Annotated in this window: 107 protein-coding genes, 4 tRNA genes and 1 riboswitch (2 of these 112 running past the window's edge); of the genes, 74 read left to right on the forward strand and 37 right to left on the reverse strand. The window is 48.9% G+C overall.

Annotated elements, in window-relative coordinates:
- Both Q1A54_RS01640 and recO read left to right on the forward strand, forming a co-directional pair.
- Nucleotides 1-68: the 3' end of a T9SS type A sorting domain-containing protein gene (locus Q1A54_RS01640; protein WP_299984600.1), read on the forward strand. Its footprint begins 2,239 nt before the window's first position; only the last 68 of its 2,307 coding nucleotides appear in the window; its start codon lies off the left edge, out of view; it ends in the stop codon at nt 66-68.
- Nucleotides 69-779: a DNA repair protein RecO gene (recO, locus tag Q1A54_RS01645; RefSeq protein ID WP_299984602.1), complete on the forward strand. Its 711-nt coding sequence runs from the start codon at nt 69-71 to the stop codon at nt 777-779. It begins immediately after the preceding gene.
- A 57-nt stretch (nt 780-836) separates the two neighbouring features.
- Here the strand turns inward: recO and Q1A54_RS01650 are convergent, their stop codons facing one another.
- Genes Q1A54_RS01650 through Q1A54_RS01660 form a run of 3 tightly spaced genes read right to left on the reverse strand, consistent with a single transcriptional unit; the run spans nt 837 to nt 3,415 of the window.
- Entirely contained in the window at nt 837-1,379 is a 543-nt protein-coding gene (locus Q1A54_RS01650; RefSeq protein ID WP_196120137.1) for an FKBP-type peptidyl-prolyl cis-trans isomerase, read from the reverse strand.
- A gap of 27 nt (nt 1,380-1,406) precedes the next feature.
- Nucleotides 1,407-2,369: an FKBP-type peptidyl-prolyl cis-trans isomerase gene (locus tag Q1A54_RS01655; RefSeq protein ID WP_196120135.1), complete on the reverse strand. Its 963-nt coding sequence runs from the start codon at nt 2,367-2,369 to the stop codon at nt 1,407-1,409.
- Between the two features lie 29 nt (nt 2,370-2,398).
- Nucleotides 2,399-3,415: a bifunctional oligoribonuclease/PAP phosphatase NrnA gene (locus Q1A54_RS01660; RefSeq protein ID WP_299984605.1), complete on the reverse strand. Its 1,017-nt coding sequence runs from the start codon at nt 3,413-3,415 to the stop codon at nt 2,399-2,401.
- A 260-nt stretch (nt 3,416-3,675) separates the two neighbouring features.
- Between Q1A54_RS01660 and Q1A54_RS01665 the strand changes: the two genes are divergently transcribed.
- Together Q1A54_RS01665 and Q1A54_RS01670 are read left to right on the forward strand one after the other, a co-directional pair.
- Complete coding sequence (locus Q1A54_RS01665; RefSeq protein WP_007654671.1) at nt 3,676-4,095, forward strand: nucleoside-diphosphate kinase; 420 nt, start codon at nt 3,676-3,678, stop codon at nt 4,093-4,095.
- A gap of 97 nt (nt 4,096-4,192) precedes the next feature.
- Nucleotides 4,193-5,347 (forward strand): hypothetical protein, encoded by a 1,155-nt coding sequence (locus Q1A54_RS01670; protein WP_299984607.1) that lies wholly within the window; start codon nt 4,193-4,195, stop codon nt 5,345-5,347.
- Nucleotides 5,348-5,402: 55 nt separating this feature from the next.
- Here Q1A54_RS01670 and Q1A54_RS01675 read toward each other — a convergent pair whose 3' ends face one another.
- The gene (locus tag Q1A54_RS01675) at nt 5,403-5,717 is read right to left on the reverse strand and encodes a LysM peptidoglycan-binding domain-containing protein (RefSeq protein WP_007654673.1); all 315 of its coding nucleotides are present in this window, start codon (nt 5,715-5,717) and stop codon (nt 5,403-5,405) included.
- A 206-nt stretch (nt 5,718-5,923) separates the two neighbouring features.
- Here Q1A54_RS01675 and Q1A54_RS01680 point away from each other — a divergent pair, with 206 nt between their 5' ends.
- Nucleotides 5,924-6,355: a lipocalin family protein gene (locus tag Q1A54_RS01680; protein WP_196120129.1), complete on the forward strand. Its 432-nt coding sequence runs from the start codon at nt 5,924-5,926 to the stop codon at nt 6,353-6,355.
- 116 nt (nt 6,356-6,471) lie between these two features.
- Here Q1A54_RS01680 and Q1A54_RS01685 read toward each other — a convergent pair whose 3' ends face one another.
- From Q1A54_RS01685 to dxs, 3 genes are all read right to left on the reverse strand, one after another.
- On the reverse strand, nt 6,472-7,647 hold the full coding sequence (locus Q1A54_RS01685; RefSeq protein WP_299984611.1) for an MFS transporter: 1,176 nt from the start codon (nt 7,645-7,647) through the stop codon (nt 6,472-6,474).
- Entirely contained in the window at nt 7,640-8,419 is a 780-nt protein-coding gene (locus Q1A54_RS01690) for an alpha/beta hydrolase (protein ID WP_299984613.1), read from the reverse strand. Before Q1A54_RS01690 ends, Q1A54_RS01685 begins: the two co-directional genes overlap by 8 nt.
- Nucleotides 8,420-8,852: 433 nt before the next feature.
- Complete coding sequence (dxs, locus tag Q1A54_RS01695) at nt 8,853-10,769, reverse strand: 1-deoxy-D-xylulose-5-phosphate synthase (RefSeq protein ID WP_299984615.1); 1,917 nt, start codon at nt 10,767-10,769, stop codon at nt 8,853-8,855.
- Nucleotides 10,770-11,156: 387 nt separating this feature from the next.
- Between dxs and Q1A54_RS01700 the strand changes: the two genes are divergently transcribed.
- The 3 genes from Q1A54_RS01700 to Q1A54_RS01710 all read left to right on the forward strand — a co-directional run bounded on the left by Q1A54_RS01700 (nt 11,157) and on the right by Q1A54_RS01710 (nt 14,339).
- Nucleotides 11,157-11,927 (forward strand): segregation/condensation protein A, encoded by a 771-nt coding sequence (locus Q1A54_RS01700; protein WP_299984617.1) that lies wholly within the window; start codon nt 11,157-11,159, stop codon nt 11,925-11,927.
- A gap of 118 nt (nt 11,928-12,045) precedes the next feature.
- Nucleotides 12,046-13,128: a lysylphosphatidylglycerol synthase transmembrane domain-containing protein gene (locus Q1A54_RS01705; RefSeq protein WP_007654689.1), complete on the forward strand. Its 1,083-nt coding sequence runs from the start codon at nt 12,046-12,048 to the stop codon at nt 13,126-13,128.
- Between the two features lie 68 nt (nt 13,129-13,196).
- The gene (locus Q1A54_RS01710; RefSeq protein ID WP_299984620.1) at nt 13,197-14,339 is read left to right on the forward strand and encodes an FAD-dependent monooxygenase; all 1,143 of its coding nucleotides are present in this window, start codon (nt 13,197-13,199) and stop codon (nt 14,337-14,339) included.
- 48 nt (nt 14,340-14,387) lie between these two features.
- Here the strand turns inward: Q1A54_RS01710 and Q1A54_RS01715 are convergent, their stop codons facing one another.
- Entirely contained in the window at nt 14,388-14,930 is a 543-nt protein-coding gene (locus tag Q1A54_RS01715; protein ID WP_299984622.1) for a GNAT family N-acetyltransferase, read from the reverse strand.
- Nucleotides 14,931-15,131: 201 nt separating this feature from the next.
- Nucleotides 15,132-16,121, reverse strand: a complete 990-nt coding sequence (locus tag Q1A54_RS01720; protein ID WP_299984624.1) for an aspartate-semialdehyde dehydrogenase — start codon at nt 16,119-16,121, stop codon at nt 15,132-15,134.
- Nucleotides 16,122-16,317: 196 nt separating this feature from the next.
- Between Q1A54_RS01720 and Q1A54_RS01725 the strand changes: the two genes are divergently transcribed.
- Complete coding sequence (locus Q1A54_RS01725) at nt 16,318-19,110, forward strand: lamin tail domain-containing protein (protein WP_299984626.1); 2,793 nt, start codon at nt 16,318-16,320, stop codon at nt 19,108-19,110.
- Nucleotides 19,111-19,357: 247 nt separating this feature from the next.
- On the opposite strand, the gene Q1A54_RS01730 is transcribed toward Q1A54_RS01725, so the two are convergent.
- The 4 genes from Q1A54_RS01730 to Q1A54_RS01745 are packed head-to-tail and all read right to left on the reverse strand — an operon-like array spanning nt 19,358 to nt 24,592.
- The gene (locus Q1A54_RS01730; RefSeq protein WP_299984628.1) at nt 19,358-20,794 is read right to left on the reverse strand and encodes a TolC family protein; all 1,437 of its coding nucleotides are present in this window, start codon (nt 20,792-20,794) and stop codon (nt 19,358-19,360) included.
- A 4-nt stretch (nt 20,795-20,798) separates the two neighbouring features.
- Entirely contained in the window at nt 20,799-22,154 is a 1,356-nt protein-coding gene (locus Q1A54_RS01735; protein WP_196120103.1) for an HlyD family efflux transporter periplasmic adaptor subunit, read from the reverse strand.
- A 2-nt stretch (nt 22,155-22,156) separates the two neighbouring features.
- Nucleotides 22,157-23,896, reverse strand: a complete 1,740-nt coding sequence (locus Q1A54_RS01740) for an ATP-binding cassette domain-containing protein (protein ID WP_299984631.1) — start codon at nt 23,894-23,896, stop codon at nt 22,157-22,159.
- Between the two features lie 9 nt (nt 23,897-23,905).
- Nucleotides 23,906-24,592 (reverse strand): TetR/AcrR family transcriptional regulator, encoded by a 687-nt coding sequence (locus Q1A54_RS01745; protein ID WP_196120101.1) that lies wholly within the window; start codon nt 24,590-24,592, stop codon nt 23,906-23,908.
- Nucleotides 24,593-25,027: 435 nt separating this feature from the next.
- Here Q1A54_RS01745 and Q1A54_RS01750 point away from each other — a divergent pair, with 435 nt between their 5' ends.
- Together Q1A54_RS01750 and Q1A54_RS01755 are read left to right on the forward strand one after the other, a co-directional pair.
- Nucleotides 25,028-26,293 (forward strand): DEAD/DEAH box helicase, encoded by a 1,266-nt coding sequence (locus tag Q1A54_RS01750; RefSeq protein WP_299984633.1) that lies wholly within the window; start codon nt 25,028-25,030, stop codon nt 26,291-26,293.
- Nucleotides 26,294-26,470: 177 nt separating this feature from the next.
- Nucleotides 26,471-26,692: a hypothetical protein gene (locus Q1A54_RS01755; RefSeq protein WP_299984635.1), complete on the forward strand. Its 222-nt coding sequence runs from the start codon at nt 26,471-26,473 to the stop codon at nt 26,690-26,692.
- A 91-nt stretch (nt 26,693-26,783) separates the two neighbouring features.
- Here Q1A54_RS01755 and Q1A54_RS01760 read toward each other — a convergent pair whose 3' ends face one another.
- The 3 genes from Q1A54_RS01760 to Q1A54_RS01770 form a co-directional block, all read right to left on the reverse strand.
- Complete coding sequence (locus Q1A54_RS01760; protein ID WP_299984637.1) at nt 26,784-27,317, reverse strand: dihydrofolate reductase family protein; 534 nt, start codon at nt 27,315-27,317, stop codon at nt 26,784-26,786.
- Nucleotides 27,318-27,370: 53 nt separating this feature from the next.
- A complete protein-coding gene (locus Q1A54_RS01765; protein WP_196120093.1) occupies nt 27,371-27,586 on the reverse strand; it encodes a DUF2892 domain-containing protein in 216 nt (71 codons plus the stop codon).
- 84 nt (nt 27,587-27,670) lie between these two features.
- Entirely contained in the window at nt 27,671-27,883 is a 213-nt protein-coding gene (locus Q1A54_RS01770; RefSeq protein WP_299985460.1) for a hypothetical protein, read from the reverse strand.
- On the opposite strand from Q1A54_RS01770, the gene Q1A54_RS01775 reads away from it, so the two are divergent.
- From Q1A54_RS01775 to Q1A54_RS01810, 8 genes are all read left to right on the forward strand, one after another.
- A complete protein-coding gene (locus Q1A54_RS01775; protein WP_299985443.1) occupies nt 27,797-28,030 on the forward strand; it encodes a DUF2752 domain-containing protein in 234 nt (77 codons plus the stop codon). The two genes, Q1A54_RS01770 and Q1A54_RS01775, sit on opposite strands and share 87 nt — an antisense overlap.
- Nucleotides 28,031-28,174: 144 nt before the next feature.
- The gene (locus Q1A54_RS20325) at nt 28,175-28,420 is read left to right on the forward strand and encodes a TM2 domain-containing protein (RefSeq protein WP_366915779.1); all 246 of its coding nucleotides are present in this window, start codon (nt 28,175-28,177) and stop codon (nt 28,418-28,420) included.
- A 330-nt stretch (nt 28,421-28,750) separates the two neighbouring features.
- A complete protein-coding gene (locus Q1A54_RS01785; protein ID WP_299984640.1) occupies nt 28,751-31,918 on the forward strand; it encodes a TonB-dependent receptor in 3,168 nt (1,055 codons plus the stop codon).
- A 17-nt stretch (nt 31,919-31,935) separates the two neighbouring features.
- Nucleotides 31,936-33,408: a RagB/SusD family nutrient uptake outer membrane protein gene (locus Q1A54_RS01790; protein WP_299984642.1), complete on the forward strand. Its 1,473-nt coding sequence runs from the start codon at nt 31,936-31,938 to the stop codon at nt 33,406-33,408.
- A gap of 146 nt (nt 33,409-33,554) precedes the next feature.
- Complete coding sequence (locus Q1A54_RS01795; RefSeq protein WP_299984644.1) at nt 33,555-35,225, forward strand: amidase; 1,671 nt, start codon at nt 33,555-33,557, stop codon at nt 35,223-35,225.
- 107 nt (nt 35,226-35,332) lie between these two features.
- Nucleotides 35,333-37,735, forward strand: coding sequence for a prolyl oligopeptidase family serine peptidase (locus tag Q1A54_RS01800; protein WP_299984646.1), 2,403 nt, complete (start codon nt 35,333-35,335; stop codon nt 37,733-37,735).
- 581 nt (nt 37,736-38,316) lie between these two features.
- Nucleotides 38,317-41,460, forward strand: coding sequence for a TonB-dependent receptor (locus tag Q1A54_RS01805; protein ID WP_299984648.1), 3,144 nt, complete (start codon nt 38,317-38,319; stop codon nt 41,458-41,460).
- Nucleotides 41,461-41,482: 22 nt separating this feature from the next.
- The gene (locus Q1A54_RS01810; protein WP_299984650.1) at nt 41,483-42,982 is read left to right on the forward strand and encodes a RagB/SusD family nutrient uptake outer membrane protein; all 1,500 of its coding nucleotides are present in this window, start codon (nt 41,483-41,485) and stop codon (nt 42,980-42,982) included.
- 221 nt (nt 42,983-43,203) lie between these two features.
- Here Q1A54_RS01810 and Q1A54_RS01815 read toward each other — a convergent pair whose 3' ends face one another.
- Nucleotides 43,204-44,022, reverse strand: coding sequence for a phosphatase PAP2 family protein (locus tag Q1A54_RS01815; protein ID WP_196120063.1), 819 nt, complete (start codon nt 44,020-44,022; stop codon nt 43,204-43,206).
- Nucleotides 44,023-44,332: 310 nt separating this feature from the next.
- On the opposite strand from Q1A54_RS01815, the gene metK reads away from it, so the two are divergent.
- A complete protein-coding gene (metK, locus tag Q1A54_RS01820) occupies nt 44,333-45,637 on the forward strand; it encodes a methionine adenosyltransferase (RefSeq protein ID WP_299984653.1) in 1,305 nt (434 codons plus the stop codon).
- 93 nt (nt 45,638-45,730) lie between these two features.
- On the opposite strand, the gene raiA is transcribed toward metK, so the two are convergent.
- The 4 genes from raiA to Q1A54_RS01840 form a co-directional block, all read right to left on the reverse strand.
- Entirely contained in the window at nt 45,731-46,033 is a 303-nt protein-coding gene (gene raiA / locus Q1A54_RS01825; protein ID WP_007653503.1) for a ribosome-associated translation inhibitor RaiA, read from the reverse strand.
- A gap of 25 nt (nt 46,034-46,058) precedes the next feature.
- Nucleotides 46,059-46,937: a tyrosine-type recombinase/integrase gene (locus tag Q1A54_RS01830; protein ID WP_299984655.1), complete on the reverse strand. Its 879-nt coding sequence runs from the start codon at nt 46,935-46,937 to the stop codon at nt 46,059-46,061.
- A gap of 70 nt (nt 46,938-47,007) precedes the next feature.
- On the reverse strand, nt 47,008-47,202 hold the full coding sequence (gene rpsU, locus Q1A54_RS01835) for a 30S ribosomal protein S21 (RefSeq protein ID WP_007653500.1): 195 nt from the start codon (nt 47,200-47,202) through the stop codon (nt 47,008-47,010).
- Nucleotides 47,203-47,365: 163 nt separating this feature from the next.
- A complete protein-coding gene (locus Q1A54_RS01840; RefSeq protein ID WP_007653499.1) occupies nt 47,366-48,505 on the reverse strand; it encodes an acyl-CoA dehydrogenase family protein in 1,140 nt (379 codons plus the stop codon).
- Between the two features lie 327 nt (nt 48,506-48,832).
- Here Q1A54_RS01840 and Q1A54_RS01845 point away from each other — a divergent pair, with 327 nt between their 5' ends.
- The 15 genes from Q1A54_RS01845 to Q1A54_RS01915 all read left to right on the forward strand — a co-directional run bounded on the left by Q1A54_RS01845 (nt 48,833) and on the right by Q1A54_RS01915 (nt 64,145).
- Nucleotides 48,833-49,579 (forward strand): CpsB/CapC family capsule biosynthesis tyrosine phosphatase, encoded by a 747-nt coding sequence (locus Q1A54_RS01845; RefSeq protein WP_196120056.1) that lies wholly within the window; start codon nt 48,833-48,835, stop codon nt 49,577-49,579.
- Between the two features lie 22 nt (nt 49,580-49,601).
- On the forward strand, nt 49,602-50,612 hold the full coding sequence (locus tag Q1A54_RS01850) for an NAD-dependent epimerase/dehydratase family protein (RefSeq protein ID WP_299984660.1): 1,011 nt from the start codon (nt 49,602-49,604) through the stop codon (nt 50,610-50,612).
- Nucleotides 50,613-50,682: 70 nt separating this feature from the next.
- Complete coding sequence (locus Q1A54_RS01855; RefSeq protein WP_076420932.1) at nt 50,683-52,080, forward strand: tetratricopeptide repeat protein; 1,398 nt, start codon at nt 50,683-50,685, stop codon at nt 52,078-52,080.
- The gene (locus Q1A54_RS01860; protein WP_196120054.1) at nt 52,080-52,868 is read left to right on the forward strand and encodes a phosphosulfolactate synthase; all 789 of its coding nucleotides are present in this window, start codon (nt 52,080-52,082) and stop codon (nt 52,866-52,868) included. Before Q1A54_RS01855 ends, Q1A54_RS01860 begins: the two co-directional genes overlap by 1 nt.
- Before the next feature lie 84 nt (nt 52,869-52,952).
- Nucleotides 52,953-53,903 carry a DUF368 domain-containing protein gene (locus Q1A54_RS01865; protein ID WP_299984664.1) on the forward strand — a complete coding sequence of 317 codons (951 nt, stop codon included), beginning with the start codon at nt 52,953-52,955 and terminating at the stop codon, nt 53,901-53,903.
- Nucleotides 53,904-53,905: 2 nt separating this feature from the next.
- Entirely contained in the window at nt 53,906-54,652 is a 747-nt protein-coding gene (locus Q1A54_RS01870; RefSeq protein ID WP_299984666.1) for a shikimate dehydrogenase, read from the forward strand.
- Nucleotides 54,653-54,732: 80 nt separating this feature from the next.
- Nucleotides 54,733-55,134 carry a YkvA family protein gene (locus Q1A54_RS01875; protein ID WP_299984668.1) on the forward strand — a complete coding sequence of 134 codons (402 nt, stop codon included), beginning with the start codon at nt 54,733-54,735 and terminating at the stop codon, nt 55,132-55,134.
- Between the two features lie 231 nt (nt 55,135-55,365).
- On the forward strand, nt 55,366-55,944 hold the full coding sequence (locus tag Q1A54_RS01880) for an RNA polymerase sigma factor (protein WP_196120048.1): 579 nt from the start codon (nt 55,366-55,368) through the stop codon (nt 55,942-55,944).
- Nucleotides 55,928-57,631 carry an outer membrane beta-barrel protein gene (locus tag Q1A54_RS01885; protein WP_299984672.1) on the forward strand — a complete coding sequence of 568 codons (1,704 nt, stop codon included), beginning with the start codon at nt 55,928-55,930 and terminating at the stop codon, nt 57,629-57,631. The genes Q1A54_RS01880 and Q1A54_RS01885 overlap by 17 nt, the downstream gene beginning before the upstream one ends.
- A gap of 91 nt (nt 57,632-57,722) precedes the next feature.
- Nucleotides 57,723-57,890 (forward strand): hypothetical protein, encoded by a 168-nt coding sequence (locus Q1A54_RS01890; protein ID WP_196120044.1) that lies wholly within the window; start codon nt 57,723-57,725, stop codon nt 57,888-57,890.
- A 19-nt stretch (nt 57,891-57,909) separates the two neighbouring features.
- On the forward strand, nt 57,910-58,368 hold the full coding sequence (locus Q1A54_RS01895) for a hypothetical protein (protein ID WP_299984675.1): 459 nt from the start codon (nt 57,910-57,912) through the stop codon (nt 58,366-58,368).
- A gap of 124 nt (nt 58,369-58,492) precedes the next feature.
- A complete protein-coding gene (locus Q1A54_RS01900) occupies nt 58,493-58,861 on the forward strand; it encodes a hypothetical protein (RefSeq protein WP_299984676.1) in 369 nt (122 codons plus the stop codon).
- 187 nt (nt 58,862-59,048) lie between these two features.
- A complete protein-coding gene (gene uvrB, locus Q1A54_RS01905) occupies nt 59,049-61,076 on the forward strand; it encodes an excinuclease ABC subunit UvrB (RefSeq protein WP_299984678.1) in 2,028 nt (675 codons plus the stop codon).
- Between the two features lie 284 nt (nt 61,077-61,360).
- On the forward strand, nt 61,361-63,034 hold the full coding sequence (locus Q1A54_RS01910; RefSeq protein ID WP_299984680.1) for a M28 family metallopeptidase: 1,674 nt from the start codon (nt 61,361-61,363) through the stop codon (nt 63,032-63,034).
- Between the two features lie 178 nt (nt 63,035-63,212).
- A complete protein-coding gene (locus Q1A54_RS01915) occupies nt 63,213-64,145 on the forward strand; it encodes a DUF6624 domain-containing protein (RefSeq protein WP_299984682.1) in 933 nt (310 codons plus the stop codon).
- Nucleotides 64,146-64,262: 117 nt separating this feature from the next.
- Here the strand turns inward: Q1A54_RS01915 and Q1A54_RS01920 are convergent, their stop codons facing one another.
- The 3 genes from Q1A54_RS01920 to Q1A54_RS01930 form a co-directional block, all read right to left on the reverse strand.
- Nucleotides 64,263-66,467, reverse strand: a complete 2,205-nt coding sequence (locus Q1A54_RS01920; protein ID WP_299984683.1) for a B12-binding domain-containing radical SAM protein — start codon at nt 66,465-66,467, stop codon at nt 64,263-64,265.
- 415 nt (nt 66,468-66,882) lie between these two features.
- Nucleotides 66,883-67,116, reverse strand: coding sequence for a DUF2798 domain-containing protein (locus Q1A54_RS01925; RefSeq protein WP_007653476.1), 234 nt, complete (start codon nt 67,114-67,116; stop codon nt 66,883-66,885).
- Between the two features lie 51 nt (nt 67,117-67,167).
- Entirely contained in the window at nt 67,168-67,344 is a 177-nt protein-coding gene (locus Q1A54_RS01930; RefSeq protein WP_159439839.1) for a hypothetical protein, read from the reverse strand.
- Between the two features lie 143 nt (nt 67,345-67,487).
- Between Q1A54_RS01930 and Q1A54_RS01935 the strand changes: the two genes are divergently transcribed.
- Nucleotides 67,488-67,772: a hypothetical protein gene (locus Q1A54_RS01935; RefSeq protein WP_299984684.1), complete on the forward strand. Its 285-nt coding sequence runs from the start codon at nt 67,488-67,490 to the stop codon at nt 67,770-67,772.
- Between the two features lie 81 nt (nt 67,773-67,853).
- Here the strand turns inward: Q1A54_RS01935 and Q1A54_RS01940 are convergent, their stop codons facing one another.
- Together Q1A54_RS01940 and Q1A54_RS01945 are read right to left on the reverse strand one after the other, a co-directional pair.
- Nucleotides 67,854-68,981, reverse strand: a complete 1,128-nt coding sequence (locus tag Q1A54_RS01940; protein ID WP_299984685.1) for a DUF5074 domain-containing protein — start codon at nt 68,979-68,981, stop codon at nt 67,854-67,856.
- A 22-nt stretch (nt 68,982-69,003) separates the two neighbouring features.
- On the reverse strand, nt 69,004-70,917 hold the full coding sequence (locus Q1A54_RS01945; RefSeq protein WP_299984686.1) for a TonB-dependent receptor: 1,914 nt from the start codon (nt 70,915-70,917) through the stop codon (nt 69,004-69,006).
- A gap of 102 nt (nt 70,918-71,019) precedes the next feature.
- A riboswitch (cobalamin riboswitch) is annotated at nt 71,020-71,223 on the reverse strand.
- Between the two features lie 215 nt (nt 71,224-71,438).
- Here Q1A54_RS01945 and Q1A54_RS01950 point away from each other — a divergent pair.
- Nucleotides 71,439-72,038, forward strand: a complete 600-nt coding sequence (locus Q1A54_RS01950; RefSeq protein ID WP_299984687.1) for a DNA-3-methyladenine glycosylase — start codon at nt 71,439-71,441, stop codon at nt 72,036-72,038.
- 1 nt (nt 72,039) lies between these two features.
- Here the strand turns inward: Q1A54_RS01950 and Q1A54_RS01955 are convergent, their stop codons facing one another.
- The 4 genes from Q1A54_RS01955 to Q1A54_RS01970 all read right to left on the reverse strand — a co-directional run bounded on the left by Q1A54_RS01955 (nt 72,040) and on the right by Q1A54_RS01970 (nt 77,271).
- Nucleotides 72,040-74,784: a TonB-dependent receptor plug domain-containing protein gene (locus tag Q1A54_RS01955; protein WP_299984689.1), complete on the reverse strand. Its 2,745-nt coding sequence runs from the start codon at nt 74,782-74,784 to the stop codon at nt 72,040-72,042.
- A 205-nt stretch (nt 74,785-74,989) separates the two neighbouring features.
- Entirely contained in the window at nt 74,990-75,163 is a 174-nt protein-coding gene (locus Q1A54_RS01960) for a hypothetical protein (protein WP_299984691.1), read from the reverse strand.
- A gap of 136 nt (nt 75,164-75,299) precedes the next feature.
- Nucleotides 75,300-75,782 (reverse strand): hypothetical protein, encoded by a 483-nt coding sequence (locus Q1A54_RS01965; protein WP_299984693.1) that lies wholly within the window; start codon nt 75,780-75,782, stop codon nt 75,300-75,302.
- 292 nt (nt 75,783-76,074) lie between these two features.
- A complete protein-coding gene (locus tag Q1A54_RS01970) occupies nt 76,075-77,271 on the reverse strand; it encodes a hypothetical protein (protein ID WP_299984695.1) in 1,197 nt (398 codons plus the stop codon).
- Nucleotides 77,272-77,322: 51 nt separating this feature from the next.
- Between Q1A54_RS01970 and Q1A54_RS01975 the strand changes: the two genes are divergently transcribed.
- The 3 genes from Q1A54_RS01975 to ahcY all read left to right on the forward strand — a co-directional run bounded on the left by Q1A54_RS01975 (nt 77,323) and on the right by ahcY (nt 79,567).
- Nucleotides 77,323-77,472, forward strand: coding sequence for a hypothetical protein (locus Q1A54_RS01975; protein ID WP_299984697.1), 150 nt, complete (start codon nt 77,323-77,325; stop codon nt 77,470-77,472).
- Nucleotides 77,408-78,097 (forward strand): DUF4397 domain-containing protein, encoded by a 690-nt coding sequence (locus Q1A54_RS01980; protein ID WP_299984699.1) that lies wholly within the window; start codon nt 77,408-77,410, stop codon nt 78,095-78,097. The genes Q1A54_RS01975 and Q1A54_RS01980 overlap by 65 nt, the downstream gene beginning before the upstream one ends.
- A gap of 162 nt (nt 78,098-78,259) precedes the next feature.
- A complete protein-coding gene (ahcY, locus tag Q1A54_RS01985) occupies nt 78,260-79,567 on the forward strand; it encodes an adenosylhomocysteinase (RefSeq protein WP_196120009.1) in 1,308 nt (435 codons plus the stop codon).
- A gap of 61 nt (nt 79,568-79,628) precedes the next feature.
- Here the strand turns inward: ahcY and Q1A54_RS01990 are convergent, their stop codons facing one another.
- The 4 genes from Q1A54_RS01990 to Q1A54_RS02005 all read right to left on the reverse strand — a co-directional run bounded on the left by Q1A54_RS01990 (nt 79,629) and on the right by Q1A54_RS02005 (nt 85,995).
- The gene (locus Q1A54_RS01990) at nt 79,629-80,360 is read right to left on the reverse strand and encodes a glycosyltransferase (RefSeq protein WP_299984702.1); all 732 of its coding nucleotides are present in this window, start codon (nt 80,358-80,360) and stop codon (nt 79,629-79,631) included.
- Between the two features lie 121 nt (nt 80,361-80,481).
- Entirely contained in the window at nt 80,482-81,222 is a 741-nt protein-coding gene (locus Q1A54_RS01995; RefSeq protein WP_299984704.1) for a LytTR family transcriptional regulator DNA-binding domain-containing protein, read from the reverse strand.
- A 30-nt stretch (nt 81,223-81,252) separates the two neighbouring features.
- On the reverse strand, nt 81,253-84,225 hold the full coding sequence (locus Q1A54_RS02000) for a two-component regulator propeller domain-containing protein (protein ID WP_299984705.1): 2,973 nt from the start codon (nt 84,223-84,225) through the stop codon (nt 81,253-81,255).
- A 228-nt stretch (nt 84,226-84,453) separates the two neighbouring features.
- Nucleotides 84,454-85,995 carry a glycosyltransferase gene (locus Q1A54_RS02005; RefSeq protein ID WP_299984707.1) on the reverse strand — a complete coding sequence of 514 codons (1,542 nt, stop codon included), beginning with the start codon at nt 85,993-85,995 and terminating at the stop codon, nt 84,454-84,456.
- Between the two features lie 270 nt (nt 85,996-86,265).
- On the opposite strand from Q1A54_RS02005, the gene Q1A54_RS02010 reads away from it, so the two are divergent.
- The 4 genes from Q1A54_RS02010 to nadD are packed head-to-tail and all read left to right on the forward strand — an operon-like array spanning nt 86,266 to nt 88,326.
- Nucleotides 86,266-86,859, forward strand: a complete 594-nt coding sequence (locus Q1A54_RS02010; protein WP_007653448.1) for a sigma-70 family RNA polymerase sigma factor — start codon at nt 86,266-86,268, stop codon at nt 86,857-86,859.
- 25 nt (nt 86,860-86,884) lie between these two features.
- A complete protein-coding gene (locus Q1A54_RS02015) occupies nt 86,885-87,166 on the forward strand; it encodes a zf-HC2 domain-containing protein (protein WP_007653447.1) in 282 nt (93 codons plus the stop codon).
- Nucleotides 87,167-87,172: 6 nt separating this feature from the next.
- Entirely contained in the window at nt 87,173-87,757 is a 585-nt protein-coding gene (gmk, locus tag Q1A54_RS02020) for a guanylate kinase (RefSeq protein ID WP_299984709.1), read from the forward strand.
- Nucleotides 87,754-88,326: a nicotinate (nicotinamide) nucleotide adenylyltransferase gene (gene nadD, locus Q1A54_RS02025; protein ID WP_007653445.1), complete on the forward strand. Its 573-nt coding sequence runs from the start codon at nt 87,754-87,756 to the stop codon at nt 88,324-88,326. Before gmk ends, nadD begins: the two co-directional genes overlap by 4 nt.
- An 80-nt stretch (nt 88,327-88,406) precedes the next feature.
- Here the strand turns inward: nadD and frr are convergent, their stop codons facing one another.
- The 3 genes from frr to Q1A54_RS02040 form a co-directional block, all read right to left on the reverse strand.
- On the reverse strand, nt 88,407-88,970 hold the full coding sequence (gene frr / locus Q1A54_RS02030) for a ribosome recycling factor (protein WP_196119994.1): 564 nt from the start codon (nt 88,968-88,970) through the stop codon (nt 88,407-88,409).
- 53 nt (nt 88,971-89,023) lie between these two features.
- Nucleotides 89,024-89,809, reverse strand: coding sequence for a UMP kinase (pyrH, locus tag Q1A54_RS02035; protein ID WP_007653646.1), 786 nt, complete (start codon nt 89,807-89,809; stop codon nt 89,024-89,026).
- A gap of 84 nt (nt 89,810-89,893) precedes the next feature.
- Nucleotides 89,894-90,391 (reverse strand): acetyl-CoA carboxylase biotin carboxyl carrier protein subunit, encoded by a 498-nt coding sequence (locus Q1A54_RS02040; RefSeq protein WP_076420894.1) that lies wholly within the window; start codon nt 90,389-90,391, stop codon nt 89,894-89,896.
- Nucleotides 90,392-90,478: 87 nt separating this feature from the next.
- Between Q1A54_RS02040 and Q1A54_RS02045 the strand changes: the two genes are divergently transcribed.
- The 30 genes from Q1A54_RS02045 to rplN form a co-directional block, all read left to right on the forward strand.
- Entirely contained in the window at nt 90,479-93,031 is a 2,553-nt protein-coding gene (locus Q1A54_RS02045) for a M1 family metallopeptidase (RefSeq protein ID WP_299984713.1), read from the forward strand.
- A gap of 154 nt (nt 93,032-93,185) precedes the next feature.
- Nucleotides 93,186-93,268 (forward strand) — tRNA-Tyr (locus Q1A54_RS02050).
- Between the two features lie 41 nt (nt 93,269-93,309).
- Nucleotides 93,310-93,382, forward strand: a tRNA-Gly gene (locus Q1A54_RS02055).
- Nucleotides 93,383-93,494: 112 nt separating this feature from the next.
- Nucleotides 93,495-93,566: transfer RNA gene (locus Q1A54_RS02060), tRNA-Thr, on the forward strand.
- A 69-nt stretch (nt 93,567-93,635) separates the two neighbouring features.
- Complete coding sequence (tuf, locus tag Q1A54_RS02065; RefSeq protein ID WP_196119987.1) at nt 93,636-94,823, forward strand: elongation factor Tu; 1,188 nt, start codon at nt 93,636-93,638, stop codon at nt 94,821-94,823.
- A gap of 108 nt (nt 94,824-94,931) precedes the next feature.
- Nucleotides 94,932-95,004 (forward strand) — tRNA-Trp (locus Q1A54_RS02070).
- Between the two features lie 28 nt (nt 95,005-95,032).
- Entirely contained in the window at nt 95,033-95,224 is a 192-nt protein-coding gene (gene secE, locus Q1A54_RS02075) for a preprotein translocase subunit SecE (RefSeq protein ID WP_007654324.1), read from the forward strand.
- A 9-nt stretch (nt 95,225-95,233) separates the two neighbouring features.
- Complete coding sequence (gene nusG, locus Q1A54_RS02080; protein ID WP_007654323.1) at nt 95,234-95,791, forward strand: transcription termination/antitermination protein NusG; 558 nt, start codon at nt 95,234-95,236, stop codon at nt 95,789-95,791.
- A 12-nt stretch (nt 95,792-95,803) separates the two neighbouring features.
- Entirely contained in the window at nt 95,804-96,247 is a 444-nt protein-coding gene (gene rplK, locus Q1A54_RS02085) for a 50S ribosomal protein L11 (protein ID WP_007654322.1), read from the forward strand.
- Nucleotides 96,248-96,263: 16 nt separating this feature from the next.
- A complete protein-coding gene (rplA, locus tag Q1A54_RS02090) occupies nt 96,264-96,956 on the forward strand; it encodes a 50S ribosomal protein L1 (RefSeq protein ID WP_007654321.1) in 693 nt (230 codons plus the stop codon).
- 4 nt (nt 96,957-96,960) lie between these two features.
- A complete protein-coding gene (rplJ, locus tag Q1A54_RS02095) occupies nt 96,961-97,485 on the forward strand; it encodes a 50S ribosomal protein L10 (RefSeq protein WP_196119985.1) in 525 nt (174 codons plus the stop codon).
- 42 nt (nt 97,486-97,527) lie between these two features.
- Complete coding sequence (rplL, locus tag Q1A54_RS02100) at nt 97,528-97,908, forward strand: 50S ribosomal protein L7/L12 (protein WP_007654319.1); 381 nt, start codon at nt 97,528-97,530, stop codon at nt 97,906-97,908.
- Between the two features lie 157 nt (nt 97,909-98,065).
- A complete protein-coding gene (rpoB, locus tag Q1A54_RS02105) occupies nt 98,066-101,938 on the forward strand; it encodes a DNA-directed RNA polymerase subunit beta (protein WP_299984718.1) in 3,873 nt (1,290 codons plus the stop codon).
- 102 nt (nt 101,939-102,040) lie between these two features.
- The gene (rpoC, locus tag Q1A54_RS02110; RefSeq protein WP_196119981.1) at nt 102,041-106,366 is read left to right on the forward strand and encodes a DNA-directed RNA polymerase subunit beta'; all 4,326 of its coding nucleotides are present in this window, start codon (nt 102,041-102,043) and stop codon (nt 106,364-106,366) included.
- Nucleotides 106,367-106,372: 6 nt separating this feature from the next.
- Nucleotides 106,373-106,690, forward strand: a complete 318-nt coding sequence (locus Q1A54_RS02115; protein ID WP_076420884.1) for a DUF3467 domain-containing protein — start codon at nt 106,373-106,375, stop codon at nt 106,688-106,690.
- A 105-nt stretch (nt 106,691-106,795) separates the two neighbouring features.
- Nucleotides 106,796-107,212, forward strand: coding sequence for a 30S ribosomal protein S12 (gene rpsL / locus Q1A54_RS02120; RefSeq protein WP_007654317.1), 417 nt, complete (start codon nt 106,796-106,798; stop codon nt 107,210-107,212).
- A gap of 19 nt (nt 107,213-107,231) precedes the next feature.
- A complete protein-coding gene (gene rpsG / locus Q1A54_RS02125; protein WP_007654316.1) occupies nt 107,232-107,699 on the forward strand; it encodes a 30S ribosomal protein S7 in 468 nt (155 codons plus the stop codon).
- Nucleotides 107,700-107,702: 3 nt separating this feature from the next.
- The gene (gene fusA / locus Q1A54_RS02130) at nt 107,703-109,805 is read left to right on the forward strand and encodes an elongation factor G (protein WP_196119979.1); all 2,103 of its coding nucleotides are present in this window, start codon (nt 107,703-107,705) and stop codon (nt 109,803-109,805) included.
- A gap of 12 nt (nt 109,806-109,817) precedes the next feature.
- On the forward strand, nt 109,818-110,123 hold the full coding sequence (gene rpsJ / locus Q1A54_RS02135) for a 30S ribosomal protein S10 (RefSeq protein WP_007654312.1): 306 nt from the start codon (nt 109,818-109,820) through the stop codon (nt 110,121-110,123).
- A 175-nt stretch (nt 110,124-110,298) separates the two neighbouring features.
- A complete protein-coding gene (gene rplC / locus Q1A54_RS02140) occupies nt 110,299-110,916 on the forward strand; it encodes a 50S ribosomal protein L3 (protein ID WP_007654310.1) in 618 nt (205 codons plus the stop codon).
- Nucleotides 110,917-110,918: 2 nt separating this feature from the next.
- Nucleotides 110,919-111,545 (forward strand): 50S ribosomal protein L4, encoded by a 627-nt coding sequence (gene rplD, locus Q1A54_RS02145; protein ID WP_196119974.1) that lies wholly within the window; start codon nt 110,919-110,921, stop codon nt 111,543-111,545.
- A 1-nt stretch (nt 111,546) separates the two neighbouring features.
- A complete protein-coding gene (gene rplW, locus Q1A54_RS02150) occupies nt 111,547-111,834 on the forward strand; it encodes a 50S ribosomal protein L23 (RefSeq protein WP_040573765.1) in 288 nt (95 codons plus the stop codon).
- A 10-nt stretch (nt 111,835-111,844) separates the two neighbouring features.
- The gene (gene rplB, locus Q1A54_RS02155) at nt 111,845-112,669 is read left to right on the forward strand and encodes a 50S ribosomal protein L2 (RefSeq protein WP_007654299.1); all 825 of its coding nucleotides are present in this window, start codon (nt 111,845-111,847) and stop codon (nt 112,667-112,669) included.
- 3 nt (nt 112,670-112,672) lie between these two features.
- Nucleotides 112,673-112,951, forward strand: a complete 279-nt coding sequence (gene rpsS, locus Q1A54_RS02160; RefSeq protein ID WP_076420878.1) for a 30S ribosomal protein S19 — start codon at nt 112,673-112,675, stop codon at nt 112,949-112,951.
- Between the two features lies 1 nt (nt 112,952).
- A complete protein-coding gene (rplV, locus tag Q1A54_RS02165; protein ID WP_040573772.1) occupies nt 112,953-113,348 on the forward strand; it encodes a 50S ribosomal protein L22 in 396 nt (131 codons plus the stop codon).
- A 4-nt stretch (nt 113,349-113,352) separates the two neighbouring features.
- Nucleotides 113,353-114,105: a 30S ribosomal protein S3 gene (gene rpsC / locus Q1A54_RS02170; protein ID WP_007654291.1), complete on the forward strand. Its 753-nt coding sequence runs from the start codon at nt 113,353-113,355 to the stop codon at nt 114,103-114,105.
- A gap of 30 nt (nt 114,106-114,135) precedes the next feature.
- Nucleotides 114,136-114,558, forward strand: coding sequence for a 50S ribosomal protein L16 (gene rplP / locus Q1A54_RS02175; RefSeq protein WP_007654290.1), 423 nt, complete (start codon nt 114,136-114,138; stop codon nt 114,556-114,558).
- Nucleotides 114,559-114,561: 3 nt separating this feature from the next.
- Entirely contained in the window at nt 114,562-114,762 is a 201-nt protein-coding gene (gene rpmC / locus Q1A54_RS02180; RefSeq protein ID WP_007654289.1) for a 50S ribosomal protein L29, read from the forward strand.
- Nucleotides 114,763-114,777: 15 nt separating this feature from the next.
- Entirely contained in the window at nt 114,778-115,035 is a 258-nt protein-coding gene (gene rpsQ, locus Q1A54_RS02185; RefSeq protein ID WP_196119972.1) for a 30S ribosomal protein S17, read from the forward strand.
- Between the two features lies 1 nt (nt 115,036).
- Nucleotides 115,037-115,343: the 5' portion of a 50S ribosomal protein L14 gene (rplN, locus tag Q1A54_RS02190; RefSeq protein WP_076420876.1), read on the forward strand. The gene runs 62 nt beyond the window's last position; only the first 307 of its 369 coding nucleotides appear in the window; its start codon is at nt 115,037-115,039; its stop codon lies beyond the right edge, outside the window.

Genomic DNA, 115,343 nt, shown 5'->3' on the forward strand with positions numbered 1-115,343 from the left:
ACCTGGTCTTCGCAGCTGACCGCGAGGCACGTCAAACCTGTATCACTAAAATAGCCGTACTGGAGTAAATGTTAGTCAAGACAAGAGGCATCGTACTCAACTATATCAAGTTTCGCGAGTCGTCGATCATCGCCAAGGTATACACCGAGCAACTGGGCGTGCAGTCGTACATCGTGAACAGCGTGCGCAAAAAAGGCACAGGCTCCCGTATTGCCCTGTTCCAGCCTTTCACGCTGCTCGATATGGTGGTCTATACCTCACACAAAGGCGGCCTGACACGCATCTCTGAATATAAGAGCGCCTACCCCTTCTCGACCATACCCTTTGACATCCGCAAGAGTAGCATTCTGTTGTTTCTGTCTGAAATGGTGTCACGCACGATCAAAGAGGAGGAGGAGAACCCTGCGCTGTTTCATTTCCTATTCAATGCCATCATTGAATTCGACGAGTTGCAGGAGCATTTCGAAAATTTTCACCTGATCTTCCTGCTGCACCTGAGCCACCACCTGGGTTTTGGGCCGAGCAGCGGAACTGAGATTGTGGAGCAAGTGGCCTTCTCGCCTAATGCGCAGTCGCTCACCGACGCCCCGCCGGTGCTGGCACTGCAGGCTTACGAGCAGCTTTTTGACCAGCTGCTGCATACGCCGGCGCAGGCAACTATACCGAACGGCAAGGTGCGCCGCGAGATGCTTTCTATCCTGATCCGCTATTATCAGCTCCATGTTGAGCGACTGGGAGAGATCAAGTCACTGGCAATCCTTTCGGAAGTGCTGAGCTGATAAACAGAAAAGGCGATGCATCGAGCATCGCCTTTTCTGTTTAGGTATAAATAGCTGCTAGCGTACTTGCAACACATCTATTTCAAATATCAGCACGGAGTTTGGCGGAATGCTGTTGCTACCATAGTAACCATAGCCCAGGTAAGATGGGATATACAGATTCGCTTCCTCGCCTTTGCGCAAGTGCTGTAGTCCTTCATCCCAACCCTTGATCACCTGTCCGGCGCCTACTAGTACCGAGAATGGCTTACCGCTTCTGAACGAGCTGTCAAATACATCATTGCTCACATTGCGGCCAATGTAGTTTACCTCAGCATACTGCCCTGGCTTGATCACATCACCTTCACCAGCTTTTTTTGTCAGGATGTAAATACCGCTGTTCAGGCGCACAACTTTGGTCGTGTCCACATTGTTGGTCCTGAAGTATTTCCGGATCGTTTCCTCGTCTATCTTCTTCTGAGCCTCTATTTGCTCAGGCGTCACGTAATAAGGATTTTTATTTTCTTCCTTGCACGACGCAAAAGAGACCAGTACAACGAACAAGAAGAGAGCCTTAGCAAGCCATATGCTCAGTTTCTGCTTTTTGTGTTTCAGGTTCATGGTAATCGGGTTAAGGGTAATTGGAAATTAGTTTTTGATATCAACAAGCTCCACGTCGAAACGCAGGATGGAGTTGGCAGGCATCTGCTCGCCACGAGCCTGCTCGCCGTAAGCCAATGTAGAAGGTATAAGCAGAATGGCCTTGCTGCCTTCGTTCAGCTGCGCAATGCCATCGTCCCAGCCCTGAATTACCTGACCCTGGCCAAGCGGGAATGTGAATGGCTGACCACCGCTCATTGGGTTGTCATAAGAAGACTCCAGCTCTTTACCGTCCAGGAAAGACAGTTTGTAATGTACTGATACATTGTCACCTGCTTTTGCTTTCGGGCCTTTGCCAGGCTGTGTTACCACGTAGTACACGCCAGCGTCTGTCTTCTGTACATTCTTCAGGCCTTTCTCTTTGATGTACTCCTGAATTTTGGCGTCATCAACTTTGATCTGCTCTTTGGCACGCTCCTGCTGAGCAAGCATCTGCTCCTCAAACATTTTCTGCTGGTCTGCGATCGCCTCTTCCTCAGACTGGATTTTGTCAGCTTTCAGGAAGAATGTGAAATGCGTGCCTGGCTTGATGAAAGGAGGCATCGGCTGGTTGAAGGTATTGGCGAAAAGTGAGTCCACACTGATCTTGAACACGCCGCTGTCACCAGCACGCATCATCGTCAGAGCGTCTTCAAGGCTACCTTTAAAGGTAGGCTCCATTACCGGCAGCATCACCGGCTGGCCTTGCTGGCGTGAGTCGAACAATACAGAGTCGTCAGCCGTGCGGTACGACATGTGCATCGTGATCACCTGACCAAGACGTGCGCCTGTCGTGTCGTTCGGGTCTATCTCACCACGGTTCACATACTCACCGTCTTTTTGCTCATATATCTTATAAGCCAGGCCGTCAGCCGTCGTGCGGAATTCGTCGCTTTTGTTTTTGTCGCCGCAGGATTGCAGCAACATAGCACCGGCTAGTACCGGCAATAAGAACTTTGATTTAAATAGCATGGGTTATAGGTTGGATAAAATGTTTGTTACTAAACAGAAGCCTGCAGCTGCTCTTTGTATTGTGGCAGCAGGCTTTCAAACCTGGCCACTGTATTTTCGAGGCTGTCTATGGACATGCCGCCGGCTGCATTCTTGTGACCACCGCCATTAAAGTTGGCACGGGCAAATTCGTTGACAGAAAAATTGCCTACCGATCGGAAAGAGATCTTCACAGCCTGCGAACGATCGATGATCACGGCTGCAAAAACGATGCCTTCGATGGACAGCGCAAAGTTAACCAGGCCTTCCGTATCGCCGGTTTTGGAGTCATATGCTTTCAACTCCTCGGCTGAAATGGCAATATAAGCTGTTCTGTACTCAGGAAGCACGACCAGCTTGTCCTTGAGGGCATAACCCAGGAAGCGCAGACGTAGTTCCGAAGAGCTGTCGTAGATAAGGCGGTGAATATTAGAGGTGTTCACCCCGATGTGTAGCAGATCAGCTATGATCAGGTGCACGTTTTTGGAAGTGCTCGGGTGGCGGAAAGAACCTGTGTCGGTCATGATGCCGGCATAGAGGCACTCGCCTATACCTGTGTCGATTTTGTCGCCGTCGCCCAGGGCCTTGATGAGGTCGTATACCAGTTCAGCAGTAGCGGCGGCCTGTGGGTTGGAGAAATCCAGGTCAGCGAAATCTTCCGGCTGCAGGTGGTGGTCTATCAGCACTTTGGTACCTTTTGCCTGACGGATGTACTCGCCCATTTCGTTGATGCGCGACAGGTTAGAAAAGTCAAGGCAGAAGATCATCTGCGACTCTTCGATGATGCGGCGTACCAGGGCGTCGTTTTTCTCAGAGTAAACGAGCACATCATCGTTGCCCTCCATCCAATTCAGGAAGTTAGGGTAGTCGGAAGGAGTGATCACGGTAACCCGGTGCCCCAGCTTTTTGAGGTAGCCGGCCAGACCCAGTGACGAACCCAACGCATCGGCGTCCGGTTTGTGGTGTGTGGTGATCATCACCTCTTTAGGTTCTCTCAGAAGCTCTTTGAGAGCATTAATGTCGTGCATAAAGCTTGTTATAAATCCGCTGATTAATAGGGATATAAGGCGCAAATTTCTGTAAAAATAACTTCTAAAGCAATAAAATAGCGTTTTAAGACATCGTAGGCGGACCAGTGAGCAGGAGCAAGGCACTACATACAGGTAGAGCCGTGCGTGCATTAACATAAATATTTGCAGAAAGTGTAGCCAAAGTGCTGCTATAATTAAGCTAAATGCGCTAATTTTGCACCTTCAAAACGAAACATACACATATTAACACAATAGACATGGCTGGAAACATCACATTTACCATGATTAAGCCGGATGCGGTTGCAGACAACAACATCGGTGGCATTACTAAAATGATCGAGGAAGGTGGCTTCCGCATCGTGGCGATGAAGAAGACAAGACTGACTGAGGAGCGTGCCGGTAAGTTTTACGAAGTACACAAGGAGCGTCCTTTCTACGGTGACCTGGTGAAGTACATGTCATCTGGCCCGATCGTAGCCATGATCCTGGAGAAAGACAACGCAGTAGAGGATTTCCGCAAGCTGATCGGCGCTACTAACCCGGCTCAGGCTGAGGAAGGCACGATCCGTAAGGTGTACGCCAAGTCTATCGAGGCAAATGCCGTACACGGCTCTGACTCTGACGAGAACGCACAGATCGAAGGCGACTTCTTCTTCTCTGCTGACGAGCGTTTCTAAGCAAATAAAGAGTACTTATTGATTTCTCAAAAGCCCGCAGGACTGTATGGTCTGGCGGGCTTTTTTGATTATGTTTGCCGCCTGAATTTATTCTTTTATGAAGCACGCTATACTTTCTGTTTTCTTTACGCTATGGTTGGGTACGACCTTTGCGCAGCAAGAAAAAATGATATTCTATAACACCAACTGGCTGATCACCAAGCAGGAACATGCGGCATTTGCCCGCTCAGTTATGATGCCGGATACAGTAGCCAAACTTAAGACGTTGCGAGGTTTTAGCTTTGATGGCGATGTGATTGACTACTACTCGAACGGCAAGGTGCTGGCAAATGGCTTTTATGATAAGGGGTTGAAGAGAGGACACTGGCAGTTCTTCCATTTTGATGGGAAACCAGAGAGCAGTGGCGCCTACGAAAACGACCATCGTGTAGGAGAGTGGAAGTTCTGGTGGCCCAACGGCCAATTAATGAACGTGCTGCTGTACGATAGCCTTGGTGTAAAAGTGATGCACAGTTGGAGCGAAGACGGGAAACAACAGGTCAAAAATGGCAATGGTAAGGTCAGCATTAAGCTGGAAGAAGATGAGAAAAGCAAAGCCATGCTTGAGGGCAACTACCGCAACGGCCTGAAAGATGGGCTTTGGCGCAGAACCAATAACAAAGGGCAGTCAGAGATAGAGCAGTTATTCTCTGATGGGGAGCTGGTAAAAGACCAGAAATTCAAGCCAAGTTTAGCTTATCTTAATTCGGGCATTGATAGATTTGAAGTAGGGAATGAGCCTTACTACTTGCAAAAAGTAGAGAGATGGATGGTTGATCCGCAAATATACGCAGGGAATTATCCTGTAGTAGCTAGTGTGATGGGATGGGAAGTAGAAGCTGTGAAAGTTAAATCGAAGCCAAACTACTATAAGGTATATGCTCAACTGGAGGACAAACCTTTTATATATGAAGAGCATCCAACAACAGCGCCTGAGTTTCCGGGTGGTGATAAGGCTTACCAGAGTTACATGAGCAAATACATCGTTAACCCTTTGAAACTATCAGGGGTTAAATTTGAGAAGGTAGTTTATGTAGACTTTGATATCACGGACGAAGGAAAGGTAGAAAATGTGATCCTTCCTAAAAGTATTCAGGAAGAAATAGTAAAAGATATTATCACAAAAGGGTTTACAGCAATGCCTGTATGGAAACCTGCGACCCGTAACCTTGAACCCATTTACACGCGGTATAGGTATCCGCTCAATCTTTAAACAAAACAGCCGGTTTCTGCAGAAACCGGCTGTTTTGTTTTATAGCAATTGCTGCTTAAGTTCTCGGAATTTTAAAACGCTGGCCCGGACGAATCAGGTCTGGGTTTCCACCGATAGTGTCCTTGTTCGCTTCGTAAATTCTGTTCCAGGCGTTGGCATCGCCGTAAAGTTTCTTGGCGATTTTGGAAAGTGAGTCGCCGCTCTGCACGGTATACACATCCTGGTTGGCGCTTGGATCCGTTACCTGCTGCTCGTCTTTGTTTGTAAAAAACTTGTGGTCCTCGGACTGGCCGGGTACTTTGTTAACCTGATCGGAGCTCTTCTTGGCAGGTTCTTGCTCTCCTTTTTTGAAAAAATCACGCAATCCCATATTTCAGTTATTTTAATGTCAGTACTCGTTTTAAGCACAACCGTGAATGCACAGCTGCTTAAATAGATACGCCAATAGGGGGGCATGGTTGTGGTGCCTGCGTGATTGGTTTTATTGAGACGGCTTGCATTAACTTTCATGTACTTTAGCCGTAATCAATGCACGTCTCCTGCATGAGCAGGCGCAGGTATGTACAACCATAAACTATGAATAAGATGAATGCGACATTGAACAGAGTAAAAACCTCCTGGACTTTTGTGATGGCCTTCATGCTGATGGCCTTCATGGCTAGCTGCGGAGGCAATGGCGATGATGCGGGCAACGCCAACATGATCTCAGGTGGCAGCAGCAAGACCTGGAAAGCTGACAAAGAACTCACCGCCTCCGGCGACAAAGACAAGTTGACCCAGGAAGAAAAGCAGGAAACGATGCAGTTTTACTCGGATGGCCGCTTTGCCATGGGTGGCGGTGGCTCACTTGAAACCGGCACCTGGACCTACGACCAGGCAGGCAGACGATTGTCTCTAACTTTTGAAGGATCCGACGTGTCGCAGAACTTCACAGTTGAGAAACTGACAGACAAAGAAATGCACCTGGTAGGTGGCGATGGCTCTAAGATGGAGCTGAAAGCTGACTAAGAAATAAAAGTATTTATTGAACAGGAAAGCCGGTCCGTTTTGGATCGGCTTTTTTGTTAGGCCGACTAAGGTATAAGCCGCCAAACCAGGTATAGCCAGACAAGTTACGCTGTGCGTTACACCAGACGTCGCAGCGCCAGCAAGCCCAGTGCCGGTCCGACAGCCAGCAGCGCCAAGGTATGGTGCAACTGCAACTGCGTGAACAAAAAGCCCGTGAGTTGAATACTGATCACCGTTATGGCAAAACCAATGGCCACTACAATGGTAAGCGCTGTGCCAACCAATTGCGCAGGGGCGGTTTGTGCAGTAAGAGCTGAGAACTGCGGCGAATCCCCCGCCACGACGATGCCCCAGAAGAGCAGGAATGGTATAAGCAGTTGTGGTGTATCCAGTTGCAGCATTACCAGCGAAAGTAGACAGCACAGGCCGGAGAGCAGCAGTTGCACAAAAGCCACCCGAGCACTCCCCCATACCTGCGAAAGGTAGCCACCCCCAATACAGCCTACTGCCCCGGCCGCAATCACGGCGAAGCTGTAAGCCGACACCTCACCGGGACTGAGTTGTGGAATTGCAAGCGCCAGGATCAGCGGCGTGAATGCCCACAAGGTATAGAGCTCCCACATGTGACCGAAGTAACCAAAAGCCGCCGCCCGGAAAGCCCGGTCACGGAAAGCCTGCAGCATGTTGCTGAGCTTGAAGGTCGCGCCTTTCTTCAGGTATGGACCGTCGGGCACAAACAGGTATAGGAGCAAGCCGCCTGTCACTGCCATGGCGCTTACCGCTAGCATGGCCTGTTGCCAGGGCAGGTCAGCACCCAGCGCCCGGATCAAGTGCGGAAATGCAGTGCCTAACACCAATGCGCCCACTAAGTAGCCAATCGCCTTGCCCAGGCCCGTGCTATACCAGCTGGCTGCTATTTTCATTCCGACAGGGTAGATACCTGCCAATAAAAATCCAGTCAGCGCCCGAAGCAACAGCACGGCATAAAGGTCTTTCGCAGCAAATACCACCAAGGCATTGGCAACAGCTCCCAGCAAAGCACACAGCATAAAGAGCAGGCGCGGCGACACACGATCGGCCAGCGAAAGAAAAGCGAATACCAGCGTGCCCGCTATAAAACCTAGCTGCACCGCCGAAGTCAGCAGCGCCAAGGCACCGTCCTGCAACTGCAACGAAGCCTTAAGCTCCGGCAGCACCGCATTGCCGGCAAACCAAAGCGAAGTACCCGCAAACTGCGAAAGCACAATGGTAGGAAGGATGCGGGTTGGAGGCGCTTTTAAAACCTCACCCATAAATCGTTTCAGCGAATTTCTCCAGGGCTTTGCGGGTTTCGTAGGTGCGCTCGAACATACCCATGTGGCCGGTTTTGCCGAGGAAGTAGACCATGCTGTTGTCAGGTAGGTGGCATTGCTCCAAGGCTTTGTCGAGTGGCACGGCACCGTCGTCCTTCCCGAAGATAAATAGCACCGGAAACTTAACAGCGGCCAGCACTTCGGTTCTGTCTTTGCGGTCGCGCATAGCGGCAAGACCTTGGGTTATACTCTCTTGGGGTGTTGCAGTGCCGATCTCTTTCATCAGCGCAATCTCCTTTTTGAGCCGGCCACGGTTCTCGCTATAGAAGAGCGGCTCTATGAAAGACTGCATGAACTTTTCTACGCCGTGCTTCTCCACAAATTCAATGGTCTTGTTGCGGTTTTCCTTTTTCTCGTCGGTATCGGGGAGGGCGGAGGAGTGGAAGAGGCAGAGGCCGCTGAGCATGTTGCTATACTTCTCCGCAAAGGCCATACTCACATAGCCGCCCATGGAGTGACCCGCCAGGATGCACTTTTTCACACCTAGTTGCTCGAGCTGCTGCTTCACGTAGTCAGCCATACCTTCCATGCTGTAGTCTGCTATACCTTGGGTGTTATTTCCGAAGCCGGGCAGGTCCAGCGCCACAGTTCTGAACTTCTGTTGCAACGGATTTGCAAAATCATCCCAAACAGCCGTGCTCTCGCAGAAGCCGTGCAGGAAAACGATGGGATCGCCGGAGCCGTGATCGGTATAGGTAGCGTGTTTTGTCATAGTTTGTGGGGTTTATCTGTAGGGACAGGCCGCAACCTGTCTGAATCATGCACGAGTAGTTTTCAGATGGTATAAAAGTATAGATTGGCAGGTATATCGCAAAGGATAATTTCTTGTTTCATCAGCTAGGCTATGCTGCGGACAAGTCGCGACCTGTCCCTACAGCAGGGTGGGTTCATTCTACTTTTTTTGTCATCCCGTAGGGATCTTGGTAAAGAGGGCCCCTATCCGCGCACGTAGCATTGGCTTAACTTCCCGGGGGTAGGGACCCTCTATTTTAACCAAGGTTCTTTACAGAATGACAATTTATTTTAAGCCTATTTCCCCTGGAAAGAACCGGATCTGATCCATACAGGGGAATTAAAACAAAAACCCCGCAGCTCCTGAAGAACTGCGGGGTTTGTCTTATCGTCAAAAACTCTTTTGTCTAATCTTATACCTTCACTGCTACACCGATCATCTCTCGTACAGTGTTTTCAATCGCAGTCGGGTCGAAACCAGCGTCGCGGTGTAGTTCCAGCTGTGAGCCGTGCTCGAATATCTGATCAGGTATACCGAGGCGCTTCACCTGTGCCGTATAGCCGTTGTCGACCATGAATTCCAGCACTGCACTTCCGAATCCACCCTGCAGGCAGCCGTCTTCTACGGTGATCACTTTACTATACTTGCTGAAGATGTGATGCAGCAACTCTTCGTCCAGCGGCTTGCAGTAGCGCATGTCGTAATGGCCCGGGTTGATGCCTTCGTAGCTCAGTTTCTGGCACACGTCCACGGCATAGTTACCAATGTGGCCGAATGTCAGGATCGCTACCTCTTCGCCTTCCTGCACGGTGCGGCCTTTACCGATCTGCTGTAGTTCCAGCGGAGTGCGCCATTCCGGCATTACGCCTTCGCCACGTGGGTAGCGGATCGTGAACGGACCAGCTCCTTCTTGTGAAGCCGTATACATCATGTTGCGCAGTTCCTGCTCGTTCATCGGGGCAGCTACCACCATGTTCGGGATACAGCGCATGTAGGCAATGTCGTAAGCGCCGTGGTGCGTCGGACCATCAGCACCGGCGAAGCCAGCACGGTCAAGGCAGAACACCACATGCAGGTTCTGTAGGCACACATCGTGCACCACCTGGTCGTAACCGCGCTGCATGAACGTGCTGTAGATGTTGCAGAACGGCACCAGGCCTTGCGTGGCCAGGCCTGCAGAGAATGTTACTGCATGCTGCTCGGCTATACCTACGTCAAAGGCACGATCCGGCATTGCCTTCATCATGATGTTGAGCGAGCAGCCAGATGGCATCGCAGGCGTAACACCCATGATCTTGTCATTCTGCTCGGCCAGTTCTACCATCGTATGACCAAAAACATCCTGGTACTTAGGAGGCTGCGGCGTGTCGTGGTGTTTCTTGTAAATCTCACCTGTTATCTTGTCGAACAGACCTGGCGCATGCCATTTGGTCTGGTCTTTTTCGGCGAGGGCAAAGCCTTTGCCTTTGGTGGTGAGCACATGCAGGATCTTCGGACCAGGTATACGCTTCAGGTCTTCCATTACCGACACCAAATGGTTGATGTCGTGCCCATCAATCGGACCGAAGTAGCGGAAGTTCAGACCTTCGAACAGGTTACTCTGCTTGGAAAGTGTAGCCTTGATGCCGCTCTCCACCTTAGAGGCAATGTGCTGTGCATTTGGACCGAACTTGCTGATCTTGCCTAGTACATTCCAGAGTTCATCGCGCAGCTTATTGTAAGTGCGGGAGGTGGTAATGTCGGTTAGGTATTCTTTGAGAGCGCCCACATTCGGGTCAATGCTCATGCAGTTGTCGTTGAGGACTACCAGCAGGTTGGCATTGGTCGCGCCTCCGTGGTTGAGGGCTTCAAAAGCCATACCACCCGTCAGGGCGCCATCACCGATCACAGCAATGTGCTGGCGATCTTCTTCGTTTTTGTATTGTGAGGCGACAGCCATACCCAGCGCCGCCGAAATAGAGGTGCTCGAGTGGCCTACGCCAAAGGTATCGTATTCGCTTTCTTTACGCTTAGGGAAACCAGAGAGTCCGCCATACTTGCGGTTGGTATGGAAGTTGTCGCGACGGCCGGTCAGAATCTTGTGCCCGTATGCCTGATGCCCCACATCCCATACCAGTTGATCGTAAGGGGTCTGGAACACGTAATGCAGTGCCGTGGTCAGTTCCACCACCCCAAGGCTGGCCCCAAAATGACCGCCGTGGATCGATACCACATCGATGATATATTGCCTTAGCTCCTGGCATACCTGCAGCAGTTGCTCTGGCTTCATTTTGCGCAGGTCAGCAGGTGTGTCAATGGAGGCAAGAAGCTCTCCTGGTTTGATGATCATAGAAATGTCTTTATTATAGACTTCCAACAAATTTTTCCGGCAAAAGTTTGCAAAGCGAAAAATACAATTAGCCAGACAAAACGTAAAGTTAGCAAAAATCAGAATACAAGCTGCTATTTCTCCTCCCTATCCTATCAGGGCAGCCAACAGTGGTATATGCGATAAGTGTGGTAAGTGATTGATAGCCAATATGGATTTCGTATGATGGAACTTAACAGCAATCGCGCCACTTGATAACGTTACACTTATACAGGTGTAAGCTTATTTTGTTTGGAAATCATGCAGGTACGGCTTCTATAACGTAGCACTCGCGCTGCTATTTCATCCGAATAAATTAGTATTTTTGTCCATCTGCAGCAATCAGCGCATTAACCAAAGGCCAGAGAAGTGAGTTTCGAAATTAAATTACCGTTGTTTGAGGGGCCGTTCGACCTGTTGCTCTTCTTCATTGAGCGTGACGAGTTGGATATACACGATATTCCCATCTTCCAGATCACCAACGAGTTCATGGGCTACCTGCGGCAGCTCGAGCAGCTCAACATTGAGGTGGCCAGCGACTTTATATTGACGGCTGCCACACTCATGCGCATCAAGGCTAAAATGCTGCTGCCACGCACTGAGAAGGATGAAGAAGGCAACGAGATTGACCCGCGCCAGGAACTTGTGCAGCATCTGTTAGAGTACAAGAAGTACAAAGCGGTGCTTGGTGACCTTGGCCAGATGGAAGACTTCCGGCTGGCGCAGGAAAACCGTGGCAATGTGAACGAAGAATTGCAGCAGATCGCCAATGCCAACCACTTTGAGTACGAACTGCAGGACCTGAGCCTCTACAAACTGATGCGGGTGTTCGACAAAGTGATGCACCGGTTCGAAGAGGAGCAGAACCGTCCGAAGCACACCGTGCTTACCTATCCTTATACCATAGAGGAGCAGCGGGACTATATCACCCGTATCATTGAAGAGAAGAACCAGATAGCATTTTCTGAGATCATTTCGGCCTTCCCGGACAAGATCGGCATGATCTTCAACTTTCTGGCGATCCTGGACATGCTGCAGCTCAACCTGATCGGTATAGAGGTAGGGGATGGCTTTAATGACTTCATCATTACCAAAGCCGAGGGACAAGCAGCTCAGGTGACGCAGCTTATCCTCGAATAGCAAATCCCGAAAATCCTGAAAAAGCCGAACTGTTTCCCCCGAGTTGCCGAATAGTTAAGTAGTTTTGCACGTCAGCCGCTAAGAGCAAGCGCCAAAGAACTGGGTTACGATAGCCTGCATGGACCAGAATAAAAAGACCATACTGAAGAACTTTAGTCCGATCAAGATACTGATCCCGGTACTGCTGGGTTTGGGCGCTACGGCCTGGCTGTTCATCAAAGACGACAAGCTCAGTGATCTGAAAGGTATAGCCGAAGCCAATTGGTGGTGGCTGGCCGCCGCGCTGCTCGTGCTCGTGATCCGCGACCTGGGCTACATGTACCGCATCCGCAGCCTCACTGACAAATTCCTGACCTGGCGCAACAGTCTGGATGTGATCATGCTCTGGGAGTTTGCCTCGGCCATTACGCCCTCTGTAGTAGGTGGTACCACTATTGCCACCATTGTGCTCAACAAAGAAGGTATACCGCTGGGTAAGTCGCTGGCCTACGTCATGCTCACGGCTGTGCTCGACAACATGTTCTTCATCATCGCGGCTCCTATTGCGCTGCTGGCCACGCAGGGTGAGGTCTTCCCTGACTTTGGCCTCTCGGCTACCGATGTCAACGCACTCAAAACCGCATTTTACATCAGCTATACCCTCATAGCCGTCTATACCTTCATTATGATCTATGCCTTGTTTGTACGTCCGCGTGCTTTCAAGTGGATCCTGCTGAAGCTGACCGGCTGGAAGCTGTTGCGCAAGTGGCGCATCAACGCCTTCCACCATGGCAACGAGATCGTATGGGCCTCGCAACAGTTGCGCGGTAAAGACTTTAACTATTGGGCCCGGGCCATTATCTCGACCATCTTCGTGTGGAGTGCCCGCTACTTCCTGCTCAACTGTCTGATCGCCGCCTTTACCGATGTGACCTTTGCCGAGCACATGCTGATCATCTCCCGCAATCTGATCTTCTGGATCGTCATGCTGGTAGCTATTACGCCGGGAGGGGCAGGTATAGTGGAGATGGCTTTCCCGAGCTTCTTCGGCCTGTTCCTGGGCCGCTTCAGCAACATTGTGGTGGTGCTTTATCGCCTCATTACTTACTATCCATACCTGGTGCTGGGTTCTATCTTCCTGCCGAAGTGGGTGGCCAAGGTGTTTGGACGCGCTTCTGTGGAAGAGGAAGAGGTCAGCTACCACGACGCCTCTGCTAAGTAGGGTTTGCCGGATCAAACAAGCCACTTTTCTTGTTCTGTCAGTATAAGGTATAGAAAGAGATCTCATTTATGAAAGCCATAGTAATAGGAGGTGGAATCGGAGGACTGTGTGCGGCACTTGCGCTGCAGCAGGCAGGTATAGACACCACCGTGTACGAGGCAGCTCCCAAGTTCAGAGGACTGGGGGCTGGCGTAGGGCTTGCCGCCAATGCGATGCAGGGCCTGCAAAGGCTCGGTGTGGTGGACGATGTGGTCGCAAGAGGCAAGCAGCTCGATGCACTGGTGATCTTCGACGAGCACGGGCAGGAAATCAGTAACATGGACACCCGCCGCCTGAGCAACAAGTATGGCATCAACAACTTTGTGATACATCGTGCCGATTTGCATGAGGTGCTGCTGAGTCACCTCGAGCCAGATTCTGTGGTACTGGATAAGCGCTGCGAAACTGTGGAGCAGAGCGGTGACAAGGTGCAGGTCATGTTCGCCGATGGCACCCATGCCACGGCCGATCTGCTGATCGCTGCTGATGGTATTAGCTCGGTAGTCCGGCAGCAACTTATACCTGACAGCATCCCGCGCTACGCCGGCTATACCTGCTGGCGTGCCGTGATCGACAATCCGGGGGTAGAGATCAACAAAATGATATCGGCAGAGACCTGGGCACCGGAAGGCAGGGTAGGTATAGCGCCGCTACAGGGCGATAAGATCTACTGGTACGCCTGCATCAATGCTCCGCAGCGTGATGAAAAGATGCGCCGCATGACTCCTGAAAAACTTGCCCGTCACTTCGAAATGGTGCACTCGCCTGTAGAGGCTGTGTTGGCTTCCACTTCGCAAGACCAGCTCATCTGGAACGACATCGCTGACCTGAAGCCTCTGAAACATTTTGTATACGGCCGTATAGTCTTGCTCGGTGATGCGGCCCACGCCACTACGCCCAACATGGGGCAGGGTGCCTGTCAGGCTATAGAGGATGCTGTGGTACTGGCCCAATGTCTGAAGCAGGAACCTGTGTTGGCTAATGCCCTTAAGCGCTACGAGAAACGCCGCAAAGCCCGCACAGCTAAAGTGATCGGTCTTTCCCGCACGCTGGGAGAAGTGGCGCACTGGAGAAACCCATTATTGGGGAAGCTCCGCAACACACTTTTCCGTGCCATGCCCCGGTTTATTACCCAGCGGCAAATGGAGGATTTGTATCGGGTGGATTTCTGATCAGGACCTGGAAGATCGTTTTCCTTATGTTTTGAAAGGGATAAACTGCTACTGCAGCGTGGCAACAGGTATACCTGCCCTTTTATTTTCCAGTTTCCAGTAAATGACTTCATCATCTCTGATCAGTTCCTGCATACCCAGTTTTTCGAGTATTCGGATAGAGGCCGTGTTTTCTAAGAGGCAGCTGGCCGTCACCACTTTCACTCCATTTTGCTGAAAAGCCCAGTCCACCAACCCTCTGGCCGTTTCCAGCCCATACCCTTTCTGCTGTTCCTGCTTTATGATAGAATAGCCGATGTCCACAGCTCCGTCCTGATTCGGTCCCCCCTTAAAACCGGCGTCACCGATTACAGTGGCATTGTGTTTCAGTACGATCATCCACGACTCAAAGCCAGTCGGTTCAGGTAATTGCTCGAGTCTTTTGATAATCTTGGGCAACGTATCCATGCTCTCCTGATCAGGCCAAAGAGGAGTTATCTGCAACCCGAGGTATGTAAGCACACCGTTGTCACCGCTATAAAGTGCACGGGCTGCCGCGAGCGTGAAAGGTATCAGCACGAGCCTTTCGGTGTGGATGGGTTGGAGTTTCATGATCTTTGGTGCAGTGAGCTTAAATATGCAGGCATAAGTTACGTGTTCTAGCAAGAGATTTGAGTATTAGAAGCACATAAATGCAGAATAATAGAAAAGTCAGCAAGTTCTTCTTTGGTTACACTTTTTACCGGCTCGCTAGAATAAAAAAGGAAGCCCTGTCAAGAGCTTCCTTTTTTTATAGTTTTCTGCTAACTAACCTTAAACCAGCTCGTGCTTCACCAGATACTCGGCAATCTGTACCGCATTGGTCGCAGCACCTTTGCGCAGGTTATCGGCTACAATCCACATATTGAGCGTTCTTGGCTGAGTTTCGTCCAGGCGAACACGGCCTACGAGTACTTCATCTTTGCCGTGGGCGTCTTTTGGCATTGGGTACTGCAGATTCTTTACGTCGTCTACTACTTTCACGCCTTCGGTTTCGTTCAGGATGCGGTATACCTCGCCCAGTGAGAAATCCTTCTCGAACTCCACGTTCACTGACTCCGAGTGACCGCCCATTACAGGTATACGTACTGCTGTGGCCGTTACCCGGATAGAGTCATCGCCCATGATTTTCTTGGTTTCGAGGATCATTTTCATCTCCTCTTTGGTATAGCCGTTGTCCTGGAACACGTCGATGTGCGGCAACACGTTCAGGTCGATGGTATAGGGGTATGCTTTCTCGCCTTCCTTGCCTGCACGCTCGTTCATGAGCTGCTCCACCGCCTTCACGCCTGTACCTGTTACCGACTGGTAGGTGCTCACTACGATGCGCTTTGCTTTCAGCTCTTCGTGCAGTTTGTTCAAGGCCACTACCATTTGAATGGTCGAGCAATTCGGGTTGGCAATGATTTTATCTTCTTTTGTTAGTTCTTTGGCATTGATCTCGGGTACCACCAGCTTCTTGCTTGGGTCCATGCGCCACGCGGAGGAGTTATCCACTACCACGATGCCTGCTTCTGCAAACTTAGGAGCCCACTCGGTAGAGGTGCTGCCGCCGGCTGAGAAAATCGCAATTTGCGGGGCAGCCGCGATCGCGTCCTGCATCCCGATAACCTTTATCTGTTTACCCTTAAACTCCATCTGTTTACCAACAGATCTTTCAGAAGCAACCAACAATAATTCCGTTACCGGGAAGTCGCGCTCCGCCAGCACTTTCAAAATCTCGCCGCCCACTAATCCGGTGGCGCCTACTACTGCTACTTTCATTGTTTAGGGTATATGGTTAATGTGTTAAGTTCCTCTAACTAACTCCTCAGGGTCGCGTAAAAGTTCTACATCTTACAAAAGTGGCCGTTTTCCCGACCTCACAGCGTCTCCGAAGACCTGTGAGTGTCTTTACGTTTGCCCATACTGTTCCTTTTGCGGCTGCGAAGTTCGTAAGTTTTCACCACAATATCTGCGCATGAAACAAACTTTACGCCAAGCATTTGTAAATACTGAATCCGGATTTTTTCTCTTGAATGAAGAGCTGGTGGAGGACCAGATAAACAAAAGTCGCATCGCCTGCCAGGCTATTAACCAAGATTCTTTCAGCATGGCAAAATGGGGACTGATGCTGGTTGCAGGTTTAAGCCTCTTCATTTCTCGTGCCACCAGGTCAGTAATTGCTCAAAAGGCACTAATTGCAGGCCTGTTGCTTCTGTTCCCATACCTTAGCTCTGCCCAACTTCAGGATGACTTTTCCGATGGCAACTTCACCCAGAATCCCACCTGGGCAGGTGATGCGAACAGCTTTATCGTAAACGCTCAAAACCAGTTGCAAAGCAGCGGGCCGGCGGTGACGGGCACTGTGCTATACCTGGCCACGCCCTCTCATGCGGCGGTGGGTACTGTTTGGGAGTTTTGGGCCAACCTGCGGCTGGCGACTTCTGCCAGCAACTATGCCGACATCTTCCTGCTATCTGACAAGGAGGATCTCAAAGCTACTGATGCGAACGGCTATTTTGTGCGCATTGGAGGTACGCCCGACGAGGTGAGCCTCTTCCGGAAAGACGCTGGTAAACCGGCTGTTATCATCATCAACGGCGAGGATAAAACTGTGGCGACCTCTAATAATATCGTGCGGGTGCGGGTAACGCGAAGCCTCGACTATACCTGGCAGTTAGAAATAGACGTAACCGGAACAGGCCAAAGCTACAGAAGCCAAGGCTCCGTAACAGATGCTACACACAGACGATCCGCTTACTTCGGGGTGCTGGTCAGGTATAGCTCAGCCAACAGTCAGCGCTTTTATTTTGATGATTTTCGGATCACTGATACTAACCCACCTTTGTTGGAGAGCGCTCAGCCACTGAGCACGCAGTCGCTGGAGTTGCGTTTTAATGAGCCGCTCAATCCTACATCAGCCCAAAATACAGCAAACTATACCTTGAACGGTAGCGCCAAACCGACATCTGCTGAAGTTACAGAAAGCGGGACTGTGCTGCTCACATTTGCGCAGTCACTTCGGAACGGGGCCAATACGATTGCCGCTGCAGGTATAACTGACCTGTATGGCAATACTTTGCCGGATCCGGTGGAGCTAACTTTCCAGTATGCGCTGCCGCCTGTGCTGCCCGGGTATAACGAACTGCTGATCACCGAGATCATGGCCCGTGAAACGCCTGCCACCGGGCTGCCTGCCGTAGAGTATATTGAGCTGCACAACCCGACCGAGAAGGTGCTTACGCTGCAAGGTATACGTTACTCCGATGCCACTGCTACCACCACACTACCTAACACGCTGCTGCAGCCCGGCGAGTATGCGGTGGTAGTGCCGAATACACAGGTAGCCAATTTTACGCAATACGGCCGCACAATTGGCATCAGCAACTTTCCGAGCCTGAACAATACCGGTGAGCTGCTGCAGCTACGCCAGCCAAATGGTCGCCTGATCTACGCTGTAAACTACAGCGATGCCTGGTACCGCGACAATGCCAAGCGCAACGGTGGCTGGAGTCTGGAGATGATTGACGTTAGCAATCCCTGCGCTGGAGCAGATAACTGGATCGCCTCCAACGACGCCCGCGGCGGGACACCTGCCCAGCCGAACTCCGTAGCTGCCTCTATACCTGACAACACACCACCTGTCTTGATTGGCGTGACGGCACTGGCACCCGACCGGCTGCTGCTCCGTTTTAACGAGCGGCTGGACAGTGCACAGGTTGCTGCAGTGAGCGGCTATACCTTGAGTCCGGCAGGTGTAGGTATAGCCGCCGTACAGGTTGCTTCGCCATTGTTTGAAGAGGTGGTGTTGCAACTGGCCAGCCCACTGCAGGAGCGGCAGCGCTATACCTTAACGGCCACAGGTATACGCGATTGCGCCGGCAACCTCAGCTCACAACCGCTCACGGCTACCTTTGCCCTGCCCTCAGCTCCGGTGCCTGGCGATGTTGTGATTAATGAAGTACTGTTCAACCCAAGGCCGGGTGGTGTAGACTTTGTGGAGCTTGTCAATCGCAGCGATAAATTCATCAACCTGCAAAACTGGCACTTGGCTAACGTTAGCAACGACAGCATTACCAATCGGCGCGTGATCACAACGAGTAGCCATGTGCTGGAGCCGGGTGCTTACGTGGTGCTCACCATCAATCCGGAGAACATCAAAAATAACTATCCTGCTGCCCGTGAAGAAACTTTCCTTAGGATGGTGTCGCTGCCCACTTATCCCGACGCGGCCGGATCTGTGGTGCTTCTGCAGCCAGATAGCCGCATCGCAGACCGCTTCGACTACAGTGAGCGCATGCACTTTAGCCTGATCGACGACCGCAACGGCATTTCACTGGAGCGCATCCGGCTGGACAGTCCAACCTCAGCGGACAACTTTCATTCAGCTGCCACTTCACTGGGTGCTACGCCCGGCTACCTCAACTCGCAGTCACAGCCAGGTATAGCGGCACAGCGTATGTTCACCATTGAGCCCAGGGTTTTCTCACCGGATGACGATGGGTATGAAGATTTTACTACTGTCAACTATAGTACTGACCAAACAGGCTTTGTGGCCAATATCACCGTCTTTGACGCACAGGGGCGGGAAATACGCAAGCTGGTGCGCAACGAACTGCTAGCCTCCACAGGCTTCTTCCGCTGGGACGGCACCCGACAGGACGGCACTAAAGCCGCTATCGGCTATTACTTGTTCTACATCGAGCTCTTCGGGCTGGATGGGCAGAAGAGCGTGCACAAGGAGCGGGTGGTAATAGGAGGGAGGTTATGAAAGTTTAAGAGTCTGGGGTCTAGGAGAGAGAAAACCAAAAGTTAGTCATTTGTAAGGACAGGACGCGACATTATCCGAATCAGGCTATTCGAGTCGTTGCTAAGTATAACCTCAGCTAGTAACAAGGAAATACTCCCATTCAAACTTCTTAAACTAACTTTTTTAGAAGGTGGCTAAGTATGTTAGCAACTCTGTTGATAACTCACACTTATCCACAGATGTTTGCTATGTTTTTTAGAATTGTGGTTTATTCCTGCTGCATGTTACCGGCTGACCAGTAGAGTTGGGCTTTGATTTTAGCGTATTTGCTGCGCATATCATAGAGCTTGATCTGTGATTCCAGTAGCTTCTGCTCACGGGCGTTGATCAGGAATATGGAGCTTTCGCCAGCCCTGAATTTAATGATCTCGCCTTCCTGTAAGATACGGGCATTGACTACCATTTGCTCCTGCAGCGCAATCTGCTCTTCCAATGCCAGCCATTCATTGTACACCATCTGAACTGCATTTTCGATTGCCCTTAAAGTAAAGGATTGCTGAAAGCCTACTTCCTGCTGCTTTATTTTGGTGAGCTGCAGTTTGCCACGTTCCTGTCGCAAGAACAGTGGTTGGCTGAAGCTGATACCCACCTTGTAGTTGTTGCGCATGTAAGGCGCCTGAAAAGCTTCTCCGTTCATGAAAAAGTCACTCTGCAGCAGGTTGTACTCTACATCCAGCTTCGGCTTGAGTTTATCAGCGGCGAAGCGGCGTTCTACTTCCAGCTGCTGTCCCTTCAGGTCGAGTTTGACGATATCAGGATGGTTGACCTTGGCCAGCGCTACTAACTCCTGCAGGTCTTCGGGACTAAGTGGATCCAGTTCGGTGCCTTCCGCCGAAGGAATGGCATTGGCGGCAAGCTCCAGCGGCTGATTGCCTTCGTCCCACAGGTGCATCTCCACCCGCAGCTTGCTGTTGTTGTACTGCTGCAGGGCGGCGCTCAATAACACCCGGCGGTTAAGGGCCTCGGTGCGTGCCTCTACCGTGTCGATAGCAGCCAGGTCACCCTGTCGGGCACGCTCGTTCACAGCCCTGGTGCGGACTTCGGCTAGCTCCAGGGCCTCGCGGTATACCTGCACCTCATTATAATAATAGAGCCAGTCCCAGTAATCCTTTGCCACGTCGAGCAGCAGTTTGTTTACCAGCTTGAGGCGGTCGGCTTCGGCCATCTGGGGCAGCAGCTGCGCCTGTCGCACAATGGCGCGACGCTCGTCCATAAACAGGCCCTGCCCCAGCGGTATGGCTATACCTGCGTAGCTCAGGCCGTTCGAGGGCGTGTACTTCTCGGGGTTCAGGTAGGGGCCACTGTTGCGCTCATAGCCTGCCAGCAACTGCGGACCAAACCACAGCGGCACACGCAGGCTGTTGTTCCAGTAGGTATAGTACTCCTTGTCCGAAAACTGCTTCTCGCCATACTTACTACTGATGACAGGATCGAAGCCGCCACGGGCCATGCGTATTTCCTGGTCAGCCTGGCGGGCAAGCAGCGCTGCCTGGGCCGCCAGCGGGTGATGCGCCAACACCTGCTCGTAGAGCGCATGCATGGTGAGTACCCGCACCGAGTCAGACGACTGGGCTATACCCGGCCGGGCTATACCTGTCAGGCACAGCAGCAACAGCGAAAAGACTAAAAAGGGATATCTTCTCATGTACTTATTTCTCTTCTTTGGTCTGGGAGTTGGCGCCATCCACTGGCAGCGTACCCGTATAGTCTGGCGGGAAACCGTTGAGCTGGCGCCATAGTTCGTACCAGATCGGCACGGTGTTCAGCATAGCCCAGCCTTGCACGCCTGAGCCGATGCGAATTGCCTCGGGCCATTCTTCCTGCTCCGGGTCTTGCACCACCAACATGCGGTACAGGCCGTTGGTTGCGGTATTGTCGATCACAGCCACTTTGCCGCCAAACGTACCGAAGCCCAAGTTTGGCCAACCCGAGAAGACGAGTGCCGGCCAGCCATCGAATTGCAGGCGTACCGGAGCACCGCGATAGAGCAGGGGCAGGTCCATGGGTTGTACGTAAAGCTCCACGGCCAGGCGTGGGTCCTCGGGCATGATGGTGGCAATGGCTTCTCCTTCTTTGATGGTTTCACCTATACCTGCACGAAGTGTCCGCACCAGGTAACCCGTTTGCGGCGCCACCACCTGATAAAAGGTGCTTCGTACCAGTGTACTGCTATACTCGCTCCGCAACTTCGACACATCTCCAATCGTGCTGTACAGGTAGGCCTGGTTTGAATTAAGCTCCGATTCAGCTTTGGCGAGCTTATCGGCATACTCCGCCTGTAACGAGCTGAGCTCAGTATAGGCGTTCTGCAGTTCGGCACGGGTGCTGCCCAGTTTGTTTTCGTTGGCAATGAGCTTGGCTTCCGCTTCCTGCAGTTTAAGACGTCGGGCCTCCAATTCAGTCAGCGACTTCAAACCTTGCCTGTACAGTTCTTCCTGGCGCACATACTGGTTGCGGGCTATTTCTACTTCTACACGCTGCGCTACCAGATCCGCACTGTCACTCTGCACCTTCAGTTGTATTTGGGCTATCTTATTGCGAGCCTTGTCCAGGCTGAACTGCAAACCTTCCCGCAACGCCTGTATCTGGTCCTGCAGCGCCTCGGACTTGGCTCTTGTAGCTGTGGCCGCTCCTTCCTTGGCCTGCACCTGTTCATCCAGACGGTCGAGCAGCTGCGGGTCGAAGAACTTTTCCTTCACCTCCGACAAACTAACGATCGTGTCGCCTTTCTGCACCAGCTGGCCCTCCTGCACATGCCAGCGTTCGATGCGACCTGCTATGGTGCTTTGCACAGTCTGTGGCCGGTCTTCCGGATTCAGGGCGGTGAGTGCGCCGCGCGACGAAATATTCTGCGTCCACGGCAAAAACAGAATCAGGATCAGGAAGAGTACGATGCCGATGATCCAGTAGGCTAATGTACGTCCAAGCCCTGGTGTGCGCACCATTTCCATCGCCTCCATAGAGTTATGCTCCCGCGAAGGGGTATAGGGATCTTTCTCTTTCATGGTTATACAGTCAGGTTGGCCAGTTGCTGATAGGGTGTGCTGTGGCGGATCTCTTCGTAATTGCCGTTTGCCACGAGTTGTCCACCTTTCAGGAGCAGCGTGCGGTCGCAGATGGCCATCACTTCCGGATCATTGGAGATGATAAGAAGCGTCCAGCTGAACTCTTGCGACGAGAGCATCTGGATCAGGCGTAGCTTCTCGTGCTTTTCCATACCTCCCCAGAAATCATCCAGGAGCAGCATTTTAGGGCGCAGCACCAGGCAGCGGGCCATAATGATCTTGCGCGATACGCTGGCCGGCAGGCGAATGCTGCCACCGGTCAGCTCCGTTTGCAGGCCGTCTGGCAGTTCATGTACAAATTCGGTGAGACCTACATTGTCAGTCGCCCAGATCACATCCTCGATCGGCACGTTCGGTATACCGAGCGTGATGTTCTCCAGGATGGTGCCGTCAAACACCTGCTCCTTGGAGGTGTTGTCACCAATCAGGCGGCGCATGCTATTCTTGTCGAGGTCGCGCATCGAGAGATTGTTGTAGGCGATGCTGCCTTCATAGTTCTCGTACAGACCAAGCAGCAACTGGCTAAGCGTCGACTTGCCCGACCGGTTAAAGCCCGCGATGCATACCCGCTCTGAGGCCAGCACATCGAATGAAACGCCGTTAATAGCATATTCTTCCACGTTCGGGTACTGGTAGCGCAGGTTCTTTACCTGTATCGACAAGCCTTGTCCTCTGTCAGGCATGGACACACCACGCTCTTCTTCCAGGGGCATGTCGGTCACCTGCCCCAGCTTGTCAAGGCTGGTAAGCATGTCATAGATCGTATCGAGTTTGATGATGATCTTCTCCACCGCCGTCATGATAAGGATGATGACGATCTCGGAAGCCACAAACTGCCCGATGTTGATTTCCCGCTGAATCACCAGTATGGCACCCAGCACCAACAGACCTCCCGTAATCACGGTTTTGAAGCCTACAAAGCTGAAATACTGCGTCATCAGCACCCGGAAGTGTTGTTTGCGCGCTTTTAGATAGCTGGTGACAAAACCATTGGTTTTCTCGGTGGGCAGATCAGACTGACCGGCTAACTTAAAAGTGTTCATCGAACGGGCCATTTCCTGTAGCCAGGCGACCAGCTTGTACTTGTACTTCGACTCTGTGATGCTGGTGTCGATGCCACGGGGACTCGTGAAATAAAGTATGCCGATTAGCACGATGACCAGGATCATGCCGAACACAATGAAGTAGGGGTGGTAGAACGATAGCAGGATTAGGCCAAAGACGATCTGTATGGCAGACGTGGTAAAGTCAGTCAGCAGCTTGGCCATCGATTTCTGCAACGAAATGGTGTCGAAGAAGCGGTTCATCAGTTCTGGCGGATAGTAGCGGTGCAGCGCCTCCGACTGCAACCGCGGTACCCTGAAGGCAAAGTCAAAAGCCGTGCGAGCAAAAATGCGCTGCTGTATGTACTCCACCAGCCACAGCTGCATGATTTGCATACCGCCTACAATAAGTAAGCCCAGCACGATCAGGGTGATCAGTACCACCACCGACACCGTGATCTGGCCGCTCGATATGAAAGCGATGATGCTCTGAATACCCAATGGCAGCGAAAGGCTGATAAGACCCGCTACGATCGCGTAGATGTACAGGTACACGATCTCACGCTTCTCAGCGGCAAGGAGCTGCCAGAAACGCTGCATCGGCGTGTAAATAGGTTTATGTTTATATGCTTTACTCATGTGTCTGCTTTATCTTTTTTGGTCAACTGCCGCAAATACCAGATGTTTTAAAAAAGTAGCCGTTTCTTCGGGAGAGCGCTTTGTGCCCTTGATCTCGGTGAGCGAAGGCAGGTGCTCGGCAAAGAACACCTGCTGGTGGGCTGCCTCCATGATCGTGCTGATGAGGGCATGCGGGTAAGGATAATCGGGATTTATGGCGAGCACCATTTCAGCTATGTGATGGCACAGGCGCTTGTACTCCAGGAAATAACCGTCCTTGTTGTCATCGTCTACTTCCTTGGTTAGGTATACCTTGGAGGCCTCAACTATCACGATCCTGTGCAGGGCGCTTTCGTTGATGTGCAGCGTAGCAGGGTTGTCAATGCCAGAGGATGTGATCACGTCTATAGCCCGGCTCAGGCGCTCCCGCGGATCAGCTATGTTGTTGGTGTGGAACAGTACAAAATGGTCAAGCCAGGCCCAGTGCCACGACACCAGGTATACCAGCAGCTTGTGCTTGTTCTCAAAATAGCGGTAAATGGAAGCTTCTGTAGAGCCAATTACATTTGCCAGCTTCCGGAACGTGAACTGCTCAAAGCCCAGATCGTCGATCAGGCGAATGCTCTCGTTGATGATGCGGCGGCCCAGTTCGGTGTTCTCCGGGTCACGCATGTAAGCCTTGTGGTTCAGGTTTATTTTAATGCTGGTCGTGTTCATGTGCTGATGACTGTTTAAGACTACGCCTGTGTCAAGTGTCCGTTCCCTTTTTTTGATGCTGCTGTTCCTGTTGCAGCTGCTCATTATTCGAGATTGGTTTCCGCAAAGTTATAACAACTTTCTTTGATAATAGTAATGCTATCATAAAAGTTTATTTTGCTTTTTTATTTTTAATCTTTTTACTTTATTCCGGCCAGGCGTTGTGCTTATACCTTCTAGCGAGTTTATACCTTGAGGCGAGCCGGTAATTCAGAATTTGAGATAAGCTGCTACAGGGGAGTAGCCTTTGAAGCGATGCTACGCTGCATTGGCCTGTACAACAAATGGCGAAGCGAGCCGAGTCTATACCTTAGGCGAATCAGAAAAAGAAGCTGTACCTTTGCAATTCGCTGCGACCTTACGTAAAGACCAGTAGCCAATCAGCAAAGCATTACCATGAAGTTCGAAGACTACCGCATATCCGATGAGATCAAAAAAAGCCTGGGTAAGCTGGGTTTCCGGAAGCCAACCGATATACAGTTCAAAGCGATCCCTCCGATCATGAAAGGCGAGGATGTGCTGGCGATTGCCCAGACAGGTACCGGCAAGACGGCCGCCTTCGCTATACCTGTGCTGGATAAGCTGCAGTACCAGATCAACCGCCGTCGCTCCGATGGCATCAAGTGTGTGGTGATGGTGCCTACCCGCGAGCTCGCTTTGCAGATCACCGAGGTGTTTGAAGAGCTCGGTCGCCATACCCGCGTCAAGACCTTCTGTGTGTTTGGTGGCGTGGAGCAGGGGCCGCAGATCGCCAAGCTGGAGGCGGGTATAGACATCCTGGTGGCTACACCGGGGCGTCTGTTCGACCTTGTGAGCCAGGGCTACATCCGGCTGGAGCGCGTGGAGACACTCGTACTGGACGAAGCGGATCACATGCTCGACCTTGGTTTCATCCACGACATCCGGCAGCTGATCACCAAACTGCCACGCAAGCGGCAGACCCTGTTCTTCTCGGCCACTATCAACGAGAAGATCAAGGAGCTTGCCTATTCGCTCGTCAATAAGCCGGTGCGCATTCAGATATCCCCGAAAGATCCGGTTTCGAAGAACGTGGACCACTCCGTGATGTACGTGGAGATGGACGAGAAGCGGTTCTTCCTGGAGCGGGTTGTGAAAGAGAACCCTGATAAGAAGATACTCGCCTTTGTACGCACGCAGGTGCGGGCTGAGCGCGTAGTGGCTGCCATGGAGCGTGTAGACATCGCTGCGATGAGCATCCATGGGGGCAAAGAGCAGAGAGATCGCCTGGAAGCCCTGAAGAAGTTCAAGAAAGGAGAGGTGAAGCTCCTGATCGCCACGGATGTGAGCGCACGCGGCATCGACATCCCGAGTGTAGACTATGTGGTGAACTATGACCTGCCGGAGCAGCCCGAAAACTACGTGCACCGTGTGGGACGTACAGGCCGTGGTATGGCCAAAGGTATAGCTGTGTCCTTTTGCAGTGCCGAAGAAAAGCCAATGCTTGATGAAATACAGACCTACCTGACCAAAGACATCAAAGTACTGCAGCTCGACCCTGAAGACCGTGAAGCAACCATCGACTTCAGCGCCGAGGCCAAGTTTGACTGGAAAGCCCTGATGAAAGAGGCAGAGGAAACAGAGTCAAAAGTAAAAGCTGCCAAATCGAAGAAAGCGAAAAGCAAGGCTAAAAAGAAGAAATAGTCTAACTGTGTACCCTACTTGCGAAGCCTGCCTGACATATTTGTCGGGCAGGCTTCTTTTATGCCCGTTATTTAGGTATAAATCCAGTCTATTATTGCATGATTTACGTATAACATAGTATAAACTATTTATAAATACATAGCGGAGCAGCCGTTATTTAATAGAAAGGAGTGTGAGATGAGACGCCGTAGAAGAAGCTACCTTTCAGGATTATTTTTTAATACTGGAAATTATGATGTGCCAACTGTTGATGAGAGCTTCGGCTTTTCCAGACAGTTTACGGACACTGTTAGCCAAGGGCTGATGGATGATGAAAGAGTGGAGCGTGAGCACCAGAAAGAGGATGCCGAAAAACAACTGGAACAGAGAAAAACCGATCAGGAAAATCCTGAAATGTAATCGCAGCCAATCAGAGCCCTAACGTACTAGCACCTGAACCCAGAAAGCCCTCAGCTGCATTATGCAGCTGAGGGCTTTCTGGGTTAGATAATCAGCAACTATACCTCACCTGCAGGAAGCCATTGCGGTAAAGTTTGTTCTCAGTCGGGATCAGCTTTAGCTTATGCTCTTCTGTATCAGCAGAAAACAGCGGAATTCCTTTCCCCAGCACAATCGGGATGTATGTCAGGATAATTTCATCCAGTAAGCCAGCATTGAGCAAGGTAGCATTCAACTGCCCGCCGCCAATGAGCCAGATGTCTTTACCGGGCTGCTCCTTTAGCTTTTCTATAAAGTCTACCACATCGTCTTTCACAAAGGAAACATGCTCCGTGTCTTGTTGATTGGAGCGGCTGAAGACATAGTTTTTCAGGTCAGGGTAGGGAAAGGGCATGTCGAAGCCCATGACCTGCTGGTAAGTCTTACGACCCATTAAAGTGGTGTCGATCGTTTGCAGGAAGGCCGTGTAGCCGAAGTCTTCGTCAGGTATGTTGTACTTCTTATCGTGTAGCCAGTCGATGTTTCCGTCGGGCCGGGCAATGAACCCGTCGGTGCTGGCAGCGATGTACAGGATGATCTTTCTCATAGCGCTATAGGTACGTAAAACCCAAGCTTATGTATAGCCGCTTTTACATATGATTAAAGTACAGCGCTTTTCACACGGTGTTGCTCCCCGGTGCAGCCGTTGTAGCCGATTGCCTGGTTGACGGGGCAATAGCGCAGCATGCCCGTAACAATAGGTATAACCCCGATAGCTGACAATGCCTTTATATTATAGTATGCGCCCACTCCGATAATGGCAAGCCCTGCCAACACGCGTACTTTCTGTTCAGTCAATCCAACGTTGCATTCCATACTGTTCTTTATTTAGATTCTTCCTAGTCATACGACAGATATGTGGGCAGATGTTATCATTTGGATGTATTATAACTTGCACAATCACGATATTAAATATACCTTATGGTGGCAATGCACGAAATTAACAGAAATAGAGCCTTTTACGCAGCCTGGCGAGTCCTCCCGGAAGCGGGTGCCTGGATGCTTGGTCTGCTGCTGCTGGCTGGTATGGAGCCTGCAGGCAATCATCTGTTCAGCCTGTGTCCCATCAGTTGGGTGTGGCAGGGTGGCTGCCCGGGCTGTGGTCTGGGGCATAGTGTGACTTATTTATTAAGAGGCGACCTGGCGTCTTCCTGGGAGGCCCACCCGCTTGGCTTGCCTGCTCTGCTTATATTGTGCTGGCGTGTGTTGGAGCTGTTAGTGCAATCACGTAAGTTATACCTGTATCATTCTAAACTATAAACTATGGTTAATGTATTTAATTTAATGCCTGAACTTGAGCCCGATGAGATGGCTTATGTGCAGGGCCTGCTGAACGCTATGTCGGACTACTAGGCGCAGCAGTTCGTTTCTGTTTACAGATCCCGCCGGCGTGAACCGCTGCTTGTGCTCATTACTGCTGTTATCGGATTTTTTGGAGTGGCCGGTGTGCATCGTTTTGTACTCGGGCATGTAGGGATGGGGCTGCTATACCTGTTCACAGCCGGACTGTGTTTTATAGGTACTATAGTAGATGTGATCAACTACAAGCGGCTGGCATTTGAGTATAATATCAAGGAAGCGCAGCAGGCACACGCGATCGTGATGGCGCAATCAGGCAATTACGGAGACTCCGGCGGATACGGTGTTTAGCTTTTGTTACGGTCGTTACTATTGTTGTTATAACACCCTCCGTATGAAGCAAGCTTTTTCCTGAAAAAAAGAGACCACTTGGAAAGGTGGTCATGCATTGGTTATTCCCTCCTAAGACTACTGTTTTCTCAAATGATGTGGCCTTCAACGTGTTGTAAACGTCATTTTGTGGCTTTCAACGCTGTCTGAGGGCTTTTAAAGGGCATAAAAAAATATTACGAAGAATCTTTGTTAAGGTTTTGTTAAATGTTTTTAATGCCTATATTTGGAGATAAAACTATTCTATTATCTAATCTATTTTTCAACAACCTAACAAAACAAGTGTAGTTTATGAAGAAAGTATTACTACTTAACTTCTTGTTTTTGTTTGCGCTTTTGGGCCAAGTAGCGGCACAGAGTCGGACAATAACAGGTAAAGTTACAGGGGCAGGGGACGGAGCACCTCTTCCTGGGGTGTCTGTAGTTGTGAAGGGTACCACTACTGGTACAGCAACTAATGCAGACGGATCATTCAGCGTAAACGTACCAGATAATGCGAACACCCTGGTGTTTCGTTACATTGGATACGTGGCAAAAGAGGTGGCGATTGGCGCAAATACTTCTATCAATGTATCATTGGACATCGACAGCCAGCAGCTGTCAGAGGTTGTGATCCAGGTACCTTACGGTACTGTTGCGAAAACAGCCTTTACTGGTGCTGAGTCAACTATCACGACAAGAGCGATCGAGAGACAGCAGGTAACATCTGTTACACGCGTACTTGAAGGCCTTGTACCAGGTATCCAGACTACCAACGGTGGTGGTGCTCCTGGTTCTAACGCATCTGTGCGTATTCGTGGTATTGGTTCTATCAACTCTAGCAGCGAGCCACTTTATGTAGTAGACGGTGTTCCTTTTAGCGGTACGCTTCAGTCTATTTCAACTGACGACATCGCGTCTGTGACAGTATTGAAAGATGCTGCTGCAGCGGCCCTTTACGGTTCACGTGCTGCCAACGGTGTGATCATGATCACAACTAAAAGAGGTAAAACTGGCAAGCCTAGTATCGCCGTTAACCTAAGAAGAGGTGTTTCTGATCGTGCTATCAAAGAGTACGAGCGTGTAAACGAGCAGGAGTATTATGAATTGATGTGGGAAGCAATGCGTAACGCAAACCTTGGTGGAGCACCAAAGCCAGGCCAGGATCTTACAGCTGCTAACAAGTTTGCTTCTGACAACATTGCAGGTGGTAACGGTCTTGTTTACAACCCATTCAACGTGCCTGGCAACCAGGTGATCGATCCGGCTACTGGCCGTCTGAACCCGAATGCTCGTCTGCTTTACAGCGACTCATGGGCTGAGGAATTGTTCCAGCAGTCTAACCGTACTGACGTAAACATGAACGTGTCTGGCGGTGCTGAGAAGAGCGACTATTACCTGTCTGTTGGTTATATCAAAGAAGAAGGTGTAGCTAAATTCTCTGGTTATGACCGTGTGAATGCACGTGCCAGCATCAATACGCAAGTAACTGACTGGTTGAAGTCAGGTATCAACATTGCTGGTAACATGTCTGAAAACCAGGGTAACTATGCAACTGGTACAGCTACTTCAAACCCATTCTACTACTCTCGTTACATGGGTCCTATTTACCCAGTATGGCAGCGTGATGGTGAGGGTAACTTCGTAACAGATCCTATTCGTGGTGGTAATGCGCTTGATTGGGGTAATACTAACCAGATGGGTGCCAGACCATATGCGCCAAACTCTAACTTGCTTGGAACACTAGCCCTTGACGAAAGATCTACTAGAAGAAGCGAAGCAACTGTTAATACTTTTGCCGAGGTGAAATTCTTGGAAGACTTCACTTTCAAGACAACTTTCGGTGGTAACTACTACAATGGTTTCGGTACTTCTTTCCAAAACTCACAGTTTGGTGATGCGGCAAACGTAAGCGGACGCTCTGTTAAGTCTGATAGAAGAACTACTTCTTACACCTTCAATCAAGTGTTGACGTGGAACAAGCAGTTTGGAAACCACAACCTGCGTGCATTAGCTGGTCACGAAAACTACGATTATGAAACTAGAAACGTATCTTCAACCAAGACTGGCTTTGCCTTCCCTGGAACAAATGAGCTTGCTTCTGCAGCTACATTGACTGATGGTACTTCTGACTTCGAAAACCATAGAATTGAGTCATATTTCTCTCAGTTGAACTACAGCCTTTCAGATAAGTATTTGGCTTCTGCCAGCTTCAGAAGAGACGGTACTTCTCGCTTCTTTAGAGATGCACGTTGGGGTAACTTCTACTCAATCGGCGCAGGCTGGAGAATCTCAGAAGAAGACTTCCTTTCTACTGAGTGGATTGACGAGTTGAAACTTAGAGGTAGCTACGGTGAGCAAGGTAACGAAAGTACCTTGAACAGTGATGGTACTGCAAATTACTATGCATGGCAGGGTCTTTATTCATTGGGTTGGAACAACGTAAATGCTCCAGGTGCCCTAGTAACTTCTCTTCCAGCTCCTGAACTGATCTGGGAATCTAACGCTAACTTCAACATTGGTGCTGACTTTAGATTCTTCAACAAGGTGGAAGGTACAGTAGAGTACTTCCAGCGTATGTCAAACAACCTGTTGTTCGCAGTTCCTACACCTCTTTCAACTGGTGGACTGAACATGTGGCAGAACATTGGTACTATGACTAACAACGGTTGGGAATTGCAACTGGGCTATAACGCCATTACTACTAGCGACTTCGACTGGAGAATGGATGTGAACCTGACAAGCTACAAGAACAAGATCAAAACGATGCCAAATGGTGACCCAATCATCAATGGCACGAAGCGTCTTGCTGAGGGTAAAGACATCTATGCCTTCTGGTTGCGTGAGTACTACGGTGTAGATCCTAACAATGGTGACGCTCTGTATCGTACTGATCATACTTTGTATAAGCCAGACAACGCGGCTTACCAGATCATCGGTCAGGATACAGTGACGAACAATATCAACAACGGCACTTATGACTACCGTGGTTCTGCTATTCCTGATCTGATCGGTGGTTTCTCTAACTCTTTCCGCTACAAAGGCTTTGACCTTGCGGTATTGATGACATTCCAGGTAGGCGGTAAGTTTTACGACAGCAATTATTCTGGCCTGATGCACAGAGGTACTTATGGTACACACTTCAGCAAAGACATGTTGAACCGTTGGACTCCAGAGAACACGAACACAGATGTGCCTAGACTTCAGCAAGGACTTGCTAATCAGGACGGTGCTTCTACAAGATGGTTGTTCGACGCATCTTACCTGAACATCAAGAACATCAACTTAGGCTATACACTGCCTAGCACGTTGACTTCAAGAGTAGGTGTGAACAATATGCGTGCATTCGTATCAGTTGACAATGCCAAGATCTTCACGAAGAACGAAGGTATGGACCCACAGCGTAGCTTCAATGGTACATCAGACTTCACTTACCCAGTGATGCGTACTTTCACGCTAGGTCTAAATGCTAACTTTTAATTAGGAATATTATTAGTATGAAAAATATAGTTAAAAAACTAGCTCCGCTGGCACTGGCAGTTTTAGTGCTGACGGGTTGCGAAAAGGAGTACCTGGAGACAACTCCTCAATCTCAGGTGCCAAATGAAATGGTGTTTGGTACAACAGAGGGTGCTACAGTTGCACTGAATGGTATCTACCGTTCTATGTGGACCAGCATGGAAAACCATGGAAACTATGGTCAGAAGTCTTATGACTTGACCATGGATATGATGGGTAATGACGTGATTACACCTGTGCGTGGTTACGGTTGGTTCGTAGCAGAGTATAACCACTCAGCTTACGCAACAGCCACTGCAGCATCCCGTTCTGGTATTGCCTGGAGATACTACTACAGAACCGTTAACAATGCTAACCTGATCATCGCTAACGTTGATGAGGCTGTAGGAACGCAAGCCCGTAGGGATTATATCAAAGGTAACGCCTTGTTCTTGAGAGCTCACTCTTACTTCTACCTGATTAACCTGTTCCAGCATACCTACAAAGGCCACGAAAATGCGCCAGGTGTGCCGTTATACACAGAGCCGACTACTGAAGGTAAAGGTCGTGGTACAGTTCAAGAAGTATACAACCAGATCATTGCTGACCTAGATGCTGCTGAAGCATTACTTGAAGGTCAGCAGAAAGACCATGTTTCTCATATCAACCAAAAGACTGTTAAAGGTCTGCAGGCTCGTGTAGCTTTGCAAATGGAAAACTGGGAGAGAGCTCGTCAGAAAGCTAACGAAGCTCGTCAAGGTTACACCCTGATGAGTGCAACTGCTTACAAAGCTGGTTTCGGTACTGCTAACAGTGAGTGGATGTGGGGTCTTCAGATTCCAAATGACCAGTCAACGATCTACGCTTCATTCTTCTCGCACATGGCAAACACTGCAGGTGGTTATGCCGGTCTGGGTAGCACGAAGTTGATCACGAGAGAGCTTTATGAGAAAATGTCAGCTACTGACGTTCGTAAGGAAATTGTTCAGGCTCCTACTGCCGACAACAAAGGTACTTACTACAACTACACTTCTTTGAAGTTCCGTCTGCCTACTACTGGTTCATGGGCAGCTGACTATGTGTTGATGAGAGCTTCTGAAATGTACCTGATCGAAGCTGAAGCACTTGCCAGACTTGGTAGAGATGGTGAAGCCGTTACTGTACTGGAGGCACTTGTAAAAGCAAGAGACCCTCAGTATGCAGCACCAGCGACTTCTGGTACAGATCTGATCGAAGAGATCCTGATGCAAAGAAGAATCGAACTTTGGGGTGAAGGTTTCTCAATCCTGGATCTGAAGCGTCTGAACAGACCTGTTAAGAGAATCACTGGTACTGCTCCAAACGGTGAGCACGTTGCAGCTCTTATCCTGGTAACAGAGCGCTCTATCACGGATCCACAGATCCTGTTCAGAATCCCTCAGGACGAGATCAACAACAACAAAGCGTTGGCTGCTGGTGATCAGAATCCATAACAGATTCCTAACTAGTTAGAATCTAATAAGAGACCGCCCCTTGCATTGCAGGGGGCGGTTTTTTTGTGGCTATTACCAGGCAACCGCGACTATAAATAAATGATAATTGCTAACTTATAGGTCTGAATGACTCACAAACAGATTTTATGAAAAGATCATATACCTATACCTTGTTAGGGTCAACATGTTTCCTGTCAGGTGCCTTTATCTCAAAACTGGCTGATGACAAGATCACAGTGGATGTGCTTCGGAATGCACAGCAAATGATTGGGCTGAAGTTTACGGATGCGCAACTGGATTCAGCTACAGCAAACGTTGCTGAGTTCAGGAGCAGCTACCAGCGCATCAGAGAACAACCCTTGTCAAACGATGTAGCGCCTGCTTTACAGTTTAATCCTATACCTGTGGGGTTTGAGTTTGAGCAGAAGCGGGAGAAGTTTGAAGTAGAGCGCCGGAAAGGTATAAAACTGCCAGCAAATAGAGAGGACCTCGCTTTTTATTCGGTACCGCAACTGGCTGAATTGGTGCGTACACGGCAGATCAGCTCAGAGGAACTCACCAGACTCTACCTGGATCGGTTGAAGCAGCACGGGCCTACCTTGCAATGTGTGACCAGCCTGACAGAGGAGCTGGCACTGGAGCAAGCCCGACGCGCAGACCAGGAGATAAAGGCCGGAAAGTATAGAGGTATGCTCCATGGTATACCTTATGGTGTGAAAGACCTGCTGGCTACAAAGAGGTATAAGACCACATGGGGCTCTGTTCCTTACAAAGACCAGCAGATTGACCTGGATGCTACTGTTGTGGAGCGGCTCGAGCAGGCTGGTGCTGTGTTGGTAGCTAAACTGACATTAGGCGAACTGGCGATGGGTGATGTATGGTATGGAGGTAAAACACGGTCTCCCTGGGATTTAAACAAAGGTTCAAGCGGCTCCTCAGCCGGATCAGCTGCAGCAGTGGCCGCGGGTTTACTACCTTTTGCGATCGGAACAGAGACCCTTGGCTCCATCGTGTCACCTTCCACTGCCTGCGGTACCACAGGACTGCGCCCTACCTTTGGCCGCGTGAGCCGACATGGAGCCATGGCGCTGAGCTGGTCTATGGATAAGATTGGACCTATCGCCCGCTCCGCTGAAGACTGCGCCATTGTGTTCAATGCCATTCATGGCCCGGACGGAAAAGACCTGACCATTGTGGACGCTCCTTTCAATTACAATAAGAACATTGATGTGCGAAAGCTGCGGGTAGGTTATCTGCAGAAAGATTTCGAGCGGGACTATCCTTTCAAGGAGAATGATAAAGCCACACTGGAGGCACTCCGGAAAGCAGGTATAGAGCTCGTGCCAATTGAACTGCCAAACCTGCCAGCGCGTGACCTGACCATGACGATCTCGGTGGAAGGAGCAGCCGCTTTCGATGAACTGACGCGAAGCGGCCGTGACAGTATAATGGTGCAGCAGCACAAGAACGCCTGGCCAAATATCTTCAGGGCTGGACGCTTTGTTACCGCCGTGGAGTATCTGCAGGCCCAGCGAGTACGCTCACTCATCATACAGCAGATGCACGAGAAACTGAAAGGTATAGATGTGTACCTGAGTCCATCTTATGCAGGCAGTAACCTGGTGATGACAAACCTGAGCGGTCATCCGTGTGTGGTGCTGCCCAATGGTTTCCAGAAAAACGGGATGCCTACCACGATCACCTTTATGGGACAGCTGTATGGCGAAGCCAAGGTGCTGGCTCTGGCCAAGCTATACCAGGACCTGACAAACTTTGACGAGCAACGTCCGCCAATGGCGCTTAGCAGCAGTAAGTAAGGTATAGCTCCTCGCCGGTAAGAAGAGGATGCTCTGTTTGGCAAGTTTGAGTTTTAAAGCTTAATTTTATCTTTAACTACAACCTAATCTAAAACACGATATCTATTATGCTTCTTAAGAAGAAAGCCCTCCTCCTGATGTCCTGGCTTGTACTGGCTGGTGGTACCGCTGTGCAGGCGCAGGAAAACAGCAGCAAGCTGAGTGTGGAGAAGATCATGCGTGATCCAACCTGGATTGGCACCTCGCCCAGCAATGTGTTCTGGTCAGAAGATGGCAAGAAGATCTACTTCGACTGGAACCCTGATGCTAACCGCAAAGACTCACTTTACAGTGTGTCAGCAAACGGCGGCAACCTGCAGAAGGTAAGCCCGCAGGAACGCCGTGCCCTGCCCGCAACCTGGAATGCACGCTATAACAGAGCCAAAACACAGAAGGTATACGAGAAGAACGGTGATATCTATTTGCTCGATGTCAAAAGTGGCAAAACGCAGCAGATCACCAATACTGTAGAGCGTGAAAATAGCCCATCGTTCAGTCACGACGAGAAAAAGGTTGCATTTGTGAAAGACGGCAATTTATACCTGTGGACAATTGCCAATGGCCAGCTGGCGCAGCTGACCGACTTCAAAAAAGGCAGCAAGCCAGGAGAAGAGGGCAAGAATCCACAGCGTGAGTGGCTGAAAGAGCAGCAGCTAGCTTTGCTACAGATCGTGCGCGAGCGTGAAGCAGACAAGGAAGCCGCCAAAAAGCAGCAGAAAGCCGATAGCCCGGCCCGCCCGAAAGAAATTTACATCGGTGATAAGTCGGTTGATAACATCGTGCTGAGTCCGGACGAGCGCTACATCAGCTACCGCATAGCTACAAGACCTAAAAATGCCAAGGTCGCTATTGTGCCAGATTTCGTGACTTCATCAGGGTATACCGAGGATATCAACACCCGCACCAAAGTAGGAGATGCGCAGGCAACCTTTGAGTCGTTTGTGTATGACATCAGCCGCGACACGACTTATGCACTGCAGGTAGGCAGCATTGAAGGTATAAATGATCAGCCTGCTTATATCCGCGATCGCGATACAAAAGCAAGCACCGCGAAAGAGCCTGCTACCAAAACTGCCAAACCAGAAGCTCGTGCTGTGACTATGTTCGGCCCAATCTGGTCGGACAATGGGAAGCATGCCGTGATGGTAGCGCGCGCAGCCGACAACAAAGACCGTTGGATACTGAAAGTAGATCCTGCCACTGGCAAACTGAGCACACTCGACCGACAGCGCGACGAAGCCTGGATCAATGGTCCAGGTATAGGCTACGGCACCGGTGATATCGGTTTCATGCCGGACAATGAGCATGTGTGGTTCCAGTCAGAAGAAAGCGGTTACTCACATTTATACGCTGTGAACCTGAACAATGGCAGCAAGAAAGCACTCACAAGTGGTAAGTTTGAGGTGTCTGGTCCTCAGATCTCCAAAGACAAGAAGAGTTGGTATTTCATAGCAAACAAAGTACACCCAGGCGAGAAGCATTTCTACAGAATGCCAGTCAATGGCGGGGAGATGACCCAGCTGACCTCTGGAACAGGCGCACACGAGGTGACCCTGTCACCGGATGAGAAGACAATGGCTATACGCTACTCTTACAGCAACAAGCCATGGGAGCTGTATGTGCAGGATAACAAAAAAGGAGCGAAGCCACGCCAGGTGACCTCTTCGCTCACCGAGGAGTTCAAATCCTACAACTGGCGCGAGCCGGAAGTGATCAGCTTCAAAGCAAGCGATGGGGAAGACGTGTATGCCCGCTTGTACCGTCCGGAGAAAGCAGTGGCCAATGGACCAGCTGTGATCTTTGTACACGGTGCCGGTTACCTGCAGAATGCGCACAAGTGGTGGAGCTCTTACTTCAGAGAGTACATGTTCCACAACTTCCTGGCCGACAACGGCTATACCGTACTGGACATTGATTACCGCGGCAGCGCTGGCTACGGCCGTGACGTACGCACCGGCATCTATCAGTTTATGGGCGGCAAAGACCTGAGCGACCACGTGGATGGTGCCAAGCTGCTTGCAGACAAGTATAACGTAGACCCGAAGCGCATCGGTATTTATGGAGGTTCTTACGGCGGTTTTATCACACTGATGGCCATGTTCACGGAGCCGGATGTATTTGCAGCAGGTGCTGCCTTGCGTTCAGTGACAGACTGGGCTCACTACAACCACGGCTATACCTCTAACATCCTGAACGTACCACAGCTCGATAGCCTGGCTTATGCCAAGAGCTCGCCGATCTACTACGCGGAAGGTCTGAAGGGTGCGCTCCTGATCTGCCATGGCATGGTGGATACGAACGTACACTTCCAGGACGTGGTACGCCTGACCCAGCGCCTGATCGAGTTGGGTAAAGACAATTGGGAACTGGCTGTGTACCCGGTAGAAGACCACGGCTTTACGGAGCCAGCCAGCTGGACTGACGAATACAAGCGTATCTACAAACTCTTCGAAGAGAACCTAAAAAAGTAGACTAATCGTTTCAATTGATCTAAAGCGTGAAGTGCGAAAGTGCTTCACGCTTTTTTTATGGCGTCTGATCTGCTTTTCTACCTGCGCAACTACCGTGACTTTAAACAGAGTCTTTTCTCGGAGGAAGCAAATCACGTCCTCAAAGTATGTCAGGGTGGAGGGAAAAAATAGCCGGTTTCAATAACTGTTTCCTATGCTGCAGGCATTCCAAAAAGGCAGTAAAGAATTGCAGAGGTAAGAAATATCCAATTGGGTTTTGGGCTAATTGTAGGTATACGATAGGTTTTCGGCCGTTTTTCCAATTTAAAGATAAATGTAAAAGTGCAGGTGGTTCTTGCTTAAATGTAATAAAGTAAATTTGAGTTGGAAAATTTATATTTAAACAATACTTGTATAGGCTTTCTATATATTATTTAATATTAGGTGATTACATTATTTGTAGATGAGTTAATCTGGTAAAAAAGTTGTTTGGTGAAGATAGAAGCATGTTTTTTTGGATGTCAGTTTACATTAAGTGTTTGATGTTGTAACTTTAGGTATTTAATCAAACACAATTTTACCAATTTACCTAATCTTACTTTATGAGAAAAGTTCTATTTATGGGCTTGGTGATGTTGTTCGCCCTGGTGAGCCAGGCGTGGGCGCAAAGCCGAACCATCTCAGGTCGGGTAACCGATGCTGGGACAGGACAACCACTACCAGGTGTAGGTGTGGCAGTGAAAGGTACTACCGTAGGAACGTACACAGGAGTTGAAGGTGACTTCACCGTGAACGTGAATGGAGACGATGCTACCCTAATAGTTTCCTACTTGGGTTATGTTAAGCAGGAAATTAGCACGACTGGTCGCACCACAATCAATGTGCAGCTACAGGAAGACAGCAAAACACTGTCTGAAGTAATGGTAGTTGCCTACGGTACTGCGGATCAGAAATCATTTACGGGTTCCGCTTCCGCTATCAAGTCAGAATCGATTGAGAAACTGCAGGTGAACGACGTGACCAAAGCGCTGGGTGGTTTAACCCCAGGTGTACAGGTTGTGCAGAACAGCGGTCAGCCGGGATCTACCGGTCAGATCCGTATCCGCGGTATCGGTTCAGTTGCTTCTTCTTCTACTCCGCTTTACGTAGTGGATGGCGCACCTTACTCTGGTGATCTAAATGCCATTAACCCGAACGACATCGAGTCGATGACAGTACTGAAAGATGCAAGTGCTGCTGCTCTTTACGGTTCACGTGCCGCCAACGGTGTAGTGGTGATCACTACAAAAGGCGGTAACGCGCCTAAGAAGCCAACCATTACCTTCGGCGCTACTTATGGTATCTCTGACTTCGCTGTAAAAGATTATGAAACAGTTAATCCGCAACAGTTCTATGAACTGACCTGGGAAGCGCTGCGCAATGATGCAAATGCGAACAAAACTCTGTGGCAAGGCAAGTTTGCTTCTCCAGAGGAGTATGCAACCAAGTCAGTGGTAAGCCAGATCGCAGGCGGGTCAGCAAATGGCCAGCAGTACAACCCATACAACGATGCAGAGCCAGTAGGCCTTGACGGCAGACTAAAAGCTGGACTTACACCAGCCTGGGAAGACGACTGGAGAGATGCCCTTTACAGAAAGGCTACCCGTCAGGAGTACGATTTCGGTATCCAGGGTGGTAGCGACAAAACCAATTACTACTTCTCTGGTAACTACCTGAATCAGGAAGGTGCTTTCATCACATCCGGCTTTAAGCGTTATACTTCACGTCTGCGCGTAAGTTCACAGGTTACCGACAAGATCAAGTTTGGCGTAAATGCCCTGATCGCTAATACAGACCAGAATGCCCCTACTTCAAGCGGTACCTCTTTCAGAAACGTGGTGTCATGGGGTAGAAACATCGGATCTGTATACCCAATCTACAGAAGAAGAAGCGCTGATGGTACATTTATCAACAACCCATCTGAGTTCGACTTCAACGCAACCCGTCCTTACGGTGGCAACAGCAACCCGGTAGGTACAACAGAACTGGACATGCTGAAGCGCAATGTGCTTACCTGGAGCCTGAATACCTTCGGTGAAGTGACGCTTCCGCTTGACCTGAAATACAAAACTACTTTTGCGCTGACAGGCGACAACACCAAGGACTTCACGTTCTACAACCCGAACTTTGGTGACGGTGCCGGTGTAGGCGGTCGTGGTACGCAGTGGAGAAGCTCTTTCGTAGAGTACACCATCAACCACATCCTGAGCTACAGCAAAGCATTTGGTCAGCACCAGATCGACGCTTTGGGTGGTTTTGAGGCATTCAATTACAAGTACGACTACATGTATGGTCAGAAAACCAACTTCCTGGCACTGCCTGGCTATACTGAGTTGGACAATGCTTCGACTATCACTGATCTGAGCAGCCAGTCTGACAGACGTTCGCTAATGAGCTACCTAGGTCAGGTTAACTATAACTTTATGGACAAGTACTACCTGTCTGGCTCTTTCCGTCGTGACGGTTCTTCCCGTTTCCATGCAGACACCCGCTGGGGTAACTTCTTCTCTATCGGTGGTTCATACAGAATTACGCAGGAAGATTTCATGAGCGCACTGCCATGGGTAAACGATGCGAAACTGCGTGCCAGCTACGGTACTTCCGGTAACGAAGGTCTGTTAACTTCCGGTGGCGGTGTTGACTACTACGCTTACAGAGGCTTGTATACCTCAGGCTACAGCGACCTGGGTGCTCCTGGTATCATCCTGGACAAACTGGAGAACCGTATCCTTTCATGGGAAAAGCAGGCTGCCTTTAACGTAGGTATCGATGCAACAATCTTCGACAAACTGGATGTTTCCTTCGACTACTACAGCAGAACTTCTAAGGACCTGTTGTTCAACAAGCCGCTGGTTCCTTCAAGTGGCTTTACGTCAGTGTTTGACAACCTGGGAGCCATGCGTAACAGAGGTGTGGAACTGAATGTGGATGCCAGATTGATCGACAAAGGAGACTTCACATGGTCTGCTAACATCAACGCTGCACACAATAGAAACGAGCTGACAGAGCTGCCACAGGAAACTATCCTGATGGGTACAAAGCAGCTGAAAGTAGGCCGTTCTATCTACGACTTCTTTATCCAGGATTTCGCTGGTGTTGATCCAAACACTGGTCTGAGCATGTGGTACAAAGACGTAAAAGATGCTGAAGGAAATGTGGTTGATAAAGTGACTACATCTAACTACAACGAAGCAAGCCGCTACTATGTGGGCACAGCGCTGCCAGATCTGACAGGTGGTGTGACGAACAACTTCGCTTACAGAAACTTCGACCTGAGCGTGTTCTTCACTTACAGCGTTGGTGGTGAGATACTGAACACGGACTACAGCAACCTGATGCACGGTGGTGACAGACGCGGAACCAACTGGCACACAGACATCATGAACAGATGGACACCTGAGAACACGAACACAGATGTGCCAAGATTAGGAACTGCACAGGCGCTGAATACGAACGCTAACTCATCCAGATTCCTGGTGGATGCTTCGTACCTGCGTCTGCGTAACGTGACGCTGGGCTATACGCTGCCTCAGAACCTGCAGGATAAAGTTGGCCTGAAGAATGCCAGAATCTTTGTACAGGGTGACAACCTGTGGACGTTGTTCAAAACGCCAGGCCTGGATCCAGAGCAAAGCATCGATGGTATCACAAACAGCCGCTTCCCAACACAGAAAACTGTATCGGTAGGTGTGCGTGCAACTCTGTAAGAACTTATTTTAGTAGAGAAAAATGAAGATTAAGAATATAAAGTTTGTTGCAGCTATTCTTGGAGCCACACTGAGTTTAACTGCATGCGAGAAAGATTTCCTGGAGGCTGTGCCTTCTAACAGTGTGCCTGCTGAACAGGTAAACACTACCAAAGAAGGTATGGAGGCTGCGCTGACAGGTATCATCCGTTTGATGCGCCAGGCACCGGTAAACCAGGGAGCCGTAAGCCACGACAGCTACGGTGTGCCGTCGCTGATGCTGACCTTCGATGTGATGGGACAGGATGTAATGGCCAATACTAACTGGTATGTATACCAGTATGAGCTTGACAACAAGCTGGTTACTTACCGTGGTACCCGTATTCTCTGGGGCCACTCCTACAACCTGATCACGAACGCGAACAGCATCATTGCCAATGCTAAAAACCTGGGCGATGCCACTGAGCAGGAGAAAGCAAGATTTGAGGCTGAGGCAAAGGTGATCAGAGCATTTTCGTACTTCAACCTGGCGCGTGTGTATCAGCACACTTACCTGAAGGATAAAAATGCACCGGCTGTTCCACTAATGCTGGAGCCTACCACGCCATCAACTCAAGGTAAGGAAAGAGCAACGCTCGAGCAGGTATACAGCCAGATAGTGACTGACCTGACTGAGGCTGAGCAAGCGTTGACCAGCGCAAGACCAAGCAAGAGCCGCATCAACAAGAATGTGGCGCAGGGTATGCTGGCCAGGGTATACCTGGAGATGGGCCAGTGGGATAAAGCAGCTGAGTTTGCTCGTAAGGCACGCACTGGCTATCCGCTGATGACGCCTACGGAGTATCAGGCTGGTTTCAACAACTATGGCAACGCAGAGTGGATCTGGGGCTTACCGCAGTCTGCTGACCAGAACAACGCCTACGCATCATTCCATTCTTTCATTGATGGCCGTTACAAGGTGCTGGAAGACGGAAGCCGCGAGTACGTTCGCAGAGGTTATAACAACTTCCGTGCAAACGACAGATTCGTAGAGCTGTTTGATGAGAATGACGCACGTCGCGAATTCCAGGAAGATACAGAAGCCTTTACGCTTAACAGCAAAGGTGAGAAGATCTGGAGCTACGACCGCTTCACGATCACGAAGTTCAAAGACCTGGCTAACCTGGGTGGACACATTCCATTGATGCGTTCTGCAGAAATGCTTTTGATCGAAGCAGAGGCGCAGGCAAGACTGAACAATCCGGTGGAAGCGCAGTTGCTACTGCTTGAGCTGCGTCAGCAGCGTTATGAGGCAGGTACTGTTGTGCTGCCTACGCTGGCTATCGGTGATGCGCTCCTGGAAGAGATCTCTGTAGAGAGAAGAAAAGAGCTGTACGGCGAAGGCTTTGGCTTGTTTGATATCAAGCGTCTGCAGAAGCCACTGGTACGTGAGGGTAACCACACCGCTGTGCTAGGTGTAACTCCTGCCAACTCTGATCTGTTTATCCACCAGCTCCCGCAAGGCGAGATGGATGCAAACCCTAATGCTGAGCAGAACCCATAGTTCTTGCTCTTGATCAAAGGAAAGGCTGCCCCAAGTGGGGCAGCCTTTTTTATTTCAGGTGTTTTGCTTCGTGTTCAGTTGCGGCAACAGTTTACCTATACCTGCTCTTAGGCTATTGCCGATCCTCGGATCACTCAGTAACTGCTCCTCGGTTTGCATACGCAGGTAGCCTGCTGCAGTGGCATATTACCGGGTCTCGAAGAGAATCTTTATGCCACAGTTTAAAAGGTATAGCTCAGGTTGGCACCCTGCGAGGCAGTGCCGGTAAAGGTCGGAATAATGGTTGGGCTGAGCGAAAAACCGCTGGTATTAGACTTCTTGTGCAGTTGTGGTACCACCACTCCAACAGCGGCTCCCACAGCGTAGCCCAGCAAGTTGTCACTCAGAAAGTGCTTACCGGCTCGCAGGCGCAGGTAGCCTACTGCGGCAGGCACAGTGGCTGCGCCCAGCCACACGTAAGTACGGGCAGGAGAGTCTGGGTTGAAATCATGGAATACTTTGGCAAAGAAAAAGGATGCCGCCGCAGCCGCAGTGGTATGACCGGCATAAAATGAGTTGCGGGCATTCGCTCGCATTTTTTCACCCATCTCTACATCCGGGCTATACACCAGGGGGCGTGTACGGGGGGCAAAGGCACTTGTCATGGTAAAGATCGCACCTGTTACAGCCATAGTCTGCACGTAGAGTCCAAACACCTGACCGGCATTGCTGCGTACATCGTCATCAAAAGCCAGGAAAAAAGGAAGCGCGAATGAACCGTAAAAAGGGAAGTCACTTATTTTCTTTGCCTGCTCAGAATCATAGCCAACTGAAAAGCGATCGAAGCTGTTTACTTGGTTTCTGTTCAGGTTAGCGATTTGTTGCTCTGTCAGTCCTTCCTTGTCCTGCATGCGGGTGAGGCCGTAATAGCTGAGGCCCATACCAGCAGCCGTTATAGGGGCGTCTACTGTAAATTTAGTTTTATAAGGAGAGTTATTTTGAGCCAGGCTGACTTGTGCTGTCATGGCCAGGCACCATATCATTAGAATATACTTTTTCATCGTTGAGTCTTAAATGTGCAATTTTAATGATTGAAACGAGGCTATATATAAAAGGTTTTCTATAGCTATTTTTAAGTTGCTGTGCCTTGTGGCTATATTTTGCCTTCTTGCAGACACTGTAATGGATAAAATACTTTTTATATGTTAGATACAATTTCTTAAGAAGAATGTTTCGCAGCTCCGTTAGATTCCAAATGCAAGTATATCTTGTGTAAATGATCGTTTTTATTGTGGCGGAATTGGCGTAGCTTTGCAATCGCTGTCGTTGCCGGCAGTTGGTTTATACTTTGTACCTAAACCCACTATTGAAATGCCATATTTGTTCACCTCCGAGTCTGTATCAGAAGGACACCCGGATAAAGTAGCGGATCAGATTTCTGATGCCCTCCTAGATGAATTTTTGAAGCAGGACCCACAGTCTAAAGTGGCTTGCGAGACGCTGGTAACGACAGGCCTTGTTGTGCTGAGCGGCGAAGTAAAAACCGAAGCATACGTAGATGTGCAGAAGGTCGCCCGTAATGTTATTAAGCGAATCGGCTATACCAAATCAGAATATATGTTCGATGCCGACGCCTGTGGTGTTATTTCGGCTATACACGAACAGTCTCCAGATATCAACCAGGGAGTAGAGCGCACAAACCCAGAAGATCAGGGTGCTGGTGACCAGGGCATGATGTTCGGTTATGCCACAAGCGAAACGGACAACTACATGCCTTTGGCGCTGAGTATTTCACACCTACTGCTGGAGGAGTTGTCTGCCATCCGCAAAGAAGGCAAGGAGATGACTTATCTGCGCCCTGATGCCAAGTCGCAGGTGACTATCCGTTACAGTGACAACCACGTGCCTGAGAAGATCGATACGATCGTGATCTCAACGCAGCACGATGAATTTGTGCTTCCGGAAACAGACAGCAATGAAGCCAAGCTAGCTGCTGAAAAGCAGATGGTAGCTCAGATTAAGGCTGATGTAGACAGCGTTCTGATTCCGCGCGTACTGAAGCAATTGCCAGAACGCATTCAGAAGCTGTTCAACAACGAAATCACCTACCACATCAACCCAACCGGTAAGTTTGTGATCGGTGGCCCACACGGCGACACTGGCCTGACTGGCCGTAAGATCATCGTTGACACCTATGGTGGCAAAGGTGCACACGGTGGTGGTGCTTTCTCTGGCAAGGATTCCTCTAAGGTAGACCGCTCTGCTGCCTATGCGGCACGCCATATCGCCAAAAACCTGGTGGCTGCGGGTGTAGCGGATCAGGCCCTGGTACAGGTAGCTTACGCTATCGGCGTTGCCAAGCCGGTTGGTCTGTACGTAACTACTTATGGCTCTACAAAAGTAAAAGACGCCAGCGGTAAAGTGATGAGTGACGGTGAGATCGCTGAAAAGGTGAACAAGCTGTTCGATATGCGCCCTTATGCGATTATTCAACGCTTCGGTTTGCAGAACCCAATCTTCTCTGAGACGGCCGCCTATGGTCATATGGGTAGAACACCGGGTAAGAAAACGGTAGAGGTTTTAGTGAACGGCCAGAAGGAAGTAAAAGAGTTTGATACATTCACATGGGAAAAACTCGATTATGTAGATAAGATCAGGGAAGAGTTCGGTTTGTAACCAGCCTTATCCTGATAAAATAAAAGGCCTGCTGAGTAATCAGCAGGCCTTTTGCTTTATACCCGATTCAGGTATAGCAAGGGTCGTAATGGCTTAATGATGTGCCATTTGCTTCTCCTTGAATTTTTTCAGTTGTCTGCGCATTGCCTCAACAGCTGCGTCGGCGGCTGCTTCAAAAGATGAGGCATCTTCTTTTGAGAATAGGGTGGAGCCTGGTACGAATAGCTTGATCTCTACTGTTTTATTGTTTGTTCCGTCGTTGTTGTTATGTTTAAGAAACACCTCGCCTTCTACAATGCGGTCGTAGAATGTTTCCAGTTTGTCTACTTTCTGCTGGATGAAATCGGTCAGCTGTCTGTCAGCCTCGAAGTGGATTGAATGCATCTGTAGCTTCATAATCGTAACATTTTATGGTTAAACTTTATGCTTTTGGATGAGCCTTCTCGAAAATCGATTTCAGCTTCTCTATCGAATTGTGTGTGTATACCTGCGTAGCGGCCAGGCTGGCGTGCCCCAGCAGGTCTTTGATGGCATTCAGGTCTGCGCCATTGTTTAGCAGGTGAGTAGCGAAGGAATGTCGCAGCACATGCGGGCTGTTATGTTCGGAGGTGGTGACCAAGCTGATGTACTTTTTTGCGACACGATAAACGAACTTCGGATACAGTGGACGTTCTTTATTAGTAACGAGCAGCCTTTCCGAATTGTTATTGCCAAACAGGCTTTTCTTGTGTTCCAAATACTGCTTGATGGCAACCACCAGTGTGTCGTTCAAAGGAATAATCCGCACCTTGTTTCCCTTGCCCAGTACACGCACTGTTTTAGCGTGCAGATCTACGTCTTCATGGCCTATACCTATAAGCTCAGCGAGTCGCATACCTGTGCCATACAGGAACTCCAGTATCAGGCGGTCACGCTGCCCTTCAAAGGTGTCCTCAAAGGTAAAGCTGTCCAGGAAGTGGTTAAAAGGCTCCTCTGGCACAAAAGCAGGAAGTTTCTTTGAAACTTTAGGGGCCTTAATGCGCAGCATCGGGTTGGCGCTGATGCGCTGCTGGCCCAGCAGGAATTTATAGTAGGAGCGGAGGCAGGCAATTTTCCGGTTAACAGAACGGGCCTCCAGGTTTTTGTGCACGAGCGTGAGTATCCAGGACCGTATGATGGTATGGTCTGCCTCGGCGGGATCGGTGATCTGGTACGTGTCCTGCAGGTACTGCGCGAACTGCCCCAAATCAGTGTGATAAGAAGTAAGAGTGTGCGGACTGTACCGCTTTTCGTACTCGAGGTACTTAAAAAATAATTCCATACCTTGGTATAACAGATGTGTCTGTCATTTATACCAAGGTATGGAAAAATAAAATATCTTTAAAGAAAGACTAGTAGTTTTCGTTAGCGAAAAGCTGCTGCTTGTACTTCGCTCTTTCTTTTTGCTTTCTCTTAGAAACAGATGGTTTTTCGAAGAACGTTCTCGCTCTCAGTTCTTTCAGAACACCAGTTCTCTCGAATTTCTTCTTGAATCTCTTCAAGGCACGGTCTACAGACTCGTTATCTTTTACGTTTACAATAATCATATTTTTGCTCGCTTCTTCTGATATTTAGGGTTGCAAATTTAATCAATGTTTATCTTAAAAATCAATAGGTTGAGCAAAATATTTACGCAACCCACTGAAAAAAAGGTGCCTGCACAGCCAAAACAGCCTGCAGGCACTATTTTGTTTGGGCAAAGATAGCCTTTTATTTCAGGATAGCTCTCGAGATAACAAGCTTTTGAATCTCGCTGGTTCCCTCACCGATGGTGCAAAGCTTGGCATCGCGGTAGTACTTCTCGGCCGGGTAGTCTTTCGTGAAGCCATAGCCACCGAAGATCTGCACACCTTCATTTGCCACTCTCACGGATACCTCAGAGGCGTAAAGTTTTGCCATGGCAGACTCCTTGTTCACGTTCAGGCCACGGTTTTTCATGTCGGCTGCCTGGTAGGTGAGGAGTGCGGCTGCTTCAATCTCGGTAGCCATATCAGCCAATTTGAAAGCGATACCCTGAAAACTGGATATTGACTTGTTGAACTGCTGACGCTCCTGTGAGTAGGCTAGTGCTGCCTCAAAAGCACCCTGCGCTATACCTAGCGAAAGCGCTGCGATCGAGATGCGGCCACCGTCCAATACTTTCATCGCCTGAATAAAGCCTTCGCCCACATTGCCCAGGATCTGGTCTTTGTGTACACGGCAGTCTTCAAAGATCAGCTCCGTAGTCTCAGAGGCGCGCATACCCAGTTTGTCTTCTTTGCGACCAGCGCTAAAGCCCGGGGTGCCTTTCTCAATGATGAAAGCGGTCATGCCATGAGAGTCACCTACTTCGCCGGTGCGCACGATCACAACAGCCACATTGCCGGTTTTGCCGTGCGTGATGAAGTTTTTGGCACCGTTGATTACGTAGTAGTCGCCGTCCTGTACTGCCACGGTGCGCATGTTGCCAGCGTCAGAACCTGTGTTAGGCTCCGTCAGGCCCCAGGCACCGATCCACTCGGCTGTGGCCAGTTTTGGAAGGTATTGCTTCTTCTGCGCTTCGTTACCGAATTGTAGAATATGACCAGTGCAAAGCGAGTTGTGTGCCGCCATGGAAAGACCGATCGAACCGTCGATTTTAGAAAGTTCCGCGATAGCAGTCACATATTCCAGGTAGCCAAAGCCGGAGCCACCGTATTCGGTTGGTACCAGCACGCCCATCAGGCCCAGTTCACCCAGCTGCTTGAACACCTCCACCGGAAACTCCTGACTCTCGTCCCATTCCATCATTTTCGGTTTGATGTTTTTGGCGCCGAAGTCACGGATCATGTCGGCAATCATGCGCTGGTTTTCTGTATAGTTAAATTCCATTTAAGTTTTTTGTATTAAAGTCGCGTGTATTAAACTGAAATTTGAATAAAGGGTTTACAAAACTAAACAAATAAGCCTGATTGGCAAATTCGGGGTTTTATTTTGAATAAACCGATGTCTGCACAGCGGTTGTATCTTTGGCCTGGGTCAACTCAGGCAGCCTAAGTCTACCAGGAATTTGTGCATTCAGCGTGATCTTCTTTTAATAAACCCAAACGCGCTGCGTTTATTTTGATAGCGTATAATATTTGCGTTATTTTGATGTTGCGTTGCCGTGTTTGGCAACGTTTGTGTTTTGTGCCGTGTACATACGGTTGAATTGAGCAAATGATAAAGTTTTTCCAGAATCTGTTTGGCAAGGAAGAAGTGCAGGTTGAATCGCTGAGTACTATCGGCGTGGACATGCACTCCCATATATTGCCAGGTATAGACGACGGCGCCGCCACCGTGGAGCAGTCGCTGGAGCTGGTGCGCGGCATGCAGGAGCTAGGCTACCGCAAGCTGATCATGACGCCCCATATCATGAGCGATTTCTACCGCAACACGCCTGAGATCATACGCACACAGCTGAAAGTGCTGCAGGATGCCGTAACGGCCGAAGGGATAGAGATGGAACTGGCCTGCGCCGCCGAGCACTACCTGGACGAGGCGCTACTGCAGAAGCTGGAGGACAACGAGGAGCTACTCACGTTTGGCGACAACTACCTGCTGTTCGAGACCTCTTTCCTGAATGAGCCGCTCAACCTGCGCGAAGCCATCTTCCGGATGCAGTCGCTGGGTTACAAACCGGTGCTGGCCCACCCGGAGCGCTATACCTATTTTTATGGCAAGTTCGACGACCTGGTGCGACTGCGTGAACAGGGTGTACTGTTGCAACCAAACCTCAATTCACTCACCGGCTATTACTCGCCGGGCGCCAAGATGGTGATCGAAAAACTTATAGACGCCGGCCTTGTTGACTTTCTGGGTTCCGATGCGCACAGCCTGAAGCACGTTGCCAACCTGCACAAAGTGCTTTGCTCAAAATACCTGGTGAAAGCTCTCGAGCTTCCGCTACTCAACAGTAAATTATAATCCCTTAACTTCTCCTATACCCATGTCGATGGTTTTCGTGACAGGCGGCAGTGGCCTGATTGGCAGCTATCTTATACCGGCACTCGTCGCGCAGGGCCACCGTGTGCGTGCGCTGTACCGTGGGCAGGTGCCGGCTGTCGCGCAGGCTGACCAGGTAGACTGGGTGGAGGGCGACATACTGGATATTGCCTTGCTCCGGAAAGCACTGAAAGGAGTAAGCTACGTGTTTCATAGCGCCGGATTAGTGTCTTACGCCCCACAGGATGCCGAGCTGTTGCAACAGGTGAATGTGGAAGGTACCGCTAACATAGTAGATGCCTGTCTGGATGCAGCGGAGGAAATCAAGCTGTGCCATGTAAGCTCGATCGCGGCTATTGGTCGCAGCAAGGAAGCAACTCTGCTGAATGAAACCAGCAAGTGGGATGCCGGTGAGAAGCAGTCAGCTTACGCCGAGTCTAAGCACTACGGCGAACTCGAGGTATGGCGAGGTATAGCGGAAGGCCTGCAGGCCGTGATCGTGAACCCCTCCGTCGTACTGGGTCCAGCCGACTGGAACCGCAGCAGCACCCGCCTCTTTAAGTATGTATACCAACAGCGACCTTTCTACACCCCGGGCAGTGCCAACTTTGTGGATGTACGCGATGTGGTGGAAGCCATGCTGCGGCTGACATTCTCGGATGTTTCCGGCGAACGGTTTATACTGAATACAGGGCAGCTCACTTACAAGGAGTTCTTTGCGGAGGCTGCCCGATGTTTCGGCAAAAAAGCCCCCTCCATGAGAGTCTCTCCGGCGCTGGCCGAAGTGGTGTGGCGGCTGGAGCATGTCCGTGCCTGGCTTACGGGAGGCCGGCCACTGATCACCAAAGATACGGCACGTGTAACTGCTAAGAGCCACCTGTTTGACAATCAGAAAGTTCGGAAAACAACGGGTATGGAGTTCAGGCCACTGAGCGAATCCATCGCCTGGACGTGCCAGGTTTTGCTGCAAATAGCACAGAATCAGAGAGGTCCGGAACTGACCCGCGCAAACTAAACTATTTGCAGTTTATAAATGTAGTTAAAAGACAAGAGCTGCCTTTTTAGCAGTTTGTGGGATATAGGAGATGAAAGAGAATTTTGACGAGCACAGCGAGGATTCTGAACTGATCATTCGGTTCGAGCAGATGCTGGGGACTAATGAGACCGTTTTTTTTGACCTGACCGATTTTGAATATATCATAGACCACTATACCGCCAACTTTGATTATAAGAAGGCGCTCCTGGCCTGTGATTCTGCTATAGCACAATATCCTTTTTCGACCGGGCTTCAAATAGACAAGGCACAGCTGCTGGCAATGTCCGGCAACTTCGATGATGCTATGGTGCTCATCGACCAGGTAGCCGAGGTGGAGCCGCAGAACCCTGACGTGCTCCTGACCCGGGGCATCATATTCACGCAGCGTGGCGAGTACCGCGATGCCGTAGACCATTTCAAAAAAGCGCTGGCCTTTGCTGAGGACCGCGACGATATATACTTCAATATTGGCCTTACCTATCAGAGTTGGGGTAAGTTCAGCTCGGCTGTAAAGTACTACAAGAAGTGTATCGAGCTGAACGTGGAGAATGAGGCTGCCATGCAGGAGATCATCTACTGCATGGAGATCACAGGAACCATGCGCGAAGAACTTCCATTCTTCCAGGCTTTTATTGACAAAGACCCTTATTCTTATGTGGCCTGGTTTAACCTGGGCAATGTGTATAACAAATTGGGATCTTACGAAAAAGCCATTGCCGCCTACGACTATGCCACCATCATCAAGCCTGACTTTATCACGGCCTACAACAACATGGCCAATGCCTATGTGTTTATAGGCGAGTATACCAAAGCGATCGAAGCATTCAACGGTATGCTGGAGCATGGGTCGCCATCGGCGGAGGTGTTCTGCAACATAGGTGAGTGCTACGAGAAGATGCAGCAGTGGGACCTGTCGCGCCGCTACTACCAGAAAGCCATCGACCTGGACCCGGAGATGGATGAAGCCTGGTTTGGGATAGGCGTGGTACTGGATGCGCAGGGCAAGTGGTACGAGTCAGTGCACTTCTTTAAGAAGGCCGTCACGCTCTATGACGACAGCGTGGACTACTGGGTGGCCTTGGCATCAGCTGAGTACCATGTAGGTCATGTGGTGTCGGCGCTGGAAAGTTATGCCCGCGCCGCCGAGATACAACCCGAGGATAAAGACATTTATCTCAACTGGTCAATCATCCTGTATGAGCAGGGAAACTTTGAGGAGGCGACAGAAATTATTCTGAATGCAATAGAATTGCAGCCTGACGAGGCTGAGCTGTATTATAGGGCTTGCGCCTATATGCTTTCGGCAGGAAAATACCGCGAAGCATACAATTATTTGGAAAATGCGTTAATTTTGGACTTCGATAAACATAAGCTGTTGTTTGAGTTCTTCCCTGAGCTGGAGTCGCAGCGCGCATTATCCCGATTAATTGACCAATACCGCAAGTAATGAACAGCAACTATTTTTTGAATGGCCTGCCGGAACGTGAAGTGAAACCCCGTGACCGTGGTTTCACCATGGCGATGGACAAAGGCCTGAGTATACGTGAAGTAGAGGATTTCCTGGAAGTAGCAGGGGAGTACGTAGACATTGTAAAACTGGGCTGGGCTACTTCGTATGTAGTGCCTAACCTGCAGAAGAAGCTTGACGTTTACCGTGCAGCCGGTATACCCGTATACTTTGGCGGTACTTTATTTGAGGCGTTCATAGCCCGCAATCAGTTCGACGATTACCGTCGTGTGCTCGACAAGTATGACATGACGTTCGCTGAGGTATCGGATGGATCGATTGAAATGAACCACGAAAAGAAGTGTGGCTACATCCAGACGCTTTCGGAGCAGGTAACTGTTTTGTCAGAAGTTGGTTCTAAAGACGCAGAGAAGATCATCCCGCCTTATATGTGGATCAGGTTGATGCAGGCTGAGCTCGATGCAGGTGCCTGGAAAGTGATCGGTGAAGCCCGTGAAGGTGGTAACGTCGGTCTGTTCCGCTCTACGGGTGAGGTACGCAGCGGTCTGGTAGAAGAGATCCTGACCAAAATTCCGTTTGAGAAGATCCTGTGGGAAGCCCCTCAGAAAGCACAGCAGGTATGGTTTATCAAGCTGTTAGGAGCTAACGTGAACCTGGGCAATATTGCGCCAAGCGAGGTTATTCCGCTCGAGACAATCCGTTTGGGTCTACGTGGCGATACATTCACACACTTCCTAAACAACGGAGCGCCAATCATCGACGCTTAATATATAACAGATAATTGAAAATTGCCCATCGGTAACTCCGACGGGCAATTTTTTTGTGCTTAGCCAAATCCAGTTACAAAAAGCATGAGACGACGATCTTTAAAAGAATACCTGTTACTGTTTTCGAAAGGTATGGGCATGGGAGCCGCAGACGTGGTGCCAGGTGTGTCAGGCGGAACGATCGCCTTTATCACGGGCATTTACGAAGAGCTGCTGAATTCCATCCGCTCCGTCAACGGCGAGGCGCTACGCCTGCTGTCCCGCTTTGACCTCAAAGGTTTCTGGCAACATATCAATGGTACCTTCCTGGTGGTATTGGTGGGAGGTATCCTGTTTTCGATCGCTTCACTCTCGCGGCTGGTGGTCTACCTGCTCGAGAACCACACGATTCTGCTTTGGGCTTTCTTCTTTGGTCTTATTGTAGCCTCGGCACTGGTCGTAGGGAAAAAAATCACCAAATGGCGCCCGATTGTGCTACTGTCAGGTATGGTGGGCGTGGCCATTGCCTACTGGGTCACCATTGCGGTGCCTATGCAAACGCCGGAAGCTTACTGGTTTATTTTCCTTTCAGGAGCCATTGCCATTTGCGCCATGATCCTGCCTGGGCTTTCAGGTAGTTTTCTGTTGCTGCTGATGGCTAAGTACGAGTTCATGATGAATGCGCTAAAGGAGTTGAAGCTGGATATGATTTTGGTATTCGGTGCGGGCTGTGTGACAGGTCTTCTGGCTTTTTCGCATGTGCTCAACTGGATGCTCAAGAATTACTACAACATCACAGTGGCCATGCTCACAGGTTTCATGGTAGGCTCACTGAACAAGGTATGGCCCTGGAAGGAGACAGTGCAAACCTACACTGATCGCCATGGCGTAGTGAAACCGCTGGTACAGGAAAATATCTCCCCGGGCACTTTCGCACAGCTAACAGGTGAGGAGCCATACCTGCTGTACGCTGTCGGACTGGCCATTTTTGGCTTCCTGCTGGTATACCTGATCGACCGCCTGACGGACGACCCCAACACAGTGGAAAGGGTATAAGCATGCGCAGGTTCGGACTCATCGGCAAAAAGCTCGGGCACTCATTCTCAAAGCGCTACTTCACTGCGAAGTTCGCAAAGGAAGGTATAGCAGATGCTGCCTATGAGCTTTATGAACTGCCCGACATAGCCGAGTTTCCTGATTTGCTTTCCCGCGAATCTGAGTTGGTTGGGCTGAATGTAACGGTGCCATACAAGGAGGCTGTTATTCCATACCTGCACGAGCTGGATGAAAGCGCTGCCCGCATAGGTGCCGTGAATACGATCAGATTAGAGAATGGCAGAAAGAAAGGCTATAATACTGACTTCATTGGCTTTCGGGATACGCTGCAGCAGTTCTATCCGGCTGGTGAAGGCACCAAAGCCCTGGTGCTGGGCACAGGCGGTGCTGCTAAAGCAGTGTGGGCTGCCCTGGATTCACTGGCTATACCTTATGTCTCGGTTTCGCGTAATCCCGCTGAAAAACAGCTGCATTACGATGCCATAACACCAGAAGTACTGCAGGCTTATACCCTGATTATCAATACGACACCGTTGGGTATGGCCCCTGATACGGATAGTGCCCCAGCTTTACCTTACGAGGCCCTGACGACAGGACACTACCTCTACGACCTGGTATACAACCCCGAAGAAACGCTGTTCCTGCAGAAAGGCCGCCTGGCGGGGGCCAAAACGCTGAACGGCCTGCCCATGCTCCATGCACAGGCCGATGCTGCCTGGAAAATCTGGGCGAACGAAAAGCCAGAATAAAATATTGCGTTTATTTTATGTTATAATGAAACTTTCTGATGGGGCTGCTGCGTAAGGAGTGTTATACTACCCTTACACCCATGATGCAGTTGACCTACCTTCGCCAGAAAGCGCATGAGATAAATGCGGAGATATACGCCCTATACCTGTCTGCCCGCCACCCGGAAGTAAGATGGTATGTACCGCTCTTGTTAGCCTTGGTCATCGGCTATGCCATTTCACCTATTGATTTGATTCCTGATCTGGTGCCAGTATTTGGCTTCCTGGATGATGTGGTATTGGTGGTGCTGGGTATACATGCTGCCTACCAGTTGGTATCCAAAAATATATTAGGGCAGGCCCGTCTGCAAGCGTACGAAGTTTTGAGCCAGGAAGGCGAGGGGGCTACCAGTGCTTACCAGATCATCGGCTATACCTGGATGCTGATCGCTGCGCTTGTTTCCATCATGCTCTACAAACTTTTGTTTTTAACACTGCTTTAAACCTTCTCTCACCTTAAACAAACCCGGCGAAGGCCTTTCCATATCGGAGAGGCCTTCGCTGTTTATACACTATTTTGCTGTTGTTGGAATAATTAATTTTAATATATTTACCATGCAATTGTTCTTGGTGCGCTTTAATGCCATCCACTAGAGGTGAAAAAATATTTTTTTGTGCTTGCAACCATTGCCTCGCTATGGGAATCATAGGAGTGAAGCTAAAAGAAGAGGCGTTTGAAGCTTTTTACAAAACCTAAATCAGAAGAGGATAAACTCATAGAGGGATGCATTGCCGGCAAGCGGGACATGCAGCGACTGCTCTATGACCTTTATTCTCGCAAGATGATGGCGGTATGTATGCGCTACGCCCCGACTAGCTTTGAGGCAGAGGATATGATGCAGGAAGGCTTTGTGAAAGTGTTTGCCAACATTCAGAATTTTAAGCGGGACTGTCCGCTGGAGTTTTGGGTGCGCCGCATCATGATCAACACAGCCCTGAAACAGCTGCGACAGAAATCGCTCATGACCGTTTCACATGAAACGGAAGAAGCAGGCAATATCGCATCGGAGGACGTCAACCTGACGGGTTACTCCATGGACGAACTGCTCGGCATGATCCAAAGCCTCGCTCCACGCTACCGCATGGTGTTCAACCTGTACGCCATCGAGGGTTACAATCACAAAGAAATAGGGGAGATGCTTGGCATTTCCGAAGGTACATCTAAGTCACAGTATTCACGTGCGCGGGCCATACTGCAAGGTATGCTCGAGCGCCAGGATAAAACATATCAAGAGCATGTCATCAGCCAATAACCATAAGCGAAACACTCTGGAAGACGAGTTCCAGCGTCGCCTTTTCGATGCGGAGGCCAGGCCTGCACCGGACCTTTGGGCCCGTATAGACCACGACCTGACAGTGCAGGAAAACAAAGATTATAAGAAGCGCGTCCTGTTCTACCGGCAGCTTGCCGCAGCCTGCTTTGTGCTGTTTGCACTAACGGGCACCTTGCTGGCCTACTACTATAATGGCCACCTGAACAAGGGAGATGCGCAGCCAGGTATAGCCGCCCTGCCAGCAACCAAGCCCGCTAATGCGCCTGTAACCGTGGAGGAAGCCATGAGCGCCTATGCCGCACAGCAGGAAGAGGCTTCTGCCATGGCCTATACTCCTGTTGAAGAAACAGCAGAGACCAAAAGCGTGGCTAATGCAGCTGGTATGCGCCAGGGCAAACAGCCGGTTACTGCAGAAACCTCCAAACTGAGTAACGAACCACAGGCCGGCGACTACTACAATGTGGCACCGGGCTACAGTCCATACTTGGGCTATACACCAATGCCGGGCCGTAGCAGAGGCTATGTGTCAGGAGGTTTTCCGGGCAGTAACTCTGGCGCTACACAAGGCAGTCTTTTTGCGCCCGGCAACCGCTATACCCAGATCATTACCTGGGAAAGCGTGACGATCACGTTCGGCAACAACACACCAGCTTCAGGTCAGCCATTCCCATTAGGTAATCAGTCGATGGCAGCCAAGCCGAAGTCCTTTGCAGAAATGAGTGAGGCACACCAGGCCAGCCGTCAACAGACAGCAGAGGTGGCGCAGGGAGCACTTGCAGCTCAGCAATCAAAATCGGCGGATGCAGTAACCAAGTCAAACAGCCGCTGGAGCCTGAACCTGGCCTATGCCCCATCAGTTTTTGAACAGAATATTGGCCTGCCGGATCCACTTGCTATGCCAGGCTCCAACAACAGAAACATGCTCAGCATCGCTGCGTCAGGGCCAAGTGTAAATGCTTCACAGGAGTCTTTCCAGAACATGACAGCTGCACGCGAAGAGTTTGAAGAGAGCACACAGCCGGCTTACTCGTATGCGGTAGAGGCCAAAGCCGGCTTCAAACTGAAAGAGAAACTGAAGCTGCTGACAGGTATAGGGTATAGCGAGAGCAGGACGCGTTCGAAGTCGAACTACATCGTACGCCAGTTCTGGGTGAAGCCACGCTCTAACGAGCGCTACGAGCTCAGCCCGTCCACTTTCTTTGTGTCCTCGCTGAACGACGGCTTCTCGTCTGACTCGGTGAGTGTGGCCCGCACGGGCGATGCTTATGCTACCGAGTACAAATACCGCCACCTGACAGTGCCACTGGGCTTGCAGTACGAGCAGGATATCAACAAAGACTGGTTCGTGTATGTAGCTGCAGGTGCTGCTGCCAACTTCCTGCTGGAGTCCAGTGTGACGGCTTCTAACCAGGACGTGCAGTCGGTCAGCTACGCAGCCAACGACAGCGAATCTCCTTTCCGCAATGTGCAGTTTTCAGGCAACGCCTCTGTGGGTGTGGGCAAGCGCATCACACCAAACCTGACGCTGGCACTTGGACCGGAAGTGCGACACTACTTCAGCACCCTGGTGGCTGATCCTGACAAAGCCGCCGCACCGCAGGGCAGGCCTTATGCGATCGGTATGAACATGAGCCTGAACTACCAGTTGAACAGCTCCCGAAAATAATTTCTGTTTTTTTTTTGAAGCCTTGCAACCCTTCGGCTCCAATGGGAATCATGTAAGTGTAGAGTGATTGGTTGATTTAAATAAAAGCGCTATGCAAATGATGCTGTTCATGAGATCCGTTCTTCAAACACTGTTGGCCCTGGTGGCCGCCGGCCGCGAAAATATATCTGGGTGGTATGTATTGCTGGCGCTCTTATTTCTTTCTGTGCTGCTCTCGGGCTGTGCAATCCAAGACAATTCCTTTTTGGGCGGCTTCTAAACCAGCGCCTTTCCACGCTATGAAAAAAATATTGGGGCTTGCGGCCATGGCCACTGTCCTGTTAGGGCTGGCGACAGGCTGCGCTAAATCAGATGAAGACATGCAACCGATTACAAAGGAGAACGGACTGCGCGAGTCCGTGCAGGGTAAGTGGCGGATTGAGCGCGTGAACAATAAACTATGTCGCAGCGGTACTTGCACCTCTGTGATGTACACAGGCACTGCGAATGATTACTTTGAGTTTAAGCCTGACAGTGCTTACCTGCAGCGGGCGAGCATGCAGAGTTCAAACAGTGTATACCGCGATAGTTTCAAAGCGGACTACTCGCAGCCAAACTCGTTTGTGCTGAGCAACTTTGGCTGGTCGGCCCGTTTCAGAGTCATGCACCGCGATCAAAGGCTGCTGGTACTGGAGGGTATTTATTATGGATCTGATCTAAGTGCCATATTTACAGATACTTACTATTTATACAGATAAAGGGGCTCCTAACACAGGGTATAGATGCTGGCAAATGAAGAAGACTAAACATTTAACAGTCCGGCAACCAGTGCCCGTGTTGGGTAGCCCTGCTCACCATGCACCATTAGTACAACATAAAACTATGAAGAGTGTCCTGTCCATCATTGTGCTATACCTGCTGCTGGCGCTGCTGCTTGTAAGCTGCGCTGACCAGGAAGAGGCGGTTCCGGCCTGCCTGCAGGTAGAGGTGGTAGGACCTGACTGCGAAGCCGGTTGGTATGTGCTCCAGATCATGGATGCCGACGGTACAGGCGAACAGCGCAGCAACCAGTACATTGGGCAATTGCAGAGCGGCTTTGTCACCACCGACAATCTGCCCGAAGACTTAAGGCAAGCCGGTAAAGTAGCCTACTTATCACTTGAGCGCAACACCGAGTACGGACCGCTCTGCACCGCAATCTACATGATGTTCCCTCCGGTGCGGGTAAAGCAGGTTTGTTCAGATGAATAGAACAGTTTTTACAGTGCCTAATTTATATTAATTGTTAGGAATAGTTAAACATGCAAAAGCCTGCTCTCAGAGCAGGTTTTTTGTTTTCGGAGAATTCCTGTTCTGCCAGCTATTATATTGACAAAAGCTAAACTTACAGCCCATTTTTCATGTTATAGTATATCTTTACAAGTTGTAAAACCAACGAATGGATTTTAAGCTAACATCAGAATTTCAACCAACCGGCGATCAGCCAAAAGCGATTGCCCAACTCACAGAAGGCGTTAATAAAGGGGAGCCTGCACAGGTGCTGCTGGGTGCCACGGGCACGGGTAAGACCTTTACCATGGCCAACGTGATCAAAAACACCGGCAAGCCGACGCTGGTGCTTTGTCATAACAAGACGCTGGCCGCACAGCTGTACGGTGAGTTCAAGCAGTTTTTTCCGGATAATGCGGTAGAGTACTTTATCTCGTACTACGACTACTACCAGCCTGAAGCCTATATCGCTTCTTCGGATGTGTTTATTGAAAAAGACCTCCAAATAAATGAGGAGATCGAGAAGCTGCGTCTGCATACAACCTCTGCGCTGCTCTCCGGTCGCCGTGATGTGATCGTGGTGGCATCGGTGTCATGTATCTACGGTATCGGTAACCCGGAGGAGTTTGGCAAGAACGTGATTTACCTGGCACCGGGTCAGCGCTACAGCCGCAACAACCTGCTCTATACCTTTGTGCAGATTCTTTATAGCCGCACCGAGGCCGAGTTCACACGTGGAACATTCCGCGTGAAGGGCGACACCGTAGACATCTTCCCGGCCTATGCTGACTTTGCCTACCGTCTCTATTTCTTTGGCGATGAGTTGGAGCAGATCCATCGCATCGATCCTGAATCGGGAAAGAAAATAGCTGACGAGAAAGCCATTACCTTATACCCTGCCAACCTCTTCGTGACAGGCAAGGACACACTGCAGCAGGCTATTCATGAGATACAGTACGACATGGTGGCGCAGCACGACTACTTCCTGAAAGAGGATAGACCAGTAGAAGCAAAGCGTATCAAGGAACGTACTGAGTTTGACCTGGAGATGATTCGGGAACTGGGCTATTGCTCAGGTATAGAGAACTACTCCCGCTACTTCGACCGCCGTTCGCCGGGTGCGCGTCCCTTCTGTTTACTGGACTACTTCCCCGATGATTTCCTGATGGTGATCGATGAGAGCCACGTGACGATACCACAGGTACGGGCCATGTGGGGAGGCGACCGCTCCCGTAAGGTGGCTTTGGTGGAGTATGGCTTCCGTTTGCCAGCCGCCATGGACAATCGCCCGCTCACTTTCAATGAATTTGAGAGCCTGATGCACCAGGTGGTATTTGTAAGCGCTACACCAGGTGATTACGAGATACAGAAATCAGAGGGCGTGATCGTGGAGCAGATCATTCGTCCGACTGGCCTGTTGGATCCGGAGATCGAGATACGGCCAAGTGCCAACCAAGTGGATGATTTGCTGGATGAGGTGGACGAACGCATCAAGCGCAAGGAGCGCGTGCTGGTGACAACCCTGACCAAGCGTATGTCCGAAGAGCTGACCAAGTACATGGACCGCCTTAACATCAAGGTGAAGTACCTGCACTCAGAGGTAAAGACACTGGACCGTGTGGAAATTCTGCGCGAGCTGCGTTTAGGGGAGATCGATGTGCTGGTAGGTGTGAACCTCCTGCGTGAGGGTCTTGACTTACCGGAAGTGAGCTTAGTGGCTATTCTCGACGCTGATAAAGAAGGATTCCTGCGTGACCAGCGTTCGTTGATCCAAACGATGGGCCGTGCCGCCCGTAACGAGCGGGGCCGGGTTATCATGTATGCCGATCGCATTACAGGTTCCATGCAACGGGCCATCGAGGAGACCAACCGCCGCCGTGAAACGCAGATGGCTTATAATCTGGAACATGGAATTACACCGCGTACCGTTCTCAAGACCAAAGACGAGATATTTGAGCAGACATCTGTAGCCGACGCTAAGAAGAAAGAGGTGAAGATGTATGCTGGTCCGGAAGAGGTTTCGTTGGCAGCGGAACCGGTGATTCAGATGATGAAGCGAGACGAACTCGAGAAGCTGATTAAGAAAACCGAGAAGCAGATGGAAGCCGCCGCCAAAGACCTGGACTTCCTGCAAGCCGCCAAGTACCGCGACGAACTGGCTGAACTAAGGCAGCTGCTTAAGTCGAAGCGGGACTAGTAAGTTAGAAATTTGAAAGGCACCCATGGCGTAAAGCTGTGGGTGCTTTTTTATGGATGTTGGTGCTGCCAGACCTCGCGGTGTCTTCCAAACCCGCGAGTGTCTGTGCCAAAGACCGGGGCTATACCTGATCTTAATTTCAAGAGGAAGCTGGCAGCCAGCTACGCTGCAAATGGCCATGAAGCCCTCACTACTTTTTTTCCTGAACAGCTTTATGTACTTTAACACTGCTGTAGCGGCTATACCTATGTAGCCCCAGCTTATTCAACAAACCTTATATCACTATGATAAATAGAATCAAGCCAATTTTGCTTCCTGCCCTGATAGTCGGGATATTCTCTGCCTGCCAGTCTTCCAGCCCTGAAACTGGAGAAGCCGGTGCCGAAACAGTGGCCGCACTTACAACTGAAAGCTACGAGCAATACCTGACTGCGCTTGCTGCCGATGATATGGAGGGCCGCAAGCCGTTCACTTCGGGTGAGCAGAAAACACTGGATTATCTGGAGCGGGAGTTTAAGGCGCTCGGAGTAGAGCCGGGCAACAACGGCAGCTATTTCCAGGAGGTACCGATGGTAGAGGTGAATACGACGGCTAGTTCAGACATGACCATCAAAGGCAAGCAGCAGGAGTTGAAGCTGGAAGGTCGTAACGATTATGTGATCTGGACCCGCCGCACGGACGAGGCCATCAACATCGATCCTACAGAAATGGTGTTTGTGGGTTTTGGCGTTGTGGCGCCGGAGTACAACTGGAACGACTATGCCGGTCTGGATGTGAAAGATAAGATTGTGGTGATGTTGGTGAATGACCCGGGTTTTTATACCCAGGACCCGGCCGTATTCAAAGGCAAAGCCATGACTTACTACGGTCGCTGGACTTACAAATTTGAAGAGGCAGCCCGACAGGGAGCAAAAGGAGCCCTGATCATCCATGATACTGAGCCGGCGGGATACGGCTTCCAGGTAGTGCAGAACAACTGGAACACTTCCAAAATGTACCTTGACAGTCGTGGCCGCGAAACCTACAAGTGCGCTATGGAAGGGTGGATCACTACCCCGATAGCGGAGAAACTCTTCGCCGCTGCAGGTATGGACTATAAAGCAGTTCTTAACAAGGCCGCGCAGCCGGGCAACAAACCTTTCCCGCTAAACCTGCAGGCAAGCACTTCTCTGAAGGTAAAAACCCGCTATGACAAAACCTCTAACTTCATTGCCAAGATTACTGGCAGCACACGTCCTGACGAGACGATCATCTATACCGGCCACTGGGACCACCTGGGTATAGGGAAGGCCGATGCGACAGGCGATAGTATCTACAACGGTGCTGTGGATAACGCCAGTGGTGTAGCCGGCTTGCTGGAGATTGCCAAGGCATTTAAGAATCAGCCGACGCAGCCGGAGCGTACAGTAGTATTCCTGGCCGTGACAGCGGAGGAGCAGGGACTTTGGGGCTCGGCTTACTATGCTGAAAACCCGGTGTTCCCGAAAGAAAAGACGGTGGCCAACATCAACATGGACATGATGAACCCTTATGGAAAGACAAAAGATGTGGTGCTGTACGGGATGGGCCAGTCCGAACTCGAGGACTATATCACAGCGGAAGCTGAAGCAGCTGGTCGTTACATCGCGCCGGAAGAGAATCCGGAAGCGGGTCTGTATTACCGTTCTGATCACTTCAATTTTGCCAAAATAGGTATACCGGCGCTGTTCATTGGTCCGGGAGTGGACCTGATGGATGGTGGTAAAGAAGTAGGAAAGAAGAAACTTGACGAGTACTACGCCAACTATTACCACAAAGCAGCCGACCAGGTGCATCCGGATTATAAAATGTATGGAGTGGTAGAGGACCTGAAACTGCTTTACCAGGTAGGTCACCGTTTGGCGGGCTCATCGGAGTGGCCACAATGGAAGGCAGGTTCTGAGTTCAAGGCTGTACGGGATAGCTACATGAATAAGTAAACATATAACCCTTCTTCCTGTGAAGCCGCACAAACAGCTGTTTGTGCGGCTTCATCTTTTTTACCCATATGCTATCGGATTGCCTTTACGTTAGAGCTGTTGCGACAGAATAAAGTATCTGATAAGGTATATATTATGAAATTTGTGTAGATTGAATGGTAAACAAACCAGAAAGTCTATGAAAACGCTCTTCCTTTCTCTGCTGCTGGCTGGCAGCATAAGCACTGTTACGTTGGCACAATCTGCTGCTGAGGCTAATGCAAAGTATAATACCAAAGACTATAAGGGTTCCGGACAAGTATACGATCAGGTGTTAAAAGATGGGAAGGGGAGTACCACAGACCATTACAATGCCGCCTGCTCATGGGCTTTGGCAGGAGACAAAAACAAGGCCTTTGCGCACCTTGGAAAAGCCATCGACAAAGGCTACCTCAACATTAGTCACCTGAAGCAGGACACTGATCTCAACAGCCTCCACAGCGACAAACGTTGGGAAAAGTTAGTGCAGCAGCTGCGGGCGAATGTGGATAAGGCAGAGGCCAACTACAATAAACCCCTGAAGGCACAGCTGGAGCAAATCTATGAAGATGACCAGAAGTACAGACGCATGATCAGTAAGGTGCAGCAGGAGCACGGGCCGCAGTCAGAGCAGTTCCAGGAGCTGATTCGTAAAATGTGGGCTGCTGACAAAGAAAACCTGAAGCAGGTAATAGCTATTATTGAAGAGCACGGCTGGCCCGGAAAAAGCATGGTAGGAGGGGCGGCTAGTCAGGCGGCCTGGGCGGTGATACAACATATAGGCCAGGATCAGAAGGAACTAATGGAGAAATACCTGCCCATGATGCGGGAAGCGGCAGAGAAAGGGGAGTTGCAGAAAAGTAGCTTGGCGCTTACAGAGGATAGGGTACGCATGTACAACAATCAGCCACAGCTCTACGGAAGCCAACTGAGAAATAACCCTGAAACCAACAAACCTGAGTTTTACCTGATAGAGGATGAAGCGAATGTGGATAAGCGCCGTGCCGAGGTTGGCCTGGAGCCCTTGAAAGACTATGCGAAACGGTTTGGCTTAAACTACACGCCACCAGTAACTCCTGGCAGAGTCAACTAGTCAAAAGTATAAAACAGAAAAGGCGCTTTAGTAGCGCCTTTTCTGTTTTATTGAGTCAATTTAAGGTATAGGCAGCGAAATTCTGAAATATTCAGTATCACATCCCACGTCTTTTAGCTATAGCAGCAGCAAGCCCTTCTCGCGCAACTCAAACCAAACCGGTGAGGCCAGGAACTCTGTGAAGTTCAGGTGTGCGTCCAGTGGGTAAGTTTCTTCCAGTTGCTTCAGCGTCATGGCCGGTGCATCTTCCGACGTCAGCAGGGTGAGTTGCTCCAGCAGCCACTGTCCGATGTTAGCGGTAGTCTTGATCTGGAAGTCTTCGGCTTTTTCATAAAAGGTCAGCACGCAGCGTTCGATGGTCTGGCCTTTTTTGGCATACATCATAAAGTCGATTTCGGGCACGTTGCCGAGCCAGAATACACGGGCCAGCTTGCGTTCGCTGTCCGGTTTGGCAGGCTCCTGGATGGCCTTGGCGAGCAGGTTGCGGTCGGTGGTGACACGCGGCACTTTGAAGTCGAACCAGAAAGAGAGTGGCTCCTCCAGCCCCACACCATGCATATAATTGTAGATGGCTTTCGCTAAACCCTGGCCGAATAGCTCGTGGTCAGTTCCCTGCGGGTCGTCGTGCCAGAGGTCGTTGTTGGCAAAGTCACCTTCCGGCGGGCCTACTTTCACCACACCAAATTTCTCGGGGTGCTTACCTACCGGGCTATGCGCCGTCATACTGAAGCGGTGCCAGTAGCCGGATTGTATCACGCCGTTCAGGAAAAGCTGCCGCACCACTTCCAGCGAATCAATCGTTTCCTGTGCTGTCTGCGTTGGGAAGCCATACATGAGGTAGGCATGCACCATGATGCCAGCTTGTGTGAAGCCGTCCGTTACACGTGCCACCTGCGCAATGCTCACACCTTTTTTCATCAGGTCCAACAGTCGGTCAGATGCCACTTCCAAACCACCCGACACGGCTATGCAACCTGACGCGGCCAGCAGACGGCAGAGGTCGGGTGTAAAGGTTTTTTCAAACCGGATGTTGCCCCACCAGGTAATCTTTACGCCGCGGCGTAGCAGCTCAATGGCCAGGTCGCGGAGGGCGGCTGGCGGTGCTGCTTCGTCCACGAAGTGAAAGCCGGTCTGGCCCGTCTGGGCGATGATCTGCTCGATGCGATCCACCAGCAAAGTAGCCGGGGCCGTTTCGTAGCGGGAAATATAGTCGAGCGTGATGTCGCAGAAGGAGCAGCGTTTCCAGTAGCAGCCGTGCGCTACAGTCAGCTTGTTCCAGCGGCCGTCGCTCCATAGGCGGTGCATTGGGTTAATCACGTCAATCACGGACAGATAATCCTGCAGTGGCAAATCGCTGTAGTCCGGCGTTCCCACCTCAGTGTGCGGAATATCTTTGTCGAGACAGCCGTTGATAAACTCTACCTTTCCATCCTGCAGCATGAATGTACGCTGTAGAAAATCCAATTGGCGCTCGCCCTGCAAGTATTCCAGTAGTTTCAGCCATGGGCCTTCGCCGTCATCCAGCGTTACAAAGTCGATGTATTTGAACAGGCGCGGCTCGCGGAGGCTTCGCAGCTCTGTATTTGGATAGCCACCGCCCATCATCGTATGGATGTGCGGATGGTGCTGCTTGATATACTGTGCCAGTCTCAAACCACCATACAGGTTGCCAGGGAAAGGTATAGAGAAGCCCACCACATCCGGCTGCACTTCCTGCAGGCGCTCTTCCAGCAGCTCGAGCAGCATCTGGTCTACCAGGTTTGGCTCCGTCTTCAGCGACTCCTCCAGCGGATCAAAGGAAGTGGCCGACAAGGCCAGTTTCTCGGCGTAGCGGCTGAAAGCGAAATAGGGGCAGATGGTTTCTTTAATAAGGTCACCCAGATCCTCCAGGTATAGCGTAGCCAGGTAGCGGGCGCGGTCGGTGATGCCCATGCTGCCAAAAGCCCAGTCAATGTCCTCTACCTGGTCGAAGCGTGAAGCCTCGGGCAGGTAACGGCTGTAGCTGATTTGCTGAGCTAGGGTAGTGTCTTTGTTCTGCAGAAAACGGATGACTGGCTCAATAGTATTCAGGTACTCCCTCCTGAGTCGCAGGATGCGTCGGCTATTATCCGACAACTCAAAATCCCCCTTTTCTACAGCCTCAAATATTCTGCTTAGTCCACCTCTCGAAAACATGCGCAGCACAAGCTCAATGCCAAAGTCAGCCTGGGTAACGGTATAGCCCTGCCCTTTCAGAAAGCCCTTGATGTAGGCAGTGGCGGGGTAGGGTGTGTTGAGCTGCGTGAGCGGCGGCGTGATGAGCAGTATGGTTGGATTCTTCAAGTCTCGGGATTCTTAAAATAAAAACGCCCCAAAGGGCGCGGGCTGCAAAACTACTGATTCTGTAGCGCTTTCTAAACAATTACTGCGTGCTTAACACTTCTTGTGCAGGCAGGGTTCAGTCTGGAATTGTTGTAAATGAGCAGTTTAGAGAATGGTAGGTATAACATCGAATAAATTATGCATTAAAGCGATATTTAATTATATAAATCAATCCAAATATCACTATATTTGCATTATTATCATCTATAGTTGAATGCTTCTGGGCGTAAAAGCAAAGGTTAAATCAGTGAAATAAATTTCATGAATAATAACCTGAAGCAATGGCTTGTGATGGTGTAAGTGTTTCAATTGTTCCCTAAAACAAAAGGCCCGTGATGCTATCACGGGCTTTTCGTTTGTAGAGGTATAGCAGTGCTTATCTGAACAATTGCGAAGTCTTGTTGACGATATAATTTGCACCCGGCACAACAGCCAGCACAGTACCTGCCACCAAAACAAACAGTACCACAAACATGCGCAGCCAGTTACTGAAGAAGTTATCAGCAAAGCCGAAGGTATAGAGCTGCAGGGCAGAGGCTACGAGCAGGCACAGCAGGGAGATAACCAGCAACTTGCGTTTAAGCGCCGGGTTCATCAAGTTTTTTTTCATGGCAGACCAGGTATAGCCGCAAAGTTAAGGGTTAGGCTGATTGTTGCGCCATCAGGCGTGCCCTTTTTGTGCCTCGGCATCAGAGCTATCGTCTTTGGTGTGGCCCGGATTGTTCGCACCCGAACCCTGTGGCGGTGGGGTTTGCTTGTCGGTTGCTACTTTTTTCTTGTCCGAAGACATTTCCTTGCTGCTCTTTTCCTGGTCAGACTTATTTTTCCCGTTCATCATACCTTTATGTTTATGTGCATTATGTCATACGGCAAAGGAGTGAGGTATGTAGCTTTTTTTAACTCTAATTGTAGGCTGGTCGTACATTAGAGAGCTATACCCTGATGCGGATTGGCACTTTGAAAATCTAAAATGAAAAAACTATGAAATCTATAAAGAAAACGGCTGCTGCACTTGGTTTGCTTATGGGCGTAGGTATGGCGGCCTGTAACACAGGTACCGACCCAGGTGAGACAAACGTGGAGCGGAGCGAAATAGAGCAACCGGAAGAGGCTAACCGTGCGGGCACCTACGGTGATACCACTGGTAATTACGAGGACGTATACGAAGGCCGTGAAGGTACCGCCATTGGCGACAGTGCCTTTAACCAAGAGGGTGATCGCCAGAAACGTTATGATGAAAATCTGAAGCCTGATCCGAACCAGTAATTCGGCTCAGGTATAAAAGCACAATGCCCGGCTCTTTATATAAGAGGACCGGGCATTGTGCTTTTTGAGATAGTGGATTAATTATTTGAATACAAAACCGTTCGGGGCAATACCAACCCTAAAGGAGTCTACAGCTGCTCCGCTCTGTGGACTGTAGCGCACCACCCAACCGTTGGAGGCATAGTCTGTCGCCTTACCTGCGTAAATCATGCCGCTGCCAGGTTCTACACCCAGGCCATTGAAGCCATAAGCTACATAGCTGCCCCGGTCGATGAGTGGTTGAGTGGCCAGTGTAGTTGTGTTGACATCCTGCACCCATACCTTGTTGTTGAACACATAGTAGATTTTGTCTCCGCCCTGATTTGGCGTGAGCTTGTCTGGAGATGGCGCATTTCTGGTGAAGGTGAGTGTCGCGGCTACCGAATTGCTACCTGTATTGATCTTGGCAAGGGAGCCGGGAGTGCTGTTTTCTTCGCTGACAGACCAGTCGGTTGGGTCGTAAGACTTGATGCCGCGGCTACTTACCCAAAGCATGTTGTTACGGTCCAGTGCCAGGCTGCTCGGACCGTCGTTTACGGTGATAGAAGTTTCTATCGCGTCAGTAGTCGTGTTGATTACCGTTACAGAGTTGCCGCCGCTGTTGGCTACGTAGAGCTTTCCTCCTTGAAGAATTAGTTGCTCCGGTTGCACACCTACAGTGATTGTTTTGGTAACGGTCAACGTTTTGAGATCTACCACTGCCACACGGCCGTTGCCATACACATAAGTCGACGGATCGTAGCCAAGCCACTCCGTTACATAACCTTTATCATCGTTCAGGGCCGCAAAGTAACGGGGCGCCTCCAAACCGGCGATCTCGCCTTCCGCTTTCAGGGTATGTGCGTTAGTGACTACCACCTTGCCGCTGTTGTTCATCACCAGGTATAGCCTGTCGCCATGCTGTACCATGTGCTGCAACACGTCGCCGAGCAGAAGCGGAGCATTCACCTTCTTAAACGATTCGTTCTCCACTGTTTTGCTGTCGTGGCTGTAGAAGCTCATCGAGGCATTTGATTTGGTCATAGCGCCTTCATTGGACACCAGGACACCATTGCGGGCGTACTCACCGGCAGGCCCGTTGTCCTTTTTGTCGCAGGAAGTGATAGTGAGCGCACCAAAAGCAAAGGCAGCTGACAGTAGGTAGCTGCGGAAGCGGGTAATTTTTTTCATGTTATTGGGGTATGTATATAATTTAAGGTATGATAAAGCGCAGGCTAGCCGCAAAGCTGCGGGGTGGCATAGGCACGTTTTCGAGCACAGTATACTCGCGGTCGGTTACATTATCGCTGCGGACCGATGCAATAAACTGATACTGACCAAGGCTGAACTTCCTGTGCAGTGCCAGGCTAAGCAAGGTATAGCCGGGCAGGCTGCCGGAGTTACCGTTGTCAGTATAGCGGAGGCCGGTGTGCGTGATGTTGCCGAGTAGCGTCCAGGAGCGGAAGGCAAGGTCGGTTCCCAACTGGACTTTGTGCAATGGCACGTGCGCAAGCTGTTGGTTCAGTTCCTGGTTTCCTTCGTAGGCCTTTACTTGTTCAGAGGAGGTATAGGTATAGGCGCCCGTAGCAGCCAGTTGCCAGTCGCCTATTATGGTACTGGCACGGCTGCTGAGTTCTATACCCTGTGAGCGAACCTTCTGCAGGTTGCGGGGAGACCAATAGCTGGAAGTAATCGGCATCCATTGTATCCAGTTGTCCACGAGCATGCGGTAAACCGATAATTCAGAATCTAACTGCACACTGCCCAGGGTATAGCGGTGACGCAGTCCGGTTTCGTAACTCCAGCCCTGCTCCGGTTTGATGTCCGGATTGCCACCTGGCTGCCAGAAGCGCTCGTTCAGCGTCGGCACCCGGTAACTGCCCGACGCGTTGCCCTTCAGGTATAGCTGGTGATTACCCTGCTGCAGCATGAGCCAGTTAGCGCCCAGGGTGGGAGCCGGAGTGGGGTTGTAGCCTTTCACAAATGCCTGGCGCAAGTTCAGGCTCAGGTCGAGCCGCTTGCCAAGGTCGTAGCGGAAGAGCAGGAAAGCCGAAGCGCGGTCTTCTGTTACTTGTTTACCATAGCCTTGTACATCGGCGTCAAAGTGCTGCAAATTAAGGCCTCCCCGCAAACTCCAGCGGCGGGCATAGGTATAGGTCTGCTCGGCCTGCACCTGGTAAGTGTTGATATCAGTGGTAGAGTAGTTGTTGTTGTCAGTGAAGCGGAGGTAATCGTTGAAGACGGCCGCTTTCACGGAGGTTTCGCCCCAGTTACTGCTGTGGTTCAATTCCGTCATCAGGCGCAGGTTCCGGTCGAGTTGTTCGGCATTGGTATTGGCAGCGCCCAGCGTCGGAGCTACCTCCCGGTCGGCAAAGGTATACCAGCCATGCAAAGCAAACCGGGTATTGGAAGAGAGCTGCCAGCTCAGGTCCTGCGTAAAGCCGTGCTGTGCCACCTTAGCCTGGTCCTGTCGACGAGCCGGTGCTCCAATACGGCCGTAGTCCCGGAAAGAGAAGTCGTTTTCTGCTGCCAGACGATAGCCACTCAGTGCGACAGAAAGCTTCTGGCCGCTGTAGCGGATGCCTGCGCTGGAGAAGTACCGGCCGAAGCTGCCAACCTCCTGCATCACATCTGCTCCAAAGCCAGGCTCTTGCTGCATTGGGGAGTTGAGCAAAACAGCCCCACCGATCGCGCCACTGCCATACATAGCACCTGCCGCACCATGCTGCACCGCAATACTTCCGATACTGCTCAAAGGCAACAAAGACAGGTCGCTTTGTCCCAAGGCTGGCTGACTTATGTTGAGGCCGTTCCAAAGCACGGCAGTATGTGTAGCGCTGGTGCCCCGGAAGGAAGGAGTAGAAATGCCGCTCGCACCGTTCGTTTTCAGAAATACCGGTGTGCGGGCCTGCAAGGCATCCGCTATAGTGCCGGAGGCATAGGTACGGATGAAACTGCTGTCGAGTGTGCTTACGCGGCTACCAGAGGCAAACACTTCGGAGGGCTTGCCAAAGATTTCGACCGTGCGCAAGTGATACACCGTGGTATCCTGCTGCGCCAGAGCGGCGGGCGCTATACCTAGCAGTAGAGCCAGACATGATAAAAGAGGGTAATGAAACTTTGCCACGTATACGCTTGCTTAAATCCCGAAGCATGCAGGCAGGTATAGGCAGAAACAGCGCGCGCAGGTATAGCGAAGGCCGTGCAGCTTTTTACCCGAAAGCATACGACTATTTATTGTCGGACTGGCAGGTCTCCTGGCTCTCTTCAGGTTAGCCAGCCTTCCCGTGCGTCGTGCGGCACAGTGGCGGTGGTTTTGGCTAACCCTTTTTAAGAAGATCACAGTTGCGGGAACAGCATAGGTATCTCACCTATTTCCCTTTTAAGGCTTTGTCGCGGAAACAACAAGGCCACCAATCTGAAGGCAAAGGTAATTGTTTTAATGAAGAAACAAGTAATGGCGAATGAGTAATGACGAATGACTAATGACGAATGAGCAATTAGATTTAGTGAATAGCATATGATAACTAATAATGAGGCGAGGATAATGGATTGGTTGATGAGCCTTTTTCACGTATACCTGTTCATCATTTGCTTACAGGCAGGTATGAATTAATTATTTATTCATTCATCATTACTTATTACAAAGTGAAGCTCAGAAAAGATTTTTATACCCGACCGGATGTGGTGCAGGTGGCACAGGACCTGCTGGGGAAGTACCTCTATACAAACCACGACGGCATCCTCACCGGAGGCATTATTGTGGAAACGGAGGCATACTCCGGCACAAACGATAAGGCTTGCCATGCGCATATGAACCGCCGCACCCAACGCACCGAAATTATGTACCACGAGGGCGGAGTGGCTTATGTTTACCTCGTATATGGCATGTACAACCTGTTCAACATCATTACCAACGTGGAAGGGCAAGCCGATGCCGTGCTGGTGCGGGCCATCGAACCGACAGAAGGTATAGAAGAGATGCTGCTGCGCCGCAACATGGCCACTCCCAAACCTAACCTGACGGCCGGGCCGGGCGTACTCAGCATTGCCTTAAGTATAAACCGCAGTCACTATGGCGAAACACTCACCGGCGACACCATCTGGATAGAAGACAAAGGTATAGCCGTGCCTGCTGAAGGTATAGCCATCGGCCCTCGAATAGGTATAGACTATGCCGGCGAAGATGCGCTGCTACCCTGGCGCTTCTGGCTGAAAGACAACAAGTGGGTCAGTCGCAAGAAATAAACTAAGGCTGTATCCGTGTTTCGCTGCTGAAGCGGTAGGAGGTTGCGCCTACTATGCCTTGTCTTGCAACACCCTCGCAAACGGCCACAAACTCAGTAATGACATCTGACGTGAAGAAGCTAACAGTCGCTTTCCCTCTGGCATCAGTAGTTAAATTAGGCTGCCAGTGCAGGGTGCTGCGGTAGTCCGGTAGGTTGTGACGGTCCTGTGGTACATCGTAGCGCGGCGAATAAAACTCAGACGGCTTGTTGTAGCCAGCCAGCTTAAAGTTGATTGTGCCGGGTGCTTTTTGATTCGCATAGTTGTAGTTTGGATTGCCCCTCTTAGTAAAAAGCGCAATCACGCCGCCGGCTGATGAAGAACCATAAATGGCAGCATTGGCGCCTTTCAGCACCTCAATCGCCTCAATATCTTCTGGCGAGAGCATATTTACTGTCTCTAGGCTAACACGCATACCGTCCAGTACAAACAGTGGCCCGTCGCCACGTATCATTACGCTGGTCTCATCGCCTGAGCCTGTAACATGCACTCCAGCTACACGACCTGCCAGGTATTGCAGCACATTGGGGTATACTACTGTGAGTTTGTCTAGCTCAATACGAGCATCTGCGTTTTCCTTAAAGTAAATGCGGTGGTCATTGCTAAACTCCTGTTTTTTTGCTGTGATATCTATCTGCTTCAATTGAATGGCGCCCGTGGTCAGGCGGTGCTGGCGGTCAGCCTTGGCCCAGTCGCTCATGCGCCTGCGGTAGGCCGATATCTGGTCTGGCGATAGGGTGGCTCCTTCCAATGCCTGGAAGCCTGGCGCAGGGGCTGTCATGCGATCCAGGTGAATCAACTGGTTATTACTTCCTTTTGGCGTGCGTGCCTGTATGAAGACCTTCAGCGTATCCTCAAAGTCCAGCCCTACAAACCGGAAACTGCCATCAGGGTTCGTCTCTGCCATGACCAGGTTGGGCAGTGTAAGCTCTGCTTCTTTGGGTGCCGCGTTTGGCGTGAAGATAAGCGTCAGGTTGCTTTTCTGCGGTGTCTTCTTGCCAAGCTCTTTTTCTACTCTCCCTGAGAATGAAAGACTCTCCTCCGGAAGATGTGGAGCGGCCTGCAGCTTGTCCTGTAGCAGATTGTCCCAGTCGAAGCGGCGCCAGCCCTGGGTTAACAGCAGGAGGTCTAAGTGGCGTCGTGCCTGTGGCTGCTTTTTGTCGAAGTAGTAGGCGGGTTGCTCGATATTGCCTCTCAGCTCACCCTGCAGGTATAGCTGTGTGTAAATATTATTTTCATAAGGCTGCTGGTTCTGGTCGATGAGAGCGTCGCGCACGGCGAGTGAGAAATTGCCGACTACCGGCGTGCCGTTGGCATCGCGGGCTTCGAGCTGCATGGTTACTTTTTGCCTTTTGCCATACATGGCCTTGTCGGTCGTGATGTTGAGCTGGAGCTGTGGCGGATGGTTCACAAAGGCCAGACGTTCGCTCAGGGCTTTGCCTTCTGCGCTGAACAGAGTGAAGTGGATCAAACCCACCGGGAATCGGGAAGCAGGTATAGCTGACTCCAGTACCGGTTTATCGGTGCTGGCTCTTACAGCAAATATAAGGCTGTCGGCAGCGTGCGCAATCATATACATGGGGGCATTCGCAAGCTGGGCTTTGAAATTATGCTCTATCCGAAAATTAACCGTGTGCTCACTGTGCTGCGCAACCTGTAGCACCACTCCCTCCGGCTTTGCCTCCGGCAACTTATACCTGGCTGTGCGGCCGTTGGGTAGCTGTATCTGTGCGGTGTAGGTTTTGCCGGGTTCGGGTATAAACGTAAAAGCACCCATACCCAAGTGCTCACTCTTAAAGTCCATTACCATATTGCCCTGCTGGTCGTGCACAGTGCCTGCTATCTGCTGTCCTTTCCCGCTTATGTCCACAGCCTTGAAGCCTACCCGGGAAGATATACCTGCTACCAGGTGTCCACCTTCCGGGAAAAACTGCAGGTCGAGAGCCGGCTGGCCCACTGGCAGGCGGTAGCTACGCTGGAATGGGTTGCTTTTGTCATCAGACTGAACGACCAGAAGGGCATCCTTCACCGTGCCGCCCTGGGCATTGCTGAAAAAGAGCGGTAGCCGGGCTATACCTTGTGCATCTGTTTCCAGGCTGCCTGACTTTCCTCTTTTACCATCCAGCACCAGCTGTGTCTTTAATTTCAGATTCTTCAGCGGCTCAAAAGGATGCTTAAAAAACTGCAGACTGGTGATGATGGAATCTCCGGCTGTGGAGGCGTGTGTCTGAAAAGAAATACTTGCTTTAGCCTCAGTAAGGGAAGGGCTGGCAATGTTGAGCTCTCTGGTAAAGAAGTACTGCGGATCGAAGTTGCGCATCCAGTTAGTATAAGCTCTGAGCTGGTAGAGCCCCTCGGAGAGGGTATCGGGCAGGTAGAAGTCGCCGTGTGCCATGCCATTTTGCAGCTTCAGTTTCCTGCTCAGGCGCACTTTGTTGTCAGGGCCCACCAGGTCTGCATAGAGTACCTTACTTAGGCTATCAGTGGTGCTTTGAGAAGCATAGGCTTTGAACCAGATAGTTTCGCCGAGACTGTAGAGTGTTTTGTCCTGATGCAGGTAGATGCTCTGCTGCGGGTACAGGGTGTAGAACTCCTGTAGCTGCAGTGCAATGCGCATGATCAGGTCATCGTTGCCGGTTTTTTTGAAGCTGAAGGCCAGAAGTAGTAAAACAGCAGGGAGTGATAAGAGCAGTAGAGGTTTGCGCATAGCTTGGCTTATAAAGGTACTTGAGCGAAAGAACAAATATTAAGCCAATAATATATAATAAAAAGCTTATTGTGTCTAATTTATCGTTTTAAATATTATCCCTGTAGCCATAGTTGTACATGCTGAATGGCCTGCACACAAAAAGCCCCGGCTGTTTGCTGGGTCACAGTGTAGCCGGGGCTTTAGGTAGGATGTTGTTCAATCCTTATTGGTTCTTTTGCTCGTTGTCGGTGCGGGCCTGAGGTGTGGGGTTGTTAGATCCGGTTTTGCCAACTGCATCCTTGTGCAGATCGTTTCCGATGTCCTTTTTAGAACCAGCCTGCTCTTTTTTGGTTTGCTTGTTCTGCGGCATGCTTTTATTCTCTTTTTCGTTTTTCATAGTTTTAAAATTGAGGGTTAATTACAAATCATGTACAATACTCTGTTTACGAGGCCCTTTGGCTCTAGTTGACGCTAACAGAGAAGCCCGTAGCATCTGCCACGGGCTTTTCTATAATATATTCAGCTAAACTATATTAGGAGTTGTTGTTGCTGGAGCCTGAGTTGTTATTATTCTTGTTACCCTGGCGTCCTGCTTCTGCATGCTCTTCAGAGTCACCGTGCCAGCCTTTTCCCTGGTTTTGGCTGCTACTGCCCTGCGACTGGTTGCTGCTTCTGGCTTGGGATTGGTTACTACTTCTTGCTTGGGTCTGACCACTTTGTGATGATCTGCCGCTACTGGAAGATGATGAACTGTCGTTCTTATGGCTCTGACGACCCGCTTCTGCGTGGCCTTGTGAGTCACCGTGCCAGCCCTGTCCCTGGTTGCTGTTGCTTGCTTGCGAACCCTGGTTGCTCTGGCCCGATGGGTTATTTTGTGAGCGGGAAGAGCTTGTAAACTCGCCCGATTCGTTTCTTGGCTGATTCTGGTTTCTATTCTGGTTCTGATTTTGATTCAGGTTATCTTCGTTGTTACGATTACGATTCATACCCTGATTCTCTTCATTATTACGTTTCATAGCTTTCGTGATATATGTTTAACATGGTGTCTCCGTACCAGACGGGACTCTCTGTTTTACGGACAAAGACTCTAGCAGTTAGCAATTTGGCCAGGTCAGTGTTGGAACAGGTATAGCAATAAAACCGACTGGAATATCTATGGGTATATAGTGTTATGTAAGTATAACAACGGATGTATGTAATTGTGCCTGAACCCATTAAGGGCTTTGTTTAAAAGAGGTAAGCAGTTGGGCAGTAGGATTTTATAAAGAGCTTCAAAAACTAAAGCACCATAAAAAACCTGAAAAAAAATTACAGGGCAGGGGCTGTTGCTTTCCGGCAGAAGATCGCAATCGGCTTCTGGTGCATATCAGTAGTAAAGAAAAGGTAGTCTTCGCCACCTTCCTTTATACCTGTCTTTTTGCGAATGTCAGCCACAGACTCTGGAAAATTGCGCACCGTGATATTGGCTTTGCGGTGTGGGAGTCTGGCAAGAATCTCTTTCTTATTATAGCGGCCTATACCCTGACAAGTAAAGGTCCGGCCCGGAAAATCAGGTATGAGCTGCTCAGAGGTATACAGGTGGCTGTTAGGGTGCAGCTTCTGTAGGCCGTACTGACTAGCCACACTGCGGTAGGCTCCTGATTTAAGTATGGCGGAATTTGGCTCGTAAAGGTATGTCTTTGGATTGGAGAAGCTGACAGAAGCCTGCTCTTCCTGCTCTTTGTCGAAAGTAAGCGTTTGTGTACTTCCATCCGGCATCAGGTTGATCGCTTGTCGGGTGGGGTTCATCCCTGCATGAGGCTGAAGCAGGTATAGCACTTCCTTGCACTCGTTGTGCAGTGCAATCACCCATACCCTGGCTACTGACCCCAGTTGCTCAAGTGCCAGCTCAATATCAAGCATGGGTGAGGTTTTGAGCATTACAGTAGTTGCTTTCTCAAACAGTACCGGCAGCAGTTGCAGCACATCGGGTTCGCAGTCTTGGAGCAGGTGGACCTTCTCGTGTCTTTCGCCGCGCCGTGCCGGGTCCAGGTATAGTACATCGGCTTTACCAGTAAACCCTTGAAGGAAATCTTCTGCGGAGCCGTTGACAGCATCAATATTAGCAGCGCCCAGCAACTTGAAATTATAGGCGGCTATTTCTGAAAGTTCGCTGTTCTGCTCCACGTGCACCACCTGACCAAACTGTTTCGCAAAATAGAAACTGTCCACCCCAAAGCCGCCTGTCAGGTCGACAAGCAGCTTACCTTTTACCAGTGAGGCTTTAAAAGCAGCTGTTGCCTCTGAAGAAGTCTGTTCTACTGATACGGCCGTTGGAAATACCACATCCGGGTGTGCTACCCAGGTCGGTAGCTTGTCTGCGGCTTTCTGTCGTGCCTGGATCTGCTTCACCAGTTCAGCCACTGGCAAATGCGGGTAACGGCTTGCCTGCAGCATCAGTTCGGCTGGGTGGCGGTGCTGGTGCTGCAGTATAAAATCTCTCTCTTCCGGGGTATAGTGCTTCATGGTACGCTGCAAAGGTACAAATTTAATCAGCCCTGTTTTTATCATAAAAATATGACCGAACGCAAACAATCCTTATACCTGCTGGTTGTATTCACAGCTAAAAGAAATTTTTATTTAAATAATTTATCAGACTACTATGAAGAAATGGATGAAAATCATGATGCTGGCGGTGCTGCCGGCCATGGTGCTAACAAGCTGTGATGATGACGATGACGACATGACTGTTATCGAAAATGCAAATGTAATGGTAGTGCACGCCTCACCTGACGCACCCGGCGTTGATTTGCTGGTGGATGACGAGAAAGTGAACTCAACTGCTCTCACTTACCCGAACAACACAGGTTACCTGGAGGTGCCGGCTGGCCGTCGCAATGTGAAAGTGAATGCTGCTGGCACAAACACATCAGTTATCAACGCCAACCTTGACCTGGAGCGTAACATGAACTACTCTGTGTTCGCGATCAACACGCTGAGCAATATAGAGCCACTGGTGCTGATGGATGATCTGACTGCACCGGCTTCCGGTAGTGCGCACGTGCGTTTCGTGCACTTATCCCCTGACGCCCCGGCAGTAGACGTAGCCGTAACGGGTGGACCTGTGCTCTTCAGTAACAGCGAATTTAAAGAGGCGAGTCCTTTTGCCCCTGTACCAACAGGTACCTATAACCTGGAAGTAAGACTGGCCGGAACAGAAACAGTTGTGCTGGCTGTGCCAAACGTACAGCTGGCCAGTGGCCGCATCTACACTGTATTCGCCAGAGGTTTCGTGTCGCCACCAGCTGACAACATGAACTCCCTTGGAGCCGAGATCATTACGAACCGATAACCGCGAAGAAGACAACTACCTAGTTGAGGCCTGTGCCATTGGTACAGGCCTCAGTATTTTAAAGAAATTCAAACTAATTGACTTTCAGTTGAGTAGTGCTATTATGTTGAAGTTGAGTGAGAAATTTTGTAATTTTGTGCTTCCCTAAGAAAAAAGTAAAATATGATCGATACAACACTTAAGTACAAAGTAAAAGATATTTCGCTGGCCGAGTGGGGCCGCAAAGAGATCAGATTGGCAGAGGCTGAAATGCCTGGTCTGATGGCCATCCGTGAAGAGTATGGCCCGAGCAAGCCGCTGGCTGGTGCCCGCATCGCCGGCTGCCTGCACATGACCATACAGACAGCTGTGCTGATCGAAACACTGGTGGAACTAGGCGCTGAAGTTACCTGGTCTTCTTGCAACATCTTCTCTACACAAGATCACGCTGCCGCTGCAATTGCCGCAGCCGGCATCTCGGTTTACGCCTGGAAAGGTATGACTGCTGAGGAGTTTGACTGGTGCATTGAGCAAACCCTGTTCTTTGGCGAAGACCGCAAGCCACTCAACATGATCCTGGACGATGGTGGTGACCTGACCAACATGGTACTCGACAAGTACCCTGAGCTTGCACCTGCTGTGAAAGGCCTTTCTGAAGAAACGACAACAGGCGTTCACCGTCTGTACGAGCGTATGAAGAACGGAACACTTCCAATGCCTGCCATCAACGTGAACGACTCTGTAACCAAGTCTAAGTTTGACAACAAGTATGGCTGTAAAGAATCGTTGGTAGATGCGATCCGTCGTGCTACAGACGTCATGATGGCTGGTAAAGTAGCTGTTGTAGCTGGTTACGGTGACGTAGGCAAAGGTTCTGCCGCTTCATTGCGTGGTGCCGGTGCCCGTGTGATCGTGACAGAGATTGACCCGATCTGCGCTCTGCAGGCTGCTATGGACGGTTTTGCAGTGAAGAAGATGGTTGATGCTGTAAAAGAAGCCGACATCGTGGTGACAGCAACCGGTAACAAGGACATCATCACGGAGCGCGAGTTCCGTCTCATGAAGGACAAGGCGATCGTTTGTAACATCGGTCACTTCGACAACGAGATCGATATGGCTTGGTTGAACAAGAGCTATGGTAACACAAAAGATACCATTAAGCCGCAGGTTGACCTCTACAACATCGAAGGCAAAGACATCATTGTGCTGGCTGAAGGCCGCCTGGTAAACCTGGGTTGCGCGACTGGTCACCCTTCATTTGTAATGTCTAACTCTTTCTCTAACCAGACACTGGCCCAGATCGAACTGTGGACAAACGCGGAGGCTTACGAGAACAAGGTGTATACCTTGCCGAAGCAACTGGACGAGAAAGTAGCCCGCCTGCACCTGGGCAAAATTGGTGTGGAACTGGACGAACTGTCTTCAGACCAGGCCGCTTACATTGGTGTGACGGTAGAGGGCCCTTACAAGCCTGAGTACTACAGATACTAATTTTGAGTATTGCTTATAAACAGGAAAGCCGGAGCTGATGCTCCGGCTTTCCTGTTTATACCTATTTCTTAAATTTTCCCATCTTCAGCAGTTTGTACACCGAGGCTTTGGCCTGCTTAAACCTGTTGTCAAGCTTGAGGTATTTGTTGGCTTTGTCGCGGAAGTGGATGCGGCGGTGCCAGCCCAGGTGATTGGTATAAGGCTCCTCCAGGATAAAAGCGGTGTAGCCCAGGTCGGCGTAAAAATCTGAGATCTCCTTCTCAAATTGCCCTGGCGTATACTGCTCAAAGCTACCCATCAGGCGGTAATCGCTCACACGCTTCAAGCTGGGGTTAAGCGTAAAGATATCTTTCTGAACTTTCCGGTAGCGTATACCTTCAAACTCCGCTACAGCAGGACTGAAAAAGTCGGCAGGGTACTCATCGGCACTACGGCCCCACACTGTGATCAGCTTCGGGAAAGCTTCCATCAACGCAAGGGAGTCTTCAATAAAGCCTTTGCGCAGAAAGTCCCAGTCATCCTCGCAATGGAAGATGTACTCGGTCTTTACCTGGCTGTAAGCTTTGTCGATGCTCTTCTGCTGGCCGAGCTGCTCCGGGTTTACGATTGTCTCGAATTTGTCGTAGCTGAATTTGCGCAGTATGCTCTCCAGCCCCTTGCCGTCTCCGCTATCCTCTATGATCAGGATTTTCTCAATGGGGTAGGTATTGAATTTGAAGAAGCTGTGCAGTGTAGCCTCCAGCAGATCGAAGCGGTTGCAGCTGGTAATAACGACAGTAATTCCCTTAGGCATATTCATTTAAACAGAGTGAATGCACAAAGATAGCGGGAGCACTAAATTAATTGCCCTGGCTCTGTATATATTTCAGAGTCAGGGCAACCTGTAGCTTGACGTATGACTGTTGATTTTGCTATTAGATGATGTTGAAGCGCGACATCAGGGCCTTTTTGTAGGATTTACCGATCGGGACCTCTCCTTTGGAGAACACGACAGCGTTTTCTTCCAGCGCCTCTACTTTGTCAAGGTTGGCAATATATGAGCGGTGCACCCGCACAAAATTACCCGAAGGCAGCTTGTGCTCCATGTCCTTGAGTGTAGAGCTAACCAGGTACTTTTGATCTACAGTGACAATGAAAGAGTAGTTGTCATAGGCTTCTACCCATAAGATGTCACTATACTGTACCTTGATGATGCGGTGCTTTACCTTTACGAAGATGTAATCGGTCTGCGTCTCGGCTTCTTTGGGGGCCTTGCCTGCGCCGTTGTCCACTACTTTGTGCCCGGAGTCGTGTTTGTAAAGGGCAAGCTCGATGGCAGAACGCAGGTTTTTTTCGTCAAAGGGTTTGGCCAGAAACCCGTCCGGCTCTGTTTTCTTTGCTCTGTCCAGTGTAGCTTTGTCGGCATAGGCGGTCAGGTAGATGAAAGGGATGTCGAACTCCTCCCGTATTTTAGCGCCGATCTCTATCCCGTCAGTATCACCTTTCAGGTTCACATCGAGCAGCACCAAGTCTGGTTGCAGGGTTCGAATCATCTCAAGAGTGTTCGCACCGGAGTCGATGCCACACGTCTGGTAGCCTAGCTCTTCCAAACAGGCAGCCAGGTCTTCTGCGATTATAATTTCGTCTTCCGAAATAAGAATTTTTGGTTTTGTCATAGCATTAATCTCATACGTAAAATTAGGTAGTTACGATGCCAAAACAAAATACAATATTGATTTTGTACCATTATTATTTTGGAATTCGATATTACCCCCAAGTTTTCGGGCCAGTGAGGAAACCAGTTGGAGACCAAATGATTTTTTGCGCCGTTCCTGAAAGTCGGTAGGCAAGCCCACACCGTCGTCATGTACTGTCAGGGTATAAGCATTTTCCTGTTCTGGTCTTAGGTAAATAGCGACTTGCCCATAGCGGTTGGGGAAGGCATATTTAATAGAATTGGAAACAAGCTCATTCACAATTAGCCCCAATGACAGGGCGGTATCTGCCTCTACCATGATAGTAGGTATATCGAGCTTGATTTTGATATGTCGCTCTTTGGTACCGTATGTGGCGCTCAGGCCTTCGCATATATCTTCTATGTAGGCGTTCAGATCAATAGAGGCCAGGTCTTCGTGCTGGTAAAGGCGTTCATGCAGGATGGCCATCGATCTCACCCGACCCCTGACAGACTGCATTACTTCGAGTGCATTGGGGTCTTGCACGTGGCGGGCCTGCAGGTTGAGCATGCTCATAATGATCTGCAGGTTATTTTTTACGCGATGATGGATTTCCTTCAGCAGAATTTCCTTCTCACGGTTTTTTTCTTCCAGCAGCTGTGTTCGATACTGTACCTTATGTTCGAGCAGCGTATTCATTTTTATCAGACTTCTTTCGCGCAGCCTGATCAGGCTGATCGTTGCGCCGGTGGCGATGAGTACCAGTAGCACTATAAACCACTCTCTGCGCCACACCGGGGGTACAATGGTGAAGGTATAGGTAAGAGGACTGGGTGTCCAGTAGCCGTCGCTGTTGGCTGCGAGTAACTGAAAGGTATAGGTGCCCGGGTCGAGGCTGGCATAGGTGGCAAAGGAATGATCCGTGACAGCAGACCAATGGTCGTCATGTCCCTTCAGACGGTAGCGGTAGCGCACACGGTCGGGAGCGGTTAGTGATATGCCATGAAAATCAAAGGTTAGGTGGTTTTGGTGGTGTGGGAGCCGAAGATTTACAGGGAGCTCAGTAGTTGAGTCAGTTGTGTAACCCATGCTTGCCCAGTCAGTGGGCTTCAGGAAGAGCATGATATTGGTCAGGATTGTATTGGGGTATACCTGATTGCGCCTGTCCATGTCAGGCAGGTACATGGTCAGGCCTTTGGCGGTGGCAAACCACACGGTGCCGTCTGGAGTCTGGGTGATTCCCTTGTTGCTGACTTCAAGGCCCCGAAACCCCTCCTGATTTGCATACGACCGGATGCTGAGACGCCCCCGGGCATGTAGCTGATCAAGCTGCACTTTTAGCACGCCCCGACTGGTGCCGACCCATAGGTGGTTGGTGTTATCAACAAACAGGCTCTTTATACCTTCATTGGGCAGCCCGTTCCGGGAGTTGTATACCTTAGGAGCCTTCCACTTGTCATGCCAGGCCATGATACCGTAATTGAAACCGCCAAAGTACAGAGTGCCCCACTCATCTTCTGCAATAGTGCGGATCTCACGAAAGCCGGCTTCGCCCAGTCCCTTGGCAGCGGCCAGGGCATTGTTCTCATACCGGAACACACCTTTTTCGGCACCAACCCATATCCTGCCCTGGCTGTCACGATGTAGGGCATACACGTTGCCTGTAAGCTGTGGCTTATGCAATGGCTTAATAAATTGCTGATTGGGGGACAGAACCGCCAGTCCGGCGGCAGTTGCGAGTAGCAGGTCACCATTTCGCATGAGCATAGCCTGAAACACCTCTGCTGAGGGCAGCCCCTGTGCCGTGCTGTAATGTGTTACTTTGCCGGGACCCAAACGGTATAGCCCCTTGCTGGTGCATACCCACACATCATTTTCATGCGCTACCCACATACTATGCAGGGTGGTGCCTTTGGGCCAAATATCAGTCTGGAGCCAGTTTAGAATACCTCCTTCCATATAAGCAGCATAGCCGTCATCGGTACCCAGCCACACCCTGCCTTTGGTGTCTTGCGCCAGAGCTGATATAACAGGCTCCTTCACCTGTCCCATGTCAAAAAAGTGTACAAACCAGGGGTTGCGGTACTGCATCAGGCCATGGCCAGTTGTTCCAATCCAGATATTTCCTTCACGATCTGTGGTGATGCAGTTGACTCTGTCTGTGCGCAGACCGCTGAAGCGGGTCAGGTGTTGAAACTCTTTGCCATCGTATTTAAGCACGCCATTCAGGTTCAGACTTAACCATTGATGACCGTAGTTATCAGTTGTGAAATCTCTTATGTTCGGGCTTGTTATACCTGGCGGCAGCTCAAAGTGCTCCAGCTTATTTTGCCGGAAAGTTGCCGCGCCGTTGGCAGTACCTATCCAAATAGTGCCGTCAGGTGACTGGTTTAGCACATTAACGCTGTTATAGGGTAGTGAGCTGTTGGTGGAGGTATAATTAGTTGTTCCTTTGGAGGTGATGCTGTACACGCCCTGAGAGTTGCTCCCTGCCCAAAGCTCGTTTGTGGATGTGAAGAGCACGTCATTGTAACGGATGGGCGGTAATTCGGTGTGCTGCACAAATGCATTCCTGGCCAGGTAATAAACGCCACTGTCTGTGGCTGCCCATATAGTACCTTGGTTGTCTTCTGCTATACTGTAGACCCCTCCGGGCGGCAGGCCAGCCTCCAGGTCATAAGCATAAAAGTTATTGCCCGTGAGCAGCATCAAGCCTTTATCAGTAGTCCCGATCCAGATGCGCTGGCGGCTGTCGAGCAGCAGGCAGCTTATACTGTTGCTGCTCATGCCATCGCGCTTTGTATAGGTATGGAAGGTAGACCCGTCAAAACGACTGAGTCCCCCCAGCGTAGCTAGCCAGAGCTGCCCTTTGTGATCCTGCAGGATGTCATTTACCTGAGATTGAGGTAAGCCCTGCTCAAGCGACCAGTTCCGGAAGTTGAACTGTTGCGCCTGCAAGTTTAGCGAAACTGCCAGTAAGAGTGTGAAAGCAACAAGGCGCATCCGGAAGCAAGGGCGTTAGAAGTGACAACACAGGAAGCTGATATATTTTGTAATAAAAAATAGCTTAATATTTACATTACTCTAAAGCTGTAAATTTGTTGCCTGCAGGCTATACCTGATGTTATAAAATTACTCTGTGTGCGGATGGCTCATTAAAAATCAATGCCTATACCTGTCGCTGAGGTTGCAAGCAACAGGTATAGGCATTGGCAAGAAGGGGATGGATACTTATTTTTTGTGAAGGTGCTTATCGATGCCGTTGGGGCAAAAGGTGCTTTTTTCAGAAATGGCTTTCTCAAGGAGTGCGTCATTAGCTGCTAGACTTTGGCGGGAGTTCTCCTGATGATGTAAATGATAGGCTACACCGCCAAAAGCAAGGTTTTGCCGCTTCGTGCCGCTGTTTAGCAAGCGAATGGCGAACTCACTATCTTCTCGTCCCCAGCCTACAAAATCCTCATTAAATCCGTTGACGCGCACAATGTCTTCCATCCAGAAGCCCATGTTGCAGCTCTTGATCGAAGCGATGCCGGCCTTGTCCTTGCTAAACAGCCTTGATAGAAAAGGCGAGTTAGTGGCATTGAACCGGTTTTTTATACCTGATGAAAGAGGCGAAATAGGAGAAGGACCGCGACTGATCAGCTTCTGGCTCAACTCAGGATTCAGGAGCACACGCTTTCCTTGTGTGAAATAACCTTTTCGGGCAGCTCGGCGATGGCCCTTTAAAAAGTCAGGATGCAACACCATATCCCCATCAATGATCACCACATACTCACCGGTTGCCATCGCGATGGCTCTGTTGCGGCTCTCTGCAGCTCTAAAACCCAGGTCTTCCTGCCAGCTGTGCAGCAGCGGCACCGGCGACTCTTTCGCTAGCTCCGCTACAAGATCACGTGTGTCTTCGCGAGATCCGTCATCGGCCACAATGATTTCACGCGGGAGCTCACTCTGCTGAAAGGCGCTGCGCAGCACTGTGCCTAAGGCCTCCTTCCAGTTATAGGTAGTTACGACCAGGCTGATGCCCAAGCGCTGGTTCTCTTCGTGCAGTTTCATGTATTTGTAAAAAGTGCCGTTCGCGTTCGAGAAGGAGATGGCCATACCTTCGTACCCATACAGAAACCCGCGCTGCAGCACATAGTTCCTGAAAAGCGAGAAAGCCCACTTGAAATAACTGATGGCAGGGGAGGAGTGCTTCCGAAACCGCTTCTCTTTTGCAAAGAGAGTGGTATACTGGTCCATCTTGGCAATCAGCTGCGATATGCTGTTGAAGGAAAAGTGATCCATGGTGCCACGCAGGGCCTGTACCTGTAAGCCATCTGTTATGATATACTCGTGCACCGGGAGGTCGGCAAAGCGGGTAGTTTCTTTATGATAGAGGCGCAGCACATAATCATTGTCCCATCCACAGGCTTTGATATGCTTTTTGCCGTAAAAGTTATGGCGCAGGAAGCTGTATACCTTATGCGTATCGCGGAGGTCGAGCTGCAGAATTTCTTCTGTTAGCTGAGGTGAAAGCACTTCGTCGCTGTCAACGGAGAGGACCCATGGGTGAGAGGCGTGCTGCGCGGCCAGGTTCTTCAGCGGTCCAAATCCGATAAAGGTATGCTGTACGATGCGTACATTAGGATAGCGGGCCGCAATAGCCATTGTCTCGTCCGTAGAGCCATTATCCAGTACAATTATCTCAGAAAATCGCTGCAAGGAATGCAGACAGCTGGAGAGATGCTGCTGGCTGTTTTTAGTCAGGATGGTAACCGATATTGGTTGGCTCATGTATGGGAACTCCCTATGTGGTTGGAGTTGCAAAATTAAGCTTTAACACCTAAACCAATGAAAAAAAAGCTCAGGAACTGCTGAAAGTTCTGAAAATCCGTATGTTTCTAATAAAGAAAGGAATAAGAGCGGCTCATGAGCTGCCTGTACTGCGCATACCAATGTGGCTCCCATGCAACCCAAAGGCGGCTAGAAAGGTATGTAATTAAAATTTCTATATTTGCGTATAATTACGCGATGACGACTTTATAAATTACAAAATCAAGTCAAATGAGCGAGCAAACAGGTAAACAGTTGAGTAAAGAGGAAAAAGATGCCCGGTTCGAGGCGGAGCTACTGCCTGTGCTGGATCCTCTGTACAATTTTGCCTACAGGCTCACCCTCGATGAAGATGATGCCAATGACCTGGTACAGGAGACTTACCTGAAGGCCTACCGCTTTTTCGATTACTTTGAACAAGGAACTAATGCAAAAGCCTGGCTGTTCCGAATCCTGAAGAACTCTTTCATTAATGAGTTCCGGAAAAAGAGCAAACAGCCTGCCAAGGTAGATTATAGTGAGGTCGAGGGGTACTACAATTCGGACGACGTAGAAGGCGAGGGCGGCGTGGCCTCCACCACCGACATGCGCACCGAAAGTGTACAGGACCTGATTGGCGACGAAGTGGCCAGTGCCCTGAACGCATTGCCGGTCGACTTCAGAACCGTGATCATTTTGTGTGATCTCGAGGGCTTCACCTACGAGGAAATGGCTAAAATTCTGGATATACCTATAGGTACCGTGCGCTCCAGGCTGCACCGTGCCCGTAACTCTTTGAAAGAGAAGTTGGAAAAGTATGCGAAGAGCATGGGATATAACAGTTAGAATAACCTAAAGAGTTTGAGTTAAGATGGAATCGAAATTTACAGAAGCGCACCAGAAACTTTCTGAAGACGGGCATGAGTCAGAATGCGACAAGATTGCCAAGTTGTTGGACCTGATGATTGATGGAGAAGCCTCCACAGAAGAGCAGTCCTACTTTAATACTCACATCGAAGAGTGCGTTCCCTGCTTCGAAAGCCATCAAAAGCAAAAACTCCTCAAAGGGCTTGTAAGTGGTCATCTTAAGCGCGTAATTGTGCCGGAAAGCTTAGCTTTGTCCATTAAAGCCAGAATTCAAGAAACTGTATAACCTCTGATGCAAGGAAAGATTATCATTTTTTCGGCACCCTCCGGCGCCGGCAAAACTACTATTGTAAAGCACCTCTTGCAGGTAAACCCACTACTTGCCTTCTCTATCTCGGCCTGCACACGCGACAAGCGCGGCCGCACTGAAGAAAACGGAAAAGACTACTACTTCATAACACCGGAAGAATTTAAGCAGAAGATCGCTAAAGACGAATTCGTAGAGTGGGAAGAGGTATACGAAGGTGCCTTCTACGGCACTTTGAAATCTGAAATAGAACGTATCTGGAAAAGTGGCAAACACGTGATACTGGACGTGGATGTAAAAGGGGGACTGAGTATAAAGCATTTTTACAAAGACAGAGCACTGGCGGTTTTCGTGAAGCCGCCTTCCATAGAGGAGTTGGCTAAGCGCCTGCAGGCCCGCAACACCGACTCTGCTTCCAGCATTTCGAGTCGTGTCTTCAAGGCAGAGTTTGAGATGAAGTTTGAAGACCAGTTTGACAAGGTGATCGTAAACGACAATCTGGAAGAAGCCTGCTCCAAGGCAGAAAAACTGGTAAACGAGTTTCTGAACGCTGAACCGGCCATCGTATGAAAGTAGGGCTGCTGTTCGGCTCCTTTAACCCCATCCACATCGGGCACCTGATATTGGCTAATTTCATGGCCAATAACACAGACCTGGATACGGTTTGGCTGGTGGTGTCGCCACAGAACCCCTTCAAGCCCAGCAACACGCTGCTGCACGAGTTTGACCGACTGCACATGGTGTCGCTGGCCGTGGCTGATAATCCGAGCCTTGGTGTGTCGAATATCGAGTTCAACATGCCCAAGCCGAGCTATACCATCGATACGCTTACCTACCTACAGGAAAAGTACCCAAGCTACGAGTTTGTATTGATCATGGGGGAGGACAATCTGCCACTCTTCCCGAAATGGAAGAACTATGATCGTATACTGGAATATCACCGTGTGTATGTATACCCGCGCTCTGGCTCTGTTACCACCGAATTGCCGGCTATGCCCAATGTGACTTTCATCAAAGCTCCTGTGCTGGATATCTCCGCTACGTTTATTCGGAAATGTATCAAAGAGGAGAAGTCAATCAAGTACATGGTACCAGACGAGGTGGCAGAGTATATCAAAGTGCACAAGCTATACCTGTAAATAATGCATAGGCATATAAAAGGAGAAGCCCACTGAATGCTCAGCGGGCTTCTCCTTTTATAAAGGTATAACGGTGATGCTTACACGGTCATGATCTCAGCTTCTTTCTTCGCAAGGAGCTCGTCCATTTTCACAATGTAGCTGTCTGTCATCTTCTGAACTTTAGCTTCCGCATCACGCACAGCATCTTCTGAGGTGCCTTCTTTCTGCAGTTTTCGCAGTGAGTCGTTCACATCTTTGCGAATGTTGCGAATCGCAATCTTTCCGTTTTCAGTCTCGTTCTTTACTTGCTTCACCAGGTCACGGCGACGCTCTTCCGTCAGTGGCGGAATGTTCAGACGGATAGAATCTGCTTCGTGCTGTGGATTCAGGTTTAGGTCACTGTTTTTAATGGCTTTGCCAATTTCAGCAACCATGTTCTTTTCCCATGGCTTGATCAAGAGCGTGCGTGCGTCTGGGGTAGTAATACCAGCAACCTGAGAGATAGGAGTTGGAGCGCCATAGTAATCTACGCGCAGATCCTCTACCATGGCAGGAGAGGCTTTGCCAGCTCTGATTTTAAGCAGCTCAGAGTTTGTATGCTGTACCGATTTTTGCATCGACTCCTCGGCTTCGCTGAGGTAAAACTGAATTTCTTCCGTCATATCAATTTTAGCTTAATAAGGTTCTTCTGTTATCTTATGTATACTGCAATTTACTAATTCTTGTCAGTTGAGCCTGCGCCTTCTGAAGCCTGAATATTATCGATGGCTTCTTCTATTGAGTCTGCCAGGTCTTCCATGCTTACAAGCGTGCCGATTTTCTCGCCCTGTACCAGTCGCTTCAGGTTGCCTCCGGTGTTCATGTCGAATACAATGATTGGCAAGCCGTTTTCCTTGCAGAGTGTAAAGGCAGTCATATCCATTACGTTCAGGCCTTTCTCGAACACGTCTTTAAAGGAGATATTCGAGTAGAAGATTGCGTTCGGGTCTTTCTCAGGGTCAGCCGAGTAAATGCCGTCTACACGGGTGCCCTTTAATACAACATCTGCTTCTATTTCGATGGCACGAAGGCTGGCAGCTGAGTCGGTTGTGAAGTAGGGATTGCCTGTACCAGCTCCGAAAATAACGACACGTCCTTTTTCAAGGTGACGTACTGCACGGCGGCGAATGTAAGGCTCGCATACCTGCTGGATGTTAAGGCCAGACAGTAAGCGGGTATATACGCCTAACTTTTCGAGCGCACTCTGCAAAGCCATACTGTTGATGACAGTTGCCAGCATGCCCATGTAATCACCCTGTACACGGTCAAGGCCCACCTGCTCAGCTTGTACACCTCTAAAGATGTTGCCTCCACCAATCACTACTGCTACCTCAACGCCAAGTGCGGCCACTTCTTTAATCTCCTGCGAGTACTGCATCAGCCTGTCAGAGTCAATGCCGTACTGCTGTTCTCCCATTAGCGCTTCGCCGCTTAACTTCAGCAATATTCTTTTATACTTCACGGTCGTTTTATAGTAATGTTAACATTTATGGTGCTCATGTCGCGGCAAGGCAGTACGTGCTGCCCATCCGGCAACACAAAAAAATTAAAATTGAATCAGGATCTGATTTTTCTCTACGTTCTGCTTCACGGCTACCTTTATTTCCTTCACCACGCCGTCTCCAGGAGATTTGAGGATGTTTTCCATCTTCATCGCCTCCAATATCATGATAGGATCGCCTTTCTTCACTTCCTGTCCGGGCTGCACTTTTATTTCAAGTATCAACCCTGGCATAGGCGCCTTCACATCGTTCACTTTCTGGGCATTGGCATTGCTCATACCTAATTTGTCAAGCAGCAGGTCAAAGCGGTCTTTCGCGCTTACGGTCTGCTTGATGCCATTTATCTTGAAAGTAAATGTTTTGGCCTGATAGTCAGCTTCTACCAACTCTGCGGTATACGACTTGTCGTCTTTTATGATATGATATCTGTTAGGGCCAAGGGGTGAAATATCCCAGTTGAAAGGTGATCCATTAAGGAGAATAGCGTCTTTTTGAATATCAACCTGCCATGTCTTGTCGTTAGCGGTTTTTATCTGGAGCATCTTTTTAAATCAGGTTTTGGAAGCTTAAAGATAATTGATTTATCAGAGTATTTTTAGAAATTGAGCTCAAAATTAAAACATTCCATCATGAATCATAGGTTTCTGAGCATAGTTGGCCTTGCTGCCGCTATGGCTTTTACAGGCGGCTGCAGTGTGAACAAACAAACGAAGGCGACTCCCACGGTTGAGCCAGTAACGGGCAAACCAGCCTTGGAGATTGCCGAGCCTCCTGTCTGGGCCCCTAAGAACCATGCCTTCAATCCCTCTAGAACACGAGTGCACGACCTGCTGCACACCAAACTGCGTGTGAGTTTTGACTGGGATAAGCAATACCTGCATGGCATCGCAGAGCTTACCCTCAAACCTTATTTCTATCCGCAGAATAAGCTTGTATTAGATGCCAAAGGTTTTGATATCCACAGCGTGAACCTGATGAATGGTTTTGACGCGAAGGAGCTTCAGTATACCTACGACGGAATGAAGCTGACAATTGACCTGGACAAAACGTATACCCGAAACGACAAGTATGTCATTGAAATAGATTATACGGCTAAGCCAAATGAGTTGGTGGTAGGGGGCAGTGATGCCATCACCGAAGACAAAGGGCTCTACTTCATTAACCCGAAAGGGGAGGAGCCAAACAAGCCACGCCAGATCTGGACCCAGGGCGAAACCGAAGCGAACTCTGCCTGGTTCCCAACCATCGACTCGCCTAACGAGCGCATGACGCAGGAGCTATACATTACCGTGGATCAGCAATTCACCACACTCTCCAACGGCACCTTCGTCTACTCACGCAAAAACCCGAATGGCACCAAGACTGACTACTGGAAAATGGAGCAGGCTCACGCTCCATACTTGACCATGATGGCCATTGGGGAGTATGCCGTAGTGAAAGACAAGTGGCGCGACCTGGAGGTGAACTACTATGTGGAGCCGGCTTATGAGAAAACTGCGAAGAAGATATTTGGTAATACACCCGAAATGCTTGAGTTTTTCTCAAAAAAACTAGGCGTAGACTACCCTTGGTCGAAATACTCGCAGGTGGTCGTGCGCGACTTCGTGTCAGGAGCTATGGAAAACACGTCGGCCTCTACTTTCATGGAAGACCTGCAATTGAATGAGCGGGAGCTTCTTGATAAAAACTGGGATGGCATCATTGCGCACGAACTGTTCCACCAGTGGTTCGGTAACTACGTGACTACAGAGTCGTGGGCTAACCTGCCACTTAATGAAGCGTTCGCCAACTATTCTGAATACCTGTGGACAGAGCACAAGTATGGTGCTGACGAAGCAGCCTTCCATCACCTGGACGAACTGGGGCAGTACCTTGATGAATCCGAAAGCAAGCGTGAACCGTTGATTCGCTATCGCTATGCGGACCGGGAAGACATGTTCGATAGCCACTCCTATGCAAAGGGCGGCCGTGTGCTGCATATGCTTCGCAAGTATGTGGGAGATGAAGCGTTCTTTGCTTCACTGAACCGCTACCTCACACAGAACAAATTCTCAGATGTAGAAGTGGCTGAATTGCGCATGGCCTTTGAAGATACTACTGGTGAAGACTTAATGTGGTTCTTTGATCAGTGGTTCCTGCGAGCGGGTCATCCGGAGCTTAAAGTAAGCCATACCTATCAGAATGGTGCGCTTACACTTCAGGTATGGCAGCAGCAAGATACGCTCTATCAGCCAGTGTACAGGTTGCCGCTGAAAGTAGCAGTTTGGGAAAATGGTAAGAAAGCAGAGCATAGTATCGAGATCACCAAAGCAAACCAGGTGTTTAACCTGCCTGTAAGTGCAGAGCCGCAACTTGTGCTGTTTGACAGCGAGCAGCAGCTACTTGGTACTGTAGAGCATGCGAAGACAGCCGAAGAATTGGAGTTTCAGTTTAACAACGCAGGCGGGTTGGCTGCAAAACTTGAGGCATTAGAAGAGTTGGAGAAGGAGTTAAGCCAGCAGGAAATGGGAAGCCTGTTGCAGGGCGCTTTGAAAGACGAGTTCTGGGCTGTGCGAAACCTGGCTTTAGATGTAGCGGGACGTTTACCAGCAAGGCAGACCGAAACGTTGGAGCCAATTGTGAAGCGAATAGCTGAAAGCGATGAAAAAGGGGAAGTAAGAGCAGGTGCTATCATGCTGCTTTCTGAATGGGGCGATGATGAGTATAGCGAACTATATAAGAAAGCAATGGAAGATGACTCTTACAAAGTGGCAGCCGCAGGTATACTGGGCTATGCCATGACAGAGGCGCCTGACATCAACCAACGCCTGGCCAGTTTTGAAAAGGAGACAAACGAGGAGATCGTGCTGGCGTTGGCTTCATACTATGCAGTGAAAGGAGGCGCCGGTAAATATGATTGGTTTATGAAGCAGATGAAAAATGCCAAAGGAGTAGGTCTTTATTATCTGTTGCAGAGCTACGGCGCATTTATGGCGGTAAACCCGGAAGCCTATACCCCCGAGGCGATTGGTATGCTGGCGGAATTGGCACAGGAGCATCGGTTGTATTACGTGCGCATGGCTGCCTTTCAAACACTTATGGTGCATTCAGAGCGTCCCGAGATAGTAGAGTTGCTTAAAGAAATAAGAGCAAATGAGCAGGATAAAAGGCTTCTAGAGCTATACAATCAGGTTGCATTGTAGGACACCCAGAAAAAAAAGTGAATAATTTTTTAGAGAATATTTGACTGGAAAGAAAAAGCGCTTAATTTTGCATCTCCTTAGAACGAACAGCGGACTGAAAAACAGTTTTGAAGTGCTAAGGAAAGGCTGAATAAGTCAGCCAGGTTGAATATTAGGGGAGATTCCAGAGCGGCCAAATGGGACGGACTGTAACTCCGTTGTAGTGATACTTCGCAGGTTCGAATCCTGCTCTCCCCACAATTTAAGACCACGCTATTTAATGGTTTGCTTCATTAAAAGCGGGAGTAGCTCAGTTGGTAGAGCGATAGCCTTCCAAGCTATAGGCCGCGAGTTCGACCCTCGTCTCCCGCTCAATAAGCAAACGGCGTGCTGCTTATCAATTATGGGTTGCTTTGTAAGGAATTTCATGAAGATGGATTTCCTTTTTAGTATAAACTCATTTTTAAGATAAGTGATGGCAAAAGCCGACGTAGCTCAGGGGTAGAGTACTTCCTTGGTAAGGAAGGGGTCGTGGGTTCAATTCCCATCGTTGGCTCAAAGTCCGTTACGTGTATAATTAACGCAACATACTTAAACGTTTTAACCTTAATTTAATTATCATACAATGGCTAAAGAAACATTTGACCGTTCCAAACCGCACGTAAACATCGGTACTATCGGTCACGTTGACCACGGCAAAACAACTTTGACTGCTGCCATTACTACAGTTTTGGCTAAGAAAGGTCTTGCTGCACTTCGCGACTTCTCTTCTATTGATAACGCTCCAGAAGAAAAAGAAAGAGGTATTACAATCAATACTTCTCACGTAGAATACGCAACTGAGAACCGTCACTATGCTCACGTTGACTGCCCAGGTCACGCTGACTACGTGAAGAACATGGTTACTGGTGCTGCCCAGATGGACGGTGCTATCCTTGTGGTTGCTGCAACTGATGGTCCAATGCCACAGACTCGTGAGCACATCCTTCTTGCTCGTCAGGTAGGTGTACCTCAGCTGGTAGTATTCATGAACAAAGTTGACATGGTGGACGATCCAGAGCTTCTTGAGCTTGTTGAGATGGAAATCCGTGAGCTTCTTTCTTTCTACGACTTCGACGGCGACAACATTCCAGTTATCCAGGGTTCAGCTCTTGGTGGCTTGAACGGCGACGAGAAGTGGGTGAAGACAATCGAAGAATTAATGGCTGCAGTTGATAGCTATATTCCGATTCCAGCTCGTTTGACTGACCTTCCATTCCTGATGCCAGTTGAGGACGTGTTCTCAATCACTGGTCGTGGTACTGTAGCTACAGGCCGTATCGAGCGTGGTGTGATCAACTCTGGTGAGCAGGTTGAAATCCTGGGTATGGGTGCTGAGAACCTTAAGTCAGTAGTTACTGGTGTTGAGATGTTCCGTAAGATCCTTGACCGTGGTGAAGCTGGTGACAACGTAGGTCTATTGCTTCGTGGTATTGAGAAATCTGATATCCGTCGTGGTATGGTTATCTGTAAGCCAGGTTCTGTGAAGCCTCACACGAAGTTCAAGGCTGAGGTTTACGTTCTTTCTAAAGAAGAAGGTGGACGTCACACGCCGTTCTTCAACAAGTACCGTCCACAGTTCTACTTCAGAACGACAGACGTTACTGGTGAGATCATGCTGCCAGAAGGCGTAGAAATGGTTATGCCTGGTGATAACATCACTATCGAGGTGAACCTGATCAACGCAGTAGCAATGGAGAAAGGTCTACGTTTCGCTATCCGTGAGGGTGGTAGAACAGTAGGTGCCGGTCAGGTAACTGAAATCCTTGACTAATAATATATAAAACTGACCCGTTTCTGGAATCTTTTTCGGAAACGGGTTTGTTTTTAATATTCTTTTAAATAAATTTGCACTCCAATTAAAATTGGTGTGCATTTTTTTACGGGTGTAGCTCAATTGGTAGAGTAGTGGTCTCCAAAACCATTGGCTGGGAGTTCGAGTCTCTCCACCCGTGCAATTTAAATCCTATTAAAGCGAAGGCGATGAGCAAAGTAAAAGGCTACATAGACGAGACAGTGGAGGAAATGAAAAACAAAGTTTCATGGCCTGCATATTCTGACCTGCAGAATAGCTCTGTATTGGTGTTGATCGGGTCTTTAATATTTGCTCTGGTAGTTGGAGCTATGGATTTCGTTTTTGATTCGTCGCTGTCTTGGTTTTACAACCAATTTTAATTTGAGTCTATGGCTGATTTAAAATGGTATGTGGTTCGCGCTGTAAGCGGACAGGAGAAAAAGGCAAAGGCGTATCTGGAGAACGAAGTAGTAAGACAGAATCTTGGAGAGTACGTTCCTCAGGTTCTCATACCAGCCGAGAAGGTGTATGAGATGCGAGGTGGAAAGAAGAAGATCAGAGAGAGAAATTTCTTCCCGGGATATGTACTGGTACAAGCTGATCTTTCACATGGTGAAGCTGAACACATTATCATCAGCACACCAGGGGTAATAGGCTTCCTCGGTTCAAACGAAGGAGGTCAGAATAAGAAGCCGGTTCCGCTTCGCCAGTCTGAAGTAAACAGAATACTGGGTACTGTAGATGAGGCAGAAGAACAGGCAGAAGTATTGGATACTCCATTCTTAGTTGGAGAAATGGTGAAAGTGATGGACGGTCCTTTCAGTGGATTCTCAGGTACTGTAGAGGAAGTGTTCGAAGAACGTAAGAAGCTTAATGTTATGGTAAAGATATTCGGCCGTAACACACCAGTTGAGCTGAATTACATGCAGGTAGAAAAAGAATCGTAGTAAATACAAATAATGGCAAAGGAAATAAAAGGTTACCTGAAACTTCAGGTAAAGGGAGGTGCCGCGAACCCATCGCCACCGATTGGACCTGCACTTGGTTCTAAAGGTCTTAACATCATGGAGTTCTGTAAGCAGTTCAATGCTAGAACTCAGGATAAGCCAGGACAAGTGTTACCAGTGTTGATTACAATATACGCAGATAAGTCCTTCGACTTCGTTATTAAGACGCCTCCTGCTCCGGTATTGTTAATGGATGCTGCTAAGATTAAGGGTGGTTCTAAAGAGCCAAACCGTAACAAAGTAGGTTCAGTTACATGGGATCAGGTAAGAGAGATTGCAGAGCTGAAAATGCCTGACTTAAATGCTTTCAAACTGGAAGCTGCTATGAAAATGGTAGCTGGTACAGCGAGAAGCATGGGTATTACAGTGTCTGGAAACGCTCCGTGGAACGAATAATTAGAGTTAAAGGATAATGGCGAAGATTTCAAAGAACAGGAAAGCAGCCTTAGAAAAGGCTGACCTGACAAAAGAGTATTCTTTAACAGATGCGGCTTCAGTAGTAAAAGATATCACTTTTACCAAGTTCGATGCCTCTGTTGATATTGATGTACGCTTAGGCGTTGACCCTCGCAAAGCCGACCAGATGGTACGTGGTATTGTTACCCTTCCACATGGCACCGGTAAAGACGTAAAAGTACTGGCATTGGTAACACCTGACAAAGAGCAGGAAGCCAAAGATGCAGGCGCTGACTTCGTAGGTCTGGATGATTATATCCAAAAGATTGAAAAAGGCTGGACAGATGTAGACGTGATCATCACGATGCCAGCTGTAATGGCTAAAGTAGGTCGTTTAGGTAGAATCTTAGGTCCACGTAACCTGATGCCAAACCCTAAGTCTGGTACAGTTACACAAGACGTAGCTAAAGCAGTAAAAGAAGTTAAAGCAGGTAAGATCGACTTTAAAGTTGACAAGTATGGTATCATCCATACAAGTGTAGGCAAAGTTTCTTTCTCACCGGAGCAGTTAGCTGCTAACGCTGCAGAAGTGATTGCTACACTAAACCGCCTGAAGCCATCTTCAGCAAAGGGTACTTACATTAAGAGCATAACATTGTCTAGCACAATGAGCCCGGCCGTAATCGTTGACAAGAACGCAACTATCTAAGAACATGACCAGGGAAGAAAAAGAGATAATTGTTAAAGACCTGAGCGAGAAGTTAGCGAACACTAGCTATTTCTATATCACAGATGCATCTACCATGACTGTAGCGAGCATCAACCAGTTCAGGAGATTAGCCTTCGAAAGAGGGTTGGAGTACAAAGTTTACAAAAACACTTTCATTAAGAAAGCATTAGATACCCTAGAGGCAGACACCTCTAATCTGGAAGCTATCCTGAAAGGATCATCTGGTATCTTGTTTTCTACTGAATCAGGCAATGCTCCTGGTAAGCTTCTGAAAGACTTCAGAAAGAAAGGCAATGCACTTCCATTATTGAAGGGTGCCTATATTGATGGCGGTATCTACATCGGCGAAAACCAACTGGATACACTTGCCAGCATCAAGTCTAAGCATGAGCTTATCGGTGATATCATCGGCTTGCTTCAGTCTCCAGCTAAGAATGTTGTTTCTGCTCTTCAGAGCAGCGGTGGCAAACTAGCCGGTATCCTGAAAACCCTATCTGAAAAAGAATAATTTTAAAAACGTAATCAATAAGTAACTTTTAATTTCAATAAAATGGCAGATTTGAAAGCATTCGCTGAGCAGTTAGTAAACTTAACTGTGAAAGAGGTTAATGAACTAGCTACAATTCTTAAGGATGAGTATGGTATCGAGCCAGCTGCTGCTGCTCCAGTTATGATGGCTGGTGGTGGTGCTGCTGAAGGAGGAGCTGCTGCAGAAGAGAAAACTTCTTTTGACGTAATCCTTAAGTCAGCTGGTGCATCTAAGCTTGCAGTTGTTAAGCTTGTAAAAGAATTGACTGGTCTTGGCCTGAAAGAAGCTAAAGAACTGGTAGACGGCGCTCCTAAGCCTTTGAAAGAAGGTGTGGATAAGAACGAAGCTGAATCACTGAAGAAGTCTTTAGAAGAAGCTGGCGCTGAAGTAGAGGTTAAATAATCTCACTTACCAACATACCGAGAACAGGTAGACCTGGCAGTTTAGTCAGGTCTTTTCCTGTTTGTATACGGATTCAAATTTGAATCCTTTTTTTGCCCATGGCTATACGAATGGCTGTGTGCTGGAATCATATTGTAAACGTTAAAATTCCAAGGCTTTGGCTAAGAATAAAACGACAGAGCGAATCAATTTTGCCTCTATAAATCCGGTAATTGACTATCCTGACTTCTTAGATGTTCAGCTACAGTCATTCCAGGACTTCTTCCAGCTGGAGACTCCTGCTGAAAATAGAGCACAGGAAGGTTTGTTCAAGGTGTTCGCTGAGAACTTTCCGATTTCCGATTCACGAGAAAACTTTGTACTAGAGTTTATCGACTACCATATCGACCCGCCAAAATACTCTGTAGATGAGTGTATTGACCGTGGTCTAACTTATTCGGTTCCGCTAAAGGCCAAGCTTCGTCTCATCTGTAACGATGAAGACAATGAGGACTTTGAAACAATCGAGCAGGAAGTGTTCTTGGGTAATATCCCATACATGACCGAGAAAGGCTCATTTGTTATCAACGGTGCTGAACGTGTTATTGTATCTCAACTTCACAGATCTCCGGGTGTGTTCTTCGCTCAAAGCAAGCACACAAACGGTACAAAACTTTATTCTGCCAGAATTATTCCTTTCAAAGGATCTTGGGTTGAGTTTGCAACAGACGTAAACAACGTCATGTATGCCTACATTGACCGTAAGAAGAAGTTCCCGGTAACAACGCTCTTGCGTGCTATTGGTTATGGTACAGATAAGGATATCCTTGACCTATTCGGTCTTTCTGAAGAGTTGCCTGCTACAAAGACAAATCTGAAGAATGCGATCGGCAGAAAGCTGGCTGCACGTGTGCTACGCACATGGACAGAAGACTTTGTGGATGAGGATACAGGTGAAGTAGTATCAATTGATCGTAACGAAGTACTTCTCGAGCGTGATTCAGAAATTACGCAAGACGATATCGACGTTATTCTGGATTCTGGTACTAAGTCTATCATTCTTCACCGTGAAAACGTGAACATTGCGGACTATGCCATTATCTACAATACACTTCAGAAGGATAACTCAAACTCCGAGAAAGAAGCGGTAGAGCAGATTTATCGTCAGCTTCGAAATACAGAGGCGCCAGACGAGGAAACTGCGCGTGACATTATCCAAAAGCTGTTCTTCTCTGACAAGCGTTATGATCTTGGAGAAGTAGGCCGCTACAGAATCAATAAGAAACTTGGTCTTGATACGAACTGGGATGCGAAAGTTCTTACAAATGAGGACATCGTTCTTATTGTAAAGTACCTGATCGGTTTGATTAACTCGAAGGCTGTAGTGGATGATATTGACCACTTGAGCAACCGCCGTGTAAGAACGGTAGGGGAGCAGCTATATGCACAGTTCGGTGTAGGTCTTGCCCGTATGGCCAGAACTATCAAAGAACGTATGAACGTGCGTGACAATGAGGACTTCAAACCTGTTGACCTGATTAATGCACGTACGCTGTCTTCTGTAATCAACTCGTTCTTCGGAACAAACCAGCTATCTCAGTTTATGGACCAGACTAACCCATTGGCAGAAGTGACGCACAAGCGTCGTGTATCTGCACTGGGACCAGGCGGTCTATCCAGAGAGCGTGCTGGCTTCGAGGTTCGTGACGTTCACTACACGCACTACGGTCGTCTGTGTACAATCGAAACGCCAGAAGGTCCGAACATCGGTCTGATTTCATCTCTATGCGTGCACGCTCGTGTTAACCACATGGGCTTCATCGAAACGCCTTACCGCAAGGTAAATGAAGGTATAGTAGAGATGGATGGATCTGTTGAATACCTGACAGCAGAAGAAGAAGATACCCACCACATTGCACAGGCGAATGCCATTATCGATGACAGTGGTAACTTCATTAATGATAGAGTAAAAGGTAGATTCGAAGGTGACTTCCCGGTAGAAGAGCCTAAGACCTATACCTATATGGACGTTGCTCCGAACCAGATCGTATCGGTAGCGGCTTCGTTGATTCCATTCCTGGAGCACGATGACGCCAACCGTGCCTTGATGGGCTCGAACATGCAGCGTCAGGCCGTTCCACTATTGAAAGCTGAAGCTCCAATTGTGGGTACTGGTCTGGAAAGAAGAGCGGCTATCGACTCAAGAGCACTTGTAATCGCTGAAGGTGATGGTGTAATTGACTTCGTAGACGCTAACAAGATCGTTGTGAAATACGATCTGACAGAAGAAGAAAAGCTGGTTGCTTTCGATGCAGAGTATGTAACCTACAACCTGATCAAGTTCAGAAGAACGAACCAGGATACTTGTATCAACCTGACACCGATTGTTTACACTGGACAGCGTGTAACGAAAGGACAGCCGCTTTGTGAAGGTTATGCTACTAATAATGGTGAACTCGCAATTGGTCGTAACATGCAGGTGGCGTTCATGCCATGGCAGGGTTACAACTTCGAGGATGCTATTGTTATCTCTGAGAAAGTAGTAAGAGATGACATCTTCACTTCTATCCACATTGAAGAATTCGAACTTGAGGTTCGTGAGACGAAGCGTGGTGAAGAAGAACTTACTTCTGAAATTCCGAACGTGAGCGAGGAAGCTGTGAAGAACCTGGACGAGAACGGCATCATCCGTATTGGTGCTGAGGTTCGTGAGGGTGATATCCTGATCGGTAAGATTACACCAAAAGGTGAGACGGACCCGACTCCGGAAGAAAAACTTCTACGTGCTATCTTCGGTGACAAAGCCGGTGACGTGAAGGATGCTTCGCTTAAGGCGCCGCCATCACTGAACGGTGTAGTTATTGAAACAAAGCTTTTCTCAAGACCTAAGAAAGACAAAAACCTACGGGCTAAGTCTAAGAAAGAGGTTGAAGAGTTAAAAGTAAAATACTCGAAAGACCTCAACGCCATTAAGAACGTGATGGTTGATAAGCTGGTGGCTTTGCTGGAAGGCAAAACGTCTCAGGGTATCAAGCACAAGTTTGGTGATGAGATTCTGTCTAAAGGTGTTAAGTTCAGCAGAAAAAACATCATTGAGGCATTGTTCCCTGAGAAGAACCCATATAAGGACGAAAGTAACTATGCGGTACCTGAAGAGGTGAACATGTTCAAAGATCTGATCCTGGAGAACTGGACAACTGATGAGAAAGCCAACAACATGCTGGTGGAACTTGTTAAAAACTACAACAAGCGCCGCAACATCACTTCTGCACACTTCAAGCGTGAGCGTTTCACACTGGAGGTAGGAGATGAATTGCCAGCAGGTATCGTGCAGTTAGCCAAAGTATACATCGCTAAGAAGCGTAAGCTGAAAGTGGGTGACAAGATGGCTGGTCGTCACGGTAACAAAGGTGTGGTTGCCCGTATTGTGCGTGAAGAAGATATGCCGTTCCTGGAAACAGGTGAACCAATGGATATCGTGCTAAACCCACTGGGTGTACCTTCAAGGATGAACATCGGTCAGATTTATGAAACCGTGCTTGGATGGGCCGGCAAGAAGTTGGGTAGAACTTATGCTACTCCGATCTTCGACGGTGCTACAGAAGAGCAGGTACAGTCTGAATTAAGAGAAGCTGGATTGCCTAGCTTCGGCCGTACATACCTGTACGATGGTCTGTCAGGTGATCGTTTCGATCAGCCAGTAACAGTAGGCGTGATTTACATGCTTAAACTGGGCCACTTGGTTGACGATAAGATGCACGCACGTTCTATCGGACCATACTCACTTATCACGCAGCAGCCATTGGGCGGTAAAGCTCAGTTCGGTGGTCAGCGTTTCGGTGAGATGGAGGTGTGGGCTCTCGAGGCATTCGGTGCTTCGAACGTACTGCAGGAAATACTTACAGTGAAATCTGACGACGTGATCGGCCGTGCGAAAGCCTACGAGGCAATCGTTAAAGGCGATGTGTTGCCGAAGCCAAATATCCCTGAATCATTCAATGTATTGATTCACGAGTTAAGAGGTCTGGCACTCGAGATCACCTTAGAGTAATAAAGTATAAGCTGAGCGCCCTGGCAAAAGTCAGGGCGCTTAGCGCACTTTATACAGTTTGGCTGTAAGGCATATTCATTGTATCGACATTATTGTAATAATATGGCATTTGCAAAAAACAAAAAGCTAACTCAGGACTTCTCCAAAGTAACGATAAGCCTGGCTTCTCCAGAGTCGATTCTGGAGAGATCAAATGGCGAGGTTACAAAGCCTGAGACAATCAACTATAGAACCTATAAGCCTGAGATGGGTGGTCTATTCTGCGAAAGAATATTCGGACCTGTAAAGGACTGGGAATGCCACTGCGGAAAGTATAAGAGAATCAGATATAAAGGTATCATCTGCGACCGTTGCGGTGTAGAGGTTACTGAAAAGAAAGTGCGTCGCGAGCGCATGGGCCACATCGAACTGGTAGTTCCTGTAGCGCATATCTGGTACTTCAAATCTCTTCCGAACAAAATCGGTTATCTGTTAGGCTTACCAACCAAGAAGCTTGATCAGATCATCTACTATGAAAGATATGTAGTAATCCAGCCAGGTATTTTGGCAGAAGACGGTGTGAACACATTGGACTTCCTGACCGAAGATGAATACCTGGATATGATTGACAAGCTCCCACGTGAGAACCAGATGTTGGATAACAACGATCCAAACAAGTTCATCGCAAAGATGGGTGCTGAGGCATTGCAGATGCTGTTGGAGCGTACGAACCTGGACGACCTGTCGTACGAGCTTCGTCACGCTGCCGCTCACGAAACGTCGCAGCAGCGTAAAGCTGAGGCCTTAAAGCGTCTTCGTGTAGTAGAGGCATTCCGTGATGCTACAACAAGAATTGAAAACAGACCAGAGTGGATGATCATCCGTATGGTGCCTGTTATTCCACCAGAGCTTCGTCCACTAGTTCCTTTGGATGGTGGCCGTTTCGCGACTTCGGATTTGAACGACCTTTACCGTCGTGTTATTATCCGTAACAATCGTCTGAAGCGTCTGATCGAGATCAAAGCTCCTGAAGTAATTCTTCGTAACGAGAAGCGTATGCTGCAGGAAGCAGTTGACTCCCTGTTCGACAACTCACGTAAAGTGAACGCTGTTCGTGCAGAAGGTAACCGTGCGCTGAAGTCTCTATCTGACATGCTGAAAGGTAAGCAGGGACGTTTCCGTCAGAACTTGCTTGGTAAGCGTGTTGACTACTCTGGCCGTTCGGTAATTGTAGTTGGTCCTGAACTGAAACTGCATGAGTGCGGTCTGCCTAAGAACATGGCAGCTGAACTCTTCAAGCCGTTCATTATCCGCAAGCTTATCGAAAGAGGTATTGTGAAGACTGTGAAGTCTGCTAAGAAAATAGTAGACCGTAAGGATCCTGTTGTTTGGGATATCCTGGAGAATGTGCTGAAAGGCCACCCAGTACTCCTTAACCGTGCACCTACCCTCCACAGACTAGGTATACAGGCATTCCAGCCGAAACTGATCGAAGGTAAGGCGATCCAGCTGCACCCACTGGTGTGTACGGCATTCAACGCCGACTTTGACGGTGACCAGATGGCGGTACACGTTCCACTCGGACCTGCTGCTGTACTGGAAGCCTCTATGCTAATGCTTGCTTCGCACAACATCCTGAACCCTGCTAACGGTGCTCCTATTGCAGTACCTTCTCAGGACATGGTACTTGGTCTATACTATGTATCTAAAGGAAAGCGAAGCACAGAAAACGAACATATACCTGGTGAAGGCATGAGCTTCTACTCTGCGGAGGAAGTAATTATTGCTATCAACGAAGGTCGTCTGTCTAAGCAGGCCTATATTAAAGTAAGAACTAAGGTTAAGAACGAAAAAGGCGAACTCGAGACAAAATTGATCGAGACAGTTGCCGGTCGCGTGATCTTCAACCAGTTTGTTCCGGAAGAAGTTGGATACATCGACGAGCTGTTAACGAAGAAGAAACTTCAGCAGATCATCTCTCGCGTATTCAAGGAAACAGGTATGGCTCGTACAGCCCACTTCCTGGATGATATCAAAACACTAGGTTTCCAGTCTGCTTACAAAGGCGGTCTGTCAATGGGTCTGGGCGATATCCAGATTCCAGCAGAGAAAGACATCCTGGTAGCTCAGGCTAAGAAGGATGTAGATGCTGTATGGCAGAACTACTCGATGGGTCTGATCACTGACAACGAACGTTACAACCAGGTAATTGATATCTGGACTCGTATCAACAACCAGATCACTGAAACGTTGATGCGCCGTCTGGAGAATGATGATCAGGGCTTCAACTCGATCTTCATGATGATGCACTCAGGTGCTCGTGGTTCGAGAGAGCAGATTCGTCAGTTGGGTGGTATGCGTGGTCTGATGGCAAAGCCTCAGAAATCATTGCAAGGCTCAGTAGGTGAGATTATCGAAAATCCGATCCTTTCTAACTTTAAGGAAGGCCTGGATGTAATCGAGTACTTCATCTCTACACACGGTGCTCGTAAAGGTCTAGCCGATACAGCTCTTAAGACTGCGGATGCTGGTTACCTGACACGTCGTCTGGTAGACGTATCGCAGGACGTAATCGTGAACGAGGAGGACTGCGGTACACTGAGAGGTCTGGAAGTGAGTGCACTGAAGGATAATGAAGATATCGTGGAGTCGCTTTCTGAGCGTATCCTGGGCCGTGTAACTGTACATGATGTATACGATCCGATTACAAACGAACTGATTGTAGAGTCAGGCTCAGAAGTAACAGAGGAAGTAGCACGTGCTATAGAGAACACTGCGATCGAGACAGTAGAGATTCGTTCAGTACTGACTTGCGAATCCAAGCGCGGTATCTGTGCTAAGTGCTATGGCCGTAACCTGGCAACAGGCTTTATGGTGCAGAAAGGTGAGGCTGTTGGTGTAATTGCTGCACAGTCGATCGGTGAGCCTGGTACGCAGCTGACACTTCGTACATTCCACGTAGGTGGTACAGCATCAAACATTGCTGTAGATGCTATGATCCGTGCGAAATTCGCAGGTAAAATCGAATTCGAAGATGTTCGTACGATCGAAACAATCAACAATGAAGGTGAGCCAGTAAAAGTAGTAATGGGTCGTTCAGGAGAGGTGAAGATCGTTGATCCTGCTACAGGCAAATTGCTAATCAGCAACCACGTACCTTATGGTTCATTCATTACCGTGAATGATGGACAGGTTGTAGAAAAAGGTGACCAACTGTGTATGTGGGATCCATATAACGCAGTTATTCTTTCTGAATTTGACGGTGAGATTGCATACGAATCCATCATTGAAGGTATAACATATCGTGAAGAGTCTGATGAGCAGACAGGATACCGTGAGAAAGTAATTATCGATACAAAAGATAAGACACAAAACCCGGCTATCATAGTTAATCCTAAGAGTGGTGAGTCGAAAGGCTATAACATTCCAGTAGGAGCTCACTTGACAGTTGAGAACGGCGAGAAAATCAAAGCAGGTCAAATCCTGGTAAAAATTCCTCGTGCGATTGGTAAAACACGCGATATTACAGGTGGTCTGCCACGTGTGACTGAACTATTTGAAGCGCGTAACCCTTCTAACCCAGCAGTTGTTTCAGAAATTGATGGTGTAGTAACCTATGGTAGCGTGAAGCGTGGTAACCGCGAAATCTTCATTGAGTCGAAAGACGGCGTGAAGAAGAAGTACATGGTGCCACTTTCTAAGCACATCTTGGTACAGGACAATGACTTTGTTCGTGCAGGTATGCCACTATCAGATGGAGCTATTACACCAACAGACATTCTGAATATTCAGGGTCCTGGTGCAGTACAAGAGTACTTGGTTAATGAGATTCAGGAAGTATACCGTCTGCAGGGTGTGAAGATCAACGATAAGCACATCGAGGTAGTAGTTCGCCAGATGATGCAAAAAGTTGTGATCATCGACGCAGGTGATACAAGCTTCTTGGAGCACCAGGTTGTTGACAAAATCAACTTCATGGAAGAAAACGACCGCATCATCGATATGAAAGTGGTTGAAGAAGCAGGTGACTCAACTAACCTGAAACCAGGTCAGATTGTAACAGCCAGAAGACTGCGTGACGAAAACTCAAGCCTGAAGCGTCGTGACTTGAAACTGGTGACTGTGCGTGATGCATCTCCAGCCGTTTCGCGTCCAACTTTGCAAGGTATTACACAGGCTTCATTGGGTACACAAAGCTTTATTTCTGCAGCGTCGTTCCAGGAAACTACGAAAGTACTGAGCGAAGCAGCAATCAAAGGTAAAGCAGATGAACTGTTAGGTCTGAAGGAAAACGTGATCGTTGGTCACCTGATCCCGGCTGGTACAGGTCTGCGCGATTACCAAAACCTGATTGTTGGAAGCCAGGAAGAATACGATTCATTGGTAGAATCAAAAAAGTCTGGAGTTGGAAGCCGCGCCAAGCAGCAGGAACTACAGAACAATAGATAAGCAGGTATGGCAGAGGAACTGAAAAATCAAAATCAAATAAACATTGAGTTATCTGAAGAGATAGCAGAGGGGGAATATGCCAATCTGGCAATGATAGCCCATTCGAGTGGCGAGTTTGTGATTGATTTTATAAGACTGATGCCAGGATTACCTAAAGCAAAAGTGAAATCAAGAATAGTTATCACGCCAGAGCATGCCAAGAGATTATTGGCGGCTCTGGCCGATAACATTCAAAAATTTGAAAGCAGCTTTGGGGAAATTAAACCGGCAAATGAAGCACCATCTTTCCCAATGAACTTTGGAGGAACAGTAGGCGAAGCCTAAGGTGCTAATAATTAATGAATTAAAATTTTGAATTTGCAAAATGGTTTTCCTACCTTTGCAGACCAAATTTTAGAGTGAAAAATATCTATAATTAACAAATTATAAATGCCTACTATACAGCAATTAGTAAGAAAGGGAAGAGAGAAGTTAACTTCAAAGTCGAAGTCTCCAGCCCTAGATTCATGCCCACAACGTCGTGGTGTATGTACAAGAGTGTATACAACCACTCCTAAGAAGCCAAACTCAGCTATGCGTAAAGTAGCTAGGGTTAGACTTACGAACGGTAAGGAAGTGAACGCTTATATCCCAGGTGAAGGTCACAACCTTCAGGAGCACTCTATTGTGCTTATCAGAGGTGGTAGAGTGAAAGACCTTCCAGGTGTTCGTTATCACATCGTACGCGGTGCACTGGATACAGCCGGAGTTAACGGCCGTTTGCAGTCACGTTCGAAGTACGGTGCTAAGAGACCTAAGCCAGGCCAGCCAGCCGCTGCTGCAGGTAAAGGTGGTAAGAAAAAATAATTGATAGAATTATATTACAATGAGAAAAGCAAAGCCTAAAAGTAGAGTTCTCCTTCCTGATCCAAAATTCAAAGAGACCTTAGTAACACGTTTCGTAAACTATCTGATGGAAGATGGTAAGAAAAGTATTGCTTATGGTATCTTCTATGATGCTGTAGAATTAGTAGAGCAAAGAACGAAAGAGAACGGCCTTGAGACTTGGAAGAAAGCATTGAACAATGTTATGCCAAGCGTAGAGGTAAAAAGCCGCCGCGTAGGTGGTGCTACTTTCCAAGTGCCGACTGAGGTTCGTCCGGACCGCAGAGTATCTCTTGGTATCAAGTGGATGATTTCTTACGCTCGTAAGAGAGGTGAGAAAACAATGAAAGACAAATTAGCTGGTGAGATTATCGCAGCTGCAAAAGGTGAAGGTGCTGCCGTGAAGAAGAAAGACGACACGCACAGAATGGCCGAGGCAAACAAAGCATTCTCACACTTTAGATTTTAATTAATGGCAAGGGACTTAAAATACACACGTAATATTGGTATTGCCGCTCACATCGATGCGGGTAAGACCACGACAACAGAGCGTATACTTTACTATACAGGTAAATCTCACAAACTAGGTGAGGTTCACGAAGGTGGAGCTACTACTGACTGGATGGAACAAGAGCAGGAGCGTGGTATTACTATTACCTCTGCCGCTGTAACAGTAAACTGGCCATACAGAGGTAACGATTATCATATCAACATCATCGATACTCCGGGTCACGTTGACTTTACAGTAGAAGTAAACCGTTCACTTCGCGTACTGGATGGTCTAGTGTTCCTTTTCAGTGCTGTTGATGGTGTAGAGCCTCAGTCAGAAACTAACTGGAGACTTGCCGACAACTATAAAGTAGCACGTATCGGTTTCGTTAATAAGATGGACCGTTCTGGTGCTGACTTCCTTAACGTTTGCCGTCAGGTGAAAGAAATGTTGGGCAGCAATGCTGTAGCACTTCAGTTGCCAATCGGTTCTGAAGACAACTTCAAAGGAGTTGTTGACCTGGTAAACTTCAGAGGTATTGTTTGGAACGAAAGCGATAAAGGTATGACCTTTACTGAAGTTCCTATTCCAGACGATATGATGGAAGAAGCAGAAGAATATAGAGAGAAACTTCTGGAGGCGGTAGCTGAGTATGATGAGTCTTTGATGGAGAAATACTTCGAAGATCCAAACTCAATTACTGAAGCTGAAATTCTGGCTGCTCTTCGTGCTGCTACAATCGACATGGCTATTGTGCCTATGTTGTGTGGTTCTTCTTTCAAGAACAAAGGTGTACAGACAATGCTAGACTATGTGATGGCTTTGCTTCCATCACCAGTAGACAAAGAAAGCATTATCGGCACTAACCCTGACACGGGTGCAGAAGTGGCGAGAAAGCCATCTGAGTCTGATCCTTTCGCAGGACTTGCCTTCAAAATTGCAACGGACCCTTACGTAGGCCGTCTATGCTTCGTACGTGCCTATTCAGGTGTACTTGATTCAGGTTCGTATGTATATAACTCGCGTTCAGGAAATAAGGAGCGTATCTCCCGTATTTTCCAAATGCATGCTAACAAGCAGATCCAGATTGATAAACTGCAAGCTGGTGATATTGCTGCGGTAGTAGGTTTCAAGGATATCAAAACAGGTGATACTCTTTGCGCTCAGGAATCTAAGATTGTTCTTGAGTCAATGGAATTCCCTGAGCCAGTAATTGGCTATGCGATTGAGCCAAAAACACAGGCTGACTCTGATAAAATGGGTATGGCAATTGCCAAACTTGTTGAGGAAGATCCAACCCTTCAGGTAAATACTGACGAGGAAACTGGTCAGACGATCCTTAGAGGTATGGGTGAGCTTCACCTGGAGATCATCATCGACCGTATGAAGCGCGAATTCAAGGTTGAACTGAACCAGGGTGCTCCACAAGTAGCTTACAAAGAAACTATCACGAAAGCAGTTGAGCACAGAGAAGTGTTCAAGAAGCAGTCAGGTGGTCGTGGTAAGTTTGCCGACATCGTGTTCACAATGGGACCACGTGAAGATGGCAAGCAAGGACTGGAGTTCGAAAACGCAATTGTGGGTGGTGTAATTCCGAGAGAATTCATCCCGGCAATTCAGAAAGGTTTTGAAGAAGCAATGAAGAATGGTATTCTGGCTGGCTTCCCGATCGACTCTATGAAAGTTCGTCTATTCCACGGTTCATTCCACGACGTTGACTCTGACTCACTTTCTTTTGAACTGGCTGCACGTCAGGGCTTCAAAGAAGCAGGTAAGCAGTGTGCTCCGAAACTACTTGAGCCAATCATGGCAGTTGATGTAGTTACTCCGGATGAGTACACAGGTCCTGTAACTGGAGACTTGAACAGAAGAAGAGGTATCATGAAAGGTATGGATACGAAAGGAACATCTACAGTAGTGAAAGCAGACGTTCCGCTTTCAGAACTGTTTGGTTACGTAACTGACCTTCGTACCATTACTTCAGGTAGAGCAACTGCTTCTCTTACTTTCTCTCATTACGAGCAAGTACCACAAAACCTGGCCGATGGCATCATTGCTAAATTAAAAGGAACTGCAGCTAAATAGTAGTAAAAGATAATGAATCAGAAAATTAGAATTAAGCTTAAGTCTTACGACCATAACCTGGTAGATAAATCTTCTGAGAAGATTGTAAAAGCTGTAAAGGCTACTGGAGCTATCGTAAGCGGTCCTATTCCTCTTCCTACAGAGAAGGATAAATTCACAGTTCTTCGTTCACCACACGTGAACAAGAAATCAAGAGAGCAGTTTCAGCTTTGCACTTACAAGCGTCTAGTTGATATCTACTCTACAAGCTCTAAAACAGTAGACGCCCTGATGAAGTTAGAACTTCCTAGCGGTGTGGATGTTGAGATCAAAGTTTGATAAGAACAGATCGATTATTAAAAAGAGAACCTTCGGGTTCTCTTTTTTTATGCGCTGATTAATAATATTTTAGACAAAAGTTGCTAAAGCATTTTAAATTTTATTAACTTTGCACTCCCTTAGCGAGAGCTGTGGGATAAAATCATTATATCCATCTTTTAAAAAAACAAGTTGAATGCCTGGAATTATCGGTAAAAAAATCGGAATGACAAGCCTCTTCACTACAGATGGTAAATACACGCCAGTTACGCTTATTCAAGCAGGACCATGTGTAGTTACTCAAGTGAAGACGGTTGAGACTGATGGCTACGCAGCGGTGCAGCTTGGCTACGGCGACAAAAAGCTTAAAAGAGTAACGAAAGCAGAAGCTGGACATTACAAAAAAGCTAATACGACAGCCAAGAAAAAAGTTGCTGAATTCGATGTAGAAGGAATATCTCTGAATCTTGGTGATACAGTAGATGTGAATCTGTTCGAAGAAGGAGAGTATGTTGACGTAGTGGGTACATCAAAAGGTAAAGGTTTTCAGGGCGTAGTTAAGCGTCACAACTTTGCCGGTGTAGGTGGCCAGACACACGGTCAGCACAACAGAGCAAGACACCCTGGTTCAATTGGTGCGTGCTCTTGGCCATCAAGAGTATTCAAAGGTATGCGCATGGCCGGTCGTATGGGCGGTAACCGAGTTAAGATACAGAACTTAACAGTGGTTCGTGTAATCGCAGACAAAAATCTGTTAGTAGTTAGTGGCTCTGTTCCAGGTGCCAAGAATTCTTACGTGTTAATTGAGAAATAAAAATGGAGCTTTCTGTATTGAATATTAAAGGTGAGGATACAGGTAGAAAGGTAACACTTTCTGATGCTGTGTTTGGTGCTACACCGAACGAGCATGCAATGTATCTTGACGTAAAGCAGTACCTGGCTAATCAGAGACAAGGTACGCACAAGTCCAAAGAAAGAAACGAAGTAGCTGGATCTACTAAGAAGATCAAAAAGCAAAAAGGTACTGGTGGAGCTCGTGCAGGTAGCTTGAAAGCTCCTCTTTTTGTAGGTGGTGGTAGAGTATTCGGACCAAGACCAAGAAACTACAGCTTTAAGCTTAACAAAAAGCTTAAGGAAGTTGCTCGTGCTTCTGCTCTTTCATTGCTAGTGAAAGACAATAAAGTTTCTTTAGTTGAGTCTTTTACATTTGAAGCTCCGAAGACGAAAGAATTCAAAAGCATGCTGAGCAACCTGAAGGTAGAAGGTAAAACTTTACTAGTGCTGCCAGCAGTTGATAAGAATGTTGTTCTTTCCGGCCGCAACCTGAACAAGGTGAAGATTTCTACAGCTAGCGATTTGAATACATACGACCTGTTGAATACAGACCGTGTATTGCTGGTTGAAGATTCAGTTAACATTATTGAAAACCTCCTAAGCGCATAATATTATGATCCTGAAAAAACCGCTTCTGACGGAAAAATTCGCTGCCATGAACGAGGTTGGAAAGTATGCTTTCGAGGTGAACATCAAAGCCAACAAAGTAGAAATCAAAAAGGCAGTTGAGAAGCTTTACGGAGTTACTGTAGAAAAGGTAGCTACCATGAAGACGCAAGGCAAAGTAAAGAGCAAGTATACTAAGTCTGGCGCTGTAACTGGCCGTACATCTTCTAAGAAAAAAGCAATCGTTACCCTGAAAGAGGGTGAAGTAATCGACTTTTACAGCAGCATTTAATTAAATAACAATGGCTTTAAAGAAGTTAAGACCAACAACACCAGGTCAAAGATTCCGTGTAGCGCCAGCGTTCGATGAGATCACGACGGCTACTCCAGAGAAATCTTTGTTGGCACCTAGTAAAAAATCTGGTGGACGCAACAACTCAGGTAAAATGACTATGCGCTATATGGGCGGTGGTCATAAGCAGAAGTACAGAGTGATTGACTTTAAGCGTACGAAGCACGGTGTGCCAGCTACGGTTAAAACAATTGAGTACGATCCAAACAGAACCGCTCGTATTGCCCTGCTTTATTATGCAGACGGTGAGAAAAGCTATATCATTGCTCCATCTGGAATCCAGGTGGGAACTGAGATAGTTTCAGGACCAGGTAATGCACCAGAAGTAGGTAACTGTCTTCCTTTATCTGACATTCCTCTAGGTACTATCATTCACAACATCGAATTGCAGCCTGGCCAAGGTGCAACACTTGCCAGAAGCGCAGGTTCTTATGCACAGCTGGTTGCAAGAGAAGGTCGCTATGCAACTATCAAGTTGCCATCTGGTGAACTTCGCATGGTGCTTGTAAATTGCTACGCAACTGTAGGAACAGTTTCTAACTCTGATCATATGAATGTTAAGATCGGTAAGGCCGGTCGTAACAGATGGTTAGGTAAGCGTCCAAGAGTACGTGGTGTTGCTATGAACCCTGTCGATCACCCTATGGGTGGTGGTGAAGGTAAGTCATCTGGCGGTCACCCACGTTCACGCAAAGGCTTGCTGGCTAAAGGTCTTAAGACACGCAGCAAGAAAAAGCATTCTGAGAAACTTATAGTTAATAGAGGAAAGAAATAGTAAATGGCTAGATCATTAAAAAAAGGGCCTTATATTGACTATAGGCTCGAGAAGAAAGTAGACGTGATGAACGAGTCTGGTAAGAAGACTGTTATCAAGACTTGGTCACGCAGATCCATGATTTCTCCGGATTTCGTAGGTCACACATTCGCAGTTCATAACGGAAATAAATTCATTCCTGTTTATGTGACTGAGAACATGGTAGGTCACAAACTTGGAGAGTTTGCCCCAACCAGAAACTTTAGAGGTCATATTGCTAAAAAAGATAAAGGCAAGCGATAAAATGGAAGCAGTAGCAAGACTTAAAAACGTACCTACTTCTCCTCGCAAAATGCGATTAGTAGCAGGTCTGGTACGCGGCAAGAGCGTGAACAAAGCCCTTGGATTATTGAAATTCGAAGCAAACTCAGGTGCTGCAAGAATTGAAAAGCTCCTTTTATCAGCTCTTTCTAACTGGCAGCAGAAGAATGAAGATGCTCGCATAGAAGATGCCAATCTTTATATCAAAGAGATCTTTGTAGATGAAGGTAAGATGCTGAAGCGTCTGCGTCCTGCACCACAGGGTCGTGGTTACAGAATCAGAAAAAGATCTAATCATGTGACTCTTGTAATAGACAGCATGACTGAAGAGCAACTTGAGCAACAGCAATCAAAGAAATCTAAAAAAGCCAATAAGTAAGAACATGGGACAGAAAGTAAATCCGATCGGTTTTCGCCTAGGAGTTATCAAAGGTTGGGATTCTAACTGGTATGGTGGCAAAGATTTCGCTGAGAAACTGGTTGAAGACGAGAAAATCAGAAAGTATATTTTAGCGCGTATTCCTAAAGGTGGTATTTCTAAAATTATCATTGAAAGAACCCTAAAGCGCATCACTATCACTATCAACACTGCCAGACCTGGTGTAGTAATCGGTAAAGGCGGACAGGAAGTAGATAAGATCAAGGAAGAGCTTAAGAAACTTACTAACAAAGATGTTCAGATCAACATTTTTGAAATTAAGCGTCCAGAGCTTGATGCAAAGCTGGTAGGTGAGTCTATCGCTCAGCAGCTGCAGGCCCGTATCTCTTTCCGTCGTGCGATGAAGCAAGCCATTGCTTCTGCGCTGCGTGTTGGTGCTGAAGGTATCAAAGTTCAGGTTTCAGGTCGTCTAGGCGGTGCTGAAATGGCAAGAACTGAGCACTACAAAGAAGGCAGAACTCCTCTGCACACACTTCGTGCTGATATCGATTATGCATTGTCTGAAGCTCAGACTGTATATGGTAAGCTAGGTATTAAAGTATGGATCTTCAAAGGAGAGGTTTACGGTAAAAAAGACCTTACTCCGAATGCTGACATGGATACTAAAGGTGGAGCAGGTGCACAGGGTGGCGATAGAAGAGGCCGTGGTGATCGCAAGAAAACTGACGGAGCTCCTAAGCGTAAGCGTCGCCAATAATTGATTGATAACATTATTAAGTTTTAGAAAATGTTACAGCCGAAAAGGACTAAATATAGAAAAATGCAAAAAGGCCGCGTGAAAGGTCTGGCTCATAGAGGCAGTACTATTTCATTTGGTTCTTTTGCGATCAAATCACTGGAGGCTTCATGGATTACAAGCCGCCAGATTGAAGCTGCTCGTATCGCCATGACAAGAGCAATGAAGCGTGAAGGCCAGGTATGGATTCGCATTTTCCCTGACAAACCAGTTACGAAAAAGCCTGCAGAGGTTCGTATGGGTAAGGGTAAAGGTTCTCCTGAGTATTGGGTAGCCGTAGTTAAGCCAGGTACCATCATGTTTGAATCAGATGGTGTTCCTATGGAAGTGGCAAAAGAGTCACTTAGATTAGCTGCCCAGAAGCTGCCAGTTAAAACAAAGTTTGTAGTACGTAGAGATTACGTTGAGAAATAGTATATGAAAAATTCAGAGATTAAAGCTTTGTCTTTAGAAGAGCTGAAAGAGAAGCTTAATACGGAGCAAACAACCATGCAGAACCTGCGTTTTGCACATGCTATCTCTCCGTTGGAAAATCCGATGAAAATCCGTGAGACGAAAAAAGCAATTGCTCGTCTGAATACTGAAATTCGTCGCCGTGAAATTGAAGCTAACTCTTAATACTTAATAGAAATCATGGAAGAGAGAAATCTTAGAAAAGAAAGAAGTGGTAAGGTTGTTAGCAACAAGATGGACAAGTCTATCACTGTGTTAGTGGAAAGCAGAATGAAGCACCCGATTTACGGTAAATTCGTTAGCAAGTCCACCAAATTTATGGCTCACGACGAAAATAATGAATGCAATATCGGTGATACCGTTCGCATTCAGGAGACACGTCCCCTCAGCAAGAACAAGAACTGGCGTTTAGTAGAAATTATAGAAAGGGCGAAATAAAATGATACAGCAGGAATCAAGATTGAACGTAGCCGACAACAGTGGAGCAAAAGAAGTACTTTGCATCCGTGTTTTAGGAGGTACAGGCAAGAAATACGCTTCTATCGGTGATAGAATCGTTGTAACTGTAAAATCAGCCCTTTCTTCTGGTAACGTTAAAAAGGGAACTGTTTCTAAGGCAGTTATTGTAAGAACAAAGAAAGAGATCAGAAGAAAAGACGGTTCATATATCCGTTTCGATGATAATGCCGCTGTGCTTCTGAACGCTAACAACGAGCCACGTGGTACGCGTATATTCGGACCGGTTG

Source organism: uncultured Pontibacter sp. (assembly GCF_947502515.1).
Classification (GTDB): Bacteria; Bacteroidota; Bacteroidia; order Cytophagales; family Hymenobacteraceae; genus Pontibacter.

Bases quoted from the DNA above. Each gene is read 5' to 3' on its own strand.
- Q1A54_RS01715 (WP_299984622.1), bottom strand. From the start codon at position 14,930: ATGAAACTCCAACCCATCCACACCGAAAGGCTCGTGCTGATACCTTTC.
- Q1A54_RS01750 (WP_299984633.1), top strand. From the start codon at position 25,028: ATGAAGTTCGAAGACTACCGCATATCCGATGAGATCAAAAAAAGCCTG.
- rpoC (WP_196119981.1), top strand. From the start codon at position 102,041: ATGGCATTTGCAAAAAACAAAAAGCTAACTCAGGACTTCTCCAAAGTA.
- Q1A54_RS01900 (WP_299984676.1), top strand. From the start codon at position 58,493: ATGAAGAGTGTCCTGTCCATCATTGTGCTATACCTGCTGCTGGCGCTG.
- Q1A54_RS01965 (WP_299984693.1), bottom strand. From the start codon at position 75,782: ATGAAACGTAATAATGAAGAGAATCAGGGTATGAATCGTAATCGTAAC.
- Q1A54_RS01670 (WP_299984607.1), top strand. From the start codon at position 4,193: ATGAAGCACGCTATACTTTCTGTTTTCTTTACGCTATGGTTGGGTACG.
- Q1A54_RS01895 (WP_299984675.1), top strand. From the start codon at position 57,910: ATGAAAAAAATATTGGGGCTTGCGGCCATGGCCACTGTCCTGTTAGGG.
- frr (WP_196119994.1), bottom strand. From the start codon at position 88,970: ATGACGGAAGAAATTCAGTTTTACCTCAGCGAAGCCGAGGAGTCGATG.
- Q1A54_RS02000 (WP_299984705.1), bottom strand. From the start codon at position 84,225: ATGCGCCTTGTTGCTTTCACACTCTTACTGGCAGTTTCGCTAAACTTG.
- recO (WP_299984602.1), top strand. From the start codon at position 69: ATGTTAGTCAAGACAAGAGGCATCGTACTCAACTATATCAAGTTTCGC.
- rpsL (WP_007654317.1), top strand. From the start codon at position 106,796: ATGCCTACTATACAGCAATTAGTAAGAAAGGGAAGAGAGAAGTTAACT.
- Q1A54_RS01875 (WP_299984668.1), top strand. From the start codon at position 54,733: ATGATGCAGTTGACCTACCTTCGCCAGAAAGCGCATGAGATAAATGCG.
- Q1A54_RS01660 (WP_299984605.1), bottom strand. From the start codon at position 3,415: ATGCACGACATTAATGCTCTCAAAGAGCTTCTGAGAGAACCTAAAGAG.
- Q1A54_RS01705 (WP_007654689.1), top strand. From the start codon at position 12,046: ATGGACCAGAATAAAAAGACCATACTGAAGAACTTTAGTCCGATCAAG.
- rpsC (WP_007654291.1), top strand. From the start codon at position 113,353: ATGGGACAGAAAGTAAATCCGATCGGTTTTCGCCTAGGAGTTATCAAA.
- Q1A54_RS01795 (WP_299984644.1), top strand. From the start codon at position 33,555: ATGAAAAGATCATATACCTATACCTTGTTAGGGTCAACATGTTTCCTG.
- raiA (WP_007653503.1), bottom strand. From the start codon at position 46,033: ATGAAGCTACAGATGCATTCAATCCACTTCGAGGCTGACAGACAGCTG.
- Q1A54_RS01995 (WP_299984704.1), bottom strand. From the start codon at position 81,222: ATGACAAAACCAAAAATTCTTATTTCGGAAGACGAAATTATAATCGCA.
- Q1A54_RS01665 (WP_007654671.1), top strand. From the start codon at position 3,676: ATGGCTGGAAACATCACATTTACCATGATTAAGCCGGATGCGGTTGCA.
- Q1A54_RS01775 (WP_299985443.1), top strand. From the start codon at position 27,797: ATGGAGCCTGCAGGCAATCATCTGTTCAGCCTGTGTCCCATCAGTTGG.
- Q1A54_RS01980 (WP_299984699.1), top strand. From the start codon at position 77,408: ATGAAGAAATGGATGAAAATCATGATGCTGGCGGTGCTGCCGGCCATG.
- Q1A54_RS01650 (WP_196120137.1), bottom strand. From the start codon at position 1,379: ATGAACCTGAAACACAAAAAGCAGAAACTGAGCATATGGCTTGCTAAG.
- Q1A54_RS01800 (WP_299984646.1), top strand. From the start codon at position 35,333: ATGCTTCTTAAGAAGAAAGCCCTCCTCCTGATGTCCTGGCTTGTACTG.
- rpsJ (WP_007654312.1), top strand. From the start codon at position 109,818: ATGAATCAGAAAATTAGAATTAAGCTTAAGTCTTACGACCATAACCTG.
- rpsS (WP_076420878.1), top strand. From the start codon at position 112,673: ATGGCTAGATCATTAAAAAAAGGGCCTTATATTGACTATAGGCTCGAG.
- Q1A54_RS01865 (WP_299984664.1), top strand. From the start codon at position 52,953: ATGAGACGACGATCTTTAAAAGAATACCTGTTACTGTTTTCGAAAGGT.
- Q1A54_RS02015 (WP_007653447.1), top strand. From the start codon at position 86,885: ATGGAATCGAAATTTACAGAAGCGCACCAGAAACTTTCTGAAGACGGG.
- ahcY (WP_196120009.1), top strand. From the start codon at position 78,260: ATGATCGATACAACACTTAAGTACAAAGTAAAAGATATTTCGCTGGCC.
- Q1A54_RS01885 (WP_299984672.1), top strand. From the start codon at position 55,928: ATGTCATCAGCCAATAACCATAAGCGAAACACTCTGGAAGACGAGTTC.
- uvrB (WP_299984678.1), top strand. From the start codon at position 59,049: ATGGATTTTAAGCTAACATCAGAATTTCAACCAACCGGCGATCAGCCA.
- Q1A54_RS01680 (WP_196120129.1), top strand. From the start codon at position 5,924: ATGAATAAGATGAATGCGACATTGAACAGAGTAAAAACCTCCTGGACT.
- Q1A54_RS01915 (WP_299984682.1), top strand. From the start codon at position 63,213: ATGAAAACGCTCTTCCTTTCTCTGCTGCTGGCTGGCAGCATAAGCACT.
- secE (WP_007654324.1), top strand. From the start codon at position 95,033: ATGAGCAAAGTAAAAGGCTACATAGACGAGACAGTGGAGGAAATGAAA.
- Q1A54_RS02045 (WP_299984713.1), top strand. From the start codon at position 90,479: ATGAATCATAGGTTTCTGAGCATAGTTGGCCTTGCTGCCGCTATGGCT.
- Q1A54_RS01790 (WP_299984642.1), top strand. From the start codon at position 31,936: ATGAAAAATATAGTTAAAAAACTAGCTCCGCTGGCACTGGCAGTTTTA.
- Q1A54_RS01755 (WP_299984635.1), top strand. From the start codon at position 26,471: ATGAGACGCCGTAGAAGAAGCTACCTTTCAGGATTATTTTTTAATACT.
- Q1A54_RS01860 (WP_196120054.1), top strand. From the start codon at position 52,080: ATGAACAGCAACTATTTTTTGAATGGCCTGCCGGAACGTGAAGTGAAA.
- Q1A54_RS01810 (WP_299984650.1), top strand. From the start codon at position 41,483: ATGAAGATTAAGAATATAAAGTTTGTTGCAGCTATTCTTGGAGCCACA.
- Q1A54_RS01655 (WP_196120135.1), bottom strand. From the start codon at position 2,369: ATGCTATTTAAATCAAAGTTCTTATTGCCGGTACTAGCCGGTGCTATG.
- Q1A54_RS01935 (WP_299984684.1), top strand. From the start codon at position 67,488: ATGAAATCTATAAAGAAAACGGCTGCTGCACTTGGTTTGCTTATGGGC.
- tuf (WP_196119987.1), top strand. From the start codon at position 93,636: ATGGCTAAAGAAACATTTGACCGTTCCAAACCGCACGTAAACATCGGT.
- Q1A54_RS01760 (WP_299984637.1), bottom strand. From the start codon at position 27,317: ATGAGAAAGATCATCCTGTACATCGCTGCCAGCACCGACGGGTTCATT.
- Q1A54_RS02040 (WP_076420894.1), bottom strand. From the start codon at position 90,391: ATGCTCCAGATAAAAACCGCTAACGACAAGACATGGCAGGTTGATATT.
- metK (WP_299984653.1), top strand. From the start codon at position 44,333: ATGCCATATTTGTTCACCTCCGAGTCTGTATCAGAAGGACACCCGGAT.
- Q1A54_RS01710 (WP_299984620.1), top strand. From the start codon at position 13,197: ATGAAAGCCATAGTAATAGGAGGTGGAATCGGAGGACTGTGTGCGGCA.
- rplL (WP_007654319.1), top strand. From the start codon at position 97,528: ATGGCAGATTTGAAAGCATTCGCTGAGCAGTTAGTAAACTTAACTGTG.
- nadD (WP_007653445.1), top strand. From the start codon at position 87,754: ATGAAAGTAGGGCTGCTGTTCGGCTCCTTTAACCCCATCCACATCGGG.
- Q1A54_RS01890 (WP_196120044.1), top strand. From the start codon at position 57,723: ATGCAAATGATGCTGTTCATGAGATCCGTTCTTCAAACACTGTTGGCC.
- Q1A54_RS02010 (WP_007653448.1), top strand. From the start codon at position 86,266: ATGAGCGAGCAAACAGGTAAACAGTTGAGTAAAGAGGAAAAAGATGCC.
- Q1A54_RS01690 (WP_299984613.1), bottom strand. From the start codon at position 8,419: ATGACAAAACACGCTACCTATACCGATCACGGCTCCGGCGATCCCATC.
- Q1A54_RS01960 (WP_299984691.1), bottom strand. From the start codon at position 75,163: ATGAAAAACGAAAAAGAGAATAAAAGCATGCCGCAGAACAAGCAAACC.
- Q1A54_RS01735 (WP_196120103.1), bottom strand. From the start codon at position 22,154: ATGAAAGAGAAAGATCCCTATACCCCTTCGCGGGAGCATAACTCTATG.
- Q1A54_RS01730 (WP_299984628.1), bottom strand. From the start codon at position 20,794: ATGAGAAGATATCCCTTTTTAGTCTTTTCGCTGTTGCTGCTGTGCCTG.
- rpsG (WP_007654316.1), top strand. From the start codon at position 107,232: ATGAGAAAAGCAAAGCCTAAAAGTAGAGTTCTCCTTCCTGATCCAAAA.
- Q1A54_RS01740 (WP_299984631.1), bottom strand. From the start codon at position 23,896: ATGAGTAAAGCATATAAACATAAACCTATTTACACGCCGATGCAGCGT.
- Q1A54_RS01840 (WP_007653499.1), bottom strand. From the start codon at position 48,505: ATGGAATTTAACTATACAGAAAACCAGCGCATGATTGCCGACATGATC.
- Q1A54_RS01805 (WP_299984648.1), top strand. From the start codon at position 38,317: ATGAGAAAAGTTCTATTTATGGGCTTGGTGATGTTGTTCGCCCTGGTG.
- Q1A54_RS02005 (WP_299984707.1), bottom strand. From the start codon at position 85,995: ATGAGCCAACCAATATCGGTTACCATCCTGACTAAAAACAGCCAGCAG.
- Q1A54_RS01940 (WP_299984685.1), bottom strand. From the start codon at position 68,981: ATGAAAAAAATTACCCGCTTCCGCAGCTACCTACTGTCAGCTGCCTTT.
- nusG (WP_007654323.1), top strand. From the start codon at position 95,234: ATGGCTGATTTAAAATGGTATGTGGTTCGCGCTGTAAGCGGACAGGAG.
- Q1A54_RS01855 (WP_076420932.1), top strand. From the start codon at position 50,683: ATGAAAGAGAATTTTGACGAGCACAGCGAGGATTCTGAACTGATCATT.
- rplA (WP_007654321.1), top strand. From the start codon at position 96,264: ATGGCGAAGATTTCAAAGAACAGGAAAGCAGCCTTAGAAAAGGCTGAC.
- rpsU (WP_007653500.1), bottom strand. From the start codon at position 47,202: ATGATTATTGTAAACGTAAAAGATAACGAGTCTGTAGACCGTGCCTTG.
- Q1A54_RS01870 (WP_299984666.1), top strand. From the start codon at position 53,906: ATGCGCAGGTTCGGACTCATCGGCAAAAAGCTCGGGCACTCATTCTCA.
- Q1A54_RS01685 (WP_299984611.1), bottom strand. From the start codon at position 7,647: ATGGGTGAGGTTTTAAAAGCGCCTCCAACCCGCATCCTTCCTACCATT.
- rplK (WP_007654322.1), top strand. From the start codon at position 95,804: ATGGCAAAGGAAATAAAAGGTTACCTGAAACTTCAGGTAAAGGGAGGT.
- Q1A54_RS01850 (WP_299984660.1), top strand. From the start codon at position 49,602: ATGTCGATGGTTTTCGTGACAGGCGGCAGTGGCCTGATTGGCAGCTAT.
- rplD (WP_196119974.1), top strand. From the start codon at position 110,919: ATGGAGCTTTCTGTATTGAATATTAAAGGTGAGGATACAGGTAGAAAG.
- rplB (WP_007654299.1), top strand. From the start codon at position 111,845: ATGGCTTTAAAGAAGTTAAGACCAACAACACCAGGTCAAAGATTCCGT.
- gmk (WP_299984709.1), top strand. From the start codon at position 87,173: ATGCAAGGAAAGATTATCATTTTTTCGGCACCCTCCGGCGCCGGCAAA.
- rplJ (WP_196119985.1), top strand. From the start codon at position 96,961: ATGACCAGGGAAGAAAAAGAGATAATTGTTAAAGACCTGAGCGAGAAG.
- Q1A54_RS01830 (WP_299984655.1), bottom strand. From the start codon at position 46,937: ATGGAATTATTTTTTAAGTACCTCGAGTACGAAAAGCGGTACAGTCCG.
- rplP (WP_007654290.1), top strand. From the start codon at position 114,136: ATGTTACAGCCGAAAAGGACTAAATATAGAAAAATGCAAAAAGGCCGC.
- Q1A54_RS01970 (WP_299984695.1), bottom strand. From the start codon at position 77,271: ATGAAGCACTATACCCCGGAAGAGAGAGATTTTATACTGCAGCACCAG.
- Q1A54_RS01990 (WP_299984702.1), bottom strand. From the start codon at position 80,360: ATGCCTAAGGGAATTACTGTCGTTATTACCAGCTGCAACCGCTTCGAT.
- Q1A54_RS01675 (WP_007654673.1), bottom strand. From the start codon at position 5,717: ATGGGATTGCGTGATTTTTTCAAAAAAGGAGAGCAAGAACCTGCCAAG.
- Q1A54_RS01955 (WP_299984689.1), bottom strand. From the start codon at position 74,784: ATGCGCAAACCTCTACTGCTCTTATCACTCCCTGCTGTTTTACTACTT.
- rplC (WP_007654310.1), top strand. From the start codon at position 110,299: ATGCCTGGAATTATCGGTAAAAAAATCGGAATGACAAGCCTCTTCACT.
- Q1A54_RS01975 (WP_299984697.1), top strand. From the start codon at position 77,323: ATGACCGAACGCAAACAATCCTTATACCTGCTGGTTGTATTCACAGCT.
- Q1A54_RS01720 (WP_299984624.1), bottom strand. From the start codon at position 16,121: ATGAAAGTAGCAGTAGTAGGCGCCACCGGATTAGTGGGCGGCGAGATT.
- Q1A54_RS01785 (WP_299984640.1), top strand. From the start codon at position 28,751: ATGAAGAAAGTATTACTACTTAACTTCTTGTTTTTGTTTGCGCTTTTG.
- Q1A54_RS01770 (WP_299985460.1), bottom strand. From the start codon at position 27,883: ATGCCCCAGACCACAGCCCGGGCAGCCACCCTGCCACACCCAACTGAT.
- Q1A54_RS01815 (WP_196120063.1), bottom strand. From the start codon at position 44,022: ATGAAAAAGTATATTCTAATGATATGGTGCCTGGCCATGACAGCACAA.
- Q1A54_RS01765 (WP_196120093.1), bottom strand. From the start codon at position 27,586: ATGGAATGCAACGTTGGATTGACTGAACAGAAAGTACGCGTGTTGGCA.
- Q1A54_RS01725 (WP_299984626.1), top strand. From the start codon at position 16,318: ATGAAACAAACTTTACGCCAAGCATTTGTAAATACTGAATCCGGATTT.
- fusA (WP_196119979.1), top strand. From the start codon at position 107,703: ATGGCAAGGGACTTAAAATACACACGTAATATTGGTATTGCCGCTCAC.
- Q1A54_RS01910 (WP_299984680.1), top strand. From the start codon at position 61,361: ATGATAAATAGAATCAAGCCAATTTTGCTTCCTGCCCTGATAGTCGGG.
- rpmC (WP_007654289.1), top strand. From the start codon at position 114,562: ATGAAAAATTCAGAGATTAAAGCTTTGTCTTTAGAAGAGCTGAAAGAG.
- Q1A54_RS01845 (WP_196120056.1), top strand. From the start codon at position 48,833: ATGATAAAGTTTTTCCAGAATCTGTTTGGCAAGGAAGAAGTGCAGGTT.
- Q1A54_RS01745 (WP_196120101.1), bottom strand. From the start codon at position 24,592: ATGAACACGACCAGCATTAAAATAAACCTGAACCACAAGGCTTACATG.
- Q1A54_RS01930 (WP_159439839.1), bottom strand. From the start codon at position 67,344: ATGATGAACGGGAAAAATAAGTCTGACCAGGAAAAGAGCAGCAAGGAA.
- Q1A54_RS01925 (WP_007653476.1), bottom strand. From the start codon at position 67,116: ATGAAAAAAAACTTGATGAACCCGGCGCTTAAACGCAAGTTGCTGGTT.
- rplV (WP_040573772.1), top strand. From the start codon at position 112,953: ATGGAAGCAGTAGCAAGACTTAAAAACGTACCTACTTCTCCTCGCAAA.
- rpsQ (WP_196119972.1), top strand. From the start codon at position 114,778: ATGGAAGAGAGAAATCTTAGAAAAGAAAGAAGTGGTAAGGTTGTTAGC.
- Q1A54_RS02115 (WP_076420884.1), top strand. From the start codon at position 106,373: ATGGCAGAGGAACTGAAAAATCAAAATCAAATAAACATTGAGTTATCT.
- dxs (WP_299984615.1), bottom strand. From the start codon at position 10,769: ATGATCATCAAACCAGGAGAGCTTCTTGCCTCCATTGACACACCTGCT.